Origin of the sequence: Marinomonas sp. PE14-40 (genome assembly GCF_051623805.1) — a bacterium.
Taxonomy (GTDB): Bacteria; Pseudomonadota; Gammaproteobacteria; order Pseudomonadales; family Marinomonadaceae; genus Marinomonas.
In genome coordinates this window covers 1-115,343 of sequence record NZ_CP130700.1, presented here as the reverse complement: position 1 = coordinate 115,343, position 115,343 = coordinate 1, and the positions used below count along the sequence as shown (strand labels likewise).

The 115,343-nt window shown below is 41.1% G+C and carries 118 protein-coding genes and 2 rRNA genes (1 of these 120 running past the window's edge); 52 read left to right on the top strand and 68 right to left on the bottom strand.

The genetic code is table 11. The features are described from left to right. Positions 1 to 313 carry the final stretch of an NAD(P)/FAD-dependent oxidoreductase gene (locus Q0A08_RS00600; RefSeq protein WP_438464219.1) on the top strand. Its footprint begins 1,340 nt before the window's first position, so only the last 313 of its 1,653 coding nucleotides appear in the window; the start codon falls outside the window, past its left edge; it ends in the stop codon at positions 311 to 313. A 147-nt stretch (positions 314 to 460) separates the two neighbouring features. Then, positions 461 to 1,504, top strand: coding sequence for a lipid A deacylase LpxR family protein (locus Q0A08_RS00595; RefSeq protein WP_438464217.1), 1,044 nt, complete (start codon positions 461 to 463; stop codon positions 1,502 to 1,504). A 34-nt stretch (positions 1,505 to 1,538) separates the two neighbouring features. On the opposite strand, the gene Q0A08_RS00590 is transcribed toward Q0A08_RS00595, so the two are convergent. Next, positions 1,539 to 1,784, bottom strand: a complete 246-nt coding sequence (locus tag Q0A08_RS00590; protein ID WP_438464215.1) for a VF530 family DNA-binding protein — start codon at positions 1,782 to 1,784, stop codon at positions 1,539 to 1,541. A 423-nt stretch (positions 1,785 to 2,207) separates the two neighbouring features. Here Q0A08_RS00590 and Q0A08_RS00585 point away from each other — a divergent pair, with 423 nt between their 5' ends. From Q0A08_RS00585 to Q0A08_RS00540, 10 genes are all read left to right on the top strand, one after another. Next, positions 2,208 to 3,629, top strand: coding sequence for a sigma 54-interacting transcriptional regulator (locus Q0A08_RS00585; protein WP_438464213.1), 1,422 nt, complete (start codon positions 2,208 to 2,210; stop codon positions 3,627 to 3,629). A gap of 78 nt (positions 3,630 to 3,707) precedes the next feature. Then, positions 3,708 to 3,959 (top strand): RebB family R body protein, encoded by a 252-nt coding sequence (locus Q0A08_RS00580; RefSeq protein ID WP_438464211.1) that lies wholly within the window; start codon positions 3,708 to 3,710, stop codon positions 3,957 to 3,959. A gap of 30 nt (positions 3,960 to 3,989) precedes the next feature. Then, positions 3,990 to 4,256: a RebB family R body protein gene (locus Q0A08_RS00575; protein WP_438464209.1), complete on the top strand. Its 267-nt coding sequence runs from the start codon at positions 3,990 to 3,992 to the stop codon at positions 4,254 to 4,256. Between the two features lie 54 nt (positions 4,257 to 4,310). Further along, positions 4,311 to 4,577: a RebB family R body protein gene (locus Q0A08_RS00570; protein WP_009833203.1), complete on the top strand. Its 267-nt coding sequence runs from the start codon at positions 4,311 to 4,313 to the stop codon at positions 4,575 to 4,577. Positions 4,578 to 4,619: 42 nt separating this feature from the next. Next, the gene (locus Q0A08_RS00565) at positions 4,620 to 4,886 is read left to right on the top strand and encodes a RebB family R body protein (protein WP_046019028.1); all 267 of its coding nucleotides are present in this window, start codon (positions 4,620 to 4,622) and stop codon (positions 4,884 to 4,886) included. A gap of 29 nt (positions 4,887 to 4,915) precedes the next feature. Then, on the top strand, positions 4,916 to 5,182 hold the full coding sequence (locus Q0A08_RS00560) for a RebB family R body protein (RefSeq protein WP_046019027.1): 267 nt from the start codon (positions 4,916 to 4,918) through the stop codon (positions 5,180 to 5,182). Positions 5,183 to 5,250: 68 nt separating this feature from the next. Next, positions 5,251 to 5,532 (top strand): RebB family R body protein, encoded by a 282-nt coding sequence (locus tag Q0A08_RS00555; RefSeq protein ID WP_046019026.1) that lies wholly within the window; start codon positions 5,251 to 5,253, stop codon positions 5,530 to 5,532. Between the two features lie 169 nt (positions 5,533 to 5,701). Continuing rightward, positions 5,702 to 5,968, top strand: a complete 267-nt coding sequence (locus tag Q0A08_RS00550) for a hypothetical protein (protein ID WP_438464206.1) — start codon at positions 5,702 to 5,704, stop codon at positions 5,966 to 5,968. Positions 5,969 to 6,013: 45 nt separating this feature from the next. Continuing rightward, on the top strand, positions 6,014 to 6,559 hold the full coding sequence (locus Q0A08_RS00545; protein WP_438464205.1) for a RebB family R body protein: 546 nt from the start codon (positions 6,014 to 6,016) through the stop codon (positions 6,557 to 6,559). Between the two features lie 108 nt (positions 6,560 to 6,667). Further along, entirely contained in the window at positions 6,668 to 7,003 is a 336-nt protein-coding gene (locus Q0A08_RS00540; protein WP_438464203.1) for a hypothetical protein, read from the top strand. A 75-nt stretch (positions 7,004 to 7,078) separates the two neighbouring features. Here the strand turns inward: Q0A08_RS00540 and Q0A08_RS00535 are convergent, their stop codons facing one another. The 6 genes from Q0A08_RS00535 to Q0A08_RS00510 all read right to left on the bottom strand — a co-directional run bounded on the left by Q0A08_RS00535 (position 7,079) and on the right by Q0A08_RS00510 (position 13,094). Next, positions 7,079 to 7,348, bottom strand: a complete 270-nt coding sequence (locus Q0A08_RS00535; RefSeq protein ID WP_438464201.1) for a hypothetical protein — start codon at positions 7,346 to 7,348, stop codon at positions 7,079 to 7,081. Between the two features lie 24 nt (positions 7,349 to 7,372). Beyond that, positions 7,373 to 7,975, bottom strand: coding sequence for a hypothetical protein (locus Q0A08_RS00530; RefSeq protein ID WP_438464199.1), 603 nt, complete (start codon positions 7,973 to 7,975; stop codon positions 7,373 to 7,375). A 228-nt stretch (positions 7,976 to 8,203) separates the two neighbouring features. Then, entirely contained in the window at positions 8,204 to 8,695 is a 492-nt protein-coding gene (locus Q0A08_RS00525; RefSeq protein ID WP_438464197.1) for an acyltransferase, read from the bottom strand. Positions 8,696 to 8,796: 101 nt separating this feature from the next. Continuing rightward, entirely contained in the window at positions 8,797 to 9,396 is a 600-nt protein-coding gene (locus Q0A08_RS00520) for a phage tail protein (protein ID WP_438464195.1), read from the bottom strand. Positions 9,397 to 9,423: 27 nt separating this feature from the next. Then, on the bottom strand, positions 9,424 to 12,096 hold the full coding sequence (locus Q0A08_RS00515; protein WP_438464194.1) for a hypothetical protein: 2,673 nt from the start codon (positions 12,094 to 12,096) through the stop codon (positions 9,424 to 9,426). 137 nt (positions 12,097 to 12,233) lie between these two features. Then, positions 12,234 to 13,094, bottom strand: a complete 861-nt coding sequence (locus Q0A08_RS00510) for a lamin tail domain-containing protein (protein ID WP_438464193.1) — start codon at positions 13,092 to 13,094, stop codon at positions 12,234 to 12,236. A 423-nt stretch (positions 13,095 to 13,517) separates the two neighbouring features. Here Q0A08_RS00510 and Q0A08_RS00505 point away from each other — a divergent pair, with 423 nt between their 5' ends. The 7 genes from Q0A08_RS00505 (at position 13,518) to Q0A08_RS00475 (ending at position 20,413) form a co-directional block, all read left to right on the top strand. After that, positions 13,518 to 14,024 (top strand): DUF2589 domain-containing protein, encoded by a 507-nt coding sequence (locus Q0A08_RS00505; protein ID WP_438464192.1) that lies wholly within the window; start codon positions 13,518 to 13,520, stop codon positions 14,022 to 14,024. A gap of 36 nt (positions 14,025 to 14,060) precedes the next feature. Beyond that, positions 14,061 to 14,693, top strand: coding sequence for a DUF2589 domain-containing protein (locus Q0A08_RS00500; protein WP_063339600.1), 633 nt, complete (start codon positions 14,061 to 14,063; stop codon positions 14,691 to 14,693). Between the two features lie 83 nt (positions 14,694 to 14,776). Continuing rightward, positions 14,777 to 14,992 (top strand): hypothetical protein, encoded by a 216-nt coding sequence (locus Q0A08_RS00495; RefSeq protein ID WP_438464191.1) that lies wholly within the window; start codon positions 14,777 to 14,779, stop codon positions 14,990 to 14,992. A gap of 221 nt (positions 14,993 to 15,213) precedes the next feature. Next, positions 15,214 to 16,050, top strand: coding sequence for a class I SAM-dependent methyltransferase (locus tag Q0A08_RS00490; protein ID WP_438464190.1), 837 nt, complete (start codon positions 15,214 to 15,216; stop codon positions 16,048 to 16,050). After that, the gene (locus Q0A08_RS00485; RefSeq protein ID WP_438464189.1) at positions 16,047 to 17,612 is read left to right on the top strand and encodes a transporter substrate-binding domain-containing protein; all 1,566 of its coding nucleotides are present in this window, start codon (positions 16,047 to 16,049) and stop codon (positions 17,610 to 17,612) included. The genes Q0A08_RS00490 and Q0A08_RS00485 overlap by 4 nt, the downstream gene beginning before the upstream one ends. A 33-nt stretch (positions 17,613 to 17,645) precedes the next feature. Next, a complete protein-coding gene (locus Q0A08_RS00480; RefSeq protein ID WP_438464187.1) occupies positions 17,646 to 18,284 on the top strand; it encodes a hypothetical protein in 639 nt (212 codons plus the stop codon). After that, a complete protein-coding gene (locus Q0A08_RS00475; RefSeq protein ID WP_438464186.1) occupies positions 18,281 to 20,413 on the top strand; it encodes a PDC sensor domain-containing protein in 2,133 nt (710 codons plus the stop codon). The genes Q0A08_RS00480 and Q0A08_RS00475 overlap by 4 nt, the downstream gene beginning before the upstream one ends. Positions 20,414 to 20,911: 498 nt before the next feature. Here the strand turns inward: Q0A08_RS00475 and Q0A08_RS00470 are convergent, their stop codons facing one another. Then, the gene (locus Q0A08_RS00470; protein ID WP_438464185.1) at positions 20,912 to 21,802 is read right to left on the bottom strand and encodes a LysR family transcriptional regulator; all 891 of its coding nucleotides are present in this window, start codon (positions 21,800 to 21,802) and stop codon (positions 20,912 to 20,914) included. A gap of 115 nt (positions 21,803 to 21,917) precedes the next feature. Between Q0A08_RS00470 and Q0A08_RS00465 the strand changes: the two genes are divergently transcribed. Continuing rightward, positions 21,918 to 23,117 carry an NADH:flavin oxidoreductase/NADH oxidase family protein gene (locus tag Q0A08_RS00465; RefSeq protein ID WP_438464184.1) on the top strand — a complete coding sequence of 400 codons (1,200 nt, stop codon included), beginning with the start codon at positions 21,918 to 21,920 and terminating at the stop codon, positions 23,115 to 23,117. Between the two features lie 6 nt (positions 23,118 to 23,123). Here the strand turns inward: Q0A08_RS00465 and Q0A08_RS00460 are convergent, their stop codons facing one another. The 9 genes from Q0A08_RS00460 to Q0A08_RS00420 form a co-directional block, all read right to left on the bottom strand. Continuing rightward, entirely contained in the window at positions 23,124 to 23,480 is a 357-nt protein-coding gene (locus Q0A08_RS00460) for a glutathione binding-like protein (protein ID WP_438464183.1), read from the bottom strand. Positions 23,481 to 23,516: 36 nt separating this feature from the next. Continuing rightward, positions 23,517 to 23,765 (bottom strand): glutathione S-transferase N-terminal domain-containing protein, encoded by a 249-nt coding sequence (locus Q0A08_RS00455; protein WP_438464182.1) that lies wholly within the window; start codon positions 23,763 to 23,765, stop codon positions 23,517 to 23,519. 73 nt (positions 23,766 to 23,838) lie between these two features. After that, positions 23,839 to 24,186: a VOC family protein gene (locus Q0A08_RS00450; RefSeq protein WP_438464181.1), complete on the bottom strand. Its 348-nt coding sequence runs from the start codon at positions 24,184 to 24,186 to the stop codon at positions 23,839 to 23,841. 53 nt (positions 24,187 to 24,239) lie between these two features. Continuing rightward, entirely contained in the window at positions 24,240 to 24,704 is a 465-nt protein-coding gene (locus Q0A08_RS00445) for an N-acetyltransferase (protein ID WP_438464180.1), read from the bottom strand. Positions 24,705 to 24,733: 29 nt separating this feature from the next. After that, a complete protein-coding gene (locus tag Q0A08_RS00440; RefSeq protein WP_438464179.1) occupies positions 24,734 to 25,270 on the bottom strand; it encodes a GrpB family protein in 537 nt (178 codons plus the stop codon). Positions 25,271 to 25,316: 46 nt separating this feature from the next. Beyond that, positions 25,317 to 26,282, bottom strand: coding sequence for a D-2-hydroxyacid dehydrogenase family protein (locus Q0A08_RS00435; RefSeq protein ID WP_438464178.1), 966 nt, complete (start codon positions 26,280 to 26,282; stop codon positions 25,317 to 25,319). Between the two features lie 114 nt (positions 26,283 to 26,396). Further along, positions 26,397 to 27,089 carry a hypothetical protein gene (locus Q0A08_RS00430; RefSeq protein WP_438464177.1) on the bottom strand — a complete coding sequence of 231 codons (693 nt, stop codon included), beginning with the start codon at positions 27,087 to 27,089 and terminating at the stop codon, positions 26,397 to 26,399. Between the two features lie 105 nt (positions 27,090 to 27,194). Continuing rightward, the gene (locus Q0A08_RS00425) at positions 27,195 to 27,842 is read right to left on the bottom strand and encodes an NAD(P)H-binding protein (RefSeq protein ID WP_438464176.1); all 648 of its coding nucleotides are present in this window, start codon (positions 27,840 to 27,842) and stop codon (positions 27,195 to 27,197) included. A gap of 76 nt (positions 27,843 to 27,918) precedes the next feature. Then, positions 27,919 to 28,221 carry an antibiotic biosynthesis monooxygenase family protein gene (locus Q0A08_RS00420; RefSeq protein ID WP_438464175.1) on the bottom strand — a complete coding sequence of 101 codons (303 nt, stop codon included), beginning with the start codon at positions 28,219 to 28,221 and terminating at the stop codon, positions 27,919 to 27,921. 596 nt (positions 28,222 to 28,817) lie between these two features. Here Q0A08_RS00420 and Q0A08_RS00415 point away from each other — a divergent pair. Continuing rightward, positions 28,818 to 31,757 carry an ATP-binding protein gene (locus tag Q0A08_RS00415; protein ID WP_438464174.1) on the top strand — a complete coding sequence of 980 codons (2,940 nt, stop codon included), beginning with the start codon at positions 28,818 to 28,820 and terminating at the stop codon, positions 31,755 to 31,757. Further along, positions 31,757 to 32,737, top strand: a complete 981-nt coding sequence (locus Q0A08_RS00410; protein WP_438464173.1) for a response regulator — start codon at positions 31,757 to 31,759, stop codon at positions 32,735 to 32,737. Before Q0A08_RS00415 ends, Q0A08_RS00410 begins: the two co-directional genes overlap by 1 nt. Before the next feature lie 201 nt (positions 32,738 to 32,938). Here Q0A08_RS00410 and Q0A08_RS00405 read toward each other — a convergent pair whose 3' ends face one another. The 3 genes from Q0A08_RS00405 to Q0A08_RS00395 all read right to left on the bottom strand — a co-directional run bounded on the left by Q0A08_RS00405 (position 32,939) and on the right by Q0A08_RS00395 (position 34,412). After that, the gene (locus Q0A08_RS00405) at positions 32,939 to 33,286 is read right to left on the bottom strand and encodes a DUF1428 domain-containing protein (RefSeq protein ID WP_438464172.1); all 348 of its coding nucleotides are present in this window, start codon (positions 33,284 to 33,286) and stop codon (positions 32,939 to 32,941) included. 292 nt (positions 33,287 to 33,578) lie between these two features. Continuing rightward, entirely contained in the window at positions 33,579 to 33,944 is a 366-nt protein-coding gene (locus tag Q0A08_RS00400) for a cupin domain-containing protein (protein WP_438464171.1), read from the bottom strand. Between the two features lie 54 nt (positions 33,945 to 33,998). Beyond that, positions 33,999 to 34,412 carry a GNAT family N-acetyltransferase gene (locus Q0A08_RS00395; RefSeq protein ID WP_438464170.1) on the bottom strand — a complete coding sequence of 138 codons (414 nt, stop codon included), beginning with the start codon at positions 34,410 to 34,412 and terminating at the stop codon, positions 33,999 to 34,001. Positions 34,413 to 34,792: 380 nt separating this feature from the next. On the opposite strand from Q0A08_RS00395, the gene Q0A08_RS00390 reads away from it, so the two are divergent. After that, positions 34,793 to 36,358 carry an EAL domain-containing protein gene (locus tag Q0A08_RS00390; protein ID WP_438464169.1) on the top strand — a complete coding sequence of 522 codons (1,566 nt, stop codon included), beginning with the start codon at positions 34,793 to 34,795 and terminating at the stop codon, positions 36,356 to 36,358. 30 nt (positions 36,359 to 36,388) lie between these two features. Here Q0A08_RS00390 and Q0A08_RS00385 read toward each other — a convergent pair whose 3' ends face one another. The 7 genes from Q0A08_RS00385 to Q0A08_RS00355 form a co-directional block, all read right to left on the bottom strand. Continuing rightward, on the bottom strand, positions 36,389 to 36,685 hold the full coding sequence (locus Q0A08_RS00385; protein ID WP_438464168.1) for a DUF3817 domain-containing protein: 297 nt from the start codon (positions 36,683 to 36,685) through the stop codon (positions 36,389 to 36,391). A 264-nt stretch (positions 36,686 to 36,949) separates the two neighbouring features. Further along, entirely contained in the window at positions 36,950 to 37,321 is a 372-nt protein-coding gene (locus Q0A08_RS00380; RefSeq protein WP_438464167.1) for a hypothetical protein, read from the bottom strand. A gap of 101 nt (positions 37,322 to 37,422) precedes the next feature. Continuing rightward, positions 37,423 to 38,037 carry a DUF2589 domain-containing protein gene (locus Q0A08_RS00375; protein ID WP_438464166.1) on the bottom strand — a complete coding sequence of 205 codons (615 nt, stop codon included), beginning with the start codon at positions 38,035 to 38,037 and terminating at the stop codon, positions 37,423 to 37,425. A gap of 24 nt (positions 38,038 to 38,061) precedes the next feature. Further along, a complete protein-coding gene (locus Q0A08_RS00370) occupies positions 38,062 to 38,580 on the bottom strand; it encodes a DUF2589 domain-containing protein (RefSeq protein WP_438464165.1) in 519 nt (172 codons plus the stop codon). A gap of 196 nt (positions 38,581 to 38,776) precedes the next feature. After that, complete coding sequence (nhaA, locus tag Q0A08_RS00365) at positions 38,777 to 39,958, bottom strand: Na+/H+ antiporter NhaA (protein WP_438464164.1); 1,182 nt, start codon at positions 39,956 to 39,958, stop codon at positions 38,777 to 38,779. Positions 39,959 to 40,051: 93 nt separating this feature from the next. Continuing rightward, the gene (locus Q0A08_RS00360) at positions 40,052 to 40,891 is read right to left on the bottom strand and encodes a DMT family transporter (protein WP_438464163.1); all 840 of its coding nucleotides are present in this window, start codon (positions 40,889 to 40,891) and stop codon (positions 40,052 to 40,054) included. Positions 40,892 to 40,986: 95 nt separating this feature from the next. Continuing rightward, entirely contained in the window at positions 40,987 to 41,949 is a 963-nt protein-coding gene (locus tag Q0A08_RS00355; RefSeq protein ID WP_438464162.1) for a DMT family transporter, read from the bottom strand. A gap of 142 nt (positions 41,950 to 42,091) precedes the next feature. On the opposite strand from Q0A08_RS00355, the gene Q0A08_RS00350 reads away from it, so the two are divergent. Both Q0A08_RS00350 and Q0A08_RS00345 read left to right on the top strand, forming a co-directional pair. Next, entirely contained in the window at positions 42,092 to 42,991 is a 900-nt protein-coding gene (locus Q0A08_RS00350) for a LysR family transcriptional regulator (protein ID WP_438464161.1), read from the top strand. Positions 42,992 to 43,085: 94 nt separating this feature from the next. After that, positions 43,086 to 43,253: a hypothetical protein gene (locus tag Q0A08_RS00345; RefSeq protein ID WP_438464160.1), complete on the top strand. Its 168-nt coding sequence runs from the start codon at positions 43,086 to 43,088 to the stop codon at positions 43,251 to 43,253. A gap of 35 nt (positions 43,254 to 43,288) precedes the next feature. On the opposite strand, the gene Q0A08_RS00340 is transcribed toward Q0A08_RS00345, so the two are convergent. After that, positions 43,289 to 43,810: a cysteine hydrolase family protein gene (locus Q0A08_RS00340; RefSeq protein ID WP_438464159.1), complete on the bottom strand. Its 522-nt coding sequence runs from the start codon at positions 43,808 to 43,810 to the stop codon at positions 43,289 to 43,291. Positions 43,811 to 44,010: 200 nt separating this feature from the next. Between Q0A08_RS00340 and Q0A08_RS00335 the strand changes: the two genes are divergently transcribed. After that, positions 44,011 to 45,039 (top strand): GlxA family transcriptional regulator, encoded by a 1,029-nt coding sequence (locus Q0A08_RS00335; RefSeq protein WP_438464158.1) that lies wholly within the window; start codon positions 44,011 to 44,013, stop codon positions 45,037 to 45,039. Between the two features lie 46 nt (positions 45,040 to 45,085). On the opposite strand, the gene Q0A08_RS00330 is transcribed toward Q0A08_RS00335, so the two are convergent. The 10 genes from Q0A08_RS00330 to Q0A08_RS00285 form a co-directional block, all read right to left on the bottom strand. Next, positions 45,086 to 46,045 (bottom strand): ornithine cyclodeaminase family protein, encoded by a 960-nt coding sequence (locus Q0A08_RS00330; RefSeq protein ID WP_438464157.1) that lies wholly within the window; start codon positions 46,043 to 46,045, stop codon positions 45,086 to 45,088. Positions 46,046 to 46,084: 39 nt separating this feature from the next. Beyond that, positions 46,085 to 46,813: a GntR family transcriptional regulator gene (locus tag Q0A08_RS00325; RefSeq protein ID WP_438464156.1), complete on the bottom strand. Its 729-nt coding sequence runs from the start codon at positions 46,811 to 46,813 to the stop codon at positions 46,085 to 46,087. 109 nt (positions 46,814 to 46,922) lie between these two features. Beyond that, positions 46,923 to 48,392: an aldehyde dehydrogenase family protein gene (locus tag Q0A08_RS00320; protein WP_438464155.1), complete on the bottom strand. Its 1,470-nt coding sequence runs from the start codon at positions 48,390 to 48,392 to the stop codon at positions 46,923 to 46,925. Positions 48,393 to 48,578: 186 nt separating this feature from the next. Then, on the bottom strand, positions 48,579 to 49,457 hold the full coding sequence (gene dapA, locus Q0A08_RS00315) for a 4-hydroxy-tetrahydrodipicolinate synthase (RefSeq protein WP_438464154.1): 879 nt from the start codon (positions 49,455 to 49,457) through the stop codon (positions 48,579 to 48,581). 153 nt (positions 49,458 to 49,610) lie between these two features. Further along, positions 49,611 to 50,645, bottom strand: a complete 1,035-nt coding sequence (locus Q0A08_RS00310; protein WP_438464153.1) for a proline racemase family protein — start codon at positions 50,643 to 50,645, stop codon at positions 49,611 to 49,613. A gap of 10 nt (positions 50,646 to 50,655) precedes the next feature. Continuing rightward, positions 50,656 to 51,906, bottom strand: a complete 1,251-nt coding sequence (locus tag Q0A08_RS00305) for an NAD(P)/FAD-dependent oxidoreductase (protein WP_438464152.1) — start codon at positions 51,904 to 51,906, stop codon at positions 50,656 to 50,658. Positions 51,907 to 51,948: 42 nt separating this feature from the next. Further along, positions 51,949 to 52,620 carry an amino acid ABC transporter permease gene (locus Q0A08_RS00300; RefSeq protein ID WP_438464151.1) on the bottom strand — a complete coding sequence of 224 codons (672 nt, stop codon included), beginning with the start codon at positions 52,618 to 52,620 and terminating at the stop codon, positions 51,949 to 51,951. Positions 52,621 to 52,631: 11 nt separating this feature from the next. Next, a complete protein-coding gene (locus Q0A08_RS00295; protein WP_438464150.1) occupies positions 52,632 to 53,300 on the bottom strand; it encodes an amino acid ABC transporter permease in 669 nt (222 codons plus the stop codon). 2 nt (positions 53,301 to 53,302) lie between these two features. Next, a complete protein-coding gene (locus Q0A08_RS00290) occupies positions 53,303 to 54,133 on the bottom strand; it encodes an amino acid ABC transporter ATP-binding protein (protein ID WP_438464149.1) in 831 nt (276 codons plus the stop codon). Positions 54,134 to 54,192: 59 nt separating this feature from the next. After that, the gene (locus tag Q0A08_RS00285; protein WP_438464148.1) at positions 54,193 to 55,026 is read right to left on the bottom strand and encodes a substrate-binding periplasmic protein; all 834 of its coding nucleotides are present in this window, start codon (positions 55,024 to 55,026) and stop codon (positions 54,193 to 54,195) included. Positions 55,027 to 55,414: 388 nt separating this feature from the next. Between Q0A08_RS00285 and Q0A08_RS00280 the strand changes: the two genes are divergently transcribed. Beyond that, a complete protein-coding gene (locus Q0A08_RS00280) occupies positions 55,415 to 56,173 on the top strand; it encodes an SDR family NAD(P)-dependent oxidoreductase (protein ID WP_438464147.1) in 759 nt (252 codons plus the stop codon). Between the two features lie 9 nt (positions 56,174 to 56,182). Next, on the top strand, positions 56,183 to 56,941 hold the full coding sequence (locus tag Q0A08_RS00275; protein ID WP_438464145.1) for an SDR family NAD(P)-dependent oxidoreductase: 759 nt from the start codon (positions 56,183 to 56,185) through the stop codon (positions 56,939 to 56,941). Positions 56,942 to 56,982: 41 nt separating this feature from the next. Here the strand turns inward: Q0A08_RS00275 and Q0A08_RS00270 are convergent, their stop codons facing one another. From Q0A08_RS00270 to Q0A08_RS00250, 5 genes are all read right to left on the bottom strand, one after another. Next, the gene (locus Q0A08_RS00270; RefSeq protein WP_438464144.1) at positions 56,983 to 57,345 is read right to left on the bottom strand and encodes a LysE family translocator; all 363 of its coding nucleotides are present in this window, start codon (positions 57,343 to 57,345) and stop codon (positions 56,983 to 56,985) included. A 4-nt stretch (positions 57,346 to 57,349) separates the two neighbouring features. Next, entirely contained in the window at positions 57,350 to 57,637 is a 288-nt protein-coding gene (locus Q0A08_RS00265) for a LysE family translocator (RefSeq protein WP_438464143.1), read from the bottom strand. Between the two features lie 54 nt (positions 57,638 to 57,691). Then, entirely contained in the window at positions 57,692 to 58,438 is a 747-nt protein-coding gene (locus Q0A08_RS00260; RefSeq protein ID WP_438464142.1) for a DNA alkylation repair protein, read from the bottom strand. 142 nt (positions 58,439 to 58,580) lie between these two features. Continuing rightward, positions 58,581 to 59,468 (bottom strand): dihydrodipicolinate synthase family protein, encoded by an 888-nt coding sequence (locus Q0A08_RS00255; protein ID WP_438464141.1) that lies wholly within the window; start codon positions 59,466 to 59,468, stop codon positions 58,581 to 58,583. Positions 59,469 to 59,479: 11 nt separating this feature from the next. Further along, positions 59,480 to 60,256 (bottom strand): aldolase, encoded by a 777-nt coding sequence (locus Q0A08_RS00250; protein ID WP_438464140.1) that lies wholly within the window; start codon positions 60,254 to 60,256, stop codon positions 59,480 to 59,482. Between the two features lie 148 nt (positions 60,257 to 60,404). On the opposite strand from Q0A08_RS00250, the gene Q0A08_RS00245 reads away from it, so the two are divergent. Next, complete coding sequence (locus tag Q0A08_RS00245; protein ID WP_438464139.1) at positions 60,405 to 61,877, top strand: PLP-dependent aminotransferase family protein; 1,473 nt, start codon at positions 60,405 to 60,407, stop codon at positions 61,875 to 61,877. A gap of 83 nt (positions 61,878 to 61,960) precedes the next feature. Here the strand turns inward: Q0A08_RS00245 and Q0A08_RS00240 are convergent, their stop codons facing one another. Genes Q0A08_RS00240 through Q0A08_RS00230 form a run of 3 tightly spaced genes read right to left on the bottom strand, consistent with a single transcriptional unit; the run spans position 61,961 to position 64,179 of the window. Further along, complete coding sequence (locus Q0A08_RS00240; RefSeq protein ID WP_438464138.1) at positions 61,961 to 62,395, bottom strand: GlcG/HbpS family heme-binding protein; 435 nt, start codon at positions 62,393 to 62,395, stop codon at positions 61,961 to 61,963. Between the two features lie 24 nt (positions 62,396 to 62,419). Continuing rightward, positions 62,420 to 63,205, bottom strand: coding sequence for a dioxygenase family protein (locus Q0A08_RS00235; RefSeq protein ID WP_438464137.1), 786 nt, complete (start codon positions 63,203 to 63,205; stop codon positions 62,420 to 62,422). Further along, positions 63,205 to 64,179 (bottom strand): glutathione S-transferase family protein, encoded by a 975-nt coding sequence (locus Q0A08_RS00230; RefSeq protein ID WP_438464136.1) that lies wholly within the window; start codon positions 64,177 to 64,179, stop codon positions 63,205 to 63,207. The genes Q0A08_RS00235 and Q0A08_RS00230 overlap by 1 nt, the downstream gene beginning before the upstream one ends. Before the next feature lie 229 nt (positions 64,180 to 64,408). Between Q0A08_RS00230 and Q0A08_RS00225 the strand changes: the two genes are divergently transcribed. Further along, entirely contained in the window at positions 64,409 to 65,329 is a 921-nt protein-coding gene (locus Q0A08_RS00225) for a LysR family transcriptional regulator (RefSeq protein WP_438464135.1), read from the top strand. Between the two features lie 4 nt (positions 65,330 to 65,333). Here Q0A08_RS00225 and Q0A08_RS00220 read toward each other — a convergent pair whose 3' ends face one another. Continuing rightward, the gene (locus Q0A08_RS00220; protein WP_438464134.1) at positions 65,334 to 65,960 is read right to left on the bottom strand and encodes a LysE family translocator; all 627 of its coding nucleotides are present in this window, start codon (positions 65,958 to 65,960) and stop codon (positions 65,334 to 65,336) included. 359 nt (positions 65,961 to 66,319) lie between these two features. Here Q0A08_RS00220 and Q0A08_RS00215 point away from each other — a divergent pair, with 359 nt between their 5' ends. Then, positions 66,320 to 67,084, top strand: a complete 765-nt coding sequence (locus Q0A08_RS00215; protein ID WP_438464133.1) for an SDR family NAD(P)-dependent oxidoreductase — start codon at positions 66,320 to 66,322, stop codon at positions 67,082 to 67,084. A 9-nt stretch (positions 67,085 to 67,093) separates the two neighbouring features. Further along, positions 67,094 to 67,912, top strand: a complete 819-nt coding sequence (locus Q0A08_RS00210) for an SDR family NAD(P)-dependent oxidoreductase (RefSeq protein WP_438464132.1) — start codon at positions 67,094 to 67,096, stop codon at positions 67,910 to 67,912. Positions 67,913 to 67,937: 25 nt separating this feature from the next. Here the strand turns inward: Q0A08_RS00210 and Q0A08_RS00205 are convergent, their stop codons facing one another. The 9 genes from Q0A08_RS00205 to Q0A08_RS00165 form a co-directional block, all read right to left on the bottom strand. Continuing rightward, positions 67,938 to 68,879 carry a LysR substrate-binding domain-containing protein gene (locus Q0A08_RS00205; protein WP_438464131.1) on the bottom strand — a complete coding sequence of 314 codons (942 nt, stop codon included), beginning with the start codon at positions 68,877 to 68,879 and terminating at the stop codon, positions 67,938 to 67,940. A 39-nt stretch (positions 68,880 to 68,918) separates the two neighbouring features. Then, positions 68,919 to 69,245: an AzlD domain-containing protein gene (locus Q0A08_RS00200; RefSeq protein ID WP_438464130.1), complete on the bottom strand. Its 327-nt coding sequence runs from the start codon at positions 69,243 to 69,245 to the stop codon at positions 68,919 to 68,921. Continuing rightward, entirely contained in the window at positions 69,238 to 69,945 is a 708-nt protein-coding gene (locus tag Q0A08_RS00195; RefSeq protein ID WP_438464129.1) for an AzlC family ABC transporter permease, read from the bottom strand. The genes Q0A08_RS00200 and Q0A08_RS00195 overlap by 8 nt, the downstream gene beginning before the upstream one ends. 151 nt (positions 69,946 to 70,096) lie before the next feature. After that, positions 70,097 to 71,107, bottom strand: a complete 1,011-nt coding sequence (locus tag Q0A08_RS00190) for a GlxA family transcriptional regulator (protein ID WP_438464128.1) — start codon at positions 71,105 to 71,107, stop codon at positions 70,097 to 70,099. Positions 71,108 to 71,200: 93 nt separating this feature from the next. Continuing rightward, a complete protein-coding gene (locus tag Q0A08_RS00185; protein WP_438464126.1) occupies positions 71,201 to 72,310 on the bottom strand; it encodes an FAD-binding oxidoreductase in 1,110 nt (369 codons plus the stop codon). A 57-nt stretch (positions 72,311 to 72,367) separates the two neighbouring features. Then, a complete protein-coding gene (locus Q0A08_RS00180) occupies positions 72,368 to 73,714 on the bottom strand; it encodes an NAD(P)/FAD-dependent oxidoreductase (protein WP_438464125.1) in 1,347 nt (448 codons plus the stop codon). A gap of 71 nt (positions 73,715 to 73,785) precedes the next feature. Next, positions 73,786 to 75,303 (bottom strand): aldehyde dehydrogenase, encoded by a 1,518-nt coding sequence (locus tag Q0A08_RS00175; RefSeq protein ID WP_438464124.1) that lies wholly within the window; start codon positions 75,301 to 75,303, stop codon positions 73,786 to 73,788. Between the two features lie 2 nt (positions 75,304 to 75,305). After that, entirely contained in the window at positions 75,306 to 76,319 is a 1,014-nt protein-coding gene (locus Q0A08_RS00170; RefSeq protein ID WP_438464123.1) for a dihydrodipicolinate synthase family protein, read from the bottom strand. A gap of 296 nt (positions 76,320 to 76,615) precedes the next feature. Continuing rightward, entirely contained in the window at positions 76,616 to 77,599 is a 984-nt protein-coding gene (locus Q0A08_RS00165) for a LysR substrate-binding domain-containing protein (protein ID WP_438464122.1), read from the bottom strand. Between the two features lie 260 nt (positions 77,600 to 77,859). On the opposite strand from Q0A08_RS00165, the gene Q0A08_RS00160 reads away from it, so the two are divergent. From Q0A08_RS00160 to Q0A08_RS00120, 9 genes are all read left to right on the top strand, one after another. Further along, positions 77,860 to 79,071 carry an aromatic ring-hydroxylating oxygenase subunit alpha gene (locus Q0A08_RS00160; protein ID WP_438464121.1) on the top strand — a complete coding sequence of 404 codons (1,212 nt, stop codon included), beginning with the start codon at positions 77,860 to 77,862 and terminating at the stop codon, positions 79,069 to 79,071. Between the two features lie 79 nt (positions 79,072 to 79,150). Beyond that, positions 79,151 to 80,035: a DMT family transporter gene (locus tag Q0A08_RS00155; protein WP_438464120.1), complete on the top strand. Its 885-nt coding sequence runs from the start codon at positions 79,151 to 79,153 to the stop codon at positions 80,033 to 80,035. Positions 80,036 to 80,560: 525 nt separating this feature from the next. Then, positions 80,561 to 81,733 (top strand): glycine betaine/L-proline ABC transporter ATP-binding protein ProV, encoded by a 1,173-nt coding sequence (proV, locus tag Q0A08_RS00150; RefSeq protein WP_438464119.1) that lies wholly within the window; start codon positions 80,561 to 80,563, stop codon positions 81,731 to 81,733. 54 nt (positions 81,734 to 81,787) lie between these two features. Beyond that, the gene (gene proW / locus Q0A08_RS00145) at positions 81,788 to 82,723 is read left to right on the top strand and encodes a glycine betaine/L-proline ABC transporter permease ProW (RefSeq protein ID WP_438464118.1); all 936 of its coding nucleotides are present in this window, start codon (positions 81,788 to 81,790) and stop codon (positions 82,721 to 82,723) included. Between the two features lie 85 nt (positions 82,724 to 82,808). Further along, a complete protein-coding gene (proX, locus tag Q0A08_RS00140) occupies positions 82,809 to 83,837 on the top strand; it encodes a glycine betaine/L-proline ABC transporter substrate-binding protein ProX (protein WP_438464117.1) in 1,029 nt (342 codons plus the stop codon). 133 nt (positions 83,838 to 83,970) lie between these two features. After that, positions 83,971 to 84,708 (top strand): substrate-binding periplasmic protein, encoded by a 738-nt coding sequence (locus Q0A08_RS00135; RefSeq protein ID WP_438464116.1) that lies wholly within the window; start codon positions 83,971 to 83,973, stop codon positions 84,706 to 84,708. Between the two features lie 80 nt (positions 84,709 to 84,788). Continuing rightward, positions 84,789 to 86,123, top strand: a complete 1,335-nt coding sequence (locus Q0A08_RS00130) for an MmgE/PrpD family protein (RefSeq protein WP_438464115.1) — start codon at positions 84,789 to 84,791, stop codon at positions 86,121 to 86,123. 456 nt (positions 86,124 to 86,579) lie between these two features. After that, positions 86,580 to 87,569 carry a GlxA family transcriptional regulator gene (locus Q0A08_RS00125; protein WP_438464114.1) on the top strand — a complete coding sequence of 330 codons (990 nt, stop codon included), beginning with the start codon at positions 86,580 to 86,582 and terminating at the stop codon, positions 87,567 to 87,569. An 87-nt stretch (positions 87,570 to 87,656) separates the two neighbouring features. Beyond that, on the top strand, positions 87,657 to 88,646 hold the full coding sequence (locus tag Q0A08_RS00120) for an isopenicillin N synthase family dioxygenase (RefSeq protein ID WP_438464113.1): 990 nt from the start codon (positions 87,657 to 87,659) through the stop codon (positions 88,644 to 88,646). 187 nt (positions 88,647 to 88,833) lie between these two features. Here Q0A08_RS00120 and Q0A08_RS00115 read toward each other — a convergent pair whose 3' ends face one another. After that, positions 88,834 to 90,594: an FAD-binding oxidoreductase gene (locus Q0A08_RS00115; RefSeq protein ID WP_438464112.1), complete on the bottom strand. Its 1,761-nt coding sequence runs from the start codon at positions 90,592 to 90,594 to the stop codon at positions 88,834 to 88,836. A gap of 21 nt (positions 90,595 to 90,615) precedes the next feature. Then, positions 90,616 to 91,224 (bottom strand): glutathione S-transferase family protein, encoded by a 609-nt coding sequence (locus tag Q0A08_RS00110; RefSeq protein ID WP_438464110.1) that lies wholly within the window; start codon positions 91,222 to 91,224, stop codon positions 90,616 to 90,618. Positions 91,225 to 91,334: 110 nt separating this feature from the next. Here Q0A08_RS00110 and Q0A08_RS00105 point away from each other — a divergent pair, with 110 nt between their 5' ends. Beyond that, a complete protein-coding gene (locus Q0A08_RS00105) occupies positions 91,335 to 92,252 on the top strand; it encodes a LysR family transcriptional regulator (protein ID WP_438464109.1) in 918 nt (305 codons plus the stop codon). Positions 92,253 to 92,272: 20 nt separating this feature from the next. On the opposite strand, the gene Q0A08_RS00100 is transcribed toward Q0A08_RS00105, so the two are convergent. Then, the gene (locus Q0A08_RS00100; RefSeq protein ID WP_438464108.1) at positions 92,273 to 93,211 is read right to left on the bottom strand and encodes a LysR substrate-binding domain-containing protein; all 939 of its coding nucleotides are present in this window, start codon (positions 93,209 to 93,211) and stop codon (positions 92,273 to 92,275) included. Between the two features lie 122 nt (positions 93,212 to 93,333). Here Q0A08_RS00100 and Q0A08_RS00095 point away from each other — a divergent pair, with 122 nt between their 5' ends. From Q0A08_RS00095 to Q0A08_RS00085, 3 genes are all read left to right on the top strand, one after another. Next, complete coding sequence (locus Q0A08_RS00095; RefSeq protein ID WP_438464107.1) at positions 93,334 to 94,629, top strand: D-serine ammonia-lyase; 1,296 nt, start codon at positions 93,334 to 93,336, stop codon at positions 94,627 to 94,629. A 93-nt stretch (positions 94,630 to 94,722) separates the two neighbouring features. Next, positions 94,723 to 96,099, top strand: a complete 1,377-nt coding sequence (locus Q0A08_RS00090) for an alanine/glycine:cation symporter family protein (protein WP_438464106.1) — start codon at positions 94,723 to 94,725, stop codon at positions 96,097 to 96,099. A gap of 510 nt (positions 96,100 to 96,609) precedes the next feature. Then, positions 96,610 to 97,326: a hypothetical protein gene (locus Q0A08_RS00085; RefSeq protein ID WP_438464105.1), complete on the top strand. Its 717-nt coding sequence runs from the start codon at positions 96,610 to 96,612 to the stop codon at positions 97,324 to 97,326. A 488-nt stretch (positions 97,327 to 97,814) separates the two neighbouring features. Here the strand turns inward: Q0A08_RS00085 and Q0A08_RS00080 are convergent, their stop codons facing one another. From Q0A08_RS00080 to Q0A08_RS00070, 3 genes are all read right to left on the bottom strand, one after another. After that, complete coding sequence (locus Q0A08_RS00080; protein ID WP_438464104.1) at positions 97,815 to 98,162, bottom strand: RidA family protein; 348 nt, start codon at positions 98,160 to 98,162, stop codon at positions 97,815 to 97,817. Between the two features lie 156 nt (positions 98,163 to 98,318). Next, complete coding sequence (locus Q0A08_RS00075) at positions 98,319 to 99,179, bottom strand: GNAT family N-acetyltransferase (protein WP_438464103.1); 861 nt, start codon at positions 99,177 to 99,179, stop codon at positions 98,319 to 98,321. An 18-nt stretch (positions 99,180 to 99,197) separates the two neighbouring features. Continuing rightward, the gene (locus Q0A08_RS00070; protein WP_438464101.1) at positions 99,198 to 99,635 is read right to left on the bottom strand and encodes a VOC family protein; all 438 of its coding nucleotides are present in this window, start codon (positions 99,633 to 99,635) and stop codon (positions 99,198 to 99,200) included. 287 nt (positions 99,636 to 99,922) lie between these two features. On the opposite strand from Q0A08_RS00070, the gene pssA reads away from it, so the two are divergent. From pssA to Q0A08_RS00035, 7 genes are all read left to right on the top strand, one after another. Further along, positions 99,923 to 101,272 (top strand): CDP-diacylglycerol--serine O-phosphatidyltransferase, encoded by a 1,350-nt coding sequence (gene pssA, locus Q0A08_RS00065; RefSeq protein WP_438464100.1) that lies wholly within the window; start codon positions 99,923 to 99,925, stop codon positions 101,270 to 101,272. A 745-nt stretch (positions 101,273 to 102,017) separates the two neighbouring features. Then, on the top strand, positions 102,018 to 104,816 hold the full coding sequence (locus tag Q0A08_RS00060; RefSeq protein WP_438464099.1) for a monovalent cation/H+ antiporter subunit A: 2,799 nt from the start codon (positions 102,018 to 102,020) through the stop codon (positions 104,814 to 104,816). Next, on the top strand, positions 104,817 to 105,188 hold the full coding sequence (locus Q0A08_RS00055; RefSeq protein ID WP_438464098.1) for a Na+/H+ antiporter subunit C: 372 nt from the start codon (positions 104,817 to 104,819) through the stop codon (positions 105,186 to 105,188). Then, positions 105,189 to 106,697: a monovalent cation/H+ antiporter subunit D gene (locus tag Q0A08_RS00050; RefSeq protein WP_438464097.1), complete on the top strand. Its 1,509-nt coding sequence runs from the start codon at positions 105,189 to 105,191 to the stop codon at positions 106,695 to 106,697. Further along, a complete protein-coding gene (locus tag Q0A08_RS00045) occupies positions 106,697 to 107,197 on the top strand; it encodes a Na+/H+ antiporter subunit E (protein WP_438464096.1) in 501 nt (166 codons plus the stop codon). The genes Q0A08_RS00050 and Q0A08_RS00045 overlap by 1 nt, the downstream gene beginning before the upstream one ends. Beyond that, positions 107,191 to 107,460, top strand: a complete 270-nt coding sequence (locus Q0A08_RS00040) for a K+/H+ antiporter subunit F (RefSeq protein WP_046018141.1) — start codon at positions 107,191 to 107,193, stop codon at positions 107,458 to 107,460. The genes Q0A08_RS00045 and Q0A08_RS00040 overlap by 7 nt, the downstream gene beginning before the upstream one ends. A gap of 10 nt (positions 107,461 to 107,470) precedes the next feature. Further along, positions 107,471 to 107,860 carry a Na+/H+ antiporter subunit G gene (locus Q0A08_RS00035; RefSeq protein WP_438464094.1) on the top strand — a complete coding sequence of 130 codons (390 nt, stop codon included), beginning with the start codon at positions 107,471 to 107,473 and terminating at the stop codon, positions 107,858 to 107,860. 315 nt (positions 107,861 to 108,175) lie between these two features. On the opposite strand, the gene Q0A08_RS00030 is transcribed toward Q0A08_RS00035, so the two are convergent. From Q0A08_RS00030 to Q0A08_RS00005, 6 genes are all read right to left on the bottom strand, one after another. Next, a complete protein-coding gene (locus tag Q0A08_RS00030) occupies positions 108,176 to 108,610 on the bottom strand; it encodes a DUF2214 family protein (protein WP_438464093.1) in 435 nt (144 codons plus the stop codon). An 823-nt stretch (positions 108,611 to 109,433) separates the two neighbouring features. Further along, the gene (locus Q0A08_RS00025) at positions 109,434 to 109,826 is read right to left on the bottom strand and encodes a lysozyme inhibitor LprI family protein (RefSeq protein ID WP_438464092.1); all 393 of its coding nucleotides are present in this window, start codon (positions 109,824 to 109,826) and stop codon (positions 109,434 to 109,436) included. Between the two features lie 30 nt (positions 109,827 to 109,856). Next, the gene (locus Q0A08_RS00020) at positions 109,857 to 110,597 is read right to left on the bottom strand and encodes a hypothetical protein (RefSeq protein WP_438464090.1); all 741 of its coding nucleotides are present in this window, start codon (positions 110,595 to 110,597) and stop codon (positions 109,857 to 109,859) included. 105 nt (positions 110,598 to 110,702) lie between these two features. Then, entirely contained in the window at positions 110,703 to 111,284 is a 582-nt protein-coding gene (locus Q0A08_RS00015; protein WP_438464089.1) for a hypothetical protein, read from the bottom strand. A 713-nt stretch (positions 111,285 to 111,997) separates the two neighbouring features. After that, positions 111,998 to 112,112 (bottom strand): 5S ribosomal RNA (gene rrf, locus Q0A08_RS00010). Between the two features lie 167 nt (positions 112,113 to 112,279). Then, positions 112,280 to 115,167 (bottom strand): 23S ribosomal RNA (locus tag Q0A08_RS00005). Between the last annotated feature and the right edge of the window lie 176 nt (positions 115,168 to 115,343).

Genomic DNA, 115,343 nt, shown 5'->3' with positions numbered 1-115,343 from the left:
TAAGCTAGGTGATTTAAGTAAAGCCTTACCTGATTTTGCCGTTGCAGCAATCAGAGAAGCGATTCCTGCATTTGAGCGTAAAATTAAAGGCTTTTCTATGTCAGATGCGATTCTAACAGGGGTAGAGACTCGTACTTCTTCTCCTGTTTGTATTCGTCGTGATGCTAGCTACCAAAGCATGAATACCTTAGGACTTTATCCTGCAGGCGAAGGCGCAGGCTATGCTGGTGGCATTCTTTCCGCTGCTATTGATGGTATTAAGGTTGCCGAAGCGGTTGCTAAAAACTTGCTTGAATTAGATAAACAAGCTTAATTTGACTTAGATTGGGGGAGTTAAAAATGACTGCCCCTATGCCCTAGGCTAAATTAACAGTTTCTGATATAAGTTTAGACAGGATAGCCAAGATACTGATATTCTAAATTTTAAATCGATTCAGAAAGAGCCTGCTAAGTATAATTTATGCAAGATTTTTTAACTCACTTACACAAGCAAGTTAAAGACCTAAAGGTCATACTCCCACTAAAGAAATACTGTTTAGCCTTATTGATGAGTAGCTTTACTCATATCGCCATAGCGGCAGATAGTATGGTCACCTTAACTTGGGAAAATGACATGTTTTCCAATAGTGACGGTCAATATACCAATGGCATAGGCATTAATTACGCCGCGCCCTTAGGCAGTCGATTCAAACGAGAAGATACTCCAGCACCAATATTCTGGCTTATAGAAGGCAGCGATTTTGCAACACAATCTGGTAAACGTCGTGGCACTTCCTATCGCATTGGTCAAGTTATGTTTACCCCAGAAGATATTACCCAAGAAAATTTAATCACAGATGATAGACCCTATGCAGGCCTTCTCATTTGGGATGCAACCCTCATATCCTTTGACGATACGGTTTCTGATCGTTGGGCCTTTAGCCTTGGACTAGTCGGGCCAGCAACTTTTGCCGAAGACGTTCAAGCAGGCATTCATGGTGCAACAGGGTCAGATGAGCCGCAAGGTTGGGATAACCAACTACGTAATGAGCCCGTATTTAGAGTAGAAAGAGAAGTTTTATTTCGGGCATTTGAACTTGAGCTTAACCCAAGCTTTGGTATGGACTTCCTTACCTTTGCTTCTATTGGCGCAGGTAATTTAAGTAGCGGGGCAGAGGCTGGAATTTCAGTGCGTATCGGTCATAGCCTAGACCAAACATACCCTAACTTTTCATCATTTCCTGTGCGTAGCCCAAACTATCTCGCTGGCAGATCCGCCCACTGGCAAATATTTGCAAGTCGCGCAAAGTCCTACGTTTATAACGATATTACACTAGACGGTAATACCTTTACCGATAGTCACTCAGTCGACATTATCAATGACAGACTATTCAGCGTATTGGGCCTCACTATCGGGTTTCAGTCTTGGAGTATCATGCTGTCATATCAAGAATCTAGTAAAACCTTTAGAACTCAAGCTGAAGATTCCAGTTATGGTGCCCTAAGTATTTCAGCCCTTTGGTAACACCACTTAGCCATTCTAAATGGCAAAACTAGCATTATTCACCCACTATAATTTCAAGATAAAGTGTTTCTACTTTTTCTCTTGCCCAAGGTGTTCGCCTTAAAAACTTCAAACTTGATTTCACACTAGGATCCACTCTAAAACAATTAATGGGAATACGAATCCCCATTTCACGCCAGCCTAGATTCTCCTCTAACGCGATAATCATTTGCTCTAATTTAATACCATGAAGGGGGTTATTCTGCTGCATGTTCAAACTCGTATAAAAAAAGTCAATCATACGCACTTTCCCTACTGAATTCCCTATCTATTAAACCTGATATTTACTTTCTTTATGCTTACCTTTTTAAGGAAGCTGCAAGGGAGTGGCATAGACCTATTCATTTAATGATCTCCCGCAAGCTAAGTCACATAAATTCAGAGTTTTACTTTAACTTTCCAAATTTTAAAGAAAATAACTTTATTTTTTTCTCCATAGGATAATGTGAGTCAGGCTCAGTTTTATATGATCTAATAATAAAAAATATAAACCAAATAAAATAAAAATCGATTTAAACCAGTTTTCCACTGATTTCGCCAATTTAACAACAGCGCATATTTATACGCTGTATTAAAAATTCACACCGGATAGATTTTAGCGAATCATTTAAACATTGATTAATTTTTTATTGATATCCGGAACTGATATCAAATGGAGTATGAGATGGACCGATTAAATATCCAAGAGTTAATAGGAAAACATGAAAAACAAATATTAGAGTCAATAATTTATAAAAAACTTGGTGAGTCAGCATTAAAAAAAGCAACCGTACATTTTGGTCAAACCTCTTTCAATATTAATGGCGATGTTCAAAACAAACATTCTTTTTATTATAACAAGAAACCTATTGGTTATATTGACTTTCATGAAACCTATCTTGAAAATTCACTACTCAATGAAGTTTTTGAAAAAGTTGATTTATTGGTTAGTCGACATATCACTAACCAAATTTCTCGCTTTCATCTAGGTAAAGGGCAGGCATTAATTGGTTCTAGTGATCATATTTTAGATATAGAAAACTTTATCAAACTGGCTTCTAAATCCAAACATCCAGTCATTGTTGAAGGCTACTCAGGTTGTGAAAAACAAGCTGTAGCAAGCGCTATTCACTACAGCAGTGAAAGACGTGGAAACAGTTTTTATGAACTCAACTGTAGCTCTCTTAATCCAGAAAACTTTGAGAGTCAGTTGCTCAACCTATTATCTAAACTCAATGGAGGCACCCTCTTCATCAGTGAGATAGAGAGGTTACCATTAGCTCAACAAGGTCAGTTAATTCAGTTACTTAGTGTAAAAAGCCACATAAATAATTTATCAAAAAATCTCAATAAAACAGATATTCGCTATATTATTTCAAGTAGTCAAAACCTGGCTAACGAAGTAAAGAACAACCGCTTTTTAGAAAGCTTGCTCAGAGAATTTAACTATTTAAAAATCAAGATGCCATCTTTGAAGGACAGACGTAATGACATCCCCTACATCCTAAATTTTTTGCTTGCTGAAAACAGTGACGGCAATAAACTTTTTACCGAACAAGCCATTTCAATTCTGAAAAATCACCATTGGCCAGAAAATTATTCTGAGCTCGAAAGAGTGGGAATTCGTTTAATCGTACTCAGTAAAGGCAGCCAGATAAGACCAGAAGATATTAAAAAATTAGCACCCGAAATATTTAGCGAAGATATTGAAACAATAAATCATAAAATTTTAATTGAAAATTTATTTAATTCAGATTTCAGTCAAATTCAAAATTTGCATCATGGGCTTTCAAAATCCTTAATGTATTTATCTGAAAACTACCATAAAGAAATCACATTACAAAATCTTTCTGAATTTTCTTACGTTAGTCCATCTCATCTATCTTTTTTATTCCGATCAAATTTAGGAAAGACTTTCAAACAAATTTTAGCTGAGCTTCGCATAGAAAAAATCAAAAAATCCTTTGCAGAATATCCACATAAGAAAATCACAACGAGCTCTTTAGAAGTTGGCTTTGGAGATTTAAGTCATTTCGAAAAGATATTTAAAAAATATACGAAGATGACACCTAGGGAATATAAAAATAAATTAAAAGAGAGTTTATAACGACTATTTAGTTAGTTTAGCCAAGTCTCATTTAGATATTAAAAATACCATAGTGTTATCAAATTAAAGGACGTCACCATGAGCCAAGATGCCATTGAAGATGCAGTTGCACAAACCACCCTACTTACCATAGGGCTGACCTCATCAAATGCTGCTGCAAACTTAATCACAGCAACAAGCCAGTCGCTTGCTATTGCTGCCCACAATGCTGTTGCTAATCAACAGCAGGGCAATATCACAAGACAAGCATCTGGAACCCAAGGCCGTACAGGTATGTACACAACCAGTACTGCCGTTAATGGTGCCGTTGTAGAAAACCTAACTGATTAGTAAAAAACCATCATTGCAAGGAGAAGACAAATGCCAAACCAAGTAAATGAAAGCATTACAGACTCAGTTACTCAGGTAAATACCAATAACCTGGGTATGGCCCCCGCAACAGCTATGGGGAACTTGATGCTTTCCACTAGCCAATCACTTGCCGTTGCTGCCATGAACCTAACAACTGGGCAGCAGCAAGCAAATGTCATGTGGCAAGCAGCAACAGTTCAGGGCATCAATGCCCTAATGAATACTGGTAACGCTGTTACCGGCGCAGTATCCGGCCAAATAATTGGTCGTGGGTAAGCAAAACCGTCTATTCATTTCGTTTAGACACATCATTTAAAAAAGGAAATTACTATGCCAGATACAGTAAATGGAGCAATCACAGACTCAGTCACTCAAGTAAATACCAAGGTATTGGGTGATACACCAGCAACCGCTATGGGTAACTTGATGATGCCGACAAGCCAAGCCTTGGCTGCATCAGCACAAAACCTAACAGCAGGACAGCAGCAAGCAAATGTAATGTACCAAGCTGCGACAGTGCAAGGTATCAATGCCTTGATGAATACAGGTAATGCAGTAACAGGTGCTGTTACTGGCAATATCATTGACAAAGGTTAATCCTAACCAGTCTTAAACCACTGATAAATAAGGAAATATGTTATGCCAAGATATGTAAATGAAGCCATCACAGATTCTGTCACTCAGGTTAACACTAAAGTGCTAGGTGATACGCCAGCGACTGCTATGGGTAACCTAATGCTAGCAACAAGCCAGGCACTGGGTGTTTCTGCGCAGAACCTAACAACAGGTCAACAACAGGCTAACGTGATGTGGCAAGCAGCGACGGTACAGGGCATCAACGCTCTAATGAATACAGGTAATGCTGTAACAGGCACTGTATCTGGTCAAATTATTGATCGCGGTTAATTCGCCATTTTTAAATTAAGGAGCATTCCATGCCAAATTCAGTAGATGGATCAATTACTGATTCAGTCACTCAGGTAAATACAAAAGTATTAGGTGATACCCCAGCAACAGCAATGGGTAACCTGATGATGCCAACTAGCCAAGCATTAGCTGCGGGTGCTCAGAACCTAGTATCAGGTCAGCAACAAGCCAATGTTATGTATCAAGCAGCGACAGTTCAAGGCATCAATGCCCTGATGAACACTGGCAATGCTGTAACAGGCACAGTGACAGGCAACATTATTGACCGAGGTTAAGCTCGATCACGCGAATACCCACATTTGGGTATTCGCTTAATTTCAAATAAATTTTTAAGGATAAAACCATGCCAAATTATGTAAATGAAGCCATTACAGATTCTGTTACTCAAGTGAATACCAAGGTGCTAGGTGATACGCCAGCAACTGCCATGGGTAACTTAATGCTAGCCACTAGCCAAGCCTTAGCCGCTGGTGCGCAAAACCTGACAACAGGTCAACAACAAGCAAATGTCATGTGGCAAGCTGCTACCGTTCAAGGCATTAACGCTTTGATGAATACAGGTAATGCAGTAACAGGCACAGTATCTGGCCAAATCATAGATAAAGGTGCAGCACCGCGTCGCTAGGCTGTCACTCGCTGTGCAATAAGACATGCTGGGTTAAGCAATAAAGGCTAACCGAGCATGTCTTTATCTGGTTTTTTTTACACTTTCTCACTCTGAATGAGTGAAAAGAGCTAAGCGTAAACCTAATTAAAAATCATTATTTCTTAATCTTAAGGACAAGGAAAACCTCATGTCTAATAAAGCAAATCAAGATAAAACGCACTCTATTGCAGGCAAATCATTGGCTCAATCAGGTGCTCTCGCAGTTCAGGATGCGGCAAATACTATGCGAGATATGAACACCTTGTTATCCACGGCTGCAGGAGTTGCATTAGCTAACTTTATTGAATCTGGCGACCCTAAATATTTAGAAGCACTGGATAAACTCAACTCACAAGCAAAAGATTCTAAGAGCAATTTTATCGATCTTTATACCAGTGTCACAGATAGCAAATAACTGACATCACATACGGGCAAATTGTTTAGATTACAGGACTTCATCATGGATTCGTTAAATAATACTCAAGATCAGGCCAAGCCGATCAACAATGTCAAACCAGACAGTGAAGAATACTCATTAGCTATGGTTGATACTATCTTTGCAGACACCCTTTCTAGAGGAATGCAAAATGCCATCACCTCTCAGCAAAATGCTCAAATGGCGTCTTCTACATCAATAACCAACGCCTGCGCAAGAATATTGCAGGCCAGAGCCAGCTCACCAGTTACTGCGCCTATTCCCGAGCCTAAAGAAACCACACCAATAAAACCAAATCCAGCAGCGCTGAAACAGGTGCATGACACATTAACGGCGGTCGATAACACAAACCATTTCAGCCCTAATCCGAGTAAGCCCACCAGCCAAATCACACCAGAAACAAACAAGGCATCAGCGTCACAAGATGAGCAAACGTCAGCTGAAATAAACAAAGAATTAACGGGATCATCCAAGTTCAAAAAAAGAGCCCTATTGATCACTTTAGGCATTTTGACTGCTGCTTTGATCACAGCAGGCTTGTATTTACCCATTCAATCAAGCGTCTCATAAGTTTCATCGAAAAAGTAAAACGACAGGCGACAGGCGATAAGAGACGAGTCTAAACAGACATTTAATAATCACATTAAAGCTTAATCAGATACTATCTAGGAGATAACAATGACTGAATCAAACACCAACCAAGCCCAGGCACAATCAGACATATCTAAAGATGAAAACGATCGTTATGCCAATATAAGCACAGATCAAGACACAGGGCGCTATGCAGAACAAACACCTGACACCGATCAAAATTCAGAGACCTCAGACATGCCTGAATTAGCTGCTGATCTTAGTGCTATGGTTGAGAACATTAATGCCGATTTAAGTAGCCTATACCAAGAAATTAACCAGCATATTAACGAGCAATTAGATCAGGTGAAAGAATCACGTCAAGACATTCAGGCCCTAATGAAAAACCTAGGCCAGCAGCTAAAAAACACACAAAAGAAATAATATGGCCCCTTGTATATGCGTCAAGCCTGATACGAATATTTCATGCTATACAAGGGGCAATATCTTCTATGTACATCAGCAAATAACAAGAGATTGTACAAGCTCGGGAATGACTTCGTTTGGATCTCTAAACTGATTAATTTTACCTAGTAAATTACGTTTTATCATATCATCTGAAATGCTCTGAGGAATCAAGGCGACATAACTCAAACCTTTATTATTTGGCCCTTCCACAATGCTAGTGATCCAAGGAAACAGAGCCGGTCCCATGGTGGCAAAGTAGAATGGTTTCTCAATACCAAAATCTATATCATATACTCCAAAATTAGCCCAACTTGTTAGCAATAAAGAGTTACCATATGGATTAAGTCAGTCAGGAATAAACTGAGCTATTTTCTCTCTTCCTCCATGCTTTTCAATATAATCTAGACTAGCGTGATAATCTAAATACTCGCTTTCAAAGTGATCCACCTTATGACGGATACGTTGAGCTAACAGTACTGCTGAATCGCCAGGTTTATGGCTCATCTTGACCGTAGATACCATATTTCCCATTAAGTTTTCATTTAATCCTGCTCGGTTTCGAAAGTTAATCGCCATATCCATTTCTCTTGGATTGATCTGGCCTTTATGCTGAAGCGTATCAGTAAATACAGATAAAATATGGGCAGACAACACATCATTAACCGATAAAAAACTGTCTGATTTTAGTCGATAGCTTTCGTACATAGTATTGAGCTCATCCTCACTAAAATAAAACTGAACCCATCTTTGTGCCTTGCTCTTACATTGCATGTAGTAAATTAGTTTTACGGCTTCTACGACCCCAATTTTACGCACAGCTGCTTCATATTGGTTGTTATTTCTAGGTAGGTGCTTAACAAGGTGCTGATGCCTATCTGGCACGACTAGAGGCGTTACAAAGTTACGTCCAGAAAATTGATCCGACCAAGCACGCATAAAAGTCTGCATATCGCCAATCGCATGATACCAAATTAAAGCTAGGGAACCTGCGAATAAGCCCTCCCGCCTCAGCGTGTGGATAAAAGCCCATAGATTTATGGCGAGGAGCGCAACTTAATAGTTATTCTATTGATAAGGTTCTCAACATAAAGATAGGGCTTTTAGACCACGCCCTTCGGGTCTTTCAGAAAAAGTAACACCCTGTGTTGTCACTTCTCGAAAGGTACTTACATTACTTCAAAGTAACGCCTTGTGTGATACTTTTTCTGAAAAGACTGAGAAGAGGTGACTTAATCGCAGGCTCCCTAGGCACATACCACCATCTTCAAAATAATTCACCTTAATGGTTAACACGGCTTCTTGTTTTTTAATCACTGTCTTAGGGTTTATTAGATCGAATAATATCTCATTATTTTTAGTTGCAAATTGATCTCTTAACAGCTGAGTCATTGTAAAGTCATGGTCTTGGGTAGAAAAACTAACTCCTTGGTTGCGACAATCAATACAAAAGTCACCATCAAGATAACTTAGCCTACCAGCAAAGAGATCAAACGACTCAAGAACTGCCTCTAATGCGAGCTTAAGCTCTCCTGCATTCAAGCTCTTTTTATAATAAAATGCGACCGAGACAGGCACTTCGCGTAATACCTCATCAAAAGCATTACAGTGAATAACTCGAGATGAATGCTGATGGGCTTTCACCAAACGAATAGATTGTGTGTTTTGCATTAGAAGCCTCTCTTATTTACTAGATTGGCAAATCAATTGCCGTTAACGTCGTTGAAGTAAGAGAGTAACTGCACATTCTTATGGGATTCTTAAATAGCTTGCTAGAGTTTGGTTTTGATTAACCAATAGACAAACGTATTTACTGGGCGAGTTTCATTCTGACTGACTGAGCAGTTTTTAGGTTCTAAGGTATCTGCTGGCATCAAAGGCATTTGCGTCGTTGAGATACCAGGTTCAGCAATCACAGGGACAACTTCTTTCGGCTTTTGATAACTATGGACATGCGTTTCAAGGGCAAAACCTTGAGTTGACCCTACGCCATTTTTCTCACCATTTCTCGCCCCTGCTCTGTTATCTAAACTCCCTTTGCGACGCTCCCGCTCGTCCACGCCTCTTAAAAACTCTCCCCTTAGATCTGGTAAATTAAATTTTTGCCCACTTCCGCCATAACGATAGCCCAAAGCACTGAAAAGCTCGGGATACTGATTGATCTCTAAGCTAGATCCATCGCACTTAAGCCAGTTAAACATAGGTAAATTTGTCTCATGAGGCCTATCCCCCGAAGTACGTATCTCCCCTGCAAAAGCAATCACAGAACCGACCGGCATCGCATCTCCCATAAGAGCCGAAGGCATTAAATTAGGCAATTCAGGGCTTTGAGCCTTGGGGGGTTGTTTTAAATATTCTCGTTTCTTCTTCATGCTCAATGACTCCTTTAGCATCATTGCTTATCGGTTGTGATCTAAATGGCTCGCAATATTGTCTAAGCTAGTATTTTCATCTATCACAGACATCACAGTAGGCAAGCATACCTGCCAATCTTTCACTCGTTTTTCTCCCTCTGAATGATTACGCAGTCCCTTATAATCATTAATCAAAGCTAAAGCCCCCTGATTAATTGGCACTAAGCTCTCTTGGCCATGCCAAATTCGCCCAGTTTCATAAAAGTACATAAACCGCTTTTCATAACCTGGCCTAACAGGGATAAGAAGTTTGGCTTCTTGTGCTTTGATAAAACGATACAAATAGAGCTCAGAATCTAACTCAGCCAAGACGGGTAACGTTTGAATTTCTTGTACATCACTAAGGCCACATGCAAGACGGTTTATCAACTTGCAATAAAGCTGATTCCACTCCAAGGTGTAATCAAAGTACTGTTGATAAGCGAACAAATCTTTAGGCTCACCCGCCACCCCTTCTACAAAAGTCATACTATGATCAAACAAGGTCTTAACACTCATCTTAATCAGTTCACGATTAATCAAACTGAGTGTGACTTTATTATCTTCTTCTTTAAGTCTATCTTTTAATGCCTCTAAAGACGATTTATAAGCAGCGCATTGCAATCGATAAGCTTGCTGACAAGCTTCGTAAACCCCTAGTTGCCATTGGCTTAACATCTTTTGTGTTAAAGCCAGATCTAGGTTCATGCTAATGACTTGAGTATGAGCACTAATGCTCGCTGTTTGTTTTCCACTACAGTTTTGCTTTACACCTGTATTTGGACAAACTGCTGTTTCAAGGTTTGCTAAAAATGAAATTTCAATCGCATCTTCAACCTCTTCTTCTAATACAATGGTTTGACTAGCCTGTCCGTTTGATAAGTGCATTGGGTACACTTTACCCAATAGTAAGATAGTCAGCCCTACCACAGAGTCTGCAACCAGCGCACTAACGGTCAGTTTCTGAGCACTATATCCCTTGGCGATAGGGAACACTTGTGAAGAAGAGGCTAGCTGAGAGCGAATAGTCTTATTAATAGAGCGATTTAACCTTGGGGCAGGTTCAACCTTATCTAGGTTATAAGCCTGATAAAGGTTTAAATAATAAGCTGAGGATAAATCTGCCTCTCTCTCATCTTTGCTACCAGAAGAGCTATCAAGATTAAGAGGCTCATTATAAGCGTCTTCTTGAGGGTGTTCAGAAACACGCGAAATATCAGGAAGCTCAATTAAAATGTCGGAATATTGATTAACCCCATACTCATTTAAGCTTAGTGGCTTAAGCTGATCTAAAAAGAGTAATTTTTTTAATTCCCGCTGAAGTTCATCATCACTAAGATCTAAACTTACCTCTATCATCAAACGTTTTTGGGATTCTAGAGCCTGCACTCGATAACGTTTATTTAGCCAGTAATAGAACCCATTAAGCGATCTGTCTTTATCATTATGAAAGCGTTGGCTTTCCTTGTTTGCCTGCTCATAACTAAGCTGTACCTGTTTTACTTGGCTAACATGACGCGACACCCTATGTTCAGTTTTAGCCAACACATCTTTAATAAAATCTGCCGACGCTTGGTTATCACCTCCCATTGGCTTTTCATCTATGGTCCAACTCCCGGATGTACTGGCATTGGCTGAGGTGGCGAGATACTGAGTCGCATACTTATCTAGTGTATTAGTGACTTGTTTGTCTGCAAGCGTATGCTGAACATGAGCTAATAGATCCTGCTCTTTATGAGACGCTAGACTTTTATCAATTCGTTTTTCGTCTTCTAAGCTATTCTGCTTAGCATTAGATTTGATAGTGAAATCCTGTTGGCTCTCTCTCGTTTCACCGGATAAAACAGACTCTACTTTTTGCAGCTCTCCAAGCTCATAACCAATCAACTTATATTCTATTCTGTGTAACGTCCCTATAGCATAAGGCCTTACACCCTTTGCAGACAAACAGGATGATGTCTGAGGTACAGATGCTGCATTTTCTGAATCTGTTTTATGATCCTCCTCACCTGATATACCAGAATAAGGTAATGGAAAAACACTAAGGGGCAGTAAAAGATCGGCATTCAACCAAAGCTCAATATTAAATTCAGACCAAATCTGATTATTTTTAATCAAGCCTAGGGCTTTATTAATAAAATTGAGTCTTTTTAAAATACGAATTAGCTGATCTAGCCAGTTTATTTCATAGTCGAGAATAATAATGAGGGAAAAACAACTTAACCAAATATGGATAAGACTCTCTTCAAAAGCAGGAGAGGTAAGAAATTCTGATAAGCTATCTGAAGAGGAAAAGTGTCGATCGATCAGACTGATTAGATCCTCCTTACTTTGTAATCGAGAAAAGTCTTCATCCAGCAGCGAGACTAAAGGAAGCGATACTTGCTGAGGATAGCGTATAAATTCTGCGCTATTAATGTAACTCACAGCAGAGGATTGAACTTGTTCCCTATCCCCAGCGGCTTTTGCTTTTTCCCATTGTTGAAAAGTGGCATTTTCTTTAAGGCTATCAGGGCAAGTAAAAAAACTATTATCAAGTTCTAGTTGAGTAATTTTAGGGCCATTCTCTAGCTCTAAATAGGGAAAAAGCAGTTGATAATAATTTGATCTTTCTTTCACACTCAAATCAATTGAGGATGAGCTGACCTGCATATTGTTAATTGAAGATGCACTAGACATACGATGGACCTTTTAAGAATGAGTCCATTTACCTTATCGCCATTCCCAGTTTACTACTTGGCAAAAATTCTGGCATTTTGCCCCAAATCAAGCAGCGTGAGTTTGGGGCCTGCCTCTTCTAGAGCTATTTCCTGTCGCTATTTTGCATAGCTATAGTCACTCACTATGCGTTGACCTAATCCATTTAAATAAGCATGTCCTGCATGATTATTCCAAATAGCTCGCTTGCTATCCCATGAATACCCCCCTGTTTTAGCATCAAGTTTATTGGTATACACGCGAATACTGCCAAAAGGAGCAATCTGACTTCCTTCAGAAAAAACAAAGTCATCCGCATGACCGCCACCTAACACCCAACTAGAAATATCCACCCAAGCAGGACTCAAGTTAGTGATTTCAACATACTCATCACCCTCGGAGTATCTATCATTACCATCAAAGGCGATATGAGAAATATACACATCTTGCTCTGCCTCACGGCCATACCACCACTGGCTAACTAGATTAGCATTCTCATCATATAACTTGGCTTTATCGCCGCGGTTGTTCCAAATTGCATGATGGCTATTAAATGAAAACTCTCCCTTATCAAAGGTATAAATGCGAATAGTCTGTCTACTTGCTATCAAAGTATTCTCTTTGAAAGTCATCTTTTGATTCGGGCCAGCTTCTATGCTCCAGCCTTCGAGGTCTAAAATAGCCGGTCCTTGGTTAGTGATTTCAATATATTCATCCTCTTCAGGTTGGCTTTGATCAGAGCTTGAACCCTTAAAGTTTAAGCTTGTTATCATCATTTGTTGATTAGCATAAAGACGATAATTAGCCTGCCACCATACGGTGAAAGCACTCGGACTAATATCATCAGCATTATCTTTAAGCAGTTGCTCTGCAAGCTTTAAACTGACCTCAGAAAATGCAGACAAAGCCCGATCCTGCTCAAGACTGAATTGATATTTATAAATTGTTTGTTTTAACTTTTTGATGGTATTTGATTCCATTACTAGACTCCCTCTTTACCTATATTTAATAGCGCTATGATCCATAGCGTGTCCTCACTAAACATCCCACTCAAACAGCAAACTTACTCGTTTAAAGGCATTATTTTTACAGTGTATTCTTACAATCGTAAGGCAGTTTTTTGTCACTCCCTCACCTCTCTCGGTATTCATAACCCCCCCTCATCCACTGCGGCATAAATAAGGAGAAGAAAGAGATTAAATGAGCCTAGTTTTCACAGACTTTGTCATTTTTATTGCCGCGTTATCTCGAATTTTTCTCGTTAATCTTTAAACACACATCAAAAATCTAAAAGACACTGCGAATAAACTATCCCAGCTCAATATGGGGATAAAAGCATCACCTAATATGACTGAGAAACGGTGATTTATTCGTGGGCCCTATAACCAATAAAAGAGATTGCCATGATTAAATTTAAAGCCTTAATGAACGCCATCCACCAAAGTATTCATAGCGCAGCACAAGCAGTCGAAGCAGAAGGTGTTAAGCACATAGAAACCTTCTTCGATGCAATAAAGCACGAAGAGCTAGATGTAAATGACCAAGGAATTGCACCTGAATCTTATGTCACTCATAGACCTAAAATGGTCGCCATGGCATTTCCAAGCCGGACTGACAAAGGCGTTGAAACCGTCATGGTGAATGTTCCCTTAATCACCCTCTCTCCCGTCAGTTCTCCAAGAATTCAAGAAGTAAAATTTAAAGCAGAGTTGGATGTGACAACCAATGAAGATAATGAGCTTATGGTAGCTTTTGCTAACTCCAATAAGCGAGGCTTGTTAACAAGCTGTGATCATAAAAGCACCAATACTGCGATAGAAATTACCCTTAAAGGCAATGAACCGCCAGAGGGTCTACAGCTTGTGATTGAAGGGTACGAAAAGGCCCTAAGATCGCAAATCCCAGGCTAATTCAGCCAACATAAATACTTATCCAAGGAGTTCTATATGCCAGGACCAGCTTTATTATCTATGGCGCAACAATTTAGTGGTTTGCCAATGAAGTCATTAATTGGTGGGCCTTTAAAAGCCGCAGCCGAAGCAAATGCTTTAATGGCTCACACCCAAACTGAGTTCTTATTAAACACCTGCTTTCAACCACCAGCACAAGACGGCACTCGCTCGCCTATCATGATAGATATGATTATTGAGCGCGCTATCATTAACGCCGATGGCACGCCCCAAGAAAAACCCGCACAAACAAAAATGAACTTGCCGTTACTCACCATCTTGCCTCTTAACTCATTAGCGGTTGATGATGTTTCTGTTGATTTTGAAATGGAAGTAAAGAGCTCTTTTTCCAATGAAAAAGAAAACTCATCCAGTACTGAGGTGGGTGCAGAAGCAAAATTTAGCGCCTCAGCAGGTATTGGGCCTTTCTCTGTTGAAATTAGTGGTAGCGTGAAATCCACCAGCAAAACAGCCTCATCAGATAAGTCCCATTACGAAAAATCTAATAGTGCTAAATACAATGTGCATGTTCATGCAGGACAACTGCCATTGCCACAAGGGGTAACTACCATCATTGATGCTTACTCTCAAGCTATCCAGCCTATTCAGATTGAAGCCGAGAAAAGTTAACTCTGATCATCAGGATGAGGGTGCGATTTCATCGCACCCACTTAATAAACTCAGTGAATAAACATAATTAATAAGGACGTTTTATGCCCTACCAACAACAAATCCCTTGCCCACATTGCCAGTCCGTCATTCTCTTCGATGCCAAGCTTTTTGTCAGTGGTATGCGGTTTCGTTGCTCTAACCCAGATTGCAATACCAGCATTAGCATAAGTCCCACAAGCTTAAATCAAGCAAAAGACGTATTCGAAAACTATGAGTCGCAAAAGCAAACCATTTTGCAGAAAAGTCACTCGGGTTAACCTATCAAAAATCACCCTTATCACCTACATAACAATGCAAGCCACTGAATTTACAGTGGTTTCCCCCGAGATAGAAAAATTACTCTTAGCCAAACTATAAGCCTAATCCTGAATCCATCAAGCATTTGAGGAAGGTAATAAGTCTTGTCGTTGGCTTAATAAGTTCACCTTAAGCCGACGCAGGAAACATGAAAGATAGAGGCTTTAAAGGAAGAGTAATCATGAATAAGCATTATGAAAAAGACATGGCTGAACAATACAATCAATACTATCAATCCGGCCTGTATAAAACGCGATACCCAAGTGCAAACCCTAATGTGCTTAGCTTCATTCATACTCAGCTAAGTTTGCTCCCAATCAATCCAAAAAGTCAGATTCTTGATTTTGGCTGTGGACAAGGGCGCTATCTTCTAGCATTAGCAAACACCTATAACCTACATTTCATAGGCTACGACATTAGTGAAAGGGCGATATCAGATTTAGAAGAGCTACTCCTGCTTAACCATAATACCAACAACAAGATTCATTTATTTAGCCATAAACAACAACTAGACAAACACTTAAAACATTCTCAACCTATCTCACTCAGCCTTATGATGTTTGGCGTGCTTTCTCACATAGAAGAAGAGTCGGAAAGAGTAAATATTCTAAAACAAAATAAGGCTCAACTGACCTCTCCAGAAGGCGCGATTCTCCTATCTGTCCCGAATCGTGGACGTCGCTTCTTAGCTAAACAAGCTTGGAATATTATCAAAAACATCAGTTTTAAAAACAGTGAAGCCATTCATTATCAACGTAAAGGCAAAATCAAACTTAACTATCATCTATTCAGTTTGTCCAGCCTAGATCATGAATTAGCACTTGCAGGCCTTGAAGCTGTGATCGTTCAGTCAGAAAGTATGCTGCCAGAAAAATGGGTACTTACTCACCCTCTTATCGCGAAATTAGACAAAATTTTATGTCGCCTTCTTCCAACTCAACTTGCCTATGGTTTTCTCATATTAGCAAAGCCTAAGACCAAACATAGTAACCAACACCCAGAGGGAGCGAACGCATGATAAGGACATTAATTAACATATTCTTATTCGCTACATTAGTTGCTATCTCTGGCCTATCAAGCCAGCTATATGCAGATACATTAAGCCAAATTCAAGATCGAAACGTCATTAGGATTGGGGTTAAAGTAGACTACCCACCCTGGGGAATGTTATCACCTGAAGGTAAAGTTGTTGGCTTTGAGCCAGACTTAGCAAAATTAGTGGCTCAAGAGCTAGGCGTAGAAGTAAAATTCAGGCCTGTCACCAGTGGTAATCGCTTTCAGTTACTAGAAGAAGGTGAGGTAGATATGCTAATCGCAACGGTTGGAGATACCCAACAAAGGCGAGAAAGGGTCAGCATGATTACCCCTCATTATTATCGTAGCGGCGTCACGGCATTAACGGCCAAATCATCCAACATCAAAGATTGGTCAGATTTATCTGGCCAAAAGGTGTGCCTTTATGGCGGCTCATATTTTAACAAGACGTTAATTCAAGATTACGCCATTGAGCCCTTAATTTTATTTAATACAAGGGATGCTCAATTAGCTCTGCTCACCAAAAAATGTGTTGCATGGGCGTATGATAATTCAGCAATTTATCATCTATTAAAATCAGACAGCTGGAAAGAGTATCAGGCAGAATTACCCATTATCTACCCTATTCTATGGTCTTTAGTTGTCAGTAAAGATCCGAATAGTCTTTCTCTGAAACAGACGTTAGAAAACATAGCAATTAAATGGCAACGTGACGCTACACTCTACAAATATGCGACTAAATGGCTTTTACCTGACCGAGTATATCTCGCAGATAGAGCCAAATTATGGAGTCAAAAAACGAAAAATGGACAGTTCTTATGTCGTTTCGATTCAGCCTATTCCTTACCAGATGCCTGTGACCAGCACCCCAAAGATAAGCCTGTCGAAAATAGCCGCTGGTGGCCATTTGATCAACATGACACAGACTGGTTAATTCTCGCGTTTACTCAAACCTTATTATTTACCTTGGCAGTGGTTGTCCTTACCTTGGTGTTTGCCTATATTTTCACCCTCTTTTCTCTGCTTTCTAATCCCTATATACGTAAGACGATTAATAGCATTATCAATGTTCAACGTAGTGTTCCACCCATTGTATTGTTGTATCTACTCTACTTCGGGCTGTTTTCTTATCACTATAGTCACCCATTGATGCTAGACCTTCTTTCTGGAAGCGCAGTAACCACAGCACTTATCGTGCTCTCACTTTATACCGCAGCAGGGATAAGTAGCCTACTGGAAGATTCCATAGCATCGCAAAATAAAAGACGCCAATTAAGCACACTTAAAACGGCTTTTCTTGAAGGGAAACACGGCATTATTGCGAACTTAATCAATTTAGTAAAAGCTTCGGCTATGGCAAGCGCACTCTCTGTACCCAATGCCATTCTTGTCACTACCAGTCTGGTCGCCTCTCAAGGTCATACGCTGTTTTTAATGACACTGCTTATGTTGTTTTACTTCTTCGAGGTCATGCTTTTTAGCAAAGCGATAGAGTATTTGTTCCGACTTATTCCCCAACCTAAGCACGCTCAAAAAACGAGTTAAGCCACAGAATTAAACTTATTTAAAGGAAGAATCATGACAGTTTATTATTTAATCAGTTTATTCCCCACTTTTATGCAAGCCTTTAGCTTGAACCTTATCATCACCCTATGCGCCATGACACTTGGTATAATAACAGGCTTATATATTACGAAACTCCATTTAAGTCGCTTTACTCTTATCCAGCTAATTGCCAAAAGTTTTCTGCTCGTATTTAGAAATGTGCCGAGTTTTGTATTACTTTTTTACCTCGCCCTGATTATTCCAACCCAATTTACGTTGGCTGATATGCACTTTCAAATTCCCGTTATGGCGAAAGCGATTTTTGCTTTAGGTGCGCCAGTGACAGGCTTTGCTTGTGGCTATTTTCTAGAGATAAAAAAGCCAGATAAAGCTTTTCAACTCGCGCCTTGGAGCCAATATTTTATTGTCATTCTTATGGCCTCCACTACGTCATCCATCATAGGCGTAAAAGAAATTATGGCGACAGCCAATGCCACCATCGCCATTTCAGGCGACAGTCAGATGGTCATTCCCATCTATAGCTTGGTCGCACTTTGGTTTATTAGCTGTAGTTTGGTTTGTTCATGGCTAATCAAACGCTTTGATCAAGTATTGCTGCAACGTTTCAACACAAAACTGGAATTAGGTATTCAGGAGGGCAACAAAAAGTGAAATCAGGAGAACTCGGCCAGGATGGCTACAAAAGCAGACGAATATTAAATTCCAAGCAAATTAGATGCTGGCAGTTTGGTTTATTACTGACTGCCTTTGTATTTCTTTGTACTGGTCTCTTTTTGCAACAGATGCAAAAGCAAACGGAATTAACTCAGGATGCCCTGCTAAGAGAAGCGATAGTAAAACAAGGGAACACCGCGAGTTTAGAGATAAGCCAACAATTTAATACGATAAAACAAGCAACCGAAGACATTGCCCATCAACTAGCACAAAGCAACTTACGTGATCAGGAAATCAGAGCGCTCATAGAACGTAAGGTTTTAGCCACTAAAGGTGCTTTCAGAGGTGGCATTGTTTTTAAAAAAGATCGCTTTGATTCCAATCTGCCGTTGTACTCCCCTTTTTATCAAAAAGGTGCTAACAATCATTCTCAACAAGCTTTATCAGATAGATATGATTATACCCGCCCAGACGATGCAAACTCAGATAAACCTAGAACATTTTGGTTTCATCAACCCTTGAAAGAAGGGCCCATGTGGCTCGCGCCCTACTATGGAACGTCTGCCAACAGTTGGATTGCAGAATACATACGTCCATTTACATCAAACTATGACAATAATAACGACAATGGCTATGACGGCATAATTTTCTTAAACCTGTCTTTATCTGGGTTAAGCCAAATCGTATCTCAATTAAACTTAGCTCAAAGCGGATTCGGCTTTATTCTTACCCATAATGACGAACTAATTTCTTACCCTATTACTGATTATCTTGGCCAGAACATTCATAGGATTAAGCAAGATGACCACTTTTTAAGAACCATACTGACACAAAGAGAAAAAGGCGCTATCACCTCTTTTATTCATCCTATTAACAAAAAAGAGTGTTGGTTATTTTTTAGCGAGGTATCAGGCACTAAAGACATCTTAGGAATTCTCGTGTGGGCAGAGGAATTAAGAGCAGAACAGGCTTTAAGTACACAAATCTCATCCCTAAGTAAGCTGCCTCAGTTGTTATTTTTAATTGCTAGCATTCTGCTCATCAGCTGCCTCAAGTTTCCTAAAAAGGTCATCAATCTAGGTTACCGATTCTCGATACTAATCAGTTGTGCCATGCTGGTAAGCCTAATCAGCATGTGGGCAGATAAACTCAATGACGAACTTAGTTTAGTCACTGCCAATCAAATCTTCGAAAAGGTTAACGTTAATAACTTTCTATTAAAAAACACCTCAGATTCTCATCTAAAAGGCCACCCTCTTAAACAAACTGAAATTGGACTCAATATTAATGTTATGACTCAACTTGATCCAGGTACGATTCAAGTACTGGGTGATATCAGTTTATCTAAGCTAGATAAAGAGTATGAGGAACCACCGGTATTTTTCCCTCTTGCGATAGATACACAATGGGAAAAACTTGCAAGCAAGCAGGACAAGCAAAAATGGAAATTTACCTCTGAGATAAGACAGCCTTTCAATTACGCCTCTTTTCCCTTTGATATGGAAGAAATAAAAATACAAATTGAAGGTAAGAATCAGTTGGCAAATAAGATATTAGTGCCCAGATTCACCCTGTACAACAGTCTAAACCCTGAAGACTTACCAGGTATTAACCCAAATGGACTAGAGCTCAGTGGTTGGGAGATTAGGCAAAGTTACTTTAGCTATCAAAATGACACAAGCACTCAACCACCTTTGCTTTCTTTTAATCTCGTTATCAAAAGGGTAATCACAGGACCTGTTATCACTCACTTGCTACCACTGATTATGGTCAGTTGCTTGGCTTTTTGCACCCTACTTCTATGGACCAAAAGTGAGGCAAAGATAACGCTTTGGGGTTTTAGCAGTTCAACCGTGTTAGAACAGTGTGCCGCTTTATTTTTTATTCTGGTGATTTCCCATGTTTCCCTAAGGGACGAGCTAGAAGCAAAAGACATGATATTTCTAGAGTATTTCTATTTCGGAACCTATGCACAAATTGTCTTTGTTGCAGTCGCAGCCATTGTTTATACCTCAGATATTCAAAGCAGTATGCTTGATTACAAAGAAGGTTTAATAATAAAGATGCTCTATTGGCCTATCTGCTTCATTTTTTGCATTGGTATCACCCTAGTGAACCTACAATAACCCTTTGGTTACAAAGGTTATAATCAAATTTATTTTCAAACACTAATGTGCGATTTTTGTGATTAAGTTGATGGGGCTTCAGTTTTAGTAGCGTATTGGCACTAAGCTCCTCTTTATTCTTTATCTTAATTCTTTCGCATATTTCGTTACGAGATGCATTAGAGGCCAAAGGCATTATTTTTTTAGAGTTGTATTATTTAGCCAGTTACAGCTGCTTGCTTATATGTGTCACTATTTCGTCAATGCTTTACCTTTCTAATAGCAGAAACTATCTCATTGATTATCAAGATGGCCTGCTATTAAAATTACTCTATTGGCCCTACTTCTTATTATTCTGCATTATGACAACCCTCATTCAATTGTAACCATAGAGACAATGTCGTTTTAGATTAGTCAGAAGATAATAAATTCATGTCATTTTTACTCTTAATTCAGATATGAGAAACAATAAAACTTATATCTGAATTAATTTAAACAAGCCAAGTGAGCCAATAAAAATTAGACAAGCTGTTTTATTTTCTCTCTTAATAACTCTCTGAAAGCGATGACGGTGGGTGTAACTTGCTGTCGGCTTGGACAGACTAAATAGAGCTCAACCACAGGTGCTTGATACTCTGTTAATATCTGAATTAAGCGGCCTTGTTTTATATCGGTATAAATATCAATTTCAGATCGATAAGCAATACCATGACCAGCAAGCGCCCATCGCTTAACTATATCCGTATCATTACAAACTCGGTTACCTGATACTTTTACTTTATAATTTGAAGCTGACTGACTATATTCCCAATGGTCAAATAATCGATCATTTATTCGGTACAACAAACAAGCATGATCTCTAAGCTCTTCAGGATGTTTTGGCTCACCATAAGTGGCGAGATAATCAGGAGAAGCGCAGGTTATTCGTTTTAAACTTGCTATATGAAACGCGACTAAGTTCGAGTCCTGAGGCTTGCCATACCTAAGAGCTAGCTCGACCTTATCCTCAAAAAAGTTTGAAAGAGTATCACTCACGGTCAAATCGATTGCCAACGCTGGGTGTTTCCCTAATATCTCATCTATCCATGGCATCAAAATATTTCTACCTAAATCAGATGAAACGGATAGTCTCAAATTACCAGCAATGCTGCCTACAGACTCATTGGCATTCACAACGCCTAGCTCTAAAGAAGCGAGCGCCTGTTGACAGTGAAACAGAAACTTTTCTCCCGCAAGCGTGATACGCAGTTGTCTCGTACTGCGAATAAAAAGCTGTACCCCAAGCTGTTGCTCCAAGCGTTTAAGCGCTGAACTTGCTGCCGCTGTTGTAATACCCGCCTGTTTGGCCGAAGCCGTAATACTGCCAGACTGGGCTATTTGCACAAACAATGTGAGATCAGATGTATTCATTATCAACTTATTTTTAATAGTTTATTAATCATTACCCTGTTTTTAGTTTATCTAAAAATATCAATAATAGCTCTATGAAACTATATGGCTCCCACATACAGCAAAGGGCAAAGCAATGGATAGAATACAAACCTTACTTGAGCAACCTCTTACCCTACCCTGCGGTGCGGTATTAAAAAATAGATTGGCAAAATCAGCCATGTCTGACTCATTAGGCGACGGAGAAGCCAATCCGACTCAAGCTCAGATAAGGCTTTATGAAAGATGGGCACAAGGTGGTATCGGGTTATCCATCATAGGAGAAGTACAAGTTGACCCAAGATACCCTGAAAAACCAGGTAACCTAAGCCTCACCAAACATTCGGATAAAGAAGCCTTAAGGCGACTAACTCAAAGGGCAAGCATCACAGGCGCACATATATGGCCACAACTTGGCCATGCAGGTGCCTTATCTCATGCGCCTATCAGCCAAGCTAAAGGCCCATCTGTACTTGATGTAGGTACGCTTCACTGCGAAGGTATGACAATAGAAGAAATAGAAAGCTTACCAGCAAGTTATGCCAAGGCTGCCAGCATTGCCAAAGAGGTCGGATTCACTGGCGTACAAATTCACGCAGGCCATGGCTTTTTATTAAGCCAATTCATTTCCCCTTTATTTAACCTAAGGGATGACAAATACGGCGGTAGTATCGAGAACCGCTGTCGCATTATTCTGGCAATTATAGATGCTGTGCGCCTTGCAGTAGGACCCAGCTACCCCATTGGCATCAAAATTAATGCATCAGATTTACTTGAAGGCGGCTTAACAGAAGAAGATGCCTTGGTACATGTTAGCTTGTTAGACAAAACCAGTTTGGATCTGATTGAAATTAGCGGAGGCACCTATTTTCCAGGTGCAAAGTCCAGCTCAGATAGCGCAAGCAGAGGGGTTTATTACAAGACCTTTGCACAAAGAGCAAAAAACCTTACCTCTATTCCCCTCATGGTGACGGGTGGTGTCAAGTCTTTATCCGATGCCAGCACTCTGTTGCAAGATAAGGGTACAGACCTAGTGGGTTTGGCTCGCGCTATGGTACTCAACCCAAACCTGGCTAACGATTGGTTTGCCGGCATCAATCAAACATTGAGTTTTCCTCGTTTTGATTCACCACCAACTGAAGGAATAACGGCATGGTACACAATGCGTATCAATGCGATCGCCTTGGATCAAGAGCAAGACTTTTCTCAACCTTTAGCTCTCGCACTAAAGCAGTATTTAGAAAGAGATGAACTTAGAAGCATTAGCTGGAATGCGTTTTTTAATCCATCTAATTAAATCGGGTTAAAAATTTTCACGACCTTTTAACTCACTGTAATCACTCATAATCCAAGTTTTATAGCCCGGCCTTTTGCTTAATTTGTCAAACCATTGTTGAGTATTTGAGGGTAATGAGATAGAAAGCCCCTGTGTCGTCAAACGATACAGGACTGCACCAACACAAATATCGGCAAGAGACATTGATGAACCTGCAAGATAATGCGTTTCTTTTAGTTGGGCTTCAATCTGTTCAAGGCATTGTTTACATTTAACTAGGTTTAACTCTACTGCTTTCATATCTCTTTTAGCTGGAGGCATTCGATAGTAGCCCCAAAAAGTTGCCATGAAAACGGGTTGAAAAGTCACCTGAGACCAGTCCATACAACGCTCATATAAAGACTGGCTATAAGGGCTTCCCTAACACCATAGCTGTGGTGAGTATTCAGCAATAAGGTATCTCATTATGGTATGAGACTCCCAAATATGTCTTTCACCATCAATTAAAACAGGGACTTTCTTCATAGGGTTTAACTGCTGAAAATTCTCAGTATCCAGCCCACCAAAACGCCCACCTAATTCCACGAGTTCATAATTTATGCCAAGCTCTTCAAGTAACCAGAGCACTTTTTGAACATTAAAAGAGGTGATTCTTCCAAACAGTTCCATGAAATTCCTTTTTATAAAAACGTTAACACTGAATTGTCAGTATGAACTAAGCAATACTGTTAGCCAAATAATGTTATTGACCACGTAACCCAATCAAGTTACCAAAAGGGTCCTCGATTTGGCACATTCTAAGCCCTTCTTCTATCGCCATAGGCCCGCGATATAGCTTTGCGCCAAGAGACCGAAAGTGTTCTAAGGTTTTATCAATCGAACTCACCTGCCAATATAAAACACTACCCGCTTTTCCAGATCCAACCTTAGCGTCAGCTTTGACTACCTCAATCATGAATCCACTAATATCCAAAAGCCTCATATCAAATGCTTCCAAATACCTCTCCTTCGCATTAGGAAAAGCTTTTTTATACCAATCAAGACCTTGGTCTACATCTGGGACATGAATCAATACACTTACTGGTTTCATATAAGCACTTCTACAAAAAAAGTATCAGTTGCAACAAAGAGACAAGCGTTAACTCACTCGACAGCCAATTGATAACTGATAAATTTATTACCATATAGCTCGGTTTCTTGAACGGATTTAGCTATTTTCTTTAAGAACCTGTACTCGGGACGAGTATGTAAAAAATGAATATAGACATATTCATGTTTGAACTCTCTTGCCCATCCCATCATATCTTTAAACACGTTTTTTCCTAGGCCCCAATGGCGGTCATCAATAATAATAGCGATTTCATACTGGCTCTCTTCGTATTGGATCGCGCACCAACCAGCCAGTTCTCCATCACACAAAATCCCTCTCGCTTTACAGCCAACTTCATTATCAAGTGCACGTTTCGTTGCCATCCATTGGGTTAATGTCTCGAGCGTAAAAAGAGCATGCTCCATCAGATGCTCACGCACCCTTTGACTATTTACTAAGGGGAGGAATGCTTCCTGATCAATGTCATCGAATTTAATATATTCAATTTTTTCCTTCATAGATTTCCCCCTAATAAACAAAGTTTGCTTTATCTATTTTTAAACCAAGCCAATGCCTCTGCTTCGTGCTTAACAACAAAGTCGTTTTTATGCTCACAGTATTGATCAATACTATGGGAGTAGAGGGTCGCACCTTCTTTTTTGATTCTTGCATAATCCTTTGCGACCTCAGGAAATGCAGACAAATAATCACGAAACGCAACGTGTCGAATAGCATGGTCAGACCCCTTTAGAAACGCATGTATTTGATGCGTACGTTCCGTTACACCTCGTTGGAAATAGCGACGCCCCTTAATGCCATATTCACCTTTTACTTGATAACCGATCGCAGCGAGCTTGTCTGAATCAAGATCAAGCGATTCCAAGTTATCTACTTCTAATAGAATATCAATAATAGGCTTGGCACTTAGCCCTACAACAGAGGTACTACCTATATGAATTATATTAAAGGGTTGAGAATACACTTGAACACCTTCACCCGAAAACTGAGATAAGATCAGCGTCTTTTCCTTTTCAAACTCATTTACCCAGTTCGGGTTGTAATCCACTACTTCAATAATACGCAACTTCTTTCATCCTTCTTAAAAACTGTTTAATTAGACTTTTCAGGCACTAAGCTCTAGCCACTAGATTTTTTGCATCACCGTTTGCAAAAGCTAAAACATTTTCAAACGCTATCTTGAAATACAACTCATAGCTCTTTTGTTCCACATAACCTAAATGCGGTAAAGCAGTGACATTTTCTAATCCAATTAAAGGCTCGTTATCAAGGTTAGCTGGTTCATTTTCATAAACATCAATGGCCGCTTTCTTTGACAGATTCTGACTAAGTTCTCGATATAAAGCATCCTTTTCAACCAGTTCTGCACGGCTAATATTGACGAATAAAGAATCAAGCTTCATTTTGGCAAGATCAGCAGAAGTAACACATTCTCTGGTTACCTCGTTTAAACGCAAATGCAAGGTTAAAATATCCGCACTTTCAAAAAACTCACCTTTTGACTCTGCTGCATCAAAACCATCCTCAATCGCAGTTTGGCGTGAGCTTTCACTCCCCCACACCAGCACCTTCATATCAAATACTTTGGCATACTGGGCAATGCGTTTACCGATTTTACCGTACCCCCAAATACCTAAGGTTAATCCGTTTAAAGATCGACCCAACCCCAGATTTCCCGAGTATTGCCATTGGTTATTTGTTAAATTCGCACTATAAGAAGGAATATGACGAGACGCAGCCATAATCAAGGCCCAACACAACTCTGAAGGAGCAACCGGAGAACCAACCCCTTCTGCCACTTCAACCCCATACTGATGACAAACACTCGGGATAATATGATTACTCACCTTGCCGGTTTGGCTTATCAATTTCAAATTAGGCAAGCGAGATAAGAGAGATTCAGTCATCTCAGTTCGCTCTCGAATCAAAACTAAGACCTCAACGTCCACTAGCTTTTGTACTAGTTCATCTTCAGGCAATGATTGGTTAAGCACTAATACTTTGTGCCCTTCTAACATGGAAAAACAGCTAAGTTGCCTAACTACATCTTGATAATCATCTAAAATAGCAATCTTCATAAGTGTTCCTTTGTTTAGGTATTCATAAATAGTTAGTCGGTCAAATTAGCACCTTGTACTTAAGCTTCATTCTGATAGCTACCACTTAATAAAGCTCTACCACTTAGTAGAGACTTATAGCTCAATGAGACGATACTCTTTGCCGTTTTCATCGGCGTAAATATCATCTTCAATTTGGGTCAACTTAAGCTCAAGTGTCTTTTGAGCAACCTTACTTTTAGGGCTGTTTTGTAATGCACTCTCTAATTTATGCTCTGCTTTTTTGTCTAGTTTAGAGAAGATCGGAATTAACAAGCTAACCAAGGCAACTATGATAGCTAAGGTAATCATTAGTCTAAAATACCCCTCAGTCACCATTTCATCGTTCCAAATAAGGGTAAGAATCAAAAGCGACATAATAGTGATAGACAAACCCGCGAGATAACGTAACCAAAAACGCTTTTCAATCAGAGGAGGTAAATTAAGCAGTAAGGTATGGGCTAACGCGAACGTCACGACCATAGAAGATAGGCTCAAGCGCCAAATAGTCGAATCTCGAATCTCTAACCAAATCAGCAATAGCGTTAATATCAGGCTGACCATCGATGAGAAAATCCCTATGCCCCCAGCCAATTTGATCTGCGTTTTTTCAATATGTGCACCGCAAGCCATAGCACACATGCTCGCAATAGAAATAGAAACAGTGGTAAGTAAAACTCTTATTTCAAAGTCTCCAAATTCGCCCAGTAATACGGTCCAAATTGAGAAGAGTGCCGCTAGAATAAGAAAACCGATAGCGACTTTTAGCGCATTTTGTTTGATTTTCATGAAAATTCCTTTTATCAATAAATTTCATACATTCGCTTTAAAACTGAAGAGCCATCAATTATGACATCAGCATCAACAAGTAATGAGGTACAAAGAGAGTATGCCTTATACCTCAAACAATTCATCAAGGCGATAAAGAGCCAGTTTAGGTCCAGATTGAGAGCTGACGAAGTGCATTTTTGTTGCGACTTGCATACCTGTAATAGGTCGATAACGTCTAAGTCCAGGAATGAGACATAAGCTAGGTAATAACCAAGAGCCTAGCTTTTCAGCCAAACGAAACTCTTTCCTTTCACCCATTAGTAGAGAAGGCTGAAAAATACTGATACGTTCAAAATTGAGTAACTTAATCCGCTTTTCCAGCTCCCCTTTCATTTTAAAATAAGCGCTAGGGCTTTGATCATTCGCACCACTTGAAGAGACAAGAAGGTAATGAGAGACCCCTTTTTCTGCTGCCAGTTCTGCCGCTTTTAATTGATACTCAAAATCTACTTTACGTTGAGCGTCAATCGAACCCGCTTGTTTAAGCGTGGTACCAAGGCAGGAGAACATAAGATTGACCTGAAAAAGGGAGGCATGCTGCTCAAGCTGATCAAAATCCACCACATGATTAACAACTTTGGCAGACACATGCTCAACCGGTCTGCGGGTCAAGGTAATCACTTGTTCAATGTGATTTGCTGCAACCAACTGATCAACTAAGGATTTACCAACCAAACCTGTTGACCCAATAACTAAAGCCACCTTTTTCATAAGATTCTCTACTGAGCATTTACGTCACTAAAAATGCCTATCTTGTACACTTTATTTCGATGTTATTTAGAAGGTTTTAAATGACGACATCAAATAACTCTAATTGAGGCGGCCCTAAATAAATTTCGCGGCGATTACCAGCATTAGCATGGGCTTTTCTAAAGGCTTCGGATTTAGTCCAAGCTTCAAAGTCTGCTTTAGATTCCCAAGTCGCATGGGAAGCAAACAAGGTAAACTCTTCATTCGTCTCAGCTTGTAAGAGGTTAAAGCTCACAAAACCAGGCACGGTTTTTAACAGGCTGTCACGCCCTTTCCAGATAGCTAGAAAGTCTTCTTCAAAGCCAAGTTTGATTTTAAAACGATTCATTGCAATAAACATTTCGACCTCATTAATTGAAGTTTAGTGGTGATTCTTAGATTGCTTCATTCAAAGTACTGCCTAATTAGCCTCTGAATCATATCTTTTCTTCAGCTTTATCACACTTAAAGTGACAGCTTGTTTTAACTTATTTAAAGTTTCATTTTCACTTCTTCAGTGGTTCATAGAGTGTCACGATTTCTCCCAATAACCCAGTAGAAAATTATGCTTTATTTATTGGTATTTTCTCTTAAATCAATCACAGAAAGCTGAGCTTAATTTTAGTTTTATTAGGTTAGGGTAACTTGCGGATATGTCGATTCAAAACTAAGCTTGAGCCTAATAATCATCCAAAAAATGAACGAGTTAATCATGCTTCATTGCCTTTTCTCCTTTAGACTACCCTATCTGAGCACTTTCATTCAGGTAGGTCTTTATAGCAGAACAATACTAGGTTTACTGTGGGGACAAATCATTAAGATATTCATTCAAACAAGAAAACTAGACCATGCATTATTTTGCTTGTGTAAAACATTTGAGACTTTAACAAGGAAAGAGCCTAAATTAGGCCTTTACCCTTCACTTTTATTCTCCAACTCTGCCAGACAAAACACACTATGTCTTTTCGCCTAAAGACCATATTAGGGTTAATTCTAATTCAAAGCACAGTGTTCACTATTCTGTATTTAGTGAGTATGTCTGTTTTACAAAGCTCAACAGAAAAAGCGATTCAAAAACGTATTTACACTGTCTCTAACTTATTTTCAGCTATGGCGAAAGACAGTGTTCTTTCTTACGATTTAGCAACACTTAAAACCTATGTAGATGAAATTATTAAACATCCTGACATGGTATATATTAGAGTATTTGATGATCACACTAACTTACTAGCCGCCGCCAAAAGAGAAAATGAGCAGATTAAACCTTTTGTTCAAGATCAAAATATCGAAGAAGCAAGTGATGGTGTGTTCGACACTTTTACAGAGATAATCGAACAAGAAACGTCCTATGGTAGAGTAGAGTTTGGCTTAGACATCAACTTTGCAAGAAAAGATGCGGCGGAAGCACAGAATGTATTAGTTTTAATTTCAATCCTCTCCATCGCTGTCACTGTTTTATTTTCTTTCGTATTAGGTAAGTATCTCACTCGTCAATTAACCGCTCTAGCTGCAGCGTCTAAGGCACTTTCAAAAGGTGACTTAAATCATCGCGTTATAGTCTCCTCAGGGAAAGATGAATTAACTAAAACTGCTCAGTCATTTAATGAGATGGCTGACAAGTTAAATACTTTATATTTTGATGTTCAACATGAAGCAAGCTTTAACAGAGCCATTTTTTCAACCTCTCCTAGCGGCATCATTATTGTTAATGAAAATGGCATTATTAAACAGTTAAACAAGGCCTCTGAAGTTCTTTTTGGCAATACTGAAGATCAAATAATCAATAAAAATATAGACACGCTTATCTATAGCGCTAGTAAAGAAAATCACTACTTTCTCAATACCAATATTAAATCAAATGGCAACCTGATAAATGAAGCGGAGGCGATACGCCAAGACAACAGTCGATTTCCTATTTATTTAGCAATAGGCAAAATGGATATAACAGAAGAAGCTATGTATGTCGTTATTGTCAGTGATCTTACTGAGAATAAACGACATGAAAAAGAGTTAGACAATTATCGCGCTAACCTTGAGAAAACTGTAAAAGAGAGAACTGAAGAATTAATTCAAGCACGTGATTCAGCTGAAGCAGGTGCAAGAACAAAAGCGGCATTTCTTGCCAATATGAGCCATGAAATTCGTACCCCAATGAATTCAATTATTGGTTTCACCGAAATGCTAATATTGAAGCATTCGCTCCCTGAGAATAGCCGCAAGCATTTAAGAACTGTCCTTAATTCAGCACAGTCTCTGTTAGTTATTATCAATGATATTCTTGATATATCTAAGCTAGAGAGCGGCAAGTTTGTATTAGAAAAAACCTATTTCCATCTACCAAATGCACTAGTACTCACCTTGCAGACAGTTGATCAGCAAGCGAAAGAAAAGAACCTAGATATCAAACTAGAAATAGATGCGGACCTGCCACACAAATATCTTGGTGACCCTACCCGTTTAAGGCAAGTGATTTTAAACCTAGTAAGTAATTCAATTAAATTCACACAAGAAGGTCATATCCGCCTTTATGTCAAAATGGATGCAAAAGACAAGTTACACTTCATTGTGCAAGATACAGGTATTGGAATGAGTGAAATACAGGTAAAAAATGTATTTGATTCATTCGTACAAGCAGATGAGTCAACTACTCGCTGCTTTGGCGGAACGGGTCTCGGTACTACCATTAGTAAGCAAATCGTTAACATTATGGGTGGCGACATTTGGGTTGAAAGCAAATTAGGTGAAGGTTCAGAGTTCCATTTTACTTGTAAATTAGAAGCTGCAGAAGAAGAATTAGAACAAGAATGTCTATATGAGAGCGACAATGTGAATGTGGAGGTTGATAAATATAACTCACCACGTAAATTTAAAGTACTGTTAACAGAAGATATAGATGCAAATGCAGAATTAGTCACCTTGCGACTTGAGCACCAAGGTCACAGTGTTTATTGGGCAAAAAATGGGCTTGAAGCTGTTGAAGCGACTCAAAAATGCAATTATGACATTATTTTAATGGATGTGATGATGCCCGTTATGGATGGCTTTGAAGCTAGCCGTGAAATCAGAAAAAATGAAATTGGTAGTGATCAACATATTCAAATTCTTGCTTTAACAGCAAGTGTAATGAATGAAGACTACCAAAACTGCCTAGATTCTGGCATGGATGCCGTTGAGGCAAAACCTATCAACTTTAATCATCTATTTTCTGCGATGGAGAATATGGTTCCTGCTGAACTTGGCGAAATCAATGACACCCAAGACATAGAACTTTATCAGCAAAGCAATATCAATTTTTCATCCTTAAGAAATATCGCAAATTACACCAAAGCAATTGAGGTATGGCGGTCAAACGACGTATATGCAAAAGCATTAATAACCTTTGCCAAAGAACGAAGCAATGATGCAATCCAAATAGAGCAACTATTACAGCAAGGCACAGATGATTTACAACCAGCGAAAGCCATTGCTCATGCTTTAAAAGGTTTAGCAGGAAACCTCTATATTAGCCAAGTTGAAAAAGTCATCACTGAAATTGATGCAGACCTAAAGTCGAATAACATTGATAAGGTTATTTTAAAACTCGACCCATTAAAACAAGTGCTTGATGACGCTTGTTGTGCAATCAACCAATTAAACCTATCCCATCTCAATCAAGCCGATCAACCTAAGACACTTGATAAAGAAGCTATGGGACCTTTGTTATTAGAATTAATTACTGCTTTAAATACATTAGACCCTGATGTTATAGAACCTTTGTTGGAGAACTTAACTCAATCAATGGGAAATACAAAATTACAAGATATTCAAAGGGAAGTTGATGCATTTAACTTTGAAGGTGCAATACTTAAAACACAAGAAATAGCGATTAATCTAGGAATCACACTGGAGTGCGCCTAATGCTGAAAAAAATATTAATTGTTGATGACGAACCTAATAATCTTCAATTATTAAGACAAATTCTTAAAGGCAAGTTTCAGCTTATCTTTGCTAACTGTGGTTTAAAAGCACTTTCAGCAGTTCAAGAACATCAACCAGATTTAATCTTGCTAGACATCATGATGCCAGACCTTAGTGGCTATGAAGTCTGCGAAAAATTAAAAAGTAACCCTGTCACAAAAGACATTCCTGTTATTTTTGTCACAGCCATGAGTGATGTCGATGATGAAACTAAGGGTTTTGACGTAGGTGCTGTAGATTACATACAAAAGCCAATATCGGGTGCAATTGTATTAAGAAGAGTACAAACACACTTGTCTCTTGTAAAAGTAAATGAACTCGAAAAGGTACAAAAAGACACCGTTTTTATGCTAGGAGAAGCGGGTCACTATAACGATAATGATACAGGTGCTCATATTTGGCGCATGGCGGCCTATTCACGCGCCTTAGCAAGCGCTGCTGGCTGGTCTGACGAGATGGCTGAATTAATGGAACTTGCAGCACCTATGCATGACACAGGAAAAATAGGCATTCCAGATGAAATATTAAAAGCTCCTCGAAAACTCACACCTGAAGAGTGGGTAATTATGAAGCAACATACTCAAATAGGAGCAGATATTTTAAATAAAAGTGACTCAAAGCTTATCAATTTAGCGTCTGAAATAGCCCTTTCTCATCATGAGAAATGGGATGGAAGTGGTTATCCAAATAACCTAGTGGGAGAAGCGATTCCTGAGTCGGGTCGCATTGTTGCCATAACAGATGTTTTCGATGCTTTAAGTATGAAACGCCCCTATAAAGATGCCTGGCCTTTAGAGAGTGTCATAGAAGAGATTGTCAAAAATGCAGGTTCAGCTTTTGACCCAAGGTTAGTTGATATTTTCCAACAAATTCTTCCTCAAATTTTAGAGATTAAGCAGGTATGGGATAATAAGAATTAGGCTATAAACAGTCTTTTTCTACAGGTTACTTATTCGATTTTTAATGCCCCTAAACACTTCAAACTTCTCCTAATTTTCCCTTCCTTCTGACAAATACCAAATACATCTTATGTAAACTCAGCCTAAGTTAATAAAAGATAAAAAAGGGTTAATAAGTTCAACCTTATTAACCCTTTTTATAGCTCTTTAATCGAGGAAAATTTACTCATCCACTATCGTTTGGAAGCCTCCATAAATGAGACGACTACCGTCGAAAGGCATCATAAACTCTTTCATTCGCTCATCTTGCATCATGCCCTCCCAGCCTTCATCTCGAACAGCTTTAGAAGGCCAAGTAACCCATGAAAAGACGACCGTTTCATTCTCCTCACATTGAACCGCCATAGGAAAAGAGGTCTTCTCCCCATCAGGCACATCCTCACCCCAACACTCAACAATACTTAAAGCACCATACGCCTTAAAAAGTAAAGCTGTATCTTTAGCATGCGCTATATATTTTTCTTTATTTTCTGTCGGTACAGCTGCAACAAAACCGTCAATAAAATTCATGTTTATCTCCTCTATGTTTCTATATCTTTATTTGATTCTTACCCTATTAAAAGTAGCCTTTGATAAGAGCAATATCTCTTATTATTTTTGCCTAATAACATGTCTGTTATGAGACTAAGAAATCGTTCTCAGAATGAGTAGAAGTATGAAATGGAATATAGATATTTACACCAATAAGGCCTAATGACTTTCGTGCCGAAGGCTCTATCTTGCAGGATTTTAAGCTTAGATTTACTGGCTTTTGGGGCAATTATGAGTAAGGAATTGCCCCTCACTATAGATGGCTAGATATTCAAATCCATGCTTGATCAGCATTCGAAACAGTCACATCAGATTCTAACTCACCTGTATGCGCCGTGCTTGCAGGCTCTATCATCATAAAATGTGTGTCTGGTGTTGCAATAGGACAATGCTCGACCCCTTTTGGCACAACATACATTTCACCTTCTCCCAACTCAATATTCTCATTCCTAAGCTGCAAGGTTAAATGTCCTTTAAAGACGATGAATAACTCATCTTCATTATCATGCTTGTGCCAAACAAGTTCTCCACTGCCCTTAGCAATTTTAACTAATTGTCCATTTGATTCAGCAATTACCTTTGGCGTCCATTCATCCGTAAAAAGGGCGAACTTTTCGCTAATATTAATCTTACTCATTGCATCTCCTAGCTAAGACTAAACAATGGGAGGCTTGAGCATCCCTTTCTAACATTAGAGTTGTTTCACCATAAAATACTGACAGCCTGTTTTTGGGTAATTTTCTTGTACCCATTCTACCTGATAACCCTTCCTCTCATAAAAAGGTTTAGCCTGAAAATGCAGTGTTTCTAAAAAGCACTTTTTACAACCTCGTGCTTTACCTGCGTCTTCAATTTTGGCTAAGATCTTGCTGCCTACATCTTGGCCTCTTAAAGTCTCAGAGACCCACAAGGTATCCAGTAATAACCAATCCCCAAAAGTACGAGCTGCGGCACCAGCAATCACTACCCCTTCATCATCTTTAATTTGAACTGCAAGAGGAAGTCTTTCATTCACCTCCCAATTTTGCCAATTCATCTCTTTAATTTTCTTATCTAAGAAATCAATCAAATCATTGTCAGGTTGCTCTAATACTTCGATATTCATGCACTTTCCCTCATATTTTCTATCCCAAAGTAAAATCTATATTACCTCTTTTGAAAAAACAGTTAATTAAATTCACTAACATAAACAAGGTAAAGGTTAGGTAAAAATTAAGGTATTAATATCAAAAGTTATTCATTTAGTTAGACCAAATCACGCCACTTTTTAGTAAAAGATGACAAAAATAAATGCAGCAAAAAAAACGTATACTCACACAAACAATTATTTTATGATCCTTTCAACCTTATAAATGAACCCTTAAACATCGAGCAATCAAAACAGCTAAATTATTTACGTTATTTTACTTTTTAACACTTTACTTAATACAAATAAAAACAAAATCCGCTCAGTATAAAAGTCGTGATGTAATTTAAGGCACCGTAATGAAAAAGCACTTCATTTTAAAATTCAAAATTGATAGTGGTATCAAGGTTTCATTTTTCTTTATATCTTGTTTAGTCTTATCAATGGCAATCTTGTTGCCTTTTTCCTCTCTCCATTATAAAAACCTCACTCAGGGTTCCGCTCACTACTTAGAGACAGAATTAAGCAATATCAAAACCTCTTTTACCCCTTTCTTAGATACCAAATTCACTCAGAGTAGCTGTGCTTCTTTCATACGTGAGTTCCGACAGAAAGTATTTAATGAAAAGATAGTCAAAGAGTCTGGTATTTTTAATCAGCAAGACCATTTCTTTTGCTCGACAACACAAGGAGATGTTTCTTTTAACCTATTTAAAAGTATCAGAAAAAGGCTCAATGAGAGTCCAGTAAACACCACACTCTCCTACACAAAAACGGCGATAACGGGTGAAAAATCAGTTTTACTAATATTCTCAAAACCCGAAATTGGCGGCATAAGTAGCTTGATACCACCACAATACCTAGTTGATATGGTAAAAACAGAACTAAGTCCTTACGATATAAGCTTCAAGTTAGAAGTGATTAATAGGGAATTAACACAAAATATAGATGATAGGCCTTTCGAAAAATACTATTACCAATCAAGCAGATACCCTTTTTCTATTACGGCATATCTAGGCTTATCTTATTATTTAAACTTCCTGCTTAACTACCTTTGGTTTGGTTTCTTGGTTGCAGGAGTAAGTACCAGTTTGCTCGTATTCTACAAACACAAAAAGCTCTCCCAAAGCAGCTTAGGCTTCTCCCTATCAAACGCCCTTGATAAGCATCAGCTATATATCAATTACCAGCCGATCGTAGAGAAAAGTGACGAACAATTAGGCTATAAGGTAGTTGGCTGTGAATCCCTATTACGCTGGAAAGACCCACAACTTGGTAATGTACCACCTGATGTTTTTATCCCATTAGCCGAGAGATCTGGGTTAATACAAGATTTAACCTACTTTGTTTTAAAAGAAGCCCTTGAGCTACTCAAAACACATAAACGTCTATTTCAAAGCCAATATATTAGTGTCAATATCAGTCGAAAAGTCATTTGTAGAAGAGATTTTATTGAGCGAGTAAACGCTATTTTTAAAAAGGATAGACATTTTTTAAACCAAATCGTCTTTGAAATAACTGAAAATACTGAATGTAGCGAAGCCGAACTTGAGGTTATCAAAGAAAACCTTAAGACCTTCTCAGACCTAGGAGTAAAAGTAGCAATTGATGACTTTGGAACAGGTTATTCTGGTTTAGATTTTATCCGTAAATTCCCTTTCCATGTTTTAAAAATTGACAAGGTATTTGTTAAAAACATATCAGACGAATCAAGCTATGCCATCCCATTAATTGAGTCAATTATTCAGATTTCAAATAGCCTAAAAACAAAAATAATTGTTGAAGGTGTGGAAAATACGGCACAACTTTCTACCTTAAATAATTTAGGAATTAACTGCATTCAAGGCTTTCACTTTTATAAGCCTGTTCCCAAAAAAGATTTAATTAATATCTTACGAAGGCAAAGAGCAATTAATCATTTTTAATTACTCTTACAAAATGATCTATTTTAATTACTATGATGTGCTTGAAAGTGGCTCATTCTTCACAGAAGATTTACGAAGAAACAGCTCTGCACCTATGAAAGCAAAAGGAACAATAGAAGCGATAAAGAGTCCACCTCTTGCCTGTTTCGACCAGCCTTCTTTTTCAGAAACAACAGCCAGCAATACTAGGTAAATCATAAATAAAATACCATGGGTCATACCTATCATAGAGACATAGTCTCGGCTTAACAGCCCCATGCTAATTGAAAGAATCATCACATACGAAACACCCTCAGCAAAACTGAGTGCTCGAAACAAACTGAGCATAACCAAAACCTTCTTTTAAACTTTTCTTTATGAGTAACGCCCTATTAAAGGACAACTGATGTTATCAAACTTAAGATGAAGGTGAAATGAATCAGTGTTCAGGAATATGTTTTAACGCACTTTTATCAATGAAAGCAGCGATAACTAAACCACATATAGGTCAAATCCCTATTTAAAAAGCTCATAAGAAGTACCCATATCAGTAAAATAGAGTGTTTATCAAGTAGGTTTAAACGCTCTTTAGAGGCAATTAAAAAGAGTGCTTTAGGGTAAATTCTTAGTCTTAATATTGGCTGACAAATTTATCAACTTTCTCTGGGTCAATTTGATAATTAGGTTTACGGCGCTTTTCCTCTTCAGCCACATGGGGACTTTCTTAAACCCTATATGATAAACCACCGCTTCCAGCACAACTTGGTGCTCCCCTACTCGTACCACAGAAAAGCTGCGCTCTACCCCTATAATACGGCCTTTAGGAAAGTCACTTAAACAACGATTAATACGTGCCATTTTAGCCTGGTTATCTTGTTCTGTTGGCATTTCACCTGGCGTAATACTACCGACGACAATACGCTCTATATGGCCCACATCGGTAATATCAAAGGTGTTCATGGCCTCTGAAGATTGGTTAAACATACTCAGTCCTTCTTTATTTTTTTGTTTTAATCAATTTTTAATCGGCATTTTTCAGATAAGACAAAATGGCCTCTAGTGAGACCATTTTGATTAACGAAGCGTTAAGCGGCTTCCTCTTCTTCTGCCACATCAGCAGCAAGACCTGTTGGCACTGGTGCGATAGATTGTTGCAGAATATCTAACACACGAGACAGACCTTCTGGCGTACCAGACTGACGTGCCTTAATAGCAATATCGTATTTCGCTGAGTTATCAGATTGGCGCTGCGTTTCTTTGCTAGTAGCAATCGAGCCTTGCACCTTAGCTTTCACTTTGAATGGACCGACTTTGCCCTGCAGTTCGGCTTCAAAAGAGGCTTGACGATCTTCTTTTGTTTTCTCACTGAAAGAAGACTTCACTTCCATCATAAAGTTAACATCAACTTCGGTTACCTGTAGGGTGGGTACAGATACAATAGAGATAAAAGGAATCTGTAAGTCATACTCACGTTTGACATTTTTTAAGCTGCCGTCTTCCTGATCTTCTTGCTCGTACTTATCGAATTTGAAGTTAAAATAACGCACCTTGCCATCTTCAAAACCCACAGTTTCGATGAAGTCAGATGTGGCTTTAGCCAGTGACATTTGTGCATCACACGCCGCTGCTAGTGGACCACCGATAAGTTGATCAAGAGGTAATCCTCCAAATTGATCAGACATTTTTACTATTTCACTCATTTTAATACCTCTATCTTGCTAGTCTTAAAAAAGCTTCAGCAGGTCATTCTGTAGTTTCAAGAACGCCTCAGTCGGCTCACTACTCTCAAACTCAATCTCCATACTGGCTTGGCGTGAACGAGCAACGTCCTTGCCATTACCAGTAAACAAATCGGTTGAAAGAACTTTGCGGATCTTCTTCGTTGTTTTAGATCCAATTAGTGTGCGTTTGTTATCCCCTTCTTCATTTTCAACCACCTGAACACTGCCTAGGCTGATTTCAAATTTGGCTAACAAACGCTTTATTTTGATAGGATTTTTCTGCATTAGGGTGAGAAGAGGAATGTTTACCTCTCTTTCTGTAACCTCACCCTTGGCTCTTTTTTCAACATCGTCAGGGTGTAAGGAAGGCACTTTAAAAGACACCATTTTGGGGCGCCCTTCTTCATCAAACCATTCATTAATGTTGTCTAGCGTTTGCTTTTCGATTTGATCTTGAGCATCCGCAATTGAATTCATAATGGCTTCTACAAGATTTTGCAGTGTCAAATTAGACCCAGACATAATGTCCCCTTTCTGTATCAAGTTATTTGTTTTAATTAAGTAAGTGTTTAAACAATAACGAGGAAATCAATCAGAAACGCGGCTTAATCTGTGTATAAAATTTATTCTAGAAATAGCCTGTAGAAAGCGGCGAGCACAAAAAAAGCAGCGCATAGGCGCTGCTTTTCAAACCATACTTAATCTGGCTTAAAGCCTTTCAGGTTGGTTTCTTAAGGCTATATTTCAGGATTAGATACCCCACTATTCCTGAGGTTAACGAGCCCATAATAATACCCAGCCTTTCATCAAAAATAAGGTTAATACCTGTGGCCTCAAAGGCTAAGGAGCCGACAAACAAACTCATGGTAAAGCCAATGCCACACAAGGTTGCTGTACCGTATAAAGCGCTCCAACTCATGCCATTCGGTAAGCTTGCAAACTTCATTTTGATGGTTAAGTAACAGATCACAAATATCCCAATTTGCTTACCAAAAAAAAGACCCAAAGCAATACCTAAAGGCACACTATGAAAAACTTGATCTAGGTTTACACCCGTTAAGTTAATACCTGAATTTGAGAAAGCAAATATAGGTAAGATGACAAAAGCGACGACAGCATGTAAGTCATGCTCTAACACTCTAAGGGGGGAAACATGGTTGTCCTTAACATTTAATGGAATGAACATAGCAAGAATTACCCCAGTTAAAGTAGCATGAACCCCAGATTTCAACATGGCTACCCACATGATAATTCCAATAAAAATATAAGGACTATTGGTAATCACATTGTAGCGATTGAGCAGATACAACACAGGGATGCACAAGGCAACGACAATTAAAGCGGTTGAAGAAATTTTTGCTGTATAAAAAAATGCAATGATCAGAATAGCTCCAAGATCATCGAAGATTGCCAAAGAGGTTAAAAAGATTTTAATGGAAATCGGCACACGAGAGCCTAGTAAAGCTAATACACCCAGAGCAAAAGCAATATCGGTTGCTGCAGGAATCGCCCAGCCTTTTTCAGCAAGCGGATCACCATAGTTAAAATACAAATAAATCAGTGCAGGCGCTGCCATCCCCCCAATCGCACCAACCGCTGGCAAGATAACACTCTCTTTATTGGATAACTCACCTTCTAACAGTTCGCGCTTCAGCTCTAATCCCACTAAAAAGAAGAAGACAACCATTAAACCATCATTGATCCAAAGTAACAGAGGTTTGGCAATATCTAGCGCGCCCACACGCACTTCAACTGGAGTTGATAAGAGTAATTGATAAAAAGGTTCTAATTGAGTGTTGGCAAAGATGATAGCTAATATAGCTGCTAAAATGAGCAGAATACTGGCAGAAGATTTCATCTTAAAAAACGTATGAATAAGCGATAAAAGGACCTTGTTCATGACTCTTCATCCTAAAATAGAAAAGCTAGACGGTTGTTTTTCTCCCTCTTATTTAGCTCTTACGTCACGCTTAGATAAACAAATCAACTTACATTAAGTTTTAGCTTTGCGTTGGGTGTTTACCAGATTTCCTAATAACATAACCCCAGCTCCTAGAATTAAACTTAGCTCAAATGCTTCTTGATACAAGAAAACCCCAATTAAGGCGACCAGCGGCAAGCGTAAAAAGTCTAACGTGACTATCACTGTCACTTCGGCATGGCCCATCGCTTTGGTGATGCAATAATGCGCTGTTAAAGCAGTCATTCCAATTAGGCTTAACCAAATCCATTGAGCTCCCTCAGGCCAAACCCAATGATCAATTGATCCAATAAAACCAATAGGTAACTGTAAAAGGCACATATAGAACAAGATGCTAAAAGGCGCTTCGGTGGTCATTAAGGCTTTTGTGGTGGTATAAGCAACGGCATAACACATAGCCGCCCCGATGACGATTAAGGAAGCAAGCTCAAAAATGCCATAGCCAGGCTTCACAATAATGAGAACACCCATCAGACCAAGGCAAATCGCAATTATTTTTTTCTGCGTTAAGGTTTCTTTTAAAAAGAAGGCGGCAATAAGGGCCGTCCAAACAGGGACAGTAAATTCTAATGCAAACACATTTGCCAAAGGTAATAAGCTGATTCCCATAAACCAGCCATACTGCCCTGCAAAGTGGACAAAATTACGTAAAGAATGCAGCTTTAATCGATTGGTACTCAGTTGAGGTTTTTCTTTGAGAGCAAGGTAAATCACACTTAAGCAAATAAGGCCGATGGCGCTACGAAAAAAGAGAGCTTGGAAGATAGACAATTCACCAGCTAATTCTCTTGCCGCTACCGCCATTAGACAAAATGACACCAAACTGCCTGTCATCCATATGATTGCAATCATCTTTACCCTTCAACTTAAATCTTCAACGTAAACCTAAGTTTTAAACCTAGGTGCAGCCCTAATAACCTAAGAAAAAGAGTTTAACAGCAATCACTTTAAGAGGCTTGCTTTAGTGGCTGGACTACCGCTTTGGAAAAATGAAAATCTGTCTGTTGTGGCTTACTTTCTTTTTTAGGGGCAGGATGACGAATCGCTAGCGCTATCATCACCAATAACATGGCCGTGATATCCAATCGAGTTAAACTTTGATCTAGCAATAAAGCACAAGACAACATGGCCACCACCAGCTCAGCAGAACCAAAAATCGCAATAATTTCTGGTTTGGTTTTAATCGCTCCCATCACAAATAAAAGTTGAGGAATAGCCGCCGCAATAAAAGCTAGTCCGATTAAAGCCCACCACCCGCTCGCTTCTACAGGAAATATCATTTGTGGAGCACAATAAATGGCTAAAGGAATCAGCACAATTAGGTGTCCAAGCGTGCCCCATGCCATCCTTCTTGGTGCCGTTAAACTTTGTTTAGGCTTAGCCAAATATTGGATTTGAAACGCGAACACCAAGGGTGCAAGGAAGCAACCTATTAAAGCAAATTTAGATTCCATCGATAAAGCAGCGGGATCTATCACTAATGATGCCGCAATCAGCACTAGAGAGGCGGATAAAACTGAATTGGTATTCACACTGCGTTTAAAAACAAGCACGCCAAGCAGTAAGGAAAAGAAAGGATAAGTGTAATAAATTAAAATCGCTGTCGCTGACGCTAAAGTTTGTAGAGCATAAAAGTAAGCAAAAATACCTATCCCATTAGCAAAGCCAATCATCAGCATTCTGCTCACTTCTGGCCATAAAGCAGCTGGGGTTGGTAAATAAAATGACAGGAGAATACCAGGTAAGATAAAACGATAAAGCGTCACCATTTCAGCCGACATACCTTGTGCAAAAAGTATTTGAGCAAAGAGAGGATTAAATCCAAAGCCAATCGCAGCGAGCAGCACCATAATTGGGCCACTTGCTTGTATGCTCACGCTTTGTATCTCTTTGATTTGGTTGAAACTCATTCAGTTGTGTCCTTATTAGCCTTAGATTCCAGTAACGCCTCAATAGGCTAGACAATAGTTGAAACTAGATTAATATATAAGTGAATTAATCATTATATACATGCAATATTTGCATATATCAATTCACAATACAGGCTCAATAATGAAGCTCGAAATTAGACACTGGCAAATGCTTAAAGCGATCTCAGAATTAGGTAATGTGGCACAAGCTGCGGACGCTCTCGGCATTAGCCAATCCGCCTTAAGCCACAGAATTGCAGAAGCAGAACGTAGAATGGGAGGGAAGTTCTTTGAAAAGGAAGGCAGGCGCTTAAAACTCACACCTTCTGGCAGTTTAATTACTCAAGCGGCATTGCACTCGCTACCTGTACTTGAAAGAGCTGAAAATGACTTTGAACAAAATGCCAGTGATCAAAACCAAATAGTACGGCTTGGTGTCGCCTCTTATTCTTGCTATCACTGGTTACCTGAATTTATTCAATACGCTAACCAAAAAGCGCCTAAGCTCAAATTACAATTAGTCGCCTCAGCAACACAAAACCCAATTACCAGTTTACAACATGGATCTGTCGATATTGTCATTGCACCGGGTTATCTCGCAACCCCTGGCATTATTCCCATTCCTTTGTTTGAAGACGAGCTAGTATTGGTTACTCCTCACGACCACCCTTTAAGCCATAAACCCTATATCGAAGCGCAAGATCTTAGCCAAGAGCAGTATTACACCTATAGCCAAAATGTCTTACCTGGGTTTGAATATGAACGCTTTATTCGTCCCTCTGGTGTTATTCCTCAACAGGTGGAAGTGGTAGAAATGACAGATGCCATCATAGAATTAATTAGCGCAGGATTAGGTATGAGTATTCTGTCTAAATGGGCAGTAGATGCAGCATTACAATCACAAAGATTAAGCTATACGAAGCTCGGCGAAAAAGGCTTAGACCTAGCTTGGTCGGCCTTAATAAGAGAAAGTGAAAAGCGAAATAGCGCCAGTAAAGAACTCAGCAAATTATTAGCCACTTGGTATAAACTTTCTCGTTAATAATCAGATACTAAACAAAATAATGGATATAACACAGTATTCATTCATAGCCAGACATAAAGTATCAGTTTAACCCGTAGCATAAGGTGCTCATATGACAGGTGTCGAACTCGTTCTCTTTTCTAGCCTTATCAACTTACTAGTCAGCTACCTTGGAACACCAGACCCTGAACCTATTTGCTCACTCAAAACCTATATTAGCTATGAAGAACAGGTTACCGAGGTTCAGCGTCCAGTGTATTGCAAAGACATTGGCCTTTAGAGCTTAACCAGCTACTGTCAAAACAACGACTGATGTTATAGAGAATCAGTCGGTCTAAAAGTACAACGTACAGACAAAGCCGCTAGCGCAATGTTATGCACCATCTCATCCACGGTTGTACAAGCATCCGCTAAAATTGAAACCTGATACTCTTCTGCTGTTTTTGATAACGCCGTATGGGTAATGCAGTTTTGCGTCATCATGCCGCAAAGCACTAGATCTTCGATGCCTTCTGCTTTTAGTAAGCTATTTAATTCAGTTTGCTCAAAGCTGTCGGCATACTCTTTTTGCACTACCTTAGCATCAGGCGCTTCTTTTTTAAGCGCTGCGATAATATCTGCGCCTTCACTGCCCTTTTGGAAAAATGGGCCATCTTCTGGGGCGATATGCTGTACAAAGTAAATCGACATGCCTTTTGCTTTAGCTCTATCCATCGCCTCAATAATTTGCTTAATGCTGGTTTCCATATTCCAAAGAGGATACTTACCTCCTGGTAAGTAATCATTTTGTGGATCAATAATAATTAACGCTGATTTGTTGTTTATGGATTGGCTCATTTTTTCTACCTTTTATTAGACTTAATTCATTGAAAGCGCTTACTCAGGCTCTCATCTAAAAACCGCCCTTTATTTGCTAGGCGATAACTTGATAGAAATTATGCAAGTTAAAAGCTTGACCGATAAGCGTCTAATTAGACACAATTAATGCGAAATCAGACATTTTTTATTGAGTTAAAAACAAGATTCGAGCCAGCTTTATGATTAAGATTGCCATAGTAAATTACCCTAATGCGCTGAAATCCGCCCTTTATGGACTTGAAGAGCTCTTCTTACTCGCTAATGGCATTCGTTCTCCGCAATTACTACCAAGTCTAAATCTGGTTCAGGAACCACTAGAATCTGATGATGAATTAGCAAGTTCAACATTCGAGTCCAATAGAGAAAATGCAGCAAAGCCAACCTTTGAAGTGAGTTTAATTGACTGGTCTAATAGTAAAAAATCAGACCTCTTTGACCAGTCATTTGATGCCGTTATTATCCCTCCTAGTTTGGGATCTGACTTTTATTTAGCGAGTGAGACAGCGTCATTCAACACGTTAAACTTGTGGCTAATAAAACAACACAAGCAAGGTGCGATTTTAAGCTCAGCCTGTGCAGGCGCTTTTCTGCTCGCCAATACCAGATTATTAGACGACAGGCCTGTTACCACCCATTGGCAATTAAGCCAAAAGCTAAAGACACATTGCCCTAAAGCGAAAATAGAAGATGATAAGATTCTGATTAATGATAAAGATATCATTACCGCTGGTGGCTTGATGGCTTGGCTAGACCTTGGTTTAGAACTAGTGTCTGTACTCACCTGCCCAAGCTTAATGCGACAATTAGGCAAACAACTCGTTGTCGACACAGGACATAGAGAGCAAGCCTACTATCAAGTATTTAAACCTAATAAACACTCAGACCAAAATGTGCTTGCCTGCCAACACTATATTCAACAACATCATGCAAAACAGATCAAAGTCGGTGATTTAACCCAGCTAACTCATTTAACCGAACGCACCTTATTACGCCGTTTTCAAAAACACCTTCAGCTCTCACCCAGTGAATATATTCAAAACACCCGCATCCAAAGTGCTTGCGACCTTTTAGAATCTTCTAATTTGAGTGTGGAATCCATCGCTCAGAAAGTGGGCTATCTAGACACAAGCGCCTACCGCAAAGCCTTTAACCAAAAGATGGGACTGAGCCCATCTCAATTCAGGCATCGGTTTGCTAAAAGAGCCTAACTCAACAAAGCTAACTGACACCGAAAGTTTACCGTTATAAAGTATGCTAATTTGCAGACAGTCGATCTAAAATAAGCTGGCCTGCAAACAAATCTTGGGCAACAAAGCCTAAAGACTTATAAAGGGTAATCTGTTGATCATTTTGACGGCCTAAGACCTCATTATTAATCACTTGGCCAATTTCACCTAATACATGATCACGTGCGATTGCTCCCTCATTCAGTGGGATGAGAATATCACCAGCTTCATTGTAACAAGAGTCTAAAAAATCAACATAGACAGCAGATTCAAGAATAAGCTGAGAATCCGCTTCACGGGTATTTTTAGAATAAGCTCCTACAAGGTTGACATGAGCACCAGGCTGAACCCATTCACCTCTTAATACAGGTGTTTTTGCACTCGTCACTGTGCACACAATATCACAAGCAGCAGCCTCTTCTGCCTGATTAGTTGCTCTCACATTCAGTCCTGTTCTTTGAGATTGTACCGACGCAAACATAACTGCCTTATCATAATTACGGCCAAAAATTAAAACTTCATCAAGTGGCCTTATAATGTTTATTGCATCAATATGAGCCACAGCTTGTACGCCGGTACCAAATACTCCACAGCGTTTTGCATTCGGCTTTGCCAAGATATCGGTTGCTAAAGCTGATGCTGCAGCGGTTCGTATTTCGGTGATTGACGCACCATCAATAAGAGCAACTGGTGTACCTGATTCTCGATTAAAAAGTAAGACACCACCTTGGATAGTAGGTAACCCTTTACGAGGATTATCCCTATGTTCACTCAAAATTTTGGTGCCATAATAACGAAGAGATTGACTGCTGCCTGGCATCAAACCAAAATAGCTTGATTCATCGTCAAAAGGAGAGAAATACATTCTTGGAGGGACATTAATATCCCGTTTAGAGGTTGCAGACATTGCTTGCTGCATCGCATTAATACAATCATGCATGCTTAACAAAGAACGTACTTGCTCATCTGAAATATAGACAAAAGACAAATTTAATACTCTATATAAAAGTGCCCTGAGCCAAGAGAATCAGAGCGTATGCGTTGAAAAACCTTCCATAAAATTACGCTGTAAAAAGCGAAGAAAGCGGTCACGAAATAAACACATATGCTCATGTGCTATTCTTTCTGCAAGCTCAACATCTTGATCAATTATGGATTGCGTCATTTTGCTATGTTCATCTACATTAATGTTGTCTCTTTCAACTTCCATTAAATACTCGAAGTGAAGATGCAACATACGTTGACCTTCATCTAACAATCTGCGGTAAAAATCCATCACATAAGGGTTTTTACTCGCCTCTGCAATCGCCATATGATAGGCCTTATTGGTTTCTGACATGGCTAGGTAGTTATTAGGTTTCACTGCCTTTTGGTAAGCGTTTTGGCACGCTACAATCTTTTCTATATCAGTGTCAGTACGCAATTGAGCAGCCAATCGGTTTATCATGCGTTGAGTCACATCTAGAGATTCGATATATTTAGGAAACAAAGAAATATCCAAAGGCGCTATTTGATTAGTCTTATTTGAAGGGCTAATCACCAAGCCATCACCAGACAAACGAATCAATGCTTCTCGTACAGGAGAGCGGGACAGATTAAAGCGTTCAGCAATCTGATTTTCATCTAAAAAACGACCTGGTGGTATCTCAAGCGTCAAGATTTCTTGGCGTAAAATTCGATACACTTCTTGTGCCCCAGAACCTTTAGCAAGTTTACGAGGCGTCGTTTTATTTTGATCTGTTTTAATGGATGCCATAGACTTAATACTTCTCAAATGTCACAAAATGATGCTAAAAGGAGAGTGATTCCACCCTCCTAATATACTTACAATACACATGCAGTATACATCAATTGATCACACTTTATTAGCTTCCTTCCTGGTACCAGCCCCAAGGCTCAGCACTATTAAAATCAGTAATCTGCTTAGTGCTCAAGTAGTTATCCAAACCCCAATGCCCTAGTTCACGACCGATGCCACTTTTTTTGCGACCGCCCCATGGCGCTTCGACAAACGTTGGTTGCGAACAATTGGTCCAAATGATGCCAGCATCTAAACGTCTTGCAACACGATTTAAGCGGTCTTTATCTAAAGACAATACAGCGCCAGCAAGACCAAACTCAGAATTATTAGCAGAGGCAATGGCTTCATCTTCTGTTTTAAAAGAACGAATCGCGACCACTGGACCAAAAATTTCTTGCTGCCAAATAATTGCTTCTTCACTGACATCTGCAAAAATAGTAGGTTCTATGTAATAGCCCTTTTCGAAACCTTCAGCCGCTTTGCCGCCCGTAACTAAACGATGACCTTCGCTGATGCCAATATCGATATACTTTAAAACATCAAGGTATTGCTTCTCACTGACCTGAGGACCGAGCTTGATACCCGCTTCAAGACCATTACCGATTTTGATTTTTGCGGTTTCAGTTGCCAATTTCTGCAAAAATGTCTCGTATATGCTTTCTTCTACCAGCACTCTTGAAGTTGCCGAACAAACTTCACCTTTGTTCCAGAAAATACCAAACATGGTCCATTCAACTGCCGCGTCAATATCTGCATCTGCAAATATAATCAAAGGTGACTTGCCTCCCAGCTCAAGAGTAACAGGCGTAAGATTTTGAGAGGCTGCGCTCATGACATTAGTCCCCGTTGCAACGCTGCCGGTAAAGGCTAGTTTATCTAGCTTAGGGTTTCCTGTTAAAGCGGCTCCTGCCCCAGTAATAATATTTAACACACCAGGCGGTAATTCAACTTGCTCAAGCACTTCTGCCAACTTAAGTGCTGTCATTGGTGTTTGATGAGACGGTTTAAGCACCGTGGTACAACCTGCTGCCAAGGCAGGTGCTACTTTCCATGCAGCCATTAGAAGCGGAAAGTTAAAAGGTATAATTTGCCCGACGACACCTATTGGTTGGCGTATCGCCTGACTGGTAAAACGTTCATCCCCTAATGCAATGACTTCAGGGGCTTCGTCATCCAACTTTTCAGCCAAATTGGCATAATACGAGAAACAATCGGCGGCATCGTCAATATCCCATTCAGCTTCAGGTAAAGGTTTACCATTATCAAGTGTTTCTAACTGACTAAATTCATCACGCTTTGCACGAATACCCTCTGCAATAGCATGTAAATAAACAGCACGTTCTTTACCCGTAAGTTTTGGCCATGGTCCTTCATCAAAGGCTTTGCGTGCAGCAGAGACGGCGTCATCTGCTTCTTTTTTACCTGATAAGCTAATACTGGCTAAGATAGTTTCATCTGCTGGATTGATAACATCCATGGTTTTAGCACTAGCAGCATTTAAGAATTGTCCATTAATATAGATTTGAGTTTGCATTATAAATCCTCTCACACCAAAACTGGCGCTTAACACCCTTAACTAGCGTCATGTATTATCGCGTGCCCTACATTAAATCATGCAGTTCAAACAGCTTGATTCAGGCTTTACTCTATTCATGACTTTTTATGTATTTAAAAGCGGCAGATCAACAGATCTGTTTAGTACCTTGATCTGCCGTTTTAATTAAACGGCTTCAGCAATAGCAAATGCTGCTTTCATGTCTACTTTTTCTTGCTCGGTTAAAGGCAGTAATGGCGCGCGACACGCTCCACCAGGTACACCCGCTAACTCACAGCCGTATTTCAGTTTTTGAATAAATTTAGACTCTTCTAAACACTGCATAACAGGGAAAAGTGCTTTGATAATACGCTGAGCTTCTTGTAGATTACCCGCTTGGAAGGCGTTATAAAAACGTACAATTTGAGGCGCTAAAAAGTTTGCTGGACCGCAGACCCAACTCGTTGCGCCCCAAATAAAGAAATCCAACGCTTGATCATCACTGCCACATGACAACTGAATTTTACTGCCAAAAGTTGAGGTAATATCCATAGCGCGCAAAAGGTCCCCGCTACTTTCTTTAATACCTAATACACGGGCATTATCTTGAAAGGCTTCCATCACTTCCATACCCACATCAACACCAGCTCGAATTGGATAGTTATAAAGCACAATATTCACATCACAGGCATCTAATACCGCATTGAAATGTGCAATCATTTCTTCATTTGAAGGCAAAGCATAAAAAGGGGCAGACAAAAGCACATTGTCATACCCTAACTCTTTTGCTTTATTGGTTAACTCAATCACTTCACGGGTTGAGGAGGCATTCGTTCCTGCCATCAAAGGTACACGACCACCAACCACTTTTTTAACAAAGGTCAGCACCTGTGCCCTCTCATCATGGTTCATTGCATAATATTCACCCGATGTTCCCATGACAGCAAAACCATGTACGCCATCGGCTAGTTGCTTTTCAACGACTTTTTCAAGTGCGACAAAATCAATATTACCTTGATTATCAAAAGGGGTAATTAGTGCTGGTAAGATGCCTTCAAGTTTCATTTTTTTCTCCAGTTTGTGTGTTCTTGCTTAAATAAGTAAAAGTAAAAATATTAAATATACACAGTATATACAGTAATTTTTAGACAAAACAATCTCGCTCTCCAAGCTATAGCTAGGAGATCTAGAGTCAAACCCTGTTAAATTTTTAAATCATTAATCTAGATTGAGCGCTTCAATATAAGGACCCCAGGTGTCAGATAGTACAAAACCTTGATCAAAGGGATCACTGGGATCCAACGCCAATTGCTGGCTACCATAAATCCAACCACGGCCGGTAATTTGGGGTAAAACAGCCTCTTTTCTACCGATTGAAGATAACCCGTCCAAAACGACCTTAAAACGACTACCAATAATGGACTGAGTAATAAGTTCACCCCCTTCCTTGATCAAGCCACGCTCAAATAACGTTGCCAAATATGCTGAGCTGCCAGTACCACAGGGAGATCGATCACATCGACCGGGTTTCAAGGTGGTGCAAGTGCGAGTCACATCCGCTTCTTCTTGTTTAAACATGACATACGAAAGTTTATTAAGCGCTGGGTACAAAGGGTGCTCGACTTCAATCTGTTGGTTGATCAAGGTTACTAGCTCGACGCCTTTAGCAAAGAGTTCACCCGCATTCACTTTATCTATCGTTAGCCCTAATTGTTTAACCTCAATAATGGCGTAGTAATCACCACCAAAAGCAATATCCGCACGAATCGCTTTCCCCTGATACGTCACCTCAAAATCCAATTTCTCAACAAACGAAGGCACCATAGACAGGGTAACATCGACACATTTACCAGCTTCACATCGAGCAACCGCCTTAACCAAGCCTGCTGCCGTATCAAGGGTGACGATTGTTTCTGGTTCTTGCATTGCTATTGCACCAGTTTCTAACAACACTGTGGTCACACAAATGGCATTTGAACCTGACATAGGATGAGCACCGTCAGGCTGCAATATGATAAATCCCGCATCCGCTTCTGGATTCGTTGGAGGTGTCACGATATTAAAAGAGCCATGAGGCACACCTCGTGGTTCGAAGCATAAAAACCGCTGTAAGTCTCGCCCCTCATGATTCAAATAGTTCAGCTTATCGAGCATGGTGTCACCAGGTACATTAATCACCCCTCCCAATACCACTGCCCCATTTTCACCTTCACAGTGGGCATTGATGACATTCACTACTTTTTTCCAATGCATCATATACTCCTTAAAATCGTGTGGCGCTATAGGGTGACATATTAACCTTTTCACTTGACCCTTGTGTGATAAGGTCAGCTACTAACTCCCCAGTAATCGCCCCATAAGTAATACCCAATTGACCATGTCCACAAGCATAAATGAGGTTTGAATATCTTGGCGATTTATCTATTACAGGTAAAGTATCTGGCATCATTGGCCGATATCCTACCCATTCTGTTTTTTCAATAATCTCCAAGTTTGGCAGTATATTTTGGGCTTTACGGGTGATAGCCCTTACTCGATTATAATTTGGCTCACTATTTAGCCCGCCTAGTTCTAAGGTACCACCGACACGCAATCCCATCTCCATCGGCGTAATTACAAAACCACCATTATGATGAAGTAAGGGATGCTTAAGACTCACATTTGGCCTAAGAATCGTCGTGTTATAACCAGCCATGGCTTCCACGGGAATATAGTCTCCAACTTGATCTGCTAAAATACGAGACCAAGCACCGCAAGCAATCACAAAGTGATCCGCTTCCAGTTTTTCATAATTATCTAATAAGGCCGCAATAATTTTCCCATCTTTTTTGATTAAGTCTGTCACCTTACTCAGACGAATTTCTCCACCATTTTGACTAAAGGTATTTGCCAAAGACTGAGTTAACCTTTGTGGATCTGAGAAGTAATCCCAACCCTTCATTAACATGCCACTATCAATATTAGGGCTTATCTCTGGCTCCATTTCACGCAGAATATCCCCTTCAAGAAATTCCATTTTAAAGCCACAGTTATGCCTTAAATCCCACGAAAATTGATCCTCTATGATTTCATTACGATCATCAAATAAATAAATAACTTCATGGGGCTTAAGAAGATCTTCTATGTCACTTTCTTTGAGCAAAGGAGCATAGGCTGCTGCCGCTTTATTCGATAATTGGGTTAGCCCCTGAGCAATATTGTTAACATTATTTTCACTACCTGATTTTAAAAAACGCATAAACCAAGGCATCATAGTTAGAGCATGTTTTGCCCTCACTGTAACTGGCCCTTCTGGGTCCATTAACCAATTAGGCACTTGAGACAAAACGCCTGGTTTAGAAATAGGTACTATCTCACTCACTGCCATCAGACCACAGTTACCTGTTGAGGCCCCAGCGGCCACACCACCTTTATCCAACAAGATAACCTGATGACCTTTTTTCTGCAGATTAATGGCCGATGTCACACCAATAATACCTGCTCCAATGACGACTACTTTAGGTTTAACGTTCATAGTTTGTATCTTCCGCCTAGATCCTGAAAGATCTAATAACCATTAAATGGCTATCTTATGGATCAGTTTGCCTTCCAATAAACTGACACACCTTGTCAGCGGAAAAGCAATAATAAAGTAAATGAAGGCTACGGCTGTCAGCATTTCAACAGGCTTAGCAGTGACACTGGAAATATTCTGTCCGATATACATCAAGTCAGACATCCCCACGGCGGAGACCAAAGCGCTCTCCTTAAACAGACTCACCGTATTCGAAAGCAAAGTCGGTACTGCTCTGAGTATGGCCTGAGGTAAAATAACATGTATTATTTTAGTCAATGAATCTAACCCCAATGCAATACAAGCATCAGATTGATCTTTATCAATAGAGATCAAGGAGGCACGAAAAGTTTCACTCGATATCGCCCCCATATAGAGTGTTAGGGCAATCACTGCCGAACTGAAATTACTTATTTCAGTTCCCAAAATCAGAGGCAGACAGAAAAAAATCCAAAATAATTGTATTAATACAGGCGTTCCTCGAAAAAACTCAACATATACCGTACTCACTGAGTATATGAGCTTATTACTCGATACCCGCATTAAGCTCACAAAAAAACCTAGGGCAAGACCTAATAACAAACAAAGACCAGTGACTTGTAAAGACGCTGCTAAACCTTCTAGCAACACCTCCCAATATTCAAACAAAAATAGAAAATCAACTGTATAAGTCATACTAAAACACCTTAGCTATTCGCCGTTTTATAACGTTTTTCCAAGCGACTACTCAGTAGCATTACAGGTAACGCAATGGCAAAATACATCAGAGCAACAAATGTAAATGTCTCTATGGGTCGATAGGTTTCGGTTGAAAGCAATTTCCCCATATACATTAAATCTTCAATTGCCACGATGGCCACCAGCGCACTCTGCTGAAAAATGCTGATGGCATTCGTCACTAACACTGGCATCCCCAAGCGAATCGCTTGGGGTAAAATGACATATAAGTTAGTTTGTAATGGCGTTAACCCCAGTGCAATTGAGGCATCTAAATGTGCTTTAGGAATAGCCTGTATTGCCGCTCGATAAGCTTCTGCATTGAAGGCAATCAAGTTGAGAGATAACGCCAATACACCCATTACAAAGGGGTCCAAAAACAAATTAAACAGCATGGGTACACAATAGAAGATCCAAACAATCTGAATCAAAGCTGGAGTGCAACGAAACACTTCAATAAAGGCCATAGTAGGTAGTCTAATCAATCGCGATTGGCTCATTGCCATCAGACAGACTAAAAAGCCGCCTATCACACCAAAAACAACAGATGTCAGCGTTAGTTGAACTGTCACTATCAGACCATCTAACAACTGGTCTATTCCTTTAAGTACATAGAAAAAATCAATGTCGTAATTCATAATCAGTGACCTGCATGTAATACGTTTTCTAGGAACTCTCGGGTACGCTGCTCTTTAGGATTACCAAAAACTTGTTCTGGCGTGCCATCTTCCACAACCACACCACCAGCACAAAAAACAACGCGAGTCGCAATGTTTTTTGCAAACCACATATCATGAGTCACTATCATCATCGGCATTTTTTGTTCCGCTAATTGCAACATCACCGACTCAACTTCATTTACTAGCTCAGGATCTAGGGCTGAGGTAACCTCATCAAATAACATCAATTCAGGCGATAGCATGAGTGCACGGGCAATGGCTACACGTTGCTTTTGTCCACCAGATAACTGACTTGGGTGAGCATCTGCTTTATCGGCTAAACCAAAACGCTCAAGTAAGGACATAGCTTTTGCATTAGCTTCTTGTCGACTGACACCCCGAGATTTTACTGACGCTAACGTCAAGTTGCTCAAAATAGTAAGGTGGGGAAACAAGGTATAATGTTGAAACACCATACCAACACGCTTTTGCACCTCTCGGTTTAAATTATTCACGCCTTTTTTGCTGGGTGCTGCAGAAATATAATCTTCTCCCCCTAAGGAAATATCTCCAGCAGCAATTTCTTCTAAGCCCATCATGCAACGCAATAAGGTACTTTTGCCGCCGCCACTGGGCCCTATCACAACAATTCTGTCTCCAGGCTGCATATCTAAATCCAGCCCTTTAAGAACATGAATATTAGGGCCGTAGCTTTTCTCCAGCCCCCTAATAGAGACAAATGCATCTGCTCCGATCTGATTTAAAGTCGATTGATGTCTATTTTTAGCTGGATGAGCATTAGTACTAATCATGGTTTACTCCTCTATTAAACTATATAAGGATAAGAATGAGCCCTACCCCTTAAGTCCAATTACTCAGCTGCTTCAATAGATTTTTCGGTGTACATTTGCGCTAAACGAGCAACATCACCTTTAGCAATTTTTTCTTCTAAGAAAATATTAAATACTTCAATATCAGACCAAGACACATCTTTGCGAACAGCCAAAGCGATGCCTTGCTTTAGCAATGCTGGTGTAGGAGCAACATCTATCGCCCATTCTTTGTTTATGGAAGTGAAAATACGATTCGTATCCGCAGCATCGACTAACACATCAGCTCTACGAGAGATTAAAGCTAACCGTGTTTCATCATTGCCAGGAAGGCGTAATATTTTTGCATTCTGAATGACACTAGTAAGGCCTTGATCTTGTACAGTGCCTGACATGACAGCAAGTGTAATGCCTTTTTTATCGAAGTCATTTAAGTACCTAGCATTAGCTGATAGCTTGGGGTTTTCACCATTAAAAACAAATGACACTTCTTGATACATAGGTGAAATTGTAAATCCAACCGCCATAGCGCGCTTAGGTTTACGATTCAGTGCCAATGACATATCCCACTTACCTGCTTGCAAACCCGCAATAATGTTGTCCCAGGTTGTGTCAACAAAAACAGCATTTACGCCCAAATGGGTTTCAGCAAACTCTCGACATAAATCAACATAAACACCACTGTATTCACCCGTTTTCGGGTCACGAATTACATAAGGTGGTGCAACGGCTGCCCCACATCGCAACATCCCTCTTTTCTGAGCATTTTCCCAAACAGGTTCAGTTTCTGTCGCACCTGCTACTCCTGAAAATAATACTGATGCTAAAAGTGATGTTGCTAAGCCGATTTTCTGAAGTGATTTAAACAATTTCATGTGTATCTCCTACTGCTAATGTCATTTTTATTTTGTTTTACATGGGAGGTTTATCTATCAGTAAAGGTAAAAAGAACCAAAACCTTGCATACACTATGAATACACAAAACCCTAACGTCAAGATTTTTTTGTATATTTAATAAATACAAAAATCAAAATGTGTTTTACACCTTTTTAACATAAACTAAAAACAACTAATAAAATTGCATAAATAACTAATAAATAAAGATATTTTTACATTTTTATAATTTCTATTTCTAAATTTATCCTTCAATAAAGTTTCATTAGTTATCTTTATTGATAAAAAAATACTTGACATAAGCAAGAAATTACGAGAAAAAACAAAACAATGTATACACAATAAATACAAAAAAAAAGAGTAAGCACTATGCAATCTAGATTTGAAGGTAAAGTCGCTATCGTGACTGGCGGAGCAGGTGGAATAGGCGCCGCAATTTGTGAGCAGCTGGCAACAGAAGGTGCAATAGTGATTGTCTGTGATCTTGATATTGCCAGCGCCAACATGCTGGTAAAACAACTACTAGATAAAGGACTTAAGGCTGAGGCTTCAGAAACAGATATTGCCAATAAACAGGCCTGTCAATCATTGGTAGCGGATATTATTAATCGCCATGGCAACATAGATTTACTTGCAAACAACGCAGGTATTAACCGACGTGGAGATTTACTGTCATTGGAAGATAGTGATTGGTTAATGAGCTTCGATGTAAACATCCATAGCATGTTTTACCTATGCCAAGCCGTTTTGCCACATATGATAAAAGCAGGAGGTGGTGCTATCGTTAACACCGCATCTCAGTGGGGGCTCCACCCTGCACCGAGCCATATAGCCTACAATGTAACCAAGGCAGCAGTCGCCGCTTTTACTCAAAATCTCGCAAGAGATTATGCCCCTAAAAAAATACGCGTAAATGCCGTATGTCCAGGTGAAATCCACACACCCATGTTAGAACACGGTGTTATTCGCTCCGGTAGAACCATCGCTGACTTGGATGCTATGGTGCCATATGGACGCATTGGAAAACCTAACGAAGTGGCCGCATTGGTCGCATTTCTCATGTCTGACGAAGCCGCATTTATGTGTGGTTCCCTAGTTGAAATAACCGGCGCCCAAGCCGTCGCTTAAGGAAAAACTATGAGCTCACTTCCCCTTAAAGGTAAAACGATTCTTGTCACTGGCGCATCCAAAGGCATTGGTTTAGTCATTGCGAGAACCTTATATCGAGATGGCGCAAATGTGATAATTCATTACAGCTCAAACATGGCTCCTGCTTTAGCGCTCGAATCAGAGTTTGCTGAACGTGGATTAGCCATTCAAGCAGACCTCAGTAACCCTAATGAGATTCAATCTTTATGGCGAAATGCCTTAAATTGGCGAGGACATATCGATGTATTGGTAAATAACGCTGGCGTGTATGTCTCCTCTCCCCTAGATAATGATGATGACTGGCGTAAGGATTGGAATACTAACCTTCAAGTTAACTTGATTGCTGCAGCGGATTTATGTCGATATAGCATTCAACATTTTGAGAACATGGGCGCGGGTATCATCATTAATATGGCAAGCCGCTCTTCTCACCGAGGCGATAACGCAGAACACCTCGCTTACGGCGCTGCAAAAGGTGGATTACTTGCTTTAACTAAAGGCATAGCCCGTGGATTTGCTGGCAAAAATATACTGGCTTATGCCTTAGCGCCAGGTTGGGTAAGAACTGAAATGGCAGAAGCTCATATTGCAGCAGTGGGAGAAGACGTTATTTGCGAGGCATTACCATTAAAAGAAGTAACGCCTCCAAGTGATATTGCAGAGATGATCAGCTTTTTAGCCACAGGTAAAGTAAGGCATGCAACAGGATCAACTATTGATATTACCGGTGCAGATTACGTACGCTAACAACCTACATTCTAAAGGACAAGGATAGCCTTTAGATGAGTTTATTTCTGGGCATCATACATAAACCCACAACCAAAGCCTAAAAAGCTAATGCCTGAGAGGCGAGCCATGATTCGTCTCGATTTAGCGCCAACCAAACGAGACTTCATGCGCAAGGCTAATAATGCGTAAGCAGCATGTATTGAACTGACTATTAAGATGATAGACATAAACATGATCCCAAACTGCACAGGCACAGCTTGACTTTGATTTAAAAACGCAGGGAAAACAGCCGATAAGAATAAGATGGATTTTGGATTACTGTAGGAGATCAGCATGGCTTTAATAATCAAGCTTCGTTTTGATATCTGCTCTTCTTGCTCTAGCTTATCACTATCTGCCTTCGCCAAATTGATAGTAGGCATCTTATTAAAAGATGCTTTTTAGCATCTTAATACCCATCCAAGCTAAATAAGCACCTCCTGCTAATTTCATCACATTAAAGACGCTGGGAGCGGCTTCTAATAAAGCGCCTACTCCTAAGGCCGCCGCTAGGGCTATGGAAAATAACGCAATTAGATTACCTAAGATGGTATAAAAAGCGCCCCTTAGGCCAGACTCTAACGCTTGTACTATCACTGCAATCACATTAGGCCCAGGTGAAATAGAAGCCAAGGTAATGATTGAAGAAAATATGATCCAGTTTGCCAAATCCATAAACGCTCCTTTTAAGCATCATATATAAGGTGTCAGAAAGTAGCTGTCACAAAATTATTTAAGAGAAAGCATTGCTTTGCGTGTTTCGCCATCCATTTTCTCAATAGCATAACGTAATGTAGGCCTTGAAAAGCGATTAATATTTTCTTCTATAAAACGAATAACTTCAGCTTGGTGCTCTATTGCAGTCACTTTTAATAACCAACCCACCCCTTTTTGTACAAACTCATTCTCATCTTCGAGTAATAAGTCGCACTGTTTGAAGACTAAGGCGGCATTCAGATAATAGGTCTGCTTGCCCATTTTACGCTTAATAAACTTTACCCAGACAACACAAGCGGCCCGTCGACACCAAGGGCTTTGCGATAACGCCCAATGCTGCATTGACTCAATTAAATGAGGTCGCGTCATCAAAAAATTAAAAACCGCTTTTAGACACAAATCATCCACCAAAGACCAGTTATTGGCATATTCTTCTAACCAATATTCAAAGCGTACTAATAAGGCATCATCATAATGACGTTTTACAAACTTGTTTATCAGTGCAAAGGCTAATAAGAACTCTTCGTTATATTGTGCCTCTTCAAGAAATGCCTCAGTAATCGCAAGAGTTTGCTCGGCATTTAAATCTACATATTGGCTTTGAAAGGCTTTTAAGATGAGTTTAATATCTGTCGCATTTGCTCCAAGACATTCAAACCCTTCGGGAAAATAACGAGCACTTGAGGCCGCTTTTTCAGGCGTACTGACTTGTCTAAGTTCCGTTTTGAGGTGATGGATATAAAATGAAATGTCTCGCATAAAACTAGGGCCACCAGCTTGGATGTATATAAGCCTTTAATTTTGCGTGAGATGTTAACAGAATAAAACCCTTAAATGATGAAGCAAAAAGAGCCCACTTATTAGAGGGCTCTTATCAACCAGACTATTTAATACAGGCAATTTAACTCAGACTATTTAGCTCAGTTAATAAGCCTTTTAATTGTGTTTCAAGCGCTTCAGTTAATGGCAATAAAGGTTTTCTCGGATGACCTACGGGTAATCCCTGAAACGCCAAACCAGTCTTAACGGCAGCCGCTAAACCTGTATTTACAATAAACTCTAGAAAAGAATATTGTTGATAAAATAACGCTTTAGCCTCTTCTTGTTTACCACTTTGTACAGCATCAAACAAACGCTTTGGTTGCTCATCAATCAAGCAAGGGGCAGCAGTGCACCAACCACTTGCGCCTGCATTGAGCGCTTCTAATGCTAAATGATTACATCCGTTAAAAAATGGCACCTTAGCGTTTGATAAGGTAAATATTTTATGCATGCGCTGAATGTCACCACTGCTTTCTTTTATCATGCAAGCATTGCCAATTTCTGCCACTATTTTCAGCATAAATTGAGGTGTCATATCGACTCCGCAGGTTGCTGGATTGTTATAAATCATAATAGGCAAAGGGCTAGCGTGAGAAATACTTTTATAGTGTTGATAAATTTCAGCTTCACTCAGTTTGTAATAAGACAGTGGTGAGACCATGACCACATCTGCACCAACAAGGTGGGCGTATTTTGCTCTTTCTATTGCCTGTTCTGTGGTTAGCTCTGCAATACCTATCACCACAGGGACACGGCCTGCGACATGTTTGACAGTATATTTAGCCACTTGCTCCCACTCAGTTTGGTTCAAATAAGCCGCTTCACCAGCGCTCCCCAAGGCGGCGATAGCATCAACTTTTGAAACTAACAGCTTATCAATAACAAGCCCTAACTTTTCAAAATCTAACGCACCACTCTCTTGATTAAAAGGCGTAACTGGATAGCCTATAATGCCTGATAAATTCATTTCACTTCTCCTTATAGACAATCTGTATGTGATTTAAGTGCTTGCCTTGCATAGTAAGCAAAGTTCACCTTGTTACGCTTATCGGTTGAAACCCAATCATGTGCCTCTTGAGCAAGGTCTACAGGCAAAGGTTTTACTTCTCCTGCAGCCATTGCGAGCAACTGCAATTTAGCCGCACGTTCAATTAAGATGGCCAAGTTACAGGCTTCTTCAATGGTTTTTCCTGTGACTAGCTGCCCGTGATGAGCAAGGAAAACAGCTCGATTGGTACCAAGCGTTTTAGAAATAAGGACACCCTCCTCATTACCTACAGGTACACCCGGCCAATCACTCACAAAAGAGCAATCATTATATAAACCGCAGGTATCCATCTGAGAGATAATCAAGGGGATTTTCAACATGGATAAAGCAGCAATATAGGTTGGATGAGTATGAATAATGCAATTCACCTCAGGGTGTTCTTTATAGATCCAAGTGTGAAAACGATTGGCAGGGTTCGCCATTCCTTCTCCATTGGTAGGGTTAAGATCCTGATCAACTTCGATTAGATTTTCTGCGCTTATTTCATCAAACCCTAAGCCAAAACGCTGGGTGATAAAACGATTCTCAATGTCTGAGCGACAAGTGATCTGTCCCGCTAAACCTGAGTCGTGTCCTTTATCAAATAAGATTCTAGAGGTTAACGCCAGCTTTTGACGTTGGCTTAGATCCATATCTTGAATCACTCTATTCATGCTGTCTTGGGCACTTTGCATTAACTCAGTTTTGCTTTTATCTGCTGTCTGCATAGCTAACTCCTTCGTTTATATATTTTTGACGGCAGAGATAAACTAGCGATAAACTGGATTACTAATAAGATCCAGATTATTTTATTTATATGGTCCAGTTAGTTTTTAAATGTGATTAATAACGCAATTACTAGAGTGATAACTGTTTATGCAAAGACCTTGGGAAGTACAGTTCTGGCTTGAAGATAGCCCAGGGAAAACCCTGCATTCAAAGCTATTAAATAAATTAACCTCAGATATTTTGACGGGAAGACTAGCCACAGGCAGCATGCTCCCAGGCACCCGTGCATTAGCTAAACAACTCAATATTAATCGTAAAACTGTACAGCTGGTTTACGAGGAACTCGAAGCCCAAGCTTGGTTAGTCAGTAAACCAAGAAGCGGTACATTCGTATCTGAGACACTGCCAGAACAAGGGCTTTCTAATCAAAACCAAGCATTGCTGGCCCCTTCTCACCATACCAAGTTGCCATCTGAACTTGTTACCATGCTGTATCAAAATGCACTTAGTTCATTTGACGCAACCCCAGTATCGAATGATGGCATTCCCGATTCTCGCCTTATTCCCTACGATTTATTAGCAAGAACCTATCGCCGCGTTTGCATTGAATTAAGTCGTCATTCGAATCTTGGTTATGGCGATCCAAGAGGTACAACTGAATTACGACATTCCATCAAAAAGATGCTGACTGATGATAGGTTTATGACTTGCTCTATTGAGCAGGTATGTATCGTGCGTGGTAGCCAAATGGGGATATACCTCACCTCTAGAATATTAGACCCAAACAAGGGGGCTATTATCATGGAGGATCTATGCTACTCACCCGCAAGAGCCGCTTTTGAATCAAATGGTTTCACTGTTTTAAAATGCAAATTGGACCAAAAAGGCCTTGATGTTGAACATCTAAAAGAGCTACTTAATCAACATAAGGTAACGGGGGTTTATGTGACTCCACACCATCAATACCCCACGACGGTTTGCTTACCCATGGATCGAAGGCTCACCCTACTCGATCTATCTAAAACCTATCAGTTTGCTGTGATAGAAGATGATTATGATCATGAGTTTCATTATGAGGCTAACCCTGTCCCTCCTCTAGCCAGTCTGCCAAATGCTGAAAATGTCATTCATATTGGCTCTATGTCAAAAGTATTCGCTCCTGGGCTAAGGCTTGGATATATGGTGGCTAACCAAGCATTTATCGAAAGAGCGGCACAAGAGATAGTACTGATAGATAGACAAGGAAACACAATCACAGAACATGTACTGGCAGACCTCATGGAGTCAGGTGAAGTGAAACGCCATATTCGTAGAACAAGAAAACAATATGAAGCACGACGAAACCTTGCTGCTGCTGAGTTTGAGCGTATATTTTCAGATAAGGTGTCTTTTAAACTCCCTACCGGAGGCATGGCTATTTGGGTCGATATATCCAAGCTCATCACTACTGAAAAGCTCAGTGAATTACAAGGCTTATGTCATAGTAATAAAGACTCAACGCTCAATACTTTTTATACAGACGAACAGGTCAAACCCTCTCATATTCGATTCGGGTTTGGCGCATTAAATGAAGCAGAAATAACCCAATCTATCGAAACATTAGCATGTACTTTGTTTTAGCCACTTTGCTTTAGCTACTTAGTTTTAAGTATTCTGATCAGACATAAAAAAGCGATCTAAAGCCTTTATTTTCTTTATATGGATTAAGCTGAAGCACTTAGACCAAGCCTTTCGATGGCTTTTATGGCGATAAATTCATCTCGATCTGAGCTTGCGCCCGATACCCCTATGGCGCCGATAATCTCGCCCTCCTCCAGTATTAAAACACCACCGGGTAAAGGGATAAAATTGCCACCCGTTGCACCATTAATGCTTGTAGCAAACATTTCTGGCAATACATTTTTATTCACTAGGTTATAAAACTGCCTTGTACCAAAACCCATTCCTAAAGCTGCAGCAGCTTTACCTTTAGCAATATCGAATCTTGCTGTGCCTGAGTTATCTTGACTGGCCGAGGCTTTAATATGGCCACCAGTATCAAGTACTACTAACGTCAAGGGGGCTGAGTTTTGTTTCTCAGCCTCCTCTAACCCATGCTCTATGATATTATGCGCTACCTTTAAATTTATCCCTCGCATTTGCTCGCTCCTGTTCTTGTCATACTAAGATGTGCCTTGCCAAAGAAAGCTCGTCATTGAGATAGAGTGATGCTGTATAGGGCTGGTTAACTGGCTAAACTCATCCTCTTTGGTTGTCGCTCCCATCGCAATTAACAAAGGTAAATAATGCTCTGGCGTCGGGTGCGACTGCTTAAAATCTGGATTCTTCACAGACGCATTTTGCAAAGCTTTTAGATTACGTTTTTGTACCTGTTCAGTTGCCCATAACTCAAACCTTGCTGCATAGTCAGCGACTTTTTGATGCTTCATTTGGATATCGTACAAGTTATGGGTTAACCCACCCGAAGCAATAATAGCGACACCTTGCTCGCGCAATGAATACAAGTGAGCACCTAAATCAACCAAGTCCTCTGGTGTAGCATCCACATTAAGTGAGATTTGCACAATGGGAATATCCGCCTCAGGCCTTAAATGCAGTAAGGGTATCCAGACCCCATGATCGAAACTTCGCCTTGAATTTAAATGGGCTTGTACACCTTTTTGTGCAAGCAAAGTTTGAATATTTTGAGCAAGTTCAGGCTGGCCTATAGCGGGATAAGTCAGCTCATATAAAGCTTTTGGAAAGCCGCCAAAATCATGCAAAATGCCTGGCTCACGACTATGTGTAATAGCATTTCCTCGTGTCATCCAATGGGGTGAGATAACGACAATTGCTGAGCATTGCTCAAACAAATCTGAGATCTCATTTAACTGTTGCCCCGCAATACCGGGTGCAAGACCATACATGGGCGAACCATGACTAATAAACATCACGGGAACGAGGGACATTAGGCAACCTCCTCAACTGGCTTTTGAGTTTGAAATTGCTCAGCCTCTAGGTATTTAAACCATGCTAATTCAGGGCCTTTAGGCACAATTCCCGATGGGTTTAAGGCTTTCACGGAGTAATAACCTGCTTTGATATGGTCGACTCGTGTGTTCTCACTAAAGGCTTTGATACTTAATAAACGATCAAGATACGCAGACAAATTAGGATAATCAGAAATGCGACGTAAGTTGGTTTTAAACAAGCTGAAATAGGCAGGATCAAAACGCACCAAGGTCACAAATAAACGAATATCACTTTCAGTTATTTGCTCTCCCACCGCATAGTTTGCCTGCTCGAAATGCACTTCAAGTTCATCTAAGCAGTTAAAAACATCGGCGAAAGCTTCATCATAAGCAAGCTGGCTTGAGGCAAAACCCGCACGGTAAACCCCATTATTAAATGAGTAATAAACCCTGTCATTAAAGGCATCAATTTTCGTCTGTAACGCACTCGGATATAGGTCGATATTAGACTTATGAATCGGCCTTAAATCTTGATTCAATACTCTTAAAATATCAGAAGATTCATTATTCATAATGCGACTTTTTGAAAGGCTCCAAAGCACAGGGACAGTGGCACGACCTGAATAATCTGGGTCAGTTAGCGTATAAAGTTGATGCGCAAATTCCACATCTACAATTGCACTTGATGTTGCGCCCGGAAAATCACCAAACTTCCAACCAAAGTCTGTTAATACAGGCTCTACTACCTTCACCTCTATATACTCCTCTAAACCTAATAAAGAGCGGGCAATCAAGGTTCGCGTTGCCCAAGGGCAAATATAGCCGACATAAAGCCTTAGTCCTTCTTTTACAATTTTCACTGGGTCTTTGATACGCTCTCTAAACACACTGTCTTGGCGAATAAATCGACCTTGAGCATCTTTCTTTTGTACTGGATCCCAATTTTTCTGCCATACACCATTCACTAACATAACCTTTTCCTCTTAAGCTTTTTAAACTGTCTCTGAGCCACTATTTCAAAACAAAACTTTCTAACTGATTTTCTAACTGAATCTCTAACTAACTCTCTTATGGGAGGTGGTTTATTTCTTCATTCACCACCTTTGATAGTTTTATTATCTAAAATCCAATATATTTAACAATTACCCATATTTTGAAATCACTGTTTAGGGAAATTTTACAATTAACAAATTAAAATTGATGGAAGCCTTTATCACGGTGTTTGAGGAAGGCTCTTATACCGCAGCCGCTAAACGCTTGGGTCGAACTAAGGCCATGGTAAGTACACAGGTTTCTCAGCTTGAGGCTCACTTGCAGATTCGTTTAATGACACGCTCTACTCGCTCGATACAGGCAACAGCCATGGGGCGAACCTATTATGAGCAGGCCAAACTTCTGCTTGAGGATTTAGATAACTTAGAGTCTCAATTAACTCAGTCATCTCTAAATGTGGCGGGTAAACTCAGAATTGCTGTGCCGACAACGTATGGTGAGCAGGTTGTCATGCCCTTTGTGGCAAAGCTTATAGAAACCTATCCAGAATTAGAGATTGAAATTCTATTAAACGATCGATATGTGGATCTGATAAACGAAGGGGTTGATGCTGCCATTCGCATTGGTAGATTAGAAGATTCATCCTTAATCGCCAGCCATATTGGTAAGGTGAACATGATGTTATGCGCCTCTCAGGCCTTTTTAGAGAGCTATCCAACACCTAGACAATTTAGTGATTTAAGCAACTTGCCTTGTGTACTTGATGACAACTCCCGTGAAAATCATTGGTCGTTCGAAGTCATTGAAAACCAAGATGTTTTGGAAAGAAATAACAAGAAAGGCAGAATAGAAAGCAGAGTTAAAGTCACACCAAATTATAAGGTACGGGTGAATAGTGCCTCGGCGGCGGTTCAGCTAGCACGCCATGGAAAACTCATTTGTTATACCCCAGCATTTGCCGCCCAAGATCTCATCAATCAAGGACTGTTAATTCCTATTTTAGCGAAGGCTCATCAAACTCAGTTTCCCATACAGATAGTCTACCCACATAGAAAACATACTTCGGCGAGATTGACTCAGTTTATTGCGGAATTTAAGGCTTATCTCACTGAACAAAAAGTGAAATAAAAAACTAGCGTTCCTGAAACGCTAGCTTCACCCCTAAACCACAATAAAGGCTACCAACCGCCTTATTTTGTCGACGCATAAGTATAGGATTACGACGTAAAAATGCGCCTATTCTGCCGGCACTTAACGCCACAACAAAGGTACTAAAAAGCCCAATTCCCACAAATAGAAGCCCTAGTGTCATCATTTGAAAAGCCACCATGCCTTGCTCTGGCGCTACAAACTGAGGTAAGAAAGCTAAAAAGAACATGGCAGACTTAGGGTTAAGCACTTCTAATAAAACTCCCTGTCGAAAGGCATCTTTAGCTGAGATGATACTCATTTGTTTAGGTAAATTCAGGTCACTTTTAACAAACAACGCCTTAATGCCCAGATAAATAAGATAAGCAGCCCCTAGGTACTTCACTATGCTAAACATCAAGGCTGACGCAAGAATAATCGCAGAGATACCCAATACCGCTAACAAGGTATGAATCAAATCCCCAACTGCAATTCCAAACCCAGTGAAAAGACCTACACGTACACCTGATTGGCTTGATCTTGCTAGGGTTAGCAAGGTAGCAGGACCTGGGGTGAAGGCAAAACCTATCAAGATAGCAAGATAAGTAATGAGGGTTTCAAGGGTTAACATTTCGACCTCGTTTTAAGCTAGATATTTTGCTTCAAAGGGCTTTTATTAAAGGCGCCTTGGTTTTAAAAGCTTTTGTTAAAAGGCGCTTGGATTAAAATTTCAGATTGCTTACAGCCAATATATTAAACTGAGCAAATCTTTACCATGAGAAATTCATACATGATTTATATTTATGCTCGCTTCTCTCTTCTCTCTTCTCTCTTCTCTCTCTTCTCTCATTTCAGCTTTTCACTTACTCTTTCACTCAACCATTCACTTAACATGAGGTTAAGTGAAAGCAGCATAAAGATCGTTTGTCGCCCTCTTTTTCCTACGCCACCATGAGCCTCATCACAAAATAACAAGGTGGGAGTAAGCCAATGCGTTTCGAAAATAAAGTCTGTGTCATAACAGGGGGGACAGGTGGTGTGGGCCGTACCTTAGTAACGCTTTTTGCCAGTGAAGGGGCTAAGGTAATGATAGCGGATAGAGAGAAAGAGTCCTGCGCTCAACTCGTCCAAGAGATCACCTCAACCGGTGGTCAAGCCGCTTTCTATACCGGAGATTTACGCAGTAAAGACTATTGTGAGAGCTTGATTCAAGCAACAGTCGAAACCTTTGGTGGGCTTGATATTTTGCTTAACAATGCGGGCATTATCCCCCGAGGTACAATCGAAGAAACCAGTGATGAGATGTGGTCGCTGGCCATGGACGTTAATCTCAATGCTGTCTTCTTTTTATGTCGAGCAGGCATTCCTCATATGAAGCAAAATGGTGGCGCTATCGTCAACACCTCTTCTGTTTGGGGCACTCACCCAGGCCCTGCCCATGTGGCTTATTGCACCAGTAAAGGCGCCGTAGCAGCTCTAACAAAAAACCTAGGCCGTGATTGCGCGCCCTTTAATATTCGCGTGAACGCGGTTTGTCCTCACGAAATCAATACCCCCATGATACGCACAGGCTTTGAACGCCGTGGCCTTGACCCAGACAAAGCAGTGGAAGAATTGAATAAAACCGTGCCTTTAGGTCGCATTGCCGAACCTGAAGACATTGCCGATGTAATCGCCTTTTTAGCATCAGATCAGTCCCGCTATATCGCTGGAGAAACTATAGAAGTCACTGGCGCTAAGCCAGTATCAGGTTGAGGATTAAAAATGAATGCCACCCATATAGAAACAAGCAATGTTTTGGCTAACAAACTGGCCCTAGTGACAGGTGGTGGTCGTGGCATTGGTCGCGGTATTACCGAATGCCTATTAGCCGCTGGTGCTAAAGTACTGATAGCCCAACGCCAAGAGTTAGACCAAGCATTAGCTGATAATACGCGCGTCTTTTATATAAAAGCAGACTTGAGTGAACGCCAAGCACCCTATGATATTGCCACTTTTGCCGACACATTAGGTGGCGTCGATATCTTGGTTAACAATGCGGGTTTTATGTTCGAACAGCACATTCAAGATATGGATGAAGCAAGCTGGGATAAGATGATGATAGTCAATTTGCGAGCACCGGTTTTTCTCGCGAAAGCCCTTCTCCCCCAACTAAAAGCTAAGAGCACAGCTAAGAGAAAAGCTAAGAGCACAACTAAGCATGGCGCTAGTATCATTAACATGGGCTCGATCGAAGGCATAGGTGCTAACCCTTATCACACAGCCTATTGTGGTTCTAAAGCCGGTGTTCATGGGGCAACTCAAGCTTTGGCCATTGATCTTGGCAAGGACGGTATACGTTGTAACGCCATCGCCCCTGGTTGGATTAACTCAGATTTAAGTAATAACTATATTAATGACCAAGCGGACCCCGTCCAAGCACACATAAACCTGATTGCCATGCACCCTGTGGGACGCACGGGTGAGCCTGAAGATATTGGTAATATGGTGGTGTTTCTTGCTTCGGAACAAGCAAGTTTTATTACAGGTCAAACCTTCGTGGTTGATGGCGGCAGAACAGCCAAATTGCCGCTGCCTTTTTAATCGGCACTCATTCACTATTTATTAGCTAATGTCTAAAGATGGCCGTTTGCGAGAGTAACCAGTCTCGCAAATGGACCATTTCCGCTTTATCCACGAGATCTTTTCGACAAACGAAGTAATGCTTACGTTCAATCGCCTTAAAACTGTCTGGCACAGGCCGTACCAAACGACCATCATTCAACATATCCTGTACTAAATGCTGCCAAGCGAGACCAATTCCGACACCTTGCAATACAGCATCTAATAGCATAGGAAAATGGCTGAACATCATATCGGGCGTTACGCCTTTAAGTGCTTTTTTAGGCTCATCCTGTTGTGATTGATCTAGCTGAAGAAGCCAAGTGGCCCAGTCCACAGGCTGCCACCATTTTGCCTGCCAAAATGTTGAATCTAATTCCAAAAGCGAATGTTGAATGAGGCAATCAAGGTTTACGATATCTGGATTTTCCGCTAACAATTTCGGCGTACACACAGGAAAGATAACTTCAGAAAAAAGAAAATCCGATTCATAAAGCTCACTCTTTTCTAACCCTAAGGTAATGCCTGCCTCAAACTTATCCGCCATATTAGGGTTTTGCTCTAAGCTGGTAAGTTGCAGATGAATATCTGGATGTAAATTGCGTAATTGTGGCAATCTGGGCACTAACCACAAGCGGCTAAAGGAGCTGGTCGCATATAGATTAAGGTAGTTTGGTAAAGACTCTGATTGGATTTCTTGGCTAGTTTTAGCAATATCAGCAAAGGCATTATGGGTACTTAAATACAGCTTTTTGCCTGCTGGGGTGAGACAGACTTTTCTATGACTACGCTGAAATAAGCTCACGCCAAAATGTTCTTCGAGCTGTCTTATCTGACGACTGATAGCCGCTTGTGTGACACATAGCTCATCCGCAGCGAGTTTAAAACTACTATGCCTTGCGGCAACTTCAAAGGCACGCAGCCCTGTTAAAGAAGGGAGGTGCTTCATCTTATCAGTTTCAATCTAACACGCTTCTCGCCAATGAAGCTAAACATAAGCCTGTAACAACCAGAAACAAATCATGCCACCCACCACAGGCCAGAATACACTGCGACTGAATTTGGCGATTAAAATAGCGACTAACGCAGCGACTAACTGAGCTGGCTCCACCTGATATTCGAAGGTAGGTCGACTAAAAACAATACCAGGAATACACAGTGCCGCCAAAATAGCAGGCGGTAATAAGGCCAGAATATACTTGCTACGTTCAATCAAGGCTTGAGTACTACCATGTAATTGAATGAATGACAGGCGGATTAAAAATGTGCCCAAGCCAGCGGCAAAAAACAATAACCAAAGATTTAGATTATCCATGTTCACCTTCCTGCTTTTTTAATAAGTTCGGCACAAGCACACCACATAAGACACCTGCCATCACTGCCGCAATAAACCCTATATTGTAAGGCAGGAGCTGAAATGCAATGGCACAAGTGCCTGAAATACAGGCTACGAAAAAAAGTAATCGACTGTTTATTGTTGTCACTAACATGGCTAAAAACGCCAATGGAATAGTAAATTCAAGAGACCAATGAGCAGGAATACTCGCTCCAAGAGCTATTCCTAAAGCGACGGAGCAAAACCAGCTTAATGCCATCGAAATTGCCACACCAGCATAGTAGTAAATCCGTTCAACATTCGATTTAACCAGCTGTTCTGGCATAGAGCACAAACCATAAACCTGGTCTGATAACATAAAGGTTAAAGGCAGACGATAACGTTTTTTTAATGGGCCTAACAAAGGCGCAAAGCTTGCGCTGTAAATCACAAATCTGAAATTAATGACCAATACTGTAAATACAATAATGATAAAAGGCGCATTATCTTGAATCAGAGAATAAGCCGCTAATTGCGCAGAACCCGCAAAAAATAGCACTGTCATTCCCATGATCATTTCAGGTGTCATTCCCATGGAAACACCTGTGGCACCGGCAATCAGACCAAAAGGTAATACACCTGAAACTAAGGGGAGCAAGTCCCTAACTCCAAACCAAAACGCTTGTCTGTGACTGGCCATTATTAAGCTTCCTTAAGGTCAAACTGGAAAGATCTTGTAACGCCTATTTATCATCCCTTTTAACCCTTTCTTATTTATCACTTTTGAGAGAGTGAAGATGAATGCGCATTATTATTTTTTGAGTAATAGAGCCTGATTAACCTTGGCACCTTTAGCACACTAACCTATCTATCCAGTCTTTGGTATTCTGGCCATCAAACATGGCAGATCTGTCTTGCCTTGGTGACATGCCAAAGAAATCTTTATAGCACTTTGAGAAATGTGTCGGAGCGGTAAAACCACAGGATAAGGCCACGTCCAAAATTGAGTGGCTGGTGTTAATGATCTTATCGCGTGCATGCTTCAACCTAAGCTGTAAATAAAACTTTTTTGGAGAGTTAGCTAAATGCTTTTGAAATAACCTTTCTAACTGTCGCGTGGATACACCACTATGAAAGGCTATTTCTTGCATTTCAAGGGGCTCACTCAAGTTAGACTCCATCAACTCAATCGCATTGATTAAGCTTTTGCCTAACCCTGAAAACTGCTTTTTGAGCGCGCCTTTCTGAGTAGCATTGCCCGTTCGCGGTTTATCAACAACCAGCTGAGCATAAAGTCGTTGCGAGATAACAGGTGTTATTCTGTCGATCAAATCTAGCATCATATCGGCTGTTGCTAAACCACCTGCACAGGTATAAATACCATGACTAAAACTAAAGAGATTGGTGTTAAATTGCAGCCTAGGATATTGCTCAGATAAGTCTTTTAGGTAATTCGCATGGCAGCTCACAGGTTTATTTTTTAATAAACCTAAACTGGCCAATCTATGAACACCGGTTTCCAGCGCAACTAACCATGCCCCCTTTAAATAATGATGTCGAATAAATGTATCTGAGCCTTGGGACGTTTGTTGCTGATGCTGGTTTCCACCTAACATCACAATAAGATCAAAGCCTTCCCCTTGGGATGGGACTGACAGTGGTTTAACCGCTTCATTTTGATAAACAATTTTTGAATGGCTTAGATGAGAGTCATCAAACACAAGTACATAGCTATATAACTTTTCTGGTAAAAAGTCATTTGCCTGTTTAAGTGTTTCCAACATCAAAGCCAAAGATAAATGAGAGAACCCCTGTTCCAATAAAAAACAGAACTTAAAAGATTGAAGTTTATTAAAATTCATCGACAACAACCTCCTAAGCTTGATGATCTGGTTTCTTGATTGAAAAAGACATGGCTCTCGCCTCTTATCACCTCCATCAGCATCGACATTATTCTAGTATTCAATTCTGATATTGCCGGTCACACTGGTACAGCAAGAGAGCACATAACCTTGTGCGATTTCTTCTTCACTGATACCGCCGTTTTGCAGCATTTCAAACTCGCCTTCTTCTACCTTAACCCGACAAGCACCACATATCCCCACGCCACAGGCTTTGGAAATATTAACCCCAGCTTCTTGAGCCGCTTGGTTTAAGTTGGTGCCGATTGCCACATCCAAGGTTTTATCCGAGTCACTAAAGCTCACTTGTACCATATCTTTTGGCTGTTGGTTTTCTATCTCTGCGGCATCCGCATGCTTATGGGCTTGCTCTACATCATCCACAGGTGTCGCGCCAAAGGACTCCTCGTGATAACGCGACATGTCATAACCTGCGGCTTCTAGCATCTGTCTGACCGCCTTCATATAAGGCTCAGGTCCACAGCAAAATACCTCTCTTTCCATAAAGTCTGGTGCAATCAAACCCAACATGGCTCTGTCTAAATAACCACGATAACCGCCCCACGCCTGCCCTATTTCTGTGGTTTCACAGATGAGGTGCATCTTAAAGTTCTCAATACGTGTGGTCATATACTCAAGCTCCAACGGATAAATAATATCCTTAGGAGAACGGGCACTATGAGCAAACACCATATCGACTTCCGAGTCCGTATCAAACCACCAGCGAGCCATGGACATCACAGGCGTAATGCCCACACCACCCGATAAAAGCAATACTTTATCTGCAGGGTAATCCATACAATTAAATTGTCCGACGGGCCCATGGACAGCGATTTGATCACCCGATTTGAGGTTGTCATGTAGCCAGTTTGACACCTGACCACCTTCAACCCGTTTGACTGTGATAGAGAAGCTGTAAGGAATCGAAGGCGAACTTGAAATCGTGTATGAACGCATGACTCGCTGCCCTTCTATTTCAAGCTCTAGGGTGACAAATTGCCCCGGTTTGAAAAAGAAAAGCACGGGCTCACTCATGCCAAAGGTAAAAGTGGTGACATCATGGGTTTCTGCAATGACTTTGACACAACGCACTTCATGACGACCATTACTCCAAGTTTGGGTCATCATGGGATTGATAAAATCAGAGGTATTAAACTTGCTCATTGGCCTCTCCTGACAGCTCACTTGTCTGTCTTTGAATGATTAGTCTTTCAATTATTATTAAAGCTCGATACCGGCTTGCCATTCTTTCCAGCGCATAGTCACTTTGGCTCCTAGGGATAAAAAGGGCTCTGGTGGCAAAACAGCTGGCGCTTGATGTATTAAGAATTCACTGAGCATATCGGACTTACCTAGCACGGCTTGTTCTGCCGCCATCATGCCAGATAAGGTTCCCTTGACTGTGCCTAGGCCATTTTGACAAGCGGCCGACCAGATACGGGTTTCAACCTCACCAAAAGCAGGCATAGAGTTCCAAGACAAACATAAACGTCCGCCCCACCTATGCTCCATTTCGATGCCATTTAGCATAGGAAAACGGTTGGAAAAGGCTTTATCTTGTAGCTTTTGTGCTGTACGTATATTGTTTGAATTCACTTCCATATTTTGATTCAAGGTCGCGTGATTTCGCACTACTACCCTATGTCCGCTGCCCATAAAGTCAGAGCTTCTTCGCACTGTGGTGCCCATAGGATCAGCGGGTAAGATTCCCCAATCGTTAACGCCGCCAAGACGAGTCACTTCTTTGTCGGTTAAAGCTCTCGTCATAGAGGCATAAGTAAAGACATGCAGTAATTGACGAGGGAAAAAACCAAAAGATTGAATATGACCGTTCACAGCTAAAATGATATTTTTCGCTTTCACTGTGCCTTTTGGTGTTACCAGCTTATGGGGGTTACCCAGATCAATATGAATGACAGGGCTATTCTCATAAAAGCTCACTTTTCCACTTAAGCCTTGAGCAGCTTGACGAATAAAAGCGGCTGGCTGAATCATCACCGCCCCCGGGGTATAAAGCCCTTGGCGATAAAAATCTAACCCGGTCCAATCTTTCATATCCCCATGACTCATGAGACGATACTCTTCTCCAAGCGCTTCAAGGTGATGACGATAACTCTCTATATGAGCTTGGCCTTTGGCTGAACCTGCCCCTGTTACCTTGCCACAAGGGTCAAACACCTTTGAATCCATCTCATATTCTTCTGCCATATCATGGGCAAAACGAATCGCAGCACGGTTTAAACGTATTTGCTGTAAATCATGCTCATGGGCACCTGCGTAGGTTTCTGAATTCAAATCATGGGGCAAATCAATCATAAATCCAGAGTTTCTACCTGCTGGACCTTCGGCAAGCTTATTTGCTTCTAGCAAAACAATTGACTCATCACCCACCAGCTGACTTAAACGTCTTGCAGCCGCAAGTCCGGTAAAGCCACCCCCTACGACTACCCAATCAGCGTCGATATCTGAGGTTAACGCTGGATACTCAGGTGCAGCGGGTAAAATACTATTCCATGCGGCAGGTCCTGGGTCTTTCGGCAGCCTTTTCACTTCGATATTTTTAGGCATAAATTGCTTCCTGTCTGAACCATATGGCGTGTGTAAACAGCACCCCATATGGACCCAATAGGCGTGGCGATTTAGTCAACGCAAGCGTCAACAGCATCATCACTCAGATCAACCCAGATGGTTTTTAACTCTGTGTATTGATCATGGGCATGGACAGAATTATCACGACCACCAAAACCTGACTGCTTGTAACCGCCAAATGGTGTGGTGATATCCCCTTCACCAAAACAATTCACTGTGACTGTGCCTGCTTTAATGGCTTGTGCAGCACGAAGGGCTTTTTTAGCGTTAGCCGTAAAGACAGAGGCGGCTAGACCGTATTCAGTATCATTTGCCACAGCGATAGCTTCATCGTAACTTGCGACTGTGATGACAGATAAAACAGGGCCAAAGATCTCTTCTTGGGCTAACTTGTCGTTATTCTTCACCCCGTCAAAAACGGTCGGCTGAATAAAGATGCCATCCATGGTTTGACCGCCTACTATGGCGTCATAACCTTGCGATTTACCTTCATCCAAATAGCTATTCACTTTGGCAAAATGACCTTTGTCTATCATGGCACCCAGCTGTTTAGTTGGATCTAATGGATCGCCGGTATTCCAGTCTCTGACATGGGCTTTAATACGTTCTAACAATTGCGTTTTCACACCCTCTTGGACGATTAAGCGAGACCCTGCTGAGCAGTTCTCTCCCATATTCCAAAAAGCGGCGGCACATACTTGCTCTGCCACTTTATCCAGATCTTCAGCATCATCTAGCACGATACAAGGGTTTTTACCCCCTAGCTCCAATACGACTTTCTTCAAGTTAGAATCGGCTGAATAACGTAAAAAGCGGCGTCCAGTTTGGGTTGAACCAGTAAAGGTCACCATGTCCACATCTTTATGCAAACCAAGCGGTTCACCCACTTCTACTCCTGTCCCTGTGATAACGTTAAGCACACCTTTTGGTAAGCCTGCTTCACTCGCTAATTCAGCGATACGCAAAGCCGTTAATGAGGTTTGCTCTGCAGGTTTTACCACCATAGAACAGCCGCTGGCCAACGCTGGCGCTATCTTCCAAGCCAACATGAGTAAAGGGAAATTCCAAGGTAAAACCGCCCCAACAACCCCAATAGGTTCACGCACGACCATGGCAATGGCATCTGGGCCAACCGGTGCAGTTTGATCATAAATTTTATCAATTGCTTCTGCGTGCCACGTCAGCGTATGGATAAATTCTGGAATATCTATGGTTTCACAATCCAGTATCGGCTTACCTGAATCTAGGCTTTCTAGCACAGCTAACTCACGGCTATTGCGTTTGATCAACTTGCTCAGCTCAATCAATACCTGTTTACGATCACTGGGATGCATCTTGCTCCAACGACCATCTTCAAAAGATTCACGCGCCTTACTTACTGCAAAGTCCACGTCCTGAGCATTACAAGCTGCAACCTGTGCTAGTGTTTCACCATTGGCTGGATTAATTGTCTCGAAAGTATTGCCTGATAAAGCAGGGCGAAAACCGCCATCAACAAAACTCATGGCTGCAGGGCTAAGCTCGGCGGCAATTGCTTGGTATTCTTCTAGTGTTAATAAATCTGACATGCTTACTCTCCTGCTTCTGTGCTGGCTGTTTCTGTATTCGCTGAGGATGTGTTGGCCTTGTTGATATTGGCTTTGATGGTCTCAACAAATGCGCCAGCTTCAGATGACGAAGGTGTTTCTGTCACGATACTTGCTATGGTCGTTTTCAAGGTTTTTACCACTTGTGCCATTGCTTGTTTATCCGCTTTATTAAGGCCACAAAGCGGTTTACGTACTTCGCCAGATACACGACCATCCAAGGTCACGCCGTATTTCACGCTCTGGATAAACTTACCGCCCTGCTCTAGTACACGCATAAGTGGCATCATGGCAGACATAATGCGACGGCCTTTGTTAAAGTCATTCTCGATGACACAAGCTTGATAAAGGGCGATATGCTCTTTAGGTAAGAAATTAGACCCAGCGCAAACCCAGCTTTTAGCGCCCCAAGCAAAGAACTCTAAGGCTTGGTCATCCATACCGCAGGCCACTTGGATATGAGGATAATCACGGGCTAACAGATGTAAGCGATTGATATCACCAGAGCTTTCCTTGATACCGCAGAAATTATTAGAGCGTCCCACACGGTCAAGAAACTCTTCTTCCATGTTGACACCCATACGATCTGGATAGTTATAAAGCATGATAGGCAAGTCTGCTGCACGATCCACAGCCAATGCATGTAACGCTAATTCTCTTTGAGTCGGTAGAGAATAAGGCGGCGTTGCCACCAAAATCACATCCGCTTCATGCTTAGCGGCATCTTCGGCTAATTTAATTGAAGCGTTTGGATTAACTGAACCCGTACCAAAAATAATCTGTAATCTATCGCTACAAATTTGACGAGCTATTTTTAGCAGCTCGACCCTTTCTTCGTGACTTTCAACATAATACTCACCGGTTGTGCCACCTATCATCAGCCCATGAACACCTGACTCTAGTAAATACTGAACGTGGGCAGAATAGGCCTCATAGTCGATTGAATAATCGTCCTTAAAAGGCGTGATTACTGGGGTATAGATGCCTTCAAAATGCATTTAACTCACCTTAATTATCATTGTTATCCAGGGTTGTTTTACAGGGGAGAGCACGCATCGCGTTTATCATCCAACCTTATAAAACTGCTTGATAAAATGTTAACGAGGGAGGAGATAAGCACACAATCAACCTTTTATTCACGCAAAGAATAACGCCAAGTTATGGTGTATAAAAAAGACAGGCATAAAAAAACCCGCTTCAAGCGGGTTCATTTTCACCTTAAAGCAGGGTTCACTTAAGCGCTAACTTGATTCCCCTCACCTTTATTTTCTCTTCTCGTTCTATTCTACTTGCCCTACTCTGTTTGCCCAATAAAGGTGCGCTCTTCTTGTATTTGTTCTAAGAACCAAAGCTTGAAGGTTTGCAGGGCTTCATTGTCCTGTTTGCTTTCGGCATAACTTAAATAGTGACGCTTTTCCTTATAGGTGGTTTCAGGTTCACCCACTCGCACCAACTTACCTTGCTCTATCATAGGCGCAACAAGGTGATGCCAGCCCAAACTAATGCCTTGATGGTTAAGCGCCATCTGCATCAACATATTGTAATCATTGGCATTAAACACATGGGAGCCAACCTCAGAACCTAAATTGAAGTTGATACCTTGGCTATTTAACCAAACACTCCAATCCACATGCTCTGCTATTTGCGAACGTCCATAAGGACTTAGATTTAATAAGGTCGTGCTTTGCAACCCTTCAAGACTGGCCACGCTTGGATTGTCTTTTAAAAACTCTGGCGAACACACAGGGTAGATCTGGTCATAAAACAAAGGAATAGAATGATAGCCTTCCCGTGAATCACTTACTTTATTAATAAAAACATCAGGATGGACACCCGGTTCCATGTGTAAAAAGTTATTAGTGGTGACGATATTCACATCAATATCAGGGTTATCTGAAAAGAAACTCGGCAAACGGTTTGATAACCAATAAGCCGAAAAAGCAGGAGAGCAACAGATTGTCAGCTCTTGTTTGCGCTTATCACTGTCTTGAATACGTTGCGCTGCTTGAGCAATATTCACAAAAGATAAATAGGCTGCATCATAAAAGATAACACCCGCCTCGGTAAGCTCTACCGCCCTGCCTGTACGTTTAAATAAAACCACCCCAAGCGATGCTTCTAATTCACGAATTTGACGGCTAATTGCCGCTTGCGTCACACATAAGGCTTCTGCCGCTCGGGTGAAATTTAAGTACTTAGCCGCCGCAACAAATGACTTCACCGCGCGCAATGAAGGCATCTTAACTAGTATTTGATCAGGTTCTACATGCTTAACCATAACGTCTCGTATTCAATTCACTAAATAAAAAGTTGCTTTACCCATATGGGTACCGCCCATACACTGAATTTCAAGTTAGGGGAGATAAACTAAACGTCAGTTATACCCTTTCAAGTTGACTCGCGCTACTGGCAAAAACGACACTTAGCGCAATTAAACAAGTCACCATTTTTTACTATTTACCAGGTCAAAAACATCTGACCTATAACAAAATAACAATAACAGCCATGACATTAGTCTAGCCATATGGGAGCCATCGAATGACCAGCAGAATAAAAACTCTTGAGCTAATCAATCAGCGTAAACCACGCCATGCACTCACCCGAGAGATTTACCGTGACGAAGATGTGTATCAGCAAGATTTGCAGCAGATCTGGCACAAAGAGTGGATTTTTGCCGGCCATACCATAGAGATAAATAAAGCTGGCGAATACATCACTTTGCAAGTGGGCGACTACCCTGTCGTTGTGGTACGAGACGATTCTGGTGCAGTCAGAGCATTTCATAATGCCTGTCGTCACCGTGGATCACGCGTCTGCTCTGCTGCTAAAGGGAAAGCTGCCAAGCTGGTTTGCCCTTATCACAAATGGACATTCGGCCTTGATGGCAAGCTCATTTATGCGGGCAACATGGGCGAAAACTTTAACAATGATGACCATGGATTAATGCCTGTCCACTGCGAAGTGGTTAACAGTTATATCTACATTTGTGTGGCTGAGGAAGCGCCAGACTTTGAGCAATTCCGTAAAGATGTGAGCCCTTTTATCACCCCACATAATTTAGAAGACGCCAAGGTGGCCCACGAATCCAATATAGTCGAAGACGGTAACTGGAAGTTGGTATTTGAGAATAACCGTGAATGTTATCACTGCGATGCCAACCACCCTGAGCTACTAAATTCGTTTGTTGAGAACCTGTCTGTTGCGGGAGTCGGTGGTGATGATGACCCTGAGCTAGTTGCCCATTGGGATAAATGTGAAGCCGCAGGCTTACCGAGCCGTTTAGTGATGGATGAAGGTGGGCAATACCGTATGACACGTATTCCGCTTTCAGCCAAAGCCGTCAGCTATACCATGGATGGCAAACCCGCCGTAAAAGGTCGACTAGATAATACAGATGTCGAAGATATTGGCGCCCTGCTCTACTTTAACTATCCCTCTACTTGGAACCACTTTTTAGGGGACTATGCCTTAAGCTTTCGAATCCTGCCGCTTAACTCAGGACAAACGCTGGTTACAACTAAATGGCTAGTCCCTAAAGATGCAGTTGAAGGGGTTGATTATGACCTTGATAACCTGATTAAAGTTTGGATAGAAACCAATAATCAAGACAAAGAACTGGTTGAGGAAACCTTTAGAGGCGTGAGCTCGCCTTCCTATATTCCAGGACCATTTTCTGAAATTGCCGAAAACGGCGTTTGTCAGTTTGTCGATTGGTATTGCGACACCATGAAGAAGAAGTTGAACGACTAGGTAGTCGTTACCCTTTAGCCTCTGCTTGCTTTGCTTGCAGAGGTTTTTTTTGTGGAATCCAAAAAGTAAGGCTCACTCCATGCAAAAACACACTGTTTATCCAAGCTATAAACAAGGTTTTATCTTAGTTCTTGTGGCTGCTATTAGTTATGGTTTACAGCCATTTTTTGCGCACTTTGCATACAATGATGGTGCCAGCCCGGTAGGGTTGCTGATTGCCCGCTTTATCATAGCGGCACTCGTGATGCTTTGCTTTTTAAGGATAAAGAAAGTTCACCTTCCAAAAAATAAACTACTAGTTCAAAGCCTATTAATAGGAGTGGGTTATGCAGGGGCTGCGTTAGGTTATTACAACGCAAGTCATACCACATCTGTTAGTTTAGCCGTGATACTCATGTTCTCTTTTCCTGCTTTTGTAACTCTTTACGCCACCATCTTTTTAAAAGAAAGGCTGTCCTTCATTCGGCTTATCAGCATGATATTAGCCCTATTAGGGGTTGGACTTGCTACTGGCATCGAATTTAGAGGGGATTTGAGCGGGGTGTTATGGGCTCTTTTTGCCGCGCTAAGCTATGGTTCGGCCATCATTTATGGCTCTCATCAAGCCAAACCTGAAAACCCCTTAGCCTCTGCTTGCACTATCTTGATTGGTTGTGTCATTACGCTCACCATTGCGAGTCTATTTCAGCAAACCAATTTACCCCAATCAATTAACGGATGGAGTGCAACCATAGGTCTTGCGTTATTTGCCACAATTTTACCAATTGCTACCTTTATCAGTGGTTCACCTCATATCGGTGCAGCAAATGCGTCTACCCTATCAACATTAGAACCCGTTGTAGCCATCCTAATTGCCGTTTCTTTAATTGGCGAACAACTGAACCTTGCTAGTTATGCTGGAGGAATTATGGTGCTCTTCGCCTCATTTTTAATATCAAGACAAGCATCCAATTATGCGAACTAATAAGGGCTTATCGTTAGCACCGATTTTTAGCACTTAGAAACATTATCAATCAATTTATTAACCCATTCGCCATTCCTTTGATAAGAATAAAACAGCACTTCTTTCATGAGGTGCTTTAATGGATAGCAAGCTAAAAACACATCCAGTCGCTTTATTTCTCTCAGATTAAAACCTCTCAGAACACTTAATACAAAGTGCTTTATTCAGTTAAGGCTTTAAAAACCTACCTCTAACCTATTGAAAATCAATGTTTTTATAGCAGTTAACTTTATTAAGCATAAATCTTAACCAGGTCTAAAAGTTAGCATACTTGCCAGCGTGATAAGTACAAATCTCTCATCTAGACATCTCATCAATAATAACGGGAAGTTATGGTTTTTACGCTAAATATGTCGTTGGACGCTGCCACGTGGAGGCCGTAACTTAATAAACAGAACGGGGACATAACAAAGCAAGCAGTGTTGAACTAGCACACTGATTCAGCCAAATAGAACGCAATAATAATCATAAGAAACAGAGGACACGATGACAGACACCACAGATATCCTGTCGATCAACAATGTATACAAGGTATTTGGTGAACAACCAGATACGGCTATGCAAATGTTACAAAACGGCGCACATAAAGATGAAATTTTCGAAAAGACTGGCCAAACCGTGGGTGTGTTTGATGCTAGCTTCTCAGTCAAGAAAGGAGAAATTTTCGTCATCATGGGTTTATCCGGTTCAGGTAAATCTACCATGGTGCGTTTGCTAAACCGCCTTATTGAGCCTACTTCAGGCAGTATCAAACTAAACGGAAAAGACATTACAGCCCTTGGGGATGCCGACTTATTGGATGTACGCCGTCATGAAATGAGCATGGTATTTCAGTCTTTCGCACTTATGCCTCACATGTCCGTGATCGATAATGCTGCTTTTGGCCTTGAAATATCAGGGGTTGAAAAGAAAGAAAGACATAAAAGAGCACAAGCAGCCCTAGACCAAGTAGGCCTAGGTGAACATGGCGATAGCTACCCGCATCAACTTTCTGGCGGTATGCAACAAAGGGTTGGTCTTGCCCGCGCCCTAGCCAATGATCCCACTATACTCCTAATGGACGAGGCATTTTCTGCCCTTGATCCACTTATTAGACATGAAATGCAAGGGGAGCTAATCCGCCTGCAAAAAGAACAATCTCGCACCATCGTCTTTATTTCCCATGACCTAGACGAAGCCATTCGTATTGGTGATCGCATCGCCATTATGGAAGGCGGCCAAGTGGTACAAATAGGCACACCAGAAGAGATTATGCGTAATCCTGCAAATGAATATGTGGAGACCTTCTTTAAAGGTGTCGATGTCAGCAAAATTCTGAAAGCGGGCGATATTGCCTGCCAGCAAAGTGCTTGCAAGATTCAACTAAACGGCAGTGTTCATCCATTTGACGCCGGTGGCAATCAGTTTGCGTATCTAGTCGATGACAAGGAAAGCCTGTTAGGTGTGGTTCCACTAGAAAGCATTGATAACCAAGCCAGTGCCGACACCTTATTAGCACAGCAGCTAGATCAACATGCGTCTGTTTATAGCGACGATATGATCAGCGATGTTGTGAAGACAGTCGCTCACTCTGACTATCCTGTCCCTGTGATAGAGCGCAATGGCACTTTCTGTGGCGTGATTTCCAAAGACCTAATGCTTAAGACTTTGAGCCACTAATTCGATGCTCACACGTTAAGTTTCATAATAATGATAAATGTAAGGTAAATTAGAATGTCTGAATTTAACCTATTAGATCCCTTTCAGTTTCTCAGTATCCCTCTAGGGGAATGGGTAGAAGCGGTACTCAACTATTTAGTTCAAAACTTCCGTGGCTTTTTCCGCTCTATTCGCTGGCCAATCGATCAGGTACTCGACCTGATCGAAACCATGTTGCAATCCATTCCGCCTTTAATCGGCATTATTCTTTCTTCCCTTTTGGGTTGGCAAGTGGCCGGTAAAAAAATGGGACTATTCTGCGCTATCACGCTGACAACACTCGGCTTAATCGGTGTTTGGGCAGAATCAATGACAACCCTTTCTTTGGTCTTAACCGCCCTATTCTTCTGTGTCGTAATTGGTGTTCCTCTCGGCATTCTTTCAGCTCGTAGCGATAGAGTTGAGCGTTTTGTGAGACCCGTACTGGATGCCATGCAGACTTTACCAGCCTTTGTCTACCTTGTCCCTGTGGTCATGCTTTTCGGTATCGGTAACGTACCTGGTGTTCTAGTCACCATTATTTTCGCGCTACCACCTTTAGTTAGGCTGACGAACTTAGGCATACGCCAAGTGCCAGAAGACAAAATAGAAGCGGCTCGTGCCTTCGGCTGCACCCCTAAGCAAATGTTGCTCAAGATCCAACTACCACTGGCAACGCCAACCATTATGGCCGGCATTAACCAAACACTGATGTTGTCCCTTTCTATGGTGGTTATCGCTTCCATGATAGCGGTAGGTGGCTTAGGCCAAATGGTATTACGCGGTATCGGCCGTCTTGATATGGGCCTTGCCACTGTTGGTGGTGTTGGCTTGGTACTGCTTGCCATCTTCCTTGATCGCCTTACCCAGGCGATGGGTGAACGTGCTGGGGTTAGCCATACCCAACAATGGTATGAAACAGGCCCTATCGGTGCCTTAGTGAGAGCTTATCGCAGCCTGCTCTCTAAATAGAGAGCACTAAATAAAAGATTCGCTTAAGTAATAGAAAACATTCTTTCAATAGATTCTCAATAAAAAACATAACGAGGAATTGACCATGATGCAATCACGTTTAAAAGCACTTTCTAAAACCTTATTCTCATTGACAGCAGCCGCTTCTTTTTCTGCTCTGACAATGTCGAGTATCGCTTCTGCAGCAGAGACGATGCCGGGTAAAGGGGTAGAAATTACACCTATCTTCCCAACGATTGCGGAAGAACGCTTTCGTGGTGAAATTGCCATTGCCGGTCTAGAAGCACTTGGCTATGAAGTTGAAGAGCCAAAAGAAACAGAGTACGCCACCTTGATGCTTGCGCTTTCATACGGAGATGCCGATTTTAGTGTGCATGCGTGGGAAGAGTTACATAAAACCTTCTACAAAAAGGCTGGCGGTGACGACACGCTAGTCAAAGCAGGCAATGTGATTCCAGGTGTATTGCAAGGTTACCTAATTGATAAGAAAACCGCTGAAAAGCACAATATCACTCAGCTAACTGATCTAAAAAAACCTGAAATTGCTAAACTTTTTGATGCAGACAATGATGGCAAAGCGGACTTAACGGGCTGTAACCCAGGTTGGGGTTGTGAACTTGTTATCGACCATCACATAGAAGCTTATGGCCTAGGTGATACAGTCAATCACAACCGTGGTTCCTACTTTGCCCTTATGGCAGATACCATCACTCGTTACAACGAAGGCCAATCTATTCTTTATTACACCTGGGTACCTCAGTGGATTGCTGGTGTACTAGTCGAAAATGAAGACGTGGTGTGGTTAGAAGTACCACAAACCGATCTACCAGATGGCAACAACTCAGTTAACACCAGCTTTAATGGTAAAAACCTAGGCTTCGCAGTTGACCAGATCCAATCTATTTTGAATAAGGACTTTGCCGAAGAAAACCCAGCGGCGACTAAATTCTTATCACTCGTGCAAATCAGTGCCAGTGATGAAAGCGCACAAAATCTTAAAATGCAAAATGGCGAGAAATCCATGAAAGACATTAAACGTCATGCCCAAGAATGGATCTCTGCTAACCAAGCTAAATACGACAGTTGGTTAAAAGCGGCTCGTACTGCCATGTAGTTTGACAAACATAGAGATGAGGTTGCATCACAAGCTAGCTCTAAGCTGACCAATTTGTGGTGAACCTCCCCTCTTTAATACGCTTTTAGATCAAAGAAGTACGCTATCCAACATTGTAAAGCGAGGTAAACCATTGAAAGCACTTAGCGTGGCGACATTCGTTTTAGGCTTAGGCCTTGCCAGTTTTTCACAAGCACAAAATGTTTCTTTAACCACCACAAATTGGGCACCCTATTATGGGGATAACCTAGAACAAGGAGGCTTCATTTCTGTCATTGTCAGTGAGTCTTTTAAAGCGTCTGGTTATCAAAGCGAACTTGAGTTCACCCAATGGACAGAAGCCATGAGGCAAGTGAAAGTGGGTGAAAAAGATGTGCTAGTGGGCGCATTTTACTCAGACGAACGGGCCCAAGATTATCATGTTTCTATCCCTATCTACTCTGTCTTTTCTGGTGTAATTAAGCATAAAACCTTAGACCTAGATTTTTACTCCTCTTATGAAATGCTAGATCAATATAAGATAGGCAAAATAGAAGGCGCTGTAGTTGGTCAGAGCTTTGACTCTTACACCTTCACTCAGCTACAACCTTATGCAGGCACTGAAGCCGGTATTACAGCACTACAAAAAGGAGAAATTAACCTTTTTGCCGATAACCTCACTGTGGTGAAAAGTGCCGCTAGCAAATTAGGGTTTGAACCTAGCCATTTCGCTATGGTGCAGCCTCCCATCGAAAAAAATGATCTGTATGTGATGATCTCTAAAGAGATTGCCAATTCAGAGAAAATTCGCGATGACTTTAATACTGGGTTTGTCATGATTCAAAGCAATGGCACCTACGAAAAAATTCTTAAGCAATTTAATCAGCTTTAAACCTGCTTTCGTCTTTCCTACGAGATGTAAAACCGCCACGGATGGCTCATTTTCTTTCTATTCACACTTGGATATAAAACATGTTGTTATTCAATTTTGTCCAAAACTTGCAGTTTAATCAGGTACCTGAGAAAAGCCGCACCCTAATCAAAACCTCTTTAATGGACATTGTCGGTGTCCTTGCTGGCGCTAAGAACAACCAAACCAGTGATAACATTCGTCACTTTGCAGCTGAACATTACCCAGCTAATACATTAAGCTGTCGTTTATTATTTGATGGCCGCCATGTTAGCCCTTTAGGTGCGGCTTGGGCTGGCGGATTCAGTGCCGATAGCCTTGATGCTCACGAAGGTCACTTTACTTCTAAAGGCCATGCCGGTGCGACCGTTGTTCCAACCCTACTTGCCATAGCCGATGCCTGTCATGAACAAGGTAGAAACATCACTGGCGAAGAATTTTTAGTCGCGGTAACGATCGCTTACGAAACCGCACTCAGAGCAGGTGTTGCCTTGATGGACAGTGCCAGTGAATATCATGCCTCTGGGGCATTTTCAGGTCTAGGAGTCGTGTGCGGCGGAGCAAGATTATTAGGCTTAAACCAAGAAGAGTTCCAGCATGCGTTAGGTATCGCAGAGTATTTTGGCCCCCGTTGCCCCATGATGCGTTTAGTAGACTTTCCTTCTATGTTGCGTGATGCCCATGGTGCTGGTGCTTATGCAGGGGTCAATGCCCTATTCATGGCACAAGCTGGTATCACTGGTGCACCAGCGGAAACAGTAGAAAAGAACAGGTTAAGCCATTGTTGGGATGACCTTGGCACACGCTGGGAAATAGATGCCCAATACTTCAAACCTTGGCCTGTGTGCCGCTGGGCGCAGCCAGCGCTGACGGCTGTCACCAGCATGATGCGCCATTCGCCTGAAATCACGCCAGCCAATATAGAGTCCGTCACGGTAGAAACCTTCCACGAATCCATGCGCTTACAAGGGCATTTTCCCAAGAATGCAGATGAAGCCCAGTATGGTTTAGCTTTTCCTTTAGCGGCATTAATCAGCCGTGGTCAAGTCGGTCCAAATGAAGTAACTGGGGATGCCATACAGGCAGAGGATATCTTGCAAATTAGCCGTTTGATCGAGATAACGGAAGCACAAGATTTATCAGATCGCTTTCCAGAAGAAATACTCTCAAGAGTCAGTATTCAACTGAAAGACGGACGCTGCTTAACTAGCCCCATTACTCAAGCAAAAGGCGATCCGGAAACCGCCATGAGCCAAGCTGAGTTTAAAGCTAAGTTTGAATTGCTTGCTTCGGTTAATTTTAGCCAAGAAAGAATGGACTCGATACTTAATTCGCTTGATACCTTAGAACAGGCAAAGAACTGTGAGGCGCTCTTTAACCAGCTTATGTCTCCCTAGGGAACCTGCGAATAAGTCCTCCCGCCTCAGCGTGTGGATAAAAGTGCCTAGATTTATGGCGAGGGGCGTAACTTAATAGTTATTCTATTGATAAGGCCCTTAACTTAAAGATAGGGCTTTTAGGCCACGCCCTTCGGGTCTTTCAGAAAAAGCGCCACCCTGTGTTGTCCCTTTTCGAAAGGTGCCTACAGCTCTTATCAGAAAAAAGCGGCAAAGTGACGCCTTGCTTGACGCTTTTTCTGAAAAGACTGAGAAGAGGTGACTTGTTCGCAGGTTCCCTAGTTAAACGACCCAATTAATCTATCTAATAAAAAAGAATCATTTTGCCGCTAGTATCATTAATAATGCCTCAATGAGTCTTATTAAGCGGTAAAATGGATAAGTTTAATTAAGCTCAATCCAATATAGTAAAAACTCGTGCTATACAGGGCAAATACAACACAGGATGGAACCCAAATGAAACAGGTTAAAGTCAGTTTTATCTTGTTACCAGGCTTTGCTCTAACCTCTTTTTCGCTGGCGATTGAAGCCTTAAGTGTGGCCAATTTGCTTTGCGATGAAGAGGTTTATCAATACCAAATTTGCCACGCCCACCTGCCTCTATCAAGTGACATAAGCTCAGACCATAAAACCACTGTCACAAGCTCAAACCATGTTCCTATTGAAACCAGTGGTGACTTAAGTTTCTGCCAAAATAGCGATCTAATATTTGTCTGTGGTTATCTAAATACGGCGGATTACGATAACCCTGCCCTATTTAGTTTATTGCGCAGTGTCACCCGTAAAAAAGGACGTATAGCGGCACTCAGTTGCGCCAGTTTTATTCTTGCAAAAGCAGGCTTATTACAAGGTAAAAGCTGCACCCTGGTACCCGAATACAAAACCACATTTACAGAGCTTTACCCTGATATTCCGATTCAGGAAAACCTCTACACTGTCACAGATAATCTTCTGACCAGTGCGGGTGGTACGGCCACATTAGACATGTTGCTTTACTTGATTAGCCAAGATCACGGACGCGATTTTGCACATAATGCCTCACAGCAATTCTTACTTGAACGCATTCGTAGCAGTGAAGAAATACAAACCAGCCGACGTCATCTTAACTTAAGGATGAAATCACCTTGTTTGGGTGCCGCGGTAGAGTTAATGGAAAAACACATTAGTCACCCTTATCAAATAACGACACTTGCCAACAAAATAGGGACTACTCAAAGAAACCTAGAAACCGTTTTTCAAAAGTATGAACAAATTAGCCCCGGCCGTTATTATCTACGTTTACGCCTACAACAAGCCCGTAAAATGATAGAAGAAACCCATCTCAGTTTAACCAAGGTGGCGCAAGCGACAGGCTTTAGTTCACAAAGCCATTTCAGTAAATGTTTCAAGGACTTATATCACCAGAGCCCGTCTGAGATAAGACAGGTAAATTCATCGTTAAACTAGCAGGATATTTCGCTTTTGTTATATAAGTGAAGCCTCGGCTTCAGCGACACTGAAAGACATAAAACAACGCCATGAAGGTATTTAATTATGTCAGTTTCAGCCACTAGCCAATTCGATTCTCGTCTAGAAAGTAAGTCCACCACGTTCAATGAAATCCCCATTATTGACCTTGCTAAACTCATTGATGGTAGCGACCCAATGGCGGTAGCGAATGAGATTGGTGAGGTTTGTCAAAATGTCGGTTTTCTCTATATCAAAAATCATGGCGTTAATAAGCAATTGATTAAAAAAGCCTACTCTCAAGCTCAAGCGTTTTTCGATTTACCCTTGGCACAAAAACAAGCCTTGAATATCGTGAATTCGGGTCAAACCCTAAGAGGCTATATTCCTATGTACGGGGAGAATGTAGACCCTGAAAACACTCGTGATTTTAAAGAGTGTTTTGATTTTGGTTTAAATGAAGAGGCTGTTTCACCTTTTTTTGGCCCCAATCAGATGCCTGAAGATCCGGCTGAATTTAAACAAACCTTCGAGCAATATCATGAAGCTATGATGGCCTTATCCCGTAAGCTCATCAGTGCTATTGCTTTAAGCTTGAATCTAGAGGCAGACTATTTTGCCAAGCTACAGCAAAAGCCCATTACCATTCAAAGGTTACTCCACTACCCGCCTCAAGAAGGCCCTATAAGCCAAGAAGAAATCGGTATCGGTGCCCATACGGACTATGGTTTTCTAACCATATTGTCCCAAGATGATATCGGTGGTTTACAAGTACAAAACCGTGATGGGCAGTGGGTCAGTGCGCCGCCTGTTGAGGACACTTTTATCGTCAATATTGGGGATTTGGTACAGACATTTACCAATGATAAATATATCTCCACCCTACACAGAGTGATCAATACCAGTGGTAAAGAGCGTTACTCTATCCCTTTCTTTATCGATCTAGATTTTGATGCTGAAGTGAGTGTTGTGCCAAGCTGTCAAAGCGAGGAGAACCCGGCTAAGTATCAGGCTTATACCTGTGGACAACATAAGTACAAACGTTTCGTTGATAGCTATGCTCATCTAACTAATTAAGATAGCGATAGCTATTTAAGCATAACGAATTGACGACCCACCAACGAATAAGCAGCCTTTCTTTTTTGAATGAAGACATCAAACAATAGAAGATCAAGGCTGTTTATCCCTTGTTAAGTAACCTATCAAGATTCGAAACGAGCTAGCTTAAAAGCTCACTCCACCTTAAAATCCACCTAAAAAGCGTTTAAAAGTCAAAAGCCTCGGTATGAATATTTGTGACAGGTACACCAATGGAAGCTAAGTATTCCGTCATCTGCTCCATAAATGACGCTGGGCCACAAACATAAGCTTGTTGGTCTTTCGGATTTGGAACCAAAGCCTCTAATTGCGCTTTTGTTAAACGCCCTTGCTCACTGGTGATAATATTTGTGTAACTAAAATTTGGATAGTTGTTTGAACGGCGAACAAGCTCATGATGGCTAAGTAGAAGTCGCTGATACCTCTCCACATGAATCATTGTCACCTTGGTTTTATCTTGTAATGAAAAGGAGCCAATCCCCCTCACCATGGCTAAATTAGGGGTGATGCCAATCCCAGCGCTTAATAAAAGAAGTTGTTCGGGTACAAGGGGCGTTTTAGTATCTGTATCTAATGTGATGGCTGTCATTTCACCTTGAATCCCCTTTAGTACAACCTCTAAACCTAACTCGGCATGATCATGAAGCCAGTTTGTGACTAAACCATTTGGCACACGTTTTACGCTAATATCTAAGGTGTTGTCACCATTTAAACTATTTGGTGTCTCAGATAAGGTCCAAGTCCTCACTTCTGAGGCAGCCCCTCCTGGAATATTATTAAATTCAAAACTAGCATATTGACCCGGCAAAAAAGCAATTCGATGTGAGACCACAAAACGAAATGTTTTAACGGTTTCAGTCTCCTCAACAATTTTAACTAAGGTCGCTTTTATAGGACGCTCATTACAATTTATAGAAGGGTCATCGATTGCACTGTCATTGTTCGCACTATCCTTGCCAAGGATCGTAGGATTGTAAGGAGAATAATCCAATCGCTTCCACCTATGGCTCGTGACATTATCCGTTCTTACTAAACGCTCTATATGGAAAACAATGGCTCTAGATGCCCCTTCATAGCGGCCATCATGCTCCCAGTCCACCAGCGCACGACCTGTCATTTGAATCATGCTACCCGTTTCGAAATCCACCACGGTGACGCCAGCTCTGTCATTGACTTCCAAATTACCCGAAGTAAAAAACATGCCATTCCCGCGATACTCTGGCCATTCAATGGTGGTTGGAGAAGTCACTCGAATAAACCCAGGTTTACCCCCACGGTGATTACAGTCTGCCCCGATATCTGGCGCATAACTACCAATCCATAACGTATCCATCGCTTGAATAAAGCCTTGGTCTTCTTCTGTTAGGCTTGTGCGCTCTTCTCTCTTCGCCTTCCTATTGATGGATTCAGCATTGTTTGCATCAAGAATGATTTCTCTACGGTTAATATATTTTGGACAATTAGGTGTGTATTCATTTACCTGAAGATGAAGGCCTCTGTCGTTATTTTCTTCAAATTGACTATCTTCAAAACCCAATGCCACGCCATTAATGCGATGTCGAATCCGTCTATTTAAATCAATACCCAATAAGGAAAATGGTGTGCCTGATTCAACTGCGTTGAGCACGTCATTGTCGGGAATACTATGAGAAGAAATAACGATTTCGTTTTCAGTGACGGCGCTAAGATCTCCCGCTTTTGCAAACAAAGGGGTTAACCAAACACTCCCAGTACTCAAGTCCACAATACTCATCGCTGCAAATGACTGAGCGGCTAAAAACGCATCATGGTTAGCTAAAAAATTGAGGACTCTACGCTTACCTGCGGCTAATTCAGACGCGGCCCCACGGGTACCCGCTTTATTTTGAGCGGCTAATTCGCCCTGATGATATGGGAATTGGCCTGTATTAGACGGTTTATTAAACATAAGTGCCCCTTATTGCTGGCTTTAGTTACCAGCGTGCATCATTGGTTTAAAGCCTTCAATGGCTTTGATGTTACGTAACCATTGCTGAATCGCTGGGTAAGCATCAAGACTAAAGTTGCCTTCAGTAACACGAGCAATATAGCTATAGCAGGCAATATCAGCTATAGACGGAGTCTCTCCAACCAACCACTTTGTCTCTTTCAAATGAGGCTCAAACAGCTCGCCAAAGAGTTTTTCAGTCTTTTCTCTTGCTTGTGCTTCGTCTGCTGGCATGCCAAAAAGCTGTATTGCGCGCAACACAAAAGGGCCTGTCATCACTTCATGCACTGCAACTGATAACCATTGCTGGATGTTGGCTTGAGCTAAGGCATCTTCTGGCCACCAAGTGTTGGTTTTATCAAACGTGCGGGCTAGATAAATCAATATCGCAGTAGAGTCTCTCAAAGTGACAGAATTATGGCTCAAAGCAGGCACTTGCCCTAGCGGATTTATAGCTAGGTATTCAGCCGATTTGTGCTCCCCTTTTGCTAGATCAACCAACTTCTCAGTAAAATCGACACCTAGAATATTCAAAAAGTTTGCCACGCGGTGGCTATTACCTGATATAGGGTGGCCGTATAGTGTAATCATAATCTGTACTCCTTAATAAGTGTTCAGCAATAAGTCAGAAAAACTATACAAGCCAAGGATCGTTCGTGATAGATTGATTAGACATAAACTGTGTCAACTTTTTACTTACAATGAATATAAATTCAAAATACAATTTAAATCGTCTCACCTATTTTGTTGCGATTATAGAAGAAAAGACCATTACGGCGGCCGCTTTGAGGCTCGGGCTAAGCAAAGCCGTTGTCAGTAAACAATTACAACTTTTAGAAGAAGAGCTTGGCGTTAGCTTAGTGGTGAGAAACACTCGCCATTTACATGCAACGAAAACAGGCGAAGCGTTTTACACTCGCAGTAAAGAAGCCCTTAAATATGCTCAGCAGGCATTTGATACAGCCGCTGAAGACAGTCATGAACCTAGTGGACTGATTAGGCTCACATCGCCAATTGATTTAGGTGTCTTTCAATTAGCACCCGTTATTGCAGAATTTTGCGCTCAATATCCCAAAGTTAAAATTGAAGTAGATTTAAGTGACGAAGTAAAAGACATAGTGGCTAAACGCTATGATTTATCCTTTAGAGTGGGTTGGTTACAAGATTCAACGAATCGCGCAAGAAAAATTGGTTCCTTTCGTGAGGTTGCCTTATGCACCCCAGAATTTGCAAGAGATTATTCTCCTAAAACACCAATGGATTTACCCTCACTGCCCTTTGCAGCCTACAATGTTATCGACAATTCGGCTCGCGTTTTCACTCACAAACCCACTTCAGATGTAAAAGATCAAGATTGCGAAGTTTTGCTCAATACAAATCTCACATTTAATACGACATTAGCGATTAGAGAAGCTTTGGTGACAGGTTGTTATTTTGGCATTTTGCCTGATTTCACCGTCAAAAAGGATTTAAAGTCTGGCTTGTTACAAGAACTACTGCCTAGCTGGAAACTCAGAGAAGGCGGCATCTATATTGTCCGCCCTCCAACTCAGTTGAGAACACAAGCGGTTCAATTATTCATTGACGCCGTGGTTTCTAGGTTTGAAGCGACAATATAGATAACACAGGGCGAAGAAGGTTATTTCGCACTTGGGTTAAGAATTGTGGTGTCTTCTTTCATATCAACATGTTCTAACAACCAATTTTTAAGTATATAAGCATGAATGTTTGCCCGGCCTTTTTTCGGGATCAACATGTAATAATCACGACAAGATGGTACGCCTTTGTAAGGTGCGATCAAACGCCCATTTTTAAGCTCTTCTCCGACTTGTGACGCCCTAGCAAGTGCAATACCTAAACCCGCTTCTGCAGCGGCTATAGCCATGTATGAGCGGTTAAAAAAGTGGCCTTGAGTACTGTCGATACCAACAAGCCTTGTTTCATCTAACCAAAAGCGCCACTCGGCATCTTGTTCTGCGTCAATCCAAGGCATGGCATCATGCAAAAGTGAGGCTTCTTCTAGGGTTTTAGCCTGCTTCCAATCCGCTTCCTTCATGTATTCTGGACTCATTACAGGTAGCAAGGTTTCTTTAACCAAAAGGTTTGTGGTGAAACCTTCATATTGACCATCTCCATAGTCAATAGCGATATCAAAGTCAGCACCCGCAAGCTCTAACAAGGCTTCATCGGCATAGGTTTCAACCTTGATATGAGGGTATTCTAAATTAAATTCTTGCAGCTTAGGTATCAGCCATTTAAAGACAAAAGAAGGGGTCGATTTTAGCCTTACCACATTATCAGACAATTTTGCCTGTAACCTGCGTATTACCATTTCCACAGACTCTATGGATTGTTGAGTAACGTTCAGCATTTCTTTGCCTTCTTGCGTTAGCACGATTCCACTTGGCTGACGGTCAAATAACTTAAAGCCTAACTGTTCTTCTAATTTTCTGATCTGTTGGCTAATCGCTCCAGTTGTAACACAGAGCTCTTTACCTGCCGCCGAGAAACTCAGGAGCCGTCCACAGGCTTCAAAATACACTAATGAAGAAAAAGTTCTTGCATTCAACTTGGTCATTTAATCACCTGCTACGCCATACCCGTTTAGAAAAACTAAACGCCTTTTAAGAAAGTATCATTTGTTTTCATTCACATCGCAAAACATAATGAGTAACAAATGTTAACCAATTCGGACGCAATATGGCAGTACTAAATATTACAGATGAAGAAATACTTAAGCTAAAAAATGCTGAGTCATTAGTCTGGTTGAATAGCGCATTTAAAAAAACAAGTGCTCCATTAGTAACCCCAAATCGAAAAGAACTGTTTGATGCTGAAGCTAGGTTAGCGCGCTTTGCTCCCTTGCTAGCGCGCCTTTTTTTAGAGCTTGAAGCTTATAACGGTTTAATTGAATCTCCTCTTTTAGCGAGTCAGAAAAACACCAAAGATAAGCCAGATTTATACTACAAGGCAGACCACCAATTGCCCGTTGCAGGCTCTATTAAAGCCCGTGGTGGTATTCACGAAGTTTTACACTTTGCTGAGTCTCTAGCCATCAAAAATGGCATTATTAATGAACAAAACTTCGACTACAAAACCTTAGCTAACCCACCTGCTCGTGACCTGTTTGAACGCTATACCATAGCCGTTGGAAGCACAGGTAACCTAGGGTTAAGCATTGGCATCATGGCAAATGCACTTGGCTTTAAAGCAGTTGTTCATATGTCATCAGACGCCAAAGAATGGAAGAAAGAAAGACTTAGAAAACGTGGTGTAAAAGTCATTGAACACGCCTCTGATTATGGTGCAGCAGTCGCTGCTGGACGTGCAGAGTCTGATGCAGACCCCTTTAGTTATTTTGTTGATGATGAAAATTCAAGCCATTTATTCATGGGTTATGCAGTAGCAGCCTTAAGACTAAGAGCCCAGCTTGATGACCAAGGCATCCAAGTAAATAGCGAGCATCCTTTGTTTGTTTATTTACCAGCAGGCGTTGGCGGCGCACCTGGTGGCATTACCTTTGGTCTTAAATCTCTATTTGGTGAAGATGTACATTGCTTCTTTGCCGAGCCTGTACAAGCGCCTTGTATGTTATTAGGCATGGCGGGCGCACAAAACTCTCATCCTATTCATGTTAAAGACATGGGTCTTAGCATAGATACAGATGCCGACGGCCTTGCTGTTGGTACGGCATCTCAATGGGTATGTGACGCAACGCGTCACCTTCTATCTGGCGTTTATACAGCGACAGATAAAGAACTCTATCAATCACTACTCGCGCTTAAAGAAGAAGAGAATATCGAGGTTGAACCGTCCGCAGCGATTGCTCGCCTCGGCCCTCAACTTCTTGAAAGCGAAGCCGGTCAAAACTATCTCATCAAGCACAATTTAGTTTCGAAAATCAATCAATCTACGCATATCGCTTGGCTAACAGGCGGTTCATTCGTACCAGAGGAGGAATACCAAAACTACCTGAATAAAGCACGACGCACATAGGAGAGTTACTGACTGGTCTTGGTCTCTTTCCAAATTTATAGCACTTAGCGAACACTCAAAAACACAAAAAAAACAATATCTGGAGTTCTTTCGATGGAAGCTTTAACGAATTTTATCGGCACGGTAAATGGCATAGTGTGGGGTTGGCCTATGCTAATCCTCATTCTTGGGGTCGGATTTTTTATGAGTATAGGTTTGAAACTTATGCCTATTTTAAAACTCGGCACTGGCTTTAAATTACTTGCAGGCGGCACAAAAGCAGAAAAAGGTGAAGAAAATGAGGGTGAAGTACCTCCTTATCAAGCCTTGATGACAGCGATGGCTGCCACAGTTGGTACAGGTAATATTGCAGGTGTTGCTACCGCAGTATTTTTAGGGGGTCCAGGCGCACTATTCTGGATGTGGATGACTGCACTTGTTGGTATGGCTACCAAGTATGCAGAAGCTGTATTAGCTGTTAAATACCGTGAAGTAGACGAAGAAGGCAACCATGTGGGTGGCCCTATGTACTACATCAAGAACGGTATGGGTAAAAACTGGGCTTGGTTAGGTACGACTTTCGCTATCTTCGGCGCTATTGCTGGTTTTGGTATCGGTAACGGTGTGCAATCTAACTCTATTGCACAAGTTATTGAAACTAACTTCTCTGTTTCACCTTTAATCACTGGTCTTATCGTCATGGTACTTGTTGGTGCTGTATTGATGGGTGGTATTAAGCGTATTGGTTCTGTGGCAGGTGCTCTTGTACCTTTCATGGCAGTTGCTTATATCATTGCTGGACTAGTTGTTCTTGCGACAAATGCGGACCAAGTTGGGCCTGCTATGTCATTAATCCTTGAAAGTGCTTTCACTGGCCATGCGGCTGAAGGTGGCTTTGCGGGTGCTGCTGTTTGGGCTGCGATTCGTTTCGGTGTGGCTCGTGGTGTGTTCTCGAACGAAGCGGGCCTAGGCTCAGCGCCAATCGCTCATGCTGCTGCACAAACTAAAGATCCTGTACGTCAAGGTTTGGTTGCTATGCTAGGTACATTCCTAGACACCATCCTAATCTGTACTATTACGGGTCTTGTTATTGTGTCTTCAGGTCTATGGACAAGTGGTACTTCTGGTGCGGCGTTAACGTCTGCAGCTTTTGCTCAAGCATTACCAGGTGTAGGTAACTACCTTGTAGCTATATCTCTAGCTATATTTGCTTTCACAACTATCATAGGTTGGTCTTTCTATGGTGAGCGTTGTGTTGAGTTCTTACTTGGTGTTAAAGCAATTAAGCCTTACCGCATTCTATGGATACTTGCTATCCCAGTTGGTGCGACATTGAGCTTAGACTTTGTTTGGTTATTAGCTGACACACTTAACGCTATGATGGCGATACCTAACTTAATCGCTATTGTGGTTCTTAGCCCAGTAGTGTTCCAGTTAACTCGTGAATTCTTCGATAAACAGAAGAAAGAAGCGGCTCAATTGGCTAAATAATTAAGTTGTAACGTCACAAATAAAAAGGGTCTAGCCATTTGGTTAGACCCTTTTTTTATCTTTTGAGGAAGGAAGCTACCAGAAAAAAAGCCCAAAATATGGCAATAATTAGCGCCAAAAACCGAAATACAAGATTTTTTCAAAAAAATACTGCACTTTTTTTAAGCAAATTTTCTCACTCTTATTTACTTCATTCTTGTCTTCTTGGTCATTTTCATAAGTTTTCGCTAACTCTCTAAAAACATAAGAAAAAGACCAAATATTTCACTTTTATTTAATTTGAAATTTAAATATCCACTTCGGCTTAAATGTAAATCTCACCTTATCAAAACAGTCTAGTTACTCACCTTGTGAAATCTTTAACAATTGTTTCAGATGCGCCACAAAGCTAGCATGCATGGGTCTTCTGAAGAAATCTGAACGATCGTACAGCTTTTATTATACGTGTCATTTATCAGAAAAAATAAAAATAAATTAACCAAAGATTGAACATTACGACGGAGTTTATCCATGCAAAAAACATTATTAGCCCTTGCTGCTGCCTCTCTAGTTTCGATACCAGCACAAGCGGAACAATTCTGGTCTGATACAAGCGTATCTCTACTAAATGGAAGTAATTACGAATTCGCTAAAGATGTCGATATTACCACCATGACACTAGAGCACGTCTCTGGCCACAGCTGGGGTAACCTCTTCTTCTTCCAAGATCGTCATAAAGGCGGCTCTTACTCTGAATCATACGGTGAGTTCAGCCCATCTTTTACTTTGACAAAATTAAGTGACGATGGCTTTTTTAAAGATATTAACGCTGCCTTTACTTATGAGTTTGGCACCACTCAAGGTGGACAAAGCCTAGATAACTACCTATTCGGTATTGGCTCTAACTTGAATGTACCAGGTTTAGACTTTGCCAGTGCGACGGTATACATGGCGAACAACGAAGAATTCTACGGCAATTCTAAAGACTACCAACTAACAGTGGCATTTGGTTACAGCAGTGGCAACTTTGGTATTGACGGTTTCATGGATTACTCTTTTTCGAATGACGTGGATAGCAAGAAAAACAGCATGAACTTTACCCCGCAGATCACTTACAACATTGGTCCAATGCTAGGCACAGACAACAAGGTGAAAGTGGGTGTTGAATACTCTTATTGGACAAACCAATTCGGCATCAATGACCAAGACCAGAATGCCGTTAGCCTATTGCTAAAAGCGCACCTTTAATCCTTCTTTATTCCCCTTAAAGACTGATTAGGGCTATCAACTGGTGAAAATCAGTTGATAGTTCGGCGTTTAAGCGAGTTAGGCTGCTCGCTTTGCGTTATCTGTCTATAAGGTTAAAACAAGCCTAGTTTGATTGTTTTTCCTATTAGGTTACCCATTTTGCCCTTTGGTCAAAGTGCTTACTTGATTAAGCTAATCATAAACATGTGCCCAACATATATGGTTAGCCATTAAATAAGCCATTTGATCCCCTGTAAGAGAGATTGTCGCTTCTTTCTTGCTGGCAGGGCTCTTTTTAAACTCAAGCATTAAAGCCCCTCCTCTTTACATACATTATCTCTGCTTAACTTCTTCTGCGTTTATTCTTAAGGCAAAACTTAACGTCTCAATACTCGCACCACCCAGCCAAAAGCTAACGATATAGCCGTGCACGACAGACACAAAAAAGCCGCAACATATCAATGTTGCGGCTTTTTAAACGTTTTATATTAAAGTGCAGCAGTCACTGTCACTTCAACCAAAACAGTATCACGTACCATGGTTGATTGAACGCAAGTACGAGCAGGTGCAGAGCCCATAGGTAGCCATTCATTCCATAACGCATTAAATGTAGGTACATCCTTGTTATCTTTAACGTGGATTAAAGCAGATAGGATTTTAGTATTATCCGTACCCGCTTCTTTTAGATGCTCATCAATACGCGCTAGAACAGATTTTGTCTGGCCAGCCATATCTTCTGTCACATCGTGTGGTACCTGACCACAAAGGTATACCGTCTCATTATGGATAACAATGCGGCTAACTCTTTCGTCTGTTTGCATGCGCGTAATGGTCATGGCGTGATTCCTATTAATTAACAAAAATGAAAATTGATGAGACTCTCATCAACTAAAAAAACGCCTTATATTGTATGTTTCTAACGCTCTTTATTCGAGGAAATATCATTTCATAATACAAATTCTTTTTATACTTTGAAAAGTTTGTCTTATCTTTTAACCAATCTCAAAGGATGTCACACCATAAATGCGGTTTAACGGGAGTTCGGGTCTGGTTTGAGTGTACATACGAGCGGTTTCGAATACTGGTTCCATGGCATGCTCTTTTGCCAATAACATAGCATCATGATGACAGCCTGGCACATCTAAAAAGAATTCACTTCCTTTAGGCAGATTAGCCGTTAACGCAGTGATTAAAGACCTCGCTATCTCTGCTGAATCAGCAAACAAAGGCGCAATTTTATACCCCGTTTGGCATTGTCTAATCACCCCGTAGCCTTGCACCTTACCCTCATCGATATAAGCCAAAACGTTAGCATCATTTTGCTCAACCCAAGCTTGAATAAAAGCAGTACGATCAGCAGGAAAAAAGGCTTTTTCATAAGTAAATAAAGAGGAAAGCATCAGAGTGTCAAACGGCACTAGAGAGCCTTTTAGGTTACTTAGTTTATCGCTATTCACTAGGCCAACTTCACCCTGAAAACGAACATTAGCATAAGCCAATTCAAAGCCTGATTTTTGGTAGTTTTCTTGTTGAGCAGCCACGCCATCCAGGCCAATATTACAGCCAGATGAATAAGACATCGCCGCTTGCCAAAGCTGCATGCCATAACCTTGTCCACGATACTCTGGCTTCACCAGATAAAAACCTATAAAGGCAAAATCTGATGAATATTTGATAGCTGAGATACAGCCTATTGGTTTGCCATCTAATTCGGCCAATAAAAAGCCATTCGGATCTGCAGGAAAGTAGGTTTGGGCATCATGAAGCCCGGGGTTCCAACCCTCAAGCGCAGCCCAGCTTAATGCTAAACAGAGTTCTTCTTGGGTCATTTTTCGGATCTGTAAATCTGCCACTCTATTCTCCCTTATGCCCTATTCACTTGCTCTCGCTAGCATGCGAGACATAACAGAGTGATCCTCTTTTAGTTGGAGTAAATCCCACAAGTTACCATACAGATCTTTAAAGACAGCGACTGTGCCATAAGGCTGATCTTTAGGGTCTCTAACAAACTCAATCCCTAAACCTTTCATCCTTTCATAATCGCGCCAAAAATCATCGGTATTCAAAAACAAGAACACTCGCCCACCAGACTGATAACCGATAAAATCTTCTTGTTCAGGTTTTGAGGCTCTCGCCAGTAACAGGCTCATTTCTTTTGAGCCAGGCGGCGCAACCACAACCCAACGCTTATCTTCTTCTGGTAAATACAGGTCTTCGATTAAATCAAATTTGAGTTTATTGACATAAAAATCAATGGCTTCATCATAGTCTCTTACAACTAGAGAGACATGTACTATCGCTTGTTTCATTCCCTTACCTCTTTTTGTCATCTACTCTCATTTAGAGAATATTTCGCTCATTGTTTGCCTAAATGTCGCTAATTTTAAACGCTTATGCAGGCCGAGGATGATATCAGTCACACTTTAAATAGAAAGCCAACCAACAAAAACTTTATAGGCTGCTATGTACATCAGATTCGGAAACCCTAATTTCGCCTCAAGATTAGAAGAAATTAATCTGTTTCTGCTATAATCCCGCTTTTTTCAGATTTCATACTTTTTATCTTTTATATTTAGATCGCACAAACGAGACGAGAATGGATTTAGCACTAGCTAATAGGCAGCGTATTGAGAAACTTCCATGCATTGCCCATGCCCCAGAAAACTTAGAAACACTGCTTGATGCAGGTTCCTTTCGTGAACGATTACATCTTGAAATTAGCCAAGCTAAACAACGTATTTATCTAGTTGCCCTTTACTTACAAGACGATGCGGCTGGTAGAGATATTCTTACGTCACTCTATCAAGCAAAACAAGCAAACCCAGATTTAGATATTAGAGTACTGGTTGACTGGCACAGAGCACAACGTGGTTTAATTGGTGCCAATAAATCCGATGGTAACGCTGCTTTTTATAGAGAGTATGCAGAAGCCTACAAGCACCAAATAGAAGTACTTGGTGTTCCGGTTAAAAACCGTGAAGTATTTGGCGTACTTCACCTTAAAGGCTTTATTGTCGATGATAGGGTTATCTATAGTGGCGCCAGCTTAAACGATGTGTATTTAGCGCAACAAGATAGATACAGATACGATAGATATCATGTACTGCAAAACAAAGCCCTTGCCGATACCATGTCTGCTTTTATCGTAGACACACTGACAGATAGCGATGCGGTAAACTGCTTAAACAAGCAAGTAAGACCAACAACCAAGGCGTTAAAAGGGGCAATAAAAAACCTAAGAAGCCAACTGCAAAGTGCCAGTTATCACTTTGATAACCAAAGCATTAGCGCAAATCAAGTAGGCTTAACCCCGCTAATAGGCTTAGGTAAACGCAAAAATCGTTTGAATAAACATATCTGCACCCTACTTGCTAGCGCTCAAAAAGAACTCACCATTTGCACTCCCTACTTTAATTTTCCAAGATTAGTTAGCAAAGAGATTAAACTCGCACTAAAACGTGGTGTAAAAATTAATATCATAGTGGGCGATAAAACAGCTAACGACTTCTTTATCCCACCAAGTGAGCCTTTTAAAACGATTGCAGGTTTACCTTATCTATATGAAGTGAATCTAAGAAAGTTTGCTAAGCAAAATGAGAGTGCCATTAACAAGGGCCAGTTATCTCTAAACCTATGGTGTCATGATAACAATAGCTTTCACTTAAAAGGCATCTGGGTTGATCAGCAATATATGATGATCACAGGGAATAATCTGAATCCGCGAGCGTGGAAACTGGATTTAGAGAATGCAATTTTAGTTCATGATAAAAACCAACTATTAGCAGAACAAAACGAGAAAGAGCTCGCCTGCATCATGCAGCACTGCACCCGAGTGAATAGTTATCTCATGATAGACAATGTTAATAGTTACCCGAATGAAGTGAAAAAGCTGATTAAGCGCATTCACCGCACTAAGGTTGACCACATCCTAAAGCAAATCCTCTAACGACTAGACCCAAGTCTCTCATGTTTTGATTAACAAGCTAAAAAGCACAGATTCAACACTTAACTTACTAATCAAAACATGAGCTTACGCATACCCGTTATTTTCAGTTAGTTTCCGGCCTAACCTTTTCTTTTCCTTGCTCATTTGATAATCTGCAATCAATTTTTTTGATTCTGCGTCAATAGATACTGTGTCTTTTGTTCGCGTGAATATACTGTTTAAGTTATCTTCCTCATAAGCACAATCAGTTATAAGGTTATGATTCTAAACCAGTATTTCAATATCATCACTCTGGGTTACTATACAGATATTGTATTGCTCTGAGCTGGGATTAAATGAAAGGTTTGATATCCTGCTTTAACCAACACCATTGAGTTCATAAATAAGAGATACTTTATTTATAAGTGAAATTTTCGAAATATTGTTTTAGCTCGTAACACCCTCTGTCGGTACTTCAGTAATCAAATATCCCTATATTTTTCGTTTATGATAGGGCTTGACGAGTGCTGAAAGCCAAATTAGCGATTAATACAAAGCTAAAGGCGGCCGTTAACCTATTCATGCTTGAACACTTTATTCAGTGTATTTAGCTTTTTAAACCAGAAATTGGAGTGAGTGTCTTGATAAGACCTATTTTAATTGTATAACTTTTACTCTCTGGCTATCTTTTTAACTGTTTTAATTCGTTTTTTTGATTTAAATAAACATCGACCAGCTTGATATTTTTAATGCAGGAGCATCATAGTTGAATACCTTACTCTGGCTACCTTTACTGCCCTTATTAGGTAGTTTAGTTCCCCTTCTTACAGCGCGTTACAGTCGTAATGTCTGTACATTATTCACCGCCATTCTCCCTTTTATTGCTTTATTACTTGTCGCTGAAATGACACCGGATGTACTCAATGGCGTAAACCATTATGCAGCCGCTCAATGGATTCCTCTGTTAAACCTAAACATTGCCTTTCGTTTAGACGGTTTATCACTACTATTCTCCATTTTGATCTTAGGCATTGGGCTACTGGTCATTCTCTATGCCCGTTATTACCTATCACCTAAAGACTCGATCGGTAAATTTTATTCATTCCTAATGTTATTCATGTTCTCAATGTTAGGCGTCGCACTATCTGACAACTTGCTGCAGATGTGGATGTTTTGGGAATTAACCAGCATAAGCTCCTTCTTACTAATTAGTTTTTGGGGCCATAAGTCCGAAGCCCGTAAAGGCGCTCGCATGGCCCTTACCATCACGGGTGCAGGTGGCTTATGCCTTCTAGCCGGCATTATCATTTTAGGTAATGTAGTAGACAGCTATTCTTTGCAAGTCATTTTAGAGAGCGGCGAGATAATCCGCGCCCATTCTGCTTACCCAGTCATTCTGGTTTTATTCCTACTGGGTGCGTTCACAAAATCAGCACAATTTCCATTCCATTTCTGGTTGCCACATGCCATGGCAGCACCTACACCTGTCAGCGCCTATTTACACTCAGCCACCATGGTAAAAGCGGGCATCTTCTTGATGGCTCGAATGCACCCTGTTTTGGCAGATACTGAACTCTGGTTTTTAATTGTAAGTTTAACGGGTTTAACCACACTCTTACTCGGGGCCTATATCGCCCTATTTAAGCACGACTTAAAAGGGCTACTCGCTTATTCCACAATCAGTCACCTAGGTCTGATTACCTTGCTATTAGGTTTGGATACACGTCTTTCTACCGTTGCCGCACTGTTCCACATTATTAACCACGCAACCTTTAAAGCTTCGCTTTTCATGGCTGCAGGCATCATTGATCACGAGACAGGCTCAAGGGATATGCGCCAGTTGAATGGCTTGTGGAAATACATGCCACATACCGCGACGCTTGCTATGGTCGCAGCCTCTTCTATGGCGGGTGTGCCATTGCTAAACGGCTTCTTATCTAAAGAGATGTTCTTCACTGAGACATTGCACCAAGCCGCCCTTGGTTCATTGTCTTGGATGATCCCGGTATTAGCGACAGTGGGTGCTGTGTTTGCGGTAGCCTACTCAATGCGCTTTGTACACGATGTATTCTTCAATGGTGAACCAATAAACCTCCCTAAAACACCTCATGAAGCACCAAGATACATGCGAGTACCAGTCGAAATATTGGTAGCCTTGTGCTTGTTAGTGGGTATCTTCCCAGGCTTTATTATTGGCGATTTATTATATGCCGCCTCCTTGGCCGCTATAAATGGACCCGTACCTGAATACAGCCTTTCCATTTGGCACGGGTTTAACTACCCATTATTAATGAGCTTTGTAGCGACAGCGGGTGGATTAATCATCTACTACTTCAGGCAGCATTTGTTTGCCTTTCAGGCAAACTTTGCTGAGACTGATGCAAAACAAGTTTTCGATGACATTGTTAAGAAAGCCATGAAACGTGCAACAAACCTCTTTAACTTATTAGAGAACGGCTCGTTACAAAGGTACAACTTTTTACTCATCAGTTTAGCTGCCATTATGATGGCGGCACCACTTATGGACTTAAGTGCCACATTAGGTACACGCCCAGAGTTGCCATACAACATTGTAGATGTGACCGCAGCCATTCTATTAGTAATAGGCGCGCTCACAACCGCGATTTGCCATAGACACCGTATGCTGGCATTGATCTCTCTATCCATAGTTGGTTTTATCGTCTCATTAAGTTTTGCTCGCTTCTCAGCACCTGACCTTGCTTTGACGCAGTTGTCTGTAGAAGTGGTTACCGTCGTATTGTTAATGCTGTCTTTGTTCTTCTTGCCACAAAGAGCCCAAAAGCAATCCAATCCTAGACGACTTATTCGTGATTTGAGCATCTCAGCTGTTATGGGTGGCCTAATAGGTACCATTTGTTATGCCCTACTTACTCGCCCTCTCAGCAGTATCTCAGATTTCTTCATCGCCAACAGTAAAACCGGCGGCGGTGGCACCAACGTTGTTAACGTTATCCTAGTTGATTTCCGTGGTTTTGATACCTTAGGGGAAATTACCGTTCTAGGTATCGCAGCCCTAGGTATTTACAAGCTAATTGCCCGCATGAAGCTCTTTATGCCGAGCAGTGACTACAAAGGACGTCCTTGGTCGAATGATGGACACCCTATGATGTTGGCTGTCTTATCACAAAGCTTATTACCTATTGCGTTACTCGTGTCAGCATACATCTTCTTCCGTGGCCACAATATGCCTGGCGGTGGCTTTATTGCAGGTCTGATCACCTCCGTTGCCATTATCCAGCAATACATTGCACACGGTGTTGATTGGATGAAACACAGAGTAAAAGCCGATTACCAAATCCTAATCGGCAGCGGCATCGCCATTGCCGCATTAACTGGTGTGGGTAGCTGGGCATTTGATAAGCCTTTCCTCACCTCTTGGTTCGATTATTTTTACTGGCCTGTTGTTGGTAAATTTGAATTAGCCAGCGCCATGATTTTCGACTTAGGTGTTTACCTAACAGTGATTGGTGCAACCATGCTCATCTTGGCTAACCTCGGTAAATTAACCACCAATGAACGTCCTATTCAAAAGGAGGAAGAATAAATGGAAGGCATTTACGCTTTTTGTGTTGGTATGCTAACCGCATGCGGTATCTTTTTAACGCTTCGTGGACGCACCTTCTCCGTTGTTTTAGGGCTGACTATGTTGTCTTATTCGGTGAACTTATTTCTCTTTGCCAGCGGTCGCCTCTCGATCAACAGTGCCGTCATATTAGGAGAGTCTGAGATCTATGCAGACCCTCTACCTCAAGCCCTAGTACTGACGGCTATTGTTATCGGTTTTGCTATGACAGCCTTCGTAATGATTCTTGCTATGAGAGCACGAGCAGATTTAGGTAATGACCATGTTGATGGAAAAGACTCAGATGAAATCGCTGCGTCTATGACACTCAATAAAAGAGGGGAGTCAAACTAAATGCAACACTGGACAATTCTTCCTATTTTACTGCCTTTACTCGTTGCATCTGCGATGCTATTACCCCCCCTATCCTCAAGGATACAGTGGTTACGTATCGCATCTATCAGCACCTTAGTTATACTGACTATCCTTGCTGCACTACAAGTGGCTACCGTTGTTTCTGAAGGCACTCAACTTTATATTCTAGGCGGATGGTCACCGCCTTTTGGTATTGTTCTGGTTGCTGATAAAGTGTCGGCCTTATTGGTACTTCTTACCAGCTTCCTTGCCCTGTGCTGCATGATTTATGCGTGCGCCGATCATGACAAGGGTGGTGAGTTCTTTCACCCTCTTTTCCTGTTCCAAATTATGGGTATCAATGGTGCCTTTCTAACGGGTGACTTGTTTAACCTCTTCGTCTTTTTCGAAGTATTGCTGATCGCCTCTTATGCTCTATTAGTACATTCTGGTGGTAAAAACAAAACACAAGCAGCAGTCCACTATGTGGTTATCAACTTGCTTGGCTCTAGTTTATTCTTGTTCGGTCTCGGTATTCTTTATGGCACATTAGGTACACTGAACATTGCCGATATGGCAGTTAAAGTCAGCCAACTTCCAGAAAGTGAAACCATACTTGCAAAAATTGGTGGCTTACTTTTGTTAATAGTATTTGGCCTTAAATCTGCCATGCTGCCATTACAGTTCTGGCTTTCTAAAACCTACTCTTCAGCAAGCGCACCGGTTGCTGCATTATTCGCTATCATGACAAAGGTAGGTATATACAGTATTTTCCGTGTCTTCACTGTGATATTTGGCGACGATGCTGGCGAACTCGCCAACTTTTCGGTTGATTGGTTATGGCCTCTCGCCATACTGACCATTTCGATTGGATCATTAGGCGTATTAGCAAGCCCAACCTTAAAACTGCTTACCTCTAATTTGGTTGTTGTCTCCGCTGGTACCTTACTTGTTGCCGCGGCACTGCACTCTGAACTTGCCATCGCTGGCGCGCTTTATTACATAGTACACAGTACATTAGTGACAGCAGGCCTTTTCCTATTAGCTGATGTGATTGCAAAGCAAAGAGGACAAGCAGAAGACAGACTCGTTAATTCTAGAGCGCTGTCTCAGCCAAAACTCATTGGATTTGGTTTTGCTATATTAGCCTTAACCATTATCGGTATGCCGCCCTTCTCTGGCTTCATAGGTAAGGTGATGGTACTGAACTCAGCTGAGACCATGGCAACACGCTTATGGATCTGGCCAGTGATTCTGATGAGCAGCTTGATTACCTTGGTAGCATTCTCAAGAGCAACATCTAAGCTCTTCTGGAAAACACCCAATACTAAAAACACGGCGGTTGAAAAAGCGCATCCTTACGAAGTAACTGCCATAGTCTTACTCATATTAGGCGCACCTTTACTTGTGCTCTTCGGAGGCCCAATGACAGAGTACGTCATACAAGCCGCTGCTGACCTCCATAATATGGATGTCTCCGTGTACCCATTACTGCCTGAGGAATCATAATGAAACAGTCTAGCTTTCGCATGTTCCCTATGCCTTTTCACAGCATGCTACTCTTTGTTATTTGGCTGCTATTAAACAACAGCCTTTCGGCTGGGCATTTACTACTGGCAACGATTTTAGCCATCATTATCCCTTGGGCCGTCAGTAGCATGACAACAGAACGCCCTAGAATCAAAAAGCCAATGCTTGCGATTTCTTACGTGTTTCTCGTGCTTAAAGACATTATTAGCGCGAACTTTTCAGTGGCACTATTAGTGGTTGGCCCACTCAAAAAATTAAGCCCTGGATTCGTTGCTGTGCCATTAGATATCGAAACTGAATTAGGCATCACCTTACTTGCCAGTACAGTGTCTCTAACACCAGGAACAGTTAGCGCAGAGATCTCTGAAGATCAAAAGTGGCTCTACGTTCACGCTCTGCACTTAGATAATTCAGAAGAGTTAATCTCAGAAATAAAATCTCGTTACGAAGCACCACTGAAGGAGATATTCGGATGCTAGATATAGCCATTCAAATCGTAGGACTCATCTTGTGTGCCTCTTTAATATTGACCTTATATCGCTTGCTAGTCGGGCCTAAGCTACCTGATAGGATTCTTGCGCTGGATACCATGTTTATCCACGGTATCGCTTTGATACTCCTCTATGGTATTGCCATTGAGAATGCCATTTACTTTGAAGCAGCGCTACTCATTGCCATGCTTGGATTTGTTAGTACATCAGCCTTGTGCAAATACTTGCTGCGCGGCGACATAATAGAATAAGAAGGTAACTATGAATTTTTATGTAGAAGCAATTGCATCAGCCATACTCATTTTTGGCGGTGTATTCTTATTAGTTGGCTCTATCGGTTTAGCACGCTTACCCGATGTTTATATGCGTTTACACGCTCCAACTAAGGCGACCACATTAGGTATCGCAGGTGTGCTAATCGCATCTTGCATTATCCAATCTTATCGCCAAGAAAGCCTGTCTATCAGTGAATTGTTGATCACCTTATTCTTGATTATTACCGCACCCATTGCGGCGAATATGATAGCTAAAGCGGCCCTTCATCACGAAATAGACCCTATAGATAGAACCACAGGCCAAGAGCTCATCACCACAGCGAAAGAAAGAACCTCTCCAGCACCAGAAGCTGAAGAAGGGAAAGAAACGACTTAAGAGAGCTCGTAAAGCATGACAGCTTGGCCTGAGGTTCAACCTTAGGCCAAGCCTTAAACAAAGTAGTTAGCTCAACATGATGACAAACTGTCAGCCCGCCTATTAACGTTATTCCCCTCTCCAATCCGCCTTTACAAGTTCACTAAACATCCAGCCTTCTTCAAGGCAAACAAGTAAAAGCTAATATCAAGAAGTCGTATTAAGAGTGAACAAATTTGAAGCAATTAGCTCCCTCATCCTTGAGAGAGTTTAACTGTGAGATATAAATTTAGGAAAGCAGAGCTTAAACCGCCTGATTTAATCTAAGAACAGCTTTTAGGCGTAACCCACACCTTGTGCCATCAAAACTGCTAAGAGAGGAATAAAGACTAACGCAACCAATTCCAGACGCTTCAAGAGAATGACTTTGGTAGGCACAAGCACCTCACTCTCAACATTCTTTCTGTTTTTGACAAAAAAGATGGTTGGCATAATAGATAGAAGAGCAACAAACAAAAACAGGCTAAACTTAATATGAAACACCATGTTTTTTGTATAAAAGTCACTGGGCTTTCCAACCCAAAGCCACAAAGACAGACCCGTCAGCAAAATCACTATCGCACTAATACCATAGAAAGCATCAATAACCGCAAGCTTTCTCAACTGGCCGCCACTCAATTGCTTTGACAGAAACACATTCTGGCATACCAACATAGAAGCAAGTGAAATAATGCCAATAAAATGTAGGTATCTGACCACTATATCTTCCATATAACATACTCCAATCGCATAGTTAGACCCGCATAAGATCTATGTAGACTCAGTTTTTTGCAAGCAAAAAGCCTATTTCAAAAGTAATATTTTGCAATTAGGTATATAGGAAGCCCACGATAAATGCACTTATTCTCAGCCATATCAAAAAACTAGCCAAATAAGAGGCCTCTTTCTGAAAAACACAAAGAGGCTTCCATAACAATATGTTTCCTTGTTATGTGTTGATTAATGGTTTTTGAGTCAAGTTGGCTTAAAAGATTGTTAGGACTGTAAATAAATATGATGGATTTTGATATTAAACTATTGAAACCTTGCCTCTAATACTCACACAACCCTTGTTCATAGTTGAAGCGTCCACCGCTATCAAGACAAGTATCGACCTTAATAAATTCGCTGTTTTTAAATGCAGTGAAACCTATAACAACGAACAATATAAAAAGCGAAATCATGATCACTTTTAATCGATGCTTTTTTGCAAAAGCTAAGGCCACAAAAGTTCTGAAAAATTTAAAAAACATAGGAGTTTTATGTAATTATTACTAGTTAAAGACTGTATCCATATTCCCCTAACACCCTCCTGCTTTAGTTCCAACAGAGGTGTATTAAAGGGACAATGAAATTACTTGCTCATTATGCTCAAGAGTAGTTTCAGATTAAACATAAGAGTTTATAAAACCAAATATGGTAAAGGCGATAAATTTATTCATTGTGAGTTATGCCATTTTAAGAGGCTGATAATTTTGGCTAAAATATTTAGCGAAGCGAAACTGAGCCAAGCTTTAGCAGTCCCGCTTGATTGTCTTGTTAGTCATACTTGGCACTATAAATAAGGCTCATACCACTTAAACTGTAACTCCAAAGAGTTTAGATAATCCTTATTTAGCCTTATTGTACAGCTTGCCCCCATAGAACTTGCACCATTCCCACCTGCTGCTGCAGACCATTCATATCTACATTGCCGCTCTTTGTATGAATCGAAAGATTTTACGGATTTTTTAAAAAGCTCGATTGTTTCATTTCGAAATTCTGGCTCTTGGTCCCAGGACTTAATTTTGTTAAGAAGCTCCTCTTGCTTTGCTCTAACTTCTTTTGCTGAATTATCCGCCTTTTGGGAAAGACAAGCTCTAAAGCCAACCTGATCAATTGCTTTATCACATGAAGAAGAAACATAAGATGTAAAAAATATAAGTAGTGATGCTATAAACAATTTCATCTGTATTCCTAACGTCAAAAGAGCCCGCACCTACGGCGTCGTGTTGTTTGTTTTGTTATGCTTTTTCAGCAGTATATTAATGCCATCTTCTAGGGCCGAAATGAATAGGCGTTGCTTTTCTTTATTTTGTATGTCTTTTGGAAGAAAAGAGGCTATTTCAAAACCTGATGTGTCTAGAGCCTTTAAGAAAAAGGAAATTGTTTCAGATTGGCCAGAATCGGAAAAACTAAAATTTCTTGGCAAATAGAAGCCTTGCTTTCCTGAAATAACTCTTTCAAACCCCATACTAAAATCTTTTATGAATGCGGCTACTCTCTGCTCTTTTGTACTAGGATCATTCCTACAATTACCCCATAGGAGCCACGGAAGAGTATCAACTGAGAAATGACCTAGAGGTTGCTCATAAGGATGATAATAATTAAAGGATGCTTGATTAATACAGTCCGTAACTAAGGAACCAGTGCCATCAATTGCCTTACCATTATCATCAATGTCAAATTTAAATACTGCTTCTTTGTGCCCATCTTTATGAAGGTACACTTGATTATGTATTTCTCCATTCATTTGATGAGAGTGGAGCTCTTGAGTATTTGCTAGAATTGTAAAAATGGTTGCCGAGTTGATCTTAGTTTCAATGTCTTTAAGGCTTTCTGCATTTAAGGCTCTAAGCTCAAACATGTCTCTCATCTGGTGAGGTATTTCAGGCTTATCATCTGCTATTGAATTTACAGAGTAAAGAAGGCAGAGAATAACTGTAACTTTAAAGTTCATAAATGCCCCAGAGAATAACGCCGCAATAAACGACAAATTGAGTTGGCAAAAATAAGTGAGGCACGAACAAAAGCCAACTGTAATTTGTCCGACTTGAAATCCTTGTTATGATTTTTTATCTAAAATCAGGCTAGAAATTAATTCTAATTGCTTAACCAAAAGGAGGTTCCAATCTGATATTAATATACTGATTTCAGCTTCACGAAAAACAGTACCACTTTCATGATTGTCACTATATCCCATAACTTTTCCTTGCCTCATAGCAAGGCGATTAAAAATAAAGCTATGTTCTGACTTACCTCTACCTCTGTTTGGTGAATGCGCCGAAAAATCATTTCGATAAGCTACTACATTGACGGCTCTAATTTCATTAATATTTTCAGATATACCTAATTTTTCGCAAATAACCAGTATCGCCTGTTGCTGCATGTAGCAAGAATTAAGAACCCCATAAAAGAATAGATACAGCTTTCCATTAGACTCTTTACTAAGGTCAATTTGAGAAAACTCATGTTTAGCTAACTGCGTGTCTTCTAACAAGTAGAAAGAATCAATTATTGAGTGGTATGATTTCTCATCAGTTACTTTGAGGAATCTGATTAAATCTTGCGCTGTAGAATCAAATTCTTCAAAGACATCAGATATTGATTCACGTATTTCACATATAAGTTCATCAATTTTATTCAACGCGAGATCACCTTAAAACATAACAGCTTAATAATGCGTCCGATTTATCTTCCGCACTCAAAACGTCACATCTACTTAATTATTTTGAAGAAAGATCACTTATCAACTGAAAACCTTCCTAGCTAAACGCGCATGCGCGTTATCTCGATTCCTATTTTTGCTTGTCGGACACGGTTTTTTATCATGCCCTTATAATAACTAGTTGATTCTACGTAATTAAAAAGTGAACACAATTACAAGATCTATCACTCTAGGCAAATGTCAGCGCAGCACTTTCTGAAAAAAGCATAATTCTATCTTAGGCAAGACTAATTCCCATGCTCTGCGTGGGAATACATAACCTTGAGCTCCAGCTCAAGTATGTTGGGTAGTATTGAGTGCCTAGCCAGTAGAGCTGACGAGTATGCATTCCCACGGAGGACCATGGGAACGAGAGGTAGGCGGCTTATGATGTGTCTTTCGATAAATTACAGACAAAAAAAAGCCTGATCAATGATCAGGCTTTTTACTTATCTTTAGAGAGTAATCTTGATAACGACCTACTCTCACATGGGACCTCCCACAAAAACATCAGAGACACCACTTTCACTTCTGGCTCTCTATTCGGGAAGGGGATGGGATCAGGCGGTTCAGTCGTTGTTGCCTCTTACCTTTACCTAGTAAATTTCAGGCAAAAAAAAGCCTGATCAATGATCAGGCTTTTCGTATTTTAATCTTGATAACGACCTACTCTCACATGGGAACTCCCACACTACCATCGGCGATGTCACTTTTCACTTCTGAGTTCGATATGGGATCAGGTGGTTCAATGACTCTATGATCATCAAGAAATTCTGTTTGTCAGAACAAGCTCTGTTTATGGCTTATTCATTGACGAATTCATTGTCTTTAACAATAACTTTCTGAATAGTGACGATAACCAAGCCTCAAACCAGCTTGCGATGTTTTACCATCTTTTTAAATCGTAATATAACGCTAAACCATTTTGGCGTTATATGGTCAAGCCTCACGAGCAATTAGTACAGGTTAGCTCAATGCCTCACAGCACTTACACACCCTGCCTATCAACGTCGTAGTCTTCAACGGCTCTTTAGGGAACTTAAAGTTCCAGTGAGATCTCATCTTGAGGGAGGCTTCCCGCTTAGATGCTTTCAGCGGTTATCCCGTCCGAACGTAGCTACCCGGCAATGCCACTGGCGTGACAACCGGAACACCAGAGGTTCGTCCACTCCGGTCCTCTCGTACTAGGAGCAGCTCCTCTCAAATCTCAAACGTCCACGGCAGATAGGGACCGAACTGTCTCACGACGTTCTAAACCCAGCTCGCGTACCACTTTAAATGGCGAACAGCCATACCCTTGGGACCGGCTTCAGCCCCAGGATGTGATGAGCCGACATCGAGGTGCCAAACACCGCCGTCGATGTGAACTCTTGGGCGGTATCAGCCTGTTATCCCCGGAGTACCTTTTATCCGTTGAGCGATGGCCCTTCCATACAGAACCACCGGATCACTAAGACCTACTTTCGTACCTGCTCGACGTGTCTGTCTCGCAGTTAAGCGCGCTTTTGCCTTTACACTCTTCGCATGATTTCCGACCATGCTGAGCACACCTTCGTGCTCCTCCGTTACTCTTTGGGAGGAGACCGCCCCAGTCAAACTACCCACCACACAGTGTCCTCGATCCCGATTAGGGACCTGAGTTAGAACCTCAAACATACCAGGGTGGTATTTCAAGAGTGGCTCCACCAAAACTAGCGTCTTGGTTTCAAAGCCTCCCACCTATCCTACACAAGTAGGTTCAAAGTTCACTGTGAAGCTATAGTAAAGGTTCACGGGGTCTTTCCGTCTAGCCGCGGATACACAGCATCTTCACTGCGATTTCAATTTCACTGAGTCTCTGGTGGAGACAGTGTGGCCATCGTTACGCCATTCGTGCAGGTCGGAACTTACCCGACAAGGAATTTCGCTACCTTAGGACCGTTATAGTTACGGCCGCCGTTTACTTGGGCTTCGATCAAGAGCTTCGCCGAAGCTAACCCCATCAATTAACCTTCAAGCACCGGGCAGGCGTCACACCCTATACGTCCACTTTCGTGTTTGCAGAGTGCTGTGTTTTTAATAAACAGTCGCAGCCACCTGGTATCTTCGACCAATCTCAGCTTAAGCAGCAAGTGCCATCACCAAAATCGGCGTACCTTCTCCCGAAGTTACGGTACCATTTTGCCTAGTTCCTTCACCAGAGTTCTCTCAAGCGCCTTGGTATTCTCTACCTGACCACCTGTGTCGGTTTGGGGTACGGTTCCCATATATCTGAAGCTTAGAAGTTTTTCCTGGAAGCATGGCATCAACCACTTCACCCAAAAGAGGGCTCGTCATCAGTTCTCGGCCTTAAGGCAACCCGGATTTACCTAAGTCACCAGCCTACCGCCTTAAACACAGACAACCATCGCTGTGCTGGCCTAGCCTTCTCCGTCTCTCCATCGCAATATATGCAAGTACAGGAATATTAACCTGTTTCCCATCGACTACGCATTTCTGCCTCGCCTTAGGGGCCGACTCACCCTGCCCTGATTAACATGGGACAGGAAACCTTGGTCTTCCGGCGGGGGAGTTTTTCACTCCCCTTATCGTTACTCATGTCAACATTCGCACTTCTGATACCTCCAGCCTGCCTTACAGCTTGACCTTCAACGGCTTACAGAACGCTCCTCTACCATGCCTAGTAAACTAAGCATCCGTAGCTTCGGTGTACAGTTTAGCCCCGTTATATCTTCCGCGCAGGCCGACTCGACTAGTGAGCTATTACGCTTTCTTTAAAGGATGGCTGCTTCTAAGCCAACCTCCTAGCTGTCTAAGCCTTCCCACATCGTTTCCCACTTAACTGTAACTTTGGGACCTTAGCTGACGGTCTGGGTTGTTTCCCTTTCCACGACGGACGTTAGCACCCGCCGTGTGTCTCCCGTAATTGCACTCATTGGTATTCGGAGTTTGCATGGGGTTGGTAAGTCGGGATGACCCCCTAGCCCAAACAGTGCTCTACCCCCAATGGTGAGATACGAGGCGCTACCTAAATAGCTTTCGAGGAGAACCAGCTATCTCCGAGCTTGATTAGCCTTTCACTCCTATCCACAAGTCATCCCCGCATTTTTCAACATACGTGGGTTCGGTCCTCCAGTTAGTGTTACCCAACCTTCAACCTGCCCATGGATAGATCGCCCGGTTTCGGGTCTATTCCCAGCAACTATACGCCCTATTAAGACTCGGTTTCCCTACGGCTCCTCTATATGATTAACCTTGCTACTGAAAATAAGTCGTTGACCCATTATACAAAAGGTACGCAGTCACGGAACAAGTCCGCTCCCACTGCTTGTACGTACACGGTTTCAGGATCTATTTCACTCCCCTCACAGGGGTTCTTTTCGCCTTTCCCTCACGGTACTGGTTCACTATCGGTCAGTCAGGAGTATTTAGCCTTGGAGGATGGTCCCCCCATATTCAGACAGGATACCACGTGTCCCGTCCTACTCGATTTCATTAAAAGGGCATTTTCGTATACGAGGCTTTCACTCTCTACGGCGGCACTTTCCAGAGCCTTCTACTAACACCAATCTAACTTAAGGGCTAATCCCCGTTCGCTCGCCGCTACTTAGGGAATCTCGGTTGATTTCTTTTCCTCCGGGTACTTAGATGTTTCAGTTCCCCGGGTTCGCCTCGTATGGCTATGTATTCACCATACGATACCCGCAAGCGGGTGGGTTTCCCCATTCGGACATCTCGGGATTAACGCTTGTTTATCAACTCCCCCGAGCTTTTCGCAGATTACCACGTCCTTCATCGCCTCTGACTGCCAAGGCATCCACCGTGCACGCTTGGTCACTTGACCATATAACCCAAAAGGGTCTATATACCAACGAGCTTTTGTGTCTCGTTGGATTTACGATTTGAAAATCACTCTAGGTTAAAGAGTGTTTCCACCGGTTTGACGCTTGATTATCGTCTTTGAAATGACTGACGAATTGTATAAATACAATCAAATCAATCATTTCGATCTATTCAAAA

Coding starts and splice junctions, on each gene's coding strand:
- Q0A08_RS00595 (WP_438464217.1), top strand. CDS start 461: ATGCAAGATTTTTTAACTCACTTACACAAGCAAGTTAAAGACCTAAAG.
- Q0A08_RS00590 (WP_438464215.1), bottom strand. CDS start 1,784: ATGATTGACTTTTTTTATACGAGTTTGAACATGCAGCAGAATAACCCC.
- Q0A08_RS00585 (WP_438464213.1), top strand. CDS start 2,208: ATGGACCGATTAAATATCCAAGAGTTAATAGGAAAACATGAAAAACAA.
- Q0A08_RS00580 (WP_438464211.1), top strand. CDS start 3,708: ATGAGCCAAGATGCCATTGAAGATGCAGTTGCACAAACCACCCTACTT.
- Q0A08_RS00575 (WP_438464209.1), top strand. CDS start 3,990: ATGCCAAACCAAGTAAATGAAAGCATTACAGACTCAGTTACTCAGGTA.
- Q0A08_RS00570 (WP_009833203.1), top strand. CDS start 4,311: ATGCCAGATACAGTAAATGGAGCAATCACAGACTCAGTCACTCAAGTA.
- Q0A08_RS00565 (WP_046019028.1), top strand. CDS start 4,620: ATGCCAAGATATGTAAATGAAGCCATCACAGATTCTGTCACTCAGGTT.
- Q0A08_RS00560 (WP_046019027.1), top strand. CDS start 4,916: ATGCCAAATTCAGTAGATGGATCAATTACTGATTCAGTCACTCAGGTA.
- Q0A08_RS00555 (WP_046019026.1), top strand. CDS start 5,251: ATGCCAAATTATGTAAATGAAGCCATTACAGATTCTGTTACTCAAGTG.
- Q0A08_RS00550 (WP_438464206.1), top strand. CDS start 5,702: ATGTCTAATAAAGCAAATCAAGATAAAACGCACTCTATTGCAGGCAAA.
- Q0A08_RS00545 (WP_438464205.1), top strand. CDS start 6,014: ATGGATTCGTTAAATAATACTCAAGATCAGGCCAAGCCGATCAACAAT.
- Q0A08_RS00540 (WP_438464203.1), top strand. CDS start 6,668: ATGACTGAATCAAACACCAACCAAGCCCAGGCACAATCAGACATATCT.
- Q0A08_RS00530 (WP_438464199.1), bottom strand. CDS start 7,975: ATGCAGACTTTTATGCGTGCTTGGTCGGATCAATTTTCTGGACGTAAC.
- Q0A08_RS00525 (WP_438464197.1), bottom strand. CDS start 8,695: ATGCAAAACACACAATCTATTCGTTTGGTGAAAGCCCATCAGCATTCA.
- Q0A08_RS00520 (WP_438464195.1), bottom strand. CDS start 9,396: ATGAAGAAGAAACGAGAATATTTAAAACAACCCCCCAAGGCTCAAAGC.
- Q0A08_RS00515 (WP_438464194.1), bottom strand. CDS start 12,096: ATGTCTAGTGCATCTTCAATTAACAATATGCAGGTCAGCTCATCCTCA.
- Q0A08_RS00510 (WP_438464193.1), bottom strand. CDS start 13,094: ATGGAATCAAATACCATCAAAAAGTTAAAACAAACAATTTATAAATAT.
- Q0A08_RS00505 (WP_438464192.1), top strand. CDS start 13,518: ATGATTAAATTTAAAGCCTTAATGAACGCCATCCACCAAAGTATTCAT.
- Q0A08_RS00500 (WP_063339600.1), top strand. CDS start 14,061: ATGCCAGGACCAGCTTTATTATCTATGGCGCAACAATTTAGTGGTTTG.
- Q0A08_RS00495 (WP_438464191.1), top strand. CDS start 14,777: ATGCCCTACCAACAACAAATCCCTTGCCCACATTGCCAGTCCGTCATT.
- Q0A08_RS00490 (WP_438464190.1), top strand. CDS start 15,214: ATGAATAAGCATTATGAAAAAGACATGGCTGAACAATACAATCAATAC.
- Q0A08_RS00485 (WP_438464189.1), top strand. CDS start 16,047: ATGATAAGGACATTAATTAACATATTCTTATTCGCTACATTAGTTGCT.
- Q0A08_RS00480 (WP_438464187.1), top strand. CDS start 17,646: ATGACAGTTTATTATTTAATCAGTTTATTCCCCACTTTTATGCAAGCC.
- Q0A08_RS00470 (WP_438464185.1), bottom strand. CDS start 21,802: ATGAATACATCTGATCTCACATTGTTTGTGCAAATAGCCCAGTCTGGC.
- Q0A08_RS00465 (WP_438464184.1), top strand. CDS start 21,918: ATGGATAGAATACAAACCTTACTTGAGCAACCTCTTACCCTACCCTGC.
- Q0A08_RS00460 (WP_438464183.1), bottom strand. CDS start 23,480: ATGGACTGGTCTCAGGTGACTTTTCAACCCGTTTTCATGGCAACTTTT.
- Q0A08_RS00455 (WP_438464182.1), bottom strand. CDS start 23,765: ATGGAACTGTTTGGAAGAATCACCTCTTTTAATGTTCAAAAAGTGCTC.
- Q0A08_RS00450 (WP_438464181.1), bottom strand. CDS start 24,186: ATGAAACCAGTAAGTGTATTGATTCATGTCCCAGATGTAGACCAAGGT.
- Q0A08_RS00445 (WP_438464180.1), bottom strand. CDS start 24,704: ATGAAGGAAAAAATTGAATATATTAAATTCGATGACATTGATCAGGAA.
- Q0A08_RS00435 (WP_438464178.1), bottom strand. CDS start 26,282: ATGAAGATTGCTATTTTAGATGATTATCAAGATGTAGTTAGGCAACTT.
- Q0A08_RS00430 (WP_438464177.1), bottom strand. CDS start 27,089: ATGAAAATCAAACAAAATGCGCTAAAAGTCGCTATCGGTTTTCTTATT.
- Q0A08_RS00425 (WP_438464176.1), bottom strand. CDS start 27,842: ATGAAAAAGGTGGCTTTAGTTATTGGGTCAACAGGTTTGGTTGGTAAA.
- Q0A08_RS00420 (WP_438464175.1), bottom strand. CDS start 28,221: ATGTTTATTGCAATGAATCGTTTTAAAATCAAACTTGGCTTTGAAGAA.
- Q0A08_RS00415 (WP_438464174.1), top strand. CDS start 28,818: ATGTCTTTTCGCCTAAAGACCATATTAGGGTTAATTCTAATTCAAAGC.
- Q0A08_RS00410 (WP_438464173.1), top strand. CDS start 31,757: ATGCTGAAAAAAATATTAATTGTTGATGACGAACCTAATAATCTTCAA.
- Q0A08_RS00405 (WP_438464172.1), bottom strand. CDS start 33,286: ATGAATTTTATTGACGGTTTTGTTGCAGCTGTACCGACAGAAAATAAA.
- Q0A08_RS00400 (WP_438464171.1), bottom strand. CDS start 33,944: ATGAGTAAGATTAATATTAGCGAAAAGTTCGCCCTTTTTACGGATGAA.
- Q0A08_RS00395 (WP_438464170.1), bottom strand. CDS start 34,412: ATGAATATCGAAGTATTAGAGCAACCTGACAATGATTTGATTGATTTC.
- Q0A08_RS00390 (WP_438464169.1), top strand. CDS start 34,793: ATGAAAAAGCACTTCATTTTAAAATTCAAAATTGATAGTGGTATCAAG.
- Q0A08_RS00385 (WP_438464168.1), bottom strand. CDS start 36,685: ATGCTCAGTTTGTTTCGAGCACTCAGTTTTGCTGAGGGTGTTTCGTAT.
- Q0A08_RS00380 (WP_438464167.1), bottom strand. CDS start 37,321: ATGTTTAACCAATCTTCAGAGGCCATGAACACCTTTGATATTACCGAT.
- Q0A08_RS00375 (WP_438464166.1), bottom strand. CDS start 38,037: ATGAGTGAAATAGTAAAAATGTCTGATCAATTTGGAGGATTACCTCTT.
- Q0A08_RS00370 (WP_438464165.1), bottom strand. CDS start 38,580: ATGTCTGGGTCTAATTTGACACTGCAAAATCTTGTAGAAGCCATTATG.
- nhaA (WP_438464164.1), bottom strand. CDS start 39,958: ATGAACAAGGTCCTTTTATCGCTTATTCATACGTTTTTTAAGATGAAA.
- Q0A08_RS00360 (WP_438464163.1), bottom strand. CDS start 40,891: ATGATTGCAATCATATGGATGACAGGCAGTTTGGTGTCATTTTGTCTA.
- Q0A08_RS00355 (WP_438464162.1), bottom strand. CDS start 41,949: ATGAGTTTCAACCAAATCAAAGAGATACAAAGCGTGAGCATACAAGCA.
- Q0A08_RS00350 (WP_438464161.1), top strand. CDS start 42,092: ATGAAGCTCGAAATTAGACACTGGCAAATGCTTAAAGCGATCTCAGAA.
- Q0A08_RS00345 (WP_438464160.1), top strand. CDS start 43,086: ATGACAGGTGTCGAACTCGTTCTCTTTTCTAGCCTTATCAACTTACTA.
- Q0A08_RS00340 (WP_438464159.1), bottom strand. CDS start 43,810: ATGAGCCAATCCATAAACAACAAATCAGCGTTAATTATTATTGATCCA.
- Q0A08_RS00335 (WP_438464158.1), top strand. CDS start 44,011: ATGATTAAGATTGCCATAGTAAATTACCCTAATGCGCTGAAATCCGCC.
- Q0A08_RS00325 (WP_438464156.1), bottom strand. CDS start 46,813: ATGGCATCCATTAAAACAGATCAAAATAAAACGACGCCTCGTAAACTT.
- Q0A08_RS00320 (WP_438464155.1), bottom strand. CDS start 48,392: ATGCAAACTCAAATCTATATTAATGGACAATTCTTAAATGCTGCTAGT.
- dapA (WP_438464154.1), bottom strand. CDS start 49,457: ATGAAACTTGAAGGCATCTTACCAGCACTAATTACCCCTTTTGATAAT.
- Q0A08_RS00310 (WP_438464153.1), bottom strand. CDS start 50,645: ATGCATTGGAAAAAAGTAGTGAATGTCATCAATGCCCACTGTGAAGGT.
- Q0A08_RS00305 (WP_438464152.1), bottom strand. CDS start 51,906: ATGAACGTTAAACCTAAAGTAGTCGTCATTGGAGCAGGTATTATTGGT.
- Q0A08_RS00300 (WP_438464151.1), bottom strand. CDS start 52,620: ATGACTTATACAGTTGATTTTCTATTTTTGTTTGAATATTGGGAGGTG.
- Q0A08_RS00295 (WP_438464150.1), bottom strand. CDS start 53,300: ATGAATTACGACATTGATTTTTTCTATGTACTTAAAGGAATAGACCAG.
- Q0A08_RS00290 (WP_438464149.1), bottom strand. CDS start 54,133: ATGATTAGTACTAATGCTCATCCAGCTAAAAATAGACATCAATCGACT.
- Q0A08_RS00285 (WP_438464148.1), bottom strand. CDS start 55,026: ATGAAATTGTTTAAATCACTTCAGAAAATCGGCTTAGCAACATCACTT.
- Q0A08_RS00280 (WP_438464147.1), top strand. CDS start 55,415: ATGCAATCTAGATTTGAAGGTAAAGTCGCTATCGTGACTGGCGGAGCA.
- Q0A08_RS00275 (WP_438464145.1), top strand. CDS start 56,183: ATGAGCTCACTTCCCCTTAAAGGTAAAACGATTCTTGTCACTGGCGCA.
- Q0A08_RS00270 (WP_438464144.1), bottom strand. CDS start 57,345: ATGCCTACTATCAATTTGGCGAAGGCAGATAGTGATAAGCTAGAGCAA.
- Q0A08_RS00265 (WP_438464143.1), bottom strand. CDS start 57,637: ATGGATTTGGCAAACTGGATCATATTTTCTTCAATCATTACCTTGGCT.
- Q0A08_RS00260 (WP_438464142.1), bottom strand. CDS start 58,438: ATGCGAGACATTTCATTTTATATCCATCACCTCAAAACGGAACTTAGA.
- Q0A08_RS00255 (WP_438464141.1), bottom strand. CDS start 59,468: ATGAATTTATCAGGCATTATAGGCTATCCAGTTACGCCTTTTAATCAA.
- Q0A08_RS00250 (WP_438464140.1), bottom strand. CDS start 60,256: ATGCAGACAGCAGATAAAAGCAAAACTGAGTTAATGCAAAGTGCCCAA.
- Q0A08_RS00245 (WP_438464139.1), top strand. CDS start 60,405: ATGCAAAGACCTTGGGAAGTACAGTTCTGGCTTGAAGATAGCCCAGGG.
- Q0A08_RS00240 (WP_438464138.1), bottom strand. CDS start 62,395: ATGCGAGGGATAAATTTAAAGGTAGCGCATAATATCATAGAGCATGGG.
- Q0A08_RS00235 (WP_438464137.1), bottom strand. CDS start 63,205: ATGTCCCTCGTTCCCGTGATGTTTATTAGTCATGGTTCGCCCATGTAT.
- Q0A08_RS00230 (WP_438464136.1), bottom strand. CDS start 64,179: ATGTTAGTGAATGGTGTATGGCAGAAAAATTGGGATCCAGTACAAAAG.
- Q0A08_RS00225 (WP_438464135.1), top strand. CDS start 64,409: ATGGAAGCCTTTATCACGGTGTTTGAGGAAGGCTCTTATACCGCAGCC.
- Q0A08_RS00220 (WP_438464134.1), bottom strand. CDS start 65,960: ATGTTAACCCTTGAAACCCTCATTACTTATCTTGCTATCTTGATAGGT.
- Q0A08_RS00215 (WP_438464133.1), top strand. CDS start 66,320: ATGCGTTTCGAAAATAAAGTCTGTGTCATAACAGGGGGGACAGGTGGT.
- Q0A08_RS00210 (WP_438464132.1), top strand. CDS start 67,094: ATGAATGCCACCCATATAGAAACAAGCAATGTTTTGGCTAACAAACTG.
- Q0A08_RS00205 (WP_438464131.1), bottom strand. CDS start 68,879: ATGAAGCACCTCCCTTCTTTAACAGGGCTGCGTGCCTTTGAAGTTGCC.
- Q0A08_RS00200 (WP_438464130.1), bottom strand. CDS start 69,245: ATGGATAATCTAAATCTTTGGTTATTGTTTTTTGCCGCTGGCTTGGGC.
- Q0A08_RS00195 (WP_438464129.1), bottom strand. CDS start 69,945: ATGGCCAGTCACAGACAAGCGTTTTGGTTTGGAGTTAGGGACTTGCTC.
- Q0A08_RS00190 (WP_438464128.1), bottom strand. CDS start 71,107: ATGAATTTTAATAAACTTCAATCTTTTAAGTTCTGTTTTTTATTGGAA.
- Q0A08_RS00185 (WP_438464126.1), bottom strand. CDS start 72,310: ATGAGCAAGTTTAATACCTCTGATTTTATCAATCCCATGATGACCCAA.
- Q0A08_RS00180 (WP_438464125.1), bottom strand. CDS start 73,714: ATGCCTAAAAATATCGAAGTGAAAAGGCTGCCGAAAGACCCAGGACCT.
- Q0A08_RS00175 (WP_438464124.1), bottom strand. CDS start 75,303: ATGTCAGATTTATTAACACTAGAAGAATACCAAGCAATTGCCGCCGAG.
- Q0A08_RS00170 (WP_438464123.1), bottom strand. CDS start 76,319: ATGCATTTTGAAGGCATCTATACCCCAGTAATCACGCCTTTTAAGGAC.
- Q0A08_RS00165 (WP_438464122.1), bottom strand. CDS start 77,599: ATGGTTAAGCATGTAGAACCTGATCAAATACTAGTTAAGATGCCTTCA.
- Q0A08_RS00160 (WP_438464121.1), top strand. CDS start 77,860: ATGACCAGCAGAATAAAAACTCTTGAGCTAATCAATCAGCGTAAACCA.
- Q0A08_RS00155 (WP_438464120.1), top strand. CDS start 79,151: ATGCAAAAACACACTGTTTATCCAAGCTATAAACAAGGTTTTATCTTA.
- proV (WP_438464119.1), top strand. CDS start 80,561: ATGACAGACACCACAGATATCCTGTCGATCAACAATGTATACAAGGTA.
- proW (WP_438464118.1), top strand. CDS start 81,788: ATGTCTGAATTTAACCTATTAGATCCCTTTCAGTTTCTCAGTATCCCT.
- proX (WP_438464117.1), top strand. CDS start 82,809: ATGATGCAATCACGTTTAAAAGCACTTTCTAAAACCTTATTCTCATTG.
- Q0A08_RS00130 (WP_438464115.1), top strand. CDS start 84,789: ATGTTGTTATTCAATTTTGTCCAAAACTTGCAGTTTAATCAGGTACCT.
- Q0A08_RS00125 (WP_438464114.1), top strand. CDS start 86,580: ATGAAACAGGTTAAAGTCAGTTTTATCTTGTTACCAGGCTTTGCTCTA.
- Q0A08_RS00120 (WP_438464113.1), top strand. CDS start 87,657: ATGTCAGTTTCAGCCACTAGCCAATTCGATTCTCGTCTAGAAAGTAAG.
- Q0A08_RS00115 (WP_438464112.1), bottom strand. CDS start 90,594: ATGTTTAATAAACCGTCTAATACAGGCCAATTCCCATATCATCAGGGC.
- Q0A08_RS00110 (WP_438464110.1), bottom strand. CDS start 91,224: ATGATTACACTATACGGCCACCCTATATCAGGTAATAGCCACCGCGTG.
- Q0A08_RS00105 (WP_438464109.1), top strand. CDS start 91,335: ATGAATATAAATTCAAAATACAATTTAAATCGTCTCACCTATTTTGTT.
- Q0A08_RS00100 (WP_438464108.1), bottom strand. CDS start 93,211: ATGACCAAGTTGAATGCAAGAACTTTTTCTTCATTAGTGTATTTTGAA.
- Q0A08_RS00095 (WP_438464107.1), top strand. CDS start 93,334: ATGGCAGTACTAAATATTACAGATGAAGAAATACTTAAGCTAAAAAAT.
- Q0A08_RS00090 (WP_438464106.1), top strand. CDS start 94,723: ATGGAAGCTTTAACGAATTTTATCGGCACGGTAAATGGCATAGTGTGG.
- Q0A08_RS00085 (WP_438464105.1), top strand. CDS start 96,610: ATGCAAAAAACATTATTAGCCCTTGCTGCTGCCTCTCTAGTTTCGATA.
- Q0A08_RS00080 (WP_438464104.1), bottom strand. CDS start 98,162: ATGACCATTACGCGCATGCAAACAGACGAAAGAGTTAGCCGCATTGTT.
- Q0A08_RS00070 (WP_438464101.1), bottom strand. CDS start 99,635: ATGAAACAAGCGATAGTACATGTCTCTCTAGTTGTAAGAGACTATGAT.
- pssA (WP_438464100.1), top strand. CDS start 99,923: ATGGATTTAGCACTAGCTAATAGGCAGCGTATTGAGAAACTTCCATGC.
- Q0A08_RS00055 (WP_438464098.1), top strand. CDS start 104,817: ATGGAAGGCATTTACGCTTTTTGTGTTGGTATGCTAACCGCATGCGGT.
- Q0A08_RS00050 (WP_438464097.1), top strand. CDS start 105,189: ATGCAACACTGGACAATTCTTCCTATTTTACTGCCTTTACTCGTTGCA.
- Q0A08_RS00045 (WP_438464096.1), top strand. CDS start 106,697: ATGAAACAGTCTAGCTTTCGCATGTTCCCTATGCCTTTTCACAGCATG.
- Q0A08_RS00040 (WP_046018141.1), top strand. CDS start 107,191: ATGCTAGATATAGCCATTCAAATCGTAGGACTCATCTTGTGTGCCTCT.
- Q0A08_RS00035 (WP_438464094.1), top strand. CDS start 107,471: ATGAATTTTTATGTAGAAGCAATTGCATCAGCCATACTCATTTTTGGC.
- Q0A08_RS00030 (WP_438464093.1), bottom strand. CDS start 108,610: ATGGAAGATATAGTGGTCAGATACCTACATTTTATTGGCATTATTTCA.
- Q0A08_RS00025 (WP_438464092.1), bottom strand. CDS start 109,826: ATGAAATTGTTTATAGCATCACTACTTATATTTTTTACATCTTATGTT.
- Q0A08_RS00020 (WP_438464090.1), bottom strand. CDS start 110,597: ATGAACTTTAAAGTTACAGTTATTCTCTGCCTTCTTTACTCTGTAAAT.